This is a genomic window from Streptomyces sp. ME19-01-6, assembly GCF_033793745.1.
Lineage (GTDB): Bacteria > Actinomycetota > Actinomycetes > Streptomycetales > Streptomycetaceae > Streptomyces.
The window spans coordinates 1-114,930 of the sequence record NZ_JARAXF010000032.1; the positions used below are offsets into that span (position 1 = coordinate 1).

Consider the following 114,930-nt stretch of genomic DNA (forward strand, 5'->3'; position numbering starts at 1 on the left):
GTTCCGCATGCCGATCTTCACCTGGAACGTGCTGCTCACCGGTGTGCTGGTGCTGCTGGCCTTCCCGGTGCTGGCCGCCGCGCTGTTCGCCCTGGAGGCCGACCGTAAATTCGGGGCGCATGTCTTCGACGCGGCCAATGGCGGCGCATTGCTCTGGCAGCACCTCTTCTGGTTCTTCGGCCATCCAGAGGTGTACATCATCGCGCTACCGTTCTTCGGAATCGTCTCCGAGATCATTCCGGTCTTCTCGCGCAAGCCGATGTTCGGTTACATCTCGCTGATCGGTGCGACCATCTCGATCGCGGGCCTTTCGGTGACGGTGTGGGCGCACCACATGTATGTCACGGGCGGCGTACTGTTGCCGTTCTTCTCCTTCATGACATTCCTGATCGCGGTGCCGACCGGTATCAAGTTCTTCAACTGGCTCGGCACGATGTGGAAGGGGTCGCTGAGCTTCGAGACCCCGATGCTGTGGACGATCGGCTTCCTGATCACCTTCACCTTCGGTGGTCTGACCGGTGTCATCCTGGCCTCGCCGCCGATGGACTTCCACGTCTCGGACTCGTACTTCGTGGTGGCGCACTTCCACTATGTGGTCTTCGGTACGGTCGTCTTCGCGATGTTCGCCGGATTCCACTTCTGGTGGCCGAAGTTCACCGGCAAGATGCTCGACGAGCGCCTGGGCAAGATCACCTTCTGGACGCTGTTCATCGGCTTCCACGGCACGTTCCTGGTGCAGCACTGGCTCGGTGCCGAGGGCATGCCGCGACGGTACGCCGACTACCTGGCGGCCGACGGCTTCACCACGCTGAACACCATCTCGACCATCAGCTCGTTCCTGCTCGGTCTGTCGATCCTGCCGTTCTTCTACAACGTCTGGAAGACCGCCAAGTACGGCAAGAAGGTCGAGGTCGACGACCCGTGGGGCTACGGCCGCTCGCTGGAGTGGGCGACCTCCTGCCCGCCGCCGCGGCACAACTTCGTCACGCTGCCCCGCATCCGCTCCGAATCCCCGGCGTTCGACCTGCACCACCCGGAGATCGCGGCGCTCGACCAGCTTGAGAACTACGGGGCCGCCGCGTCCGACGACAAGGCCCTCGCGGGTGGCAAGGAGGCCGGCAAGTGAAGGTCCAAGGCCGGATGTTCATCTGGCTCGCCGTCTTCATCCTCATCATGGCGATCGTGTATGGGGTGTGGTCGAAGGAGCCCGCCGGTACCACGGCGCTCTTCCTGGCCTTCGGGCTGAGCGTGATGATCGGCTACTACCTCGCCTTCACCGCCCGCCGGGTGGATGTCGGGGCGCAGGACAACAAGAACGCGGATGTCGCGGACGACGCCGGCGAGCTGGGCTTCTTCTCCCCGCACAGCTGGCAGCCGCTCTTCCTGGGGATCGGTGGCGCCCTGGCCTTCATGGGCGTGATCTTCGGCTGGTGGCTGCTGTACTTCTCCGCTCCGGTCATCATGGTCGGTCTTTTCGGCTGGGTGTTCGAGTACTACCGCGGTGAGAACCAGAACCAGTAACCGGTCAGCCACCGGGCCCCGTTGAACCGGGCCCGAGCGGGGCCCGGACACCTTCTCCAGGTGTCCGGGCCCCGCTGCGTTGTCTCCCCGGTTCCCTGGTTCCCCGGCTCTCCGGTTCACTCGACTGCCTCATTCCGCGAGCCGTCCGGGACCGGTCTTCTTAGCTTGTGACCATGAGCCACACACCTCGATCACCCCGATCCCGGACGGTGCTCGGCTGCGCTCTGCTGCTGGCACCCCTGATAGCGACGGGGCTCACCGGATGCGGCGGCCCCTCCTCGGACCCGCTGGCGGCCAAGCCGTACGACGCGGCCGACCAGGTCGCCTTCAACGGCGTGGGCGGCTCCCACAAGGCCGACCCCGACAAGCCGCTGGAGGTCACGGCCAAGGGCGACGACAGCCGCATCACCGACGTCACGGCGACCGACTCCGCGGGGCGGTACGTACGCGGGGAGCTCACGCCCGACGGCAAGCGCTGGCGCAGCACCGTGCCCCTGGCGGCGGGAACCCACTACACGCTGCGGGTGAGCACGGAGGACGCCCACGGGTCGCCGGGGCGCCGGACCATCGGCTTCGACACCTCGGGGGCCGAGAGCAGGCTGCGGGTCACCTTCGGCCCCGACGCCGGCACCTACGGGGTGGGGCAGCCCATCACCGCCTCGCTGAACGCGCCGGTCAAGGACGCCTCGGCGCGGGCCGTGGTCGAGCGCGCCCTGAAGGTGGACTCACAGCCCGCGGTGGACGGCGTCTGGCACTGGGTGGACGACCGGACCCTGCACTACCGCCCGCGCGACTACTGGCCCGCGCACGCCACGATCGACGTGCACGCCAACCTCAAGGGCATCAGGGTCGCGAGCGGCCTGTACGGCGCGTCCTCCAAGCCGCTGCGGCTGCGCACCGGCGACCGCCTCGAGGCCATCACCGACTCCGGCACCCACCAGATGACGGTGCTGAGGAACGGCCAGGCGGTCCGTACCATCCCGATCACCACCGGCATGCCCGGCTTCGACACCCGCAACGGCATCAAGGTGGTCCTCGCCAAGGAGTCCGCGGTACGGATGACCGGGGCCAGCATCGGCCTCGGCAACTCCTACGACCTGATGGTCCACTGGGCCGCCCGGGTGACCTGGAGCGGCGAGTACGTCCACGCGGCGCCCTGGTCCGTCGGCTCGCAGGGCGCGGCCAACGTGAGCCACGGCTGCACCGGCATGAGCACCGAGAACGCGCACTGGTTCTTCGACACCGTGCGCCTCGGCGACATCGTCAAGGTGGTGAACAGCCACGGCTCGATGATGACGCCGTTCGACAACGGCTTCGGCGACTGGAACATGACCTGGGACAAGTGGCGCGCAGGCAGCGCCGTGGCCGCCGGACGGCCCGACGGCAGCACCCCGGCCGACTCGGCCAGGCTGCGGCCACAGGTGTAGGACCGGCCGGTCGACCAGGACTGACTGCCAGGGGTGACGCGTCAGGCGTCAGGCATCCACGGAGCGCCGCTGGCGCAACAGCCCCGCCAGCGAGTCCGCGAGGGCCACCGGGTCGATCGGATGGGTGACCGCGGCCTCGGCGCGGCTCCAGGTGGCCAGCCAGGCGTCCTGCGGGCGGCCGATGAGGAGCAGAACCGGAGGGCAGCGGAAGATCTCGTCCTTGATCTGCCGGCAGACCCCCATGCCGCCCGCGGGCACCGCCTCGCCGTCCAGCACGCATACGTCGATACCGCCGTCCTCCAGCGCCGAGAGGACGGCGGGGAGGGTCGCGCACTCGACGAACTCCACGGGCGGGACGTCAGGGGCGGGCCGGCGCCCGGCCGCGAGCCGGACCTGCTGGCGGGTGCCCGAGTCATCGCTGTAGACCAGCACCGTGGCGGTCGGCTGCATCGTTCCTCCGCGTTACATGGGTGGACTCCTGGCGCGGATGCTACTCCGGTACAGCCCTGGGGAGGAGGGGGCGTACAGACCCCTCCCTCCTTCGAGGGACCGGCCGACGGCCGTTCACAACCGGCCGTACGAGCAGCATCGATGCCCTTGACACTCCGAACGGTACCCCCGGGAGTGAGGGCGGGATAAGCGACCGACATAATGTCGGTCGTGGCGACAGCAACAGCAGTAGATACCGGGCACGCGCACCCATCGGTCAACCGGCCGAACCTCACCAGCGTCGGAACCATCATCTGGCTGAGTTCCGAGCTGATGTTCTTCGCGGCCCTCTTCGCGATGTACTTCACCCTGCGATCGGTGACCGGGGCAGAGCACTGGAAGGAAATGGCGTCCGCGCTGAACTTCCCGTTCTCCGCGACGAACACCACGATCCTGGTGCTCTCCTCCCTCACCTGCCAGCTCGGTGTCTTCGCTGCCGAGCGCGGTGACGTGAAGAAGCTGCGCACCTGGTTCGTGATCACCTTCATCATGGGCGCGATCTTCGTCGGCGGTCAGATCTTCGAATACACCGAACTGGTCAAGCACGAGGGTCTGTCGCTCTCGTCCGACCCGTACGGCTCGGTGTTCTACCTGACCACCGGCTTCCACGGACTGCACGTGACGGGCGGACTCATCGCCTTCCTGCTGGTCCTGGGCAGGACGTACGCGGCCAAGAGGTTCACCCACCAGCAGGCGACGGCGGCCATCGTGGTGTCTTACTACTGGCACTTCGTCGATGTCGTCTGGATCGGCCTCTTCGCCACGATCTACATGATCAAGTAATCCGGTCGCCGCACCGGCACCACGTCCTAAAGCATCGACGCAGAAGATCCTGACACCGGGGTAATCCGTGAAAAAGCTCTCCGCACGACGGCGCCATCCGCTGGCTGCGCTCGTCGTCCTACTCTTCGCGCTGGCGGTCACTGGGGGGCTGTACGCCGCGTTTTCGCCGAGCGAGGCGAAGGCCGATGACAGCTCCGCCCAGTCCCTCGCCATCGAGGAGGGCAAGAAGCTCTATGCCGTCGGCTGCGCCAGCTGCCACGGCACCGGCGGTCAGGGTACGACCGACGGTCCGAGCCTGGTCGGCGTCGGCTCCGCCGCCGTGGACTTCCAGGTCAGCAGTGGCCGCATGCCCGCGCAGCAGCCCGGCGCCCAGGTGCCCAAGAAGAGGAACATCTACTCGGACGCCCAGATCCAGCAGCTGTCCGCGTACATCGCCTCGCTCGGCCCCGGCCCGGTGACGCCCACCAAGGAGCAGTACGACCCCGCGGGCGCCAACATCGCCGAGGGCGGTGAGCTCTTCCGGACCAACTGCGCGCAGTGCCACAACTTCGTCGGCAAGGGCGGCGCCCTGACCAACGGCAAGTACGCGCCGTCCCTCGAGGGCGTGTCCCCCAAGCACCTCTACGAGGCCATGCAGACGGGCCCGCAGAACATGCCCTCCTTCCCGGACACCACGCTGCCCGAGGAGAAGAAGAAGGCCATCATCGCGTACCTGGACACGGTCAACAGCGACAAGACCGAGACCCCCGGCGGTATGGAGATCGGCGGCCTGGGCCCGGTCAGTGAGGGTCTGTTCGGCTGGATCTTCGGTATGGGGGCCATGATCGCCCTGACCATCTGGGTCGCCGCCCGGACCGCAAAGGCCAAGAAGTCATGAGTAGCCACGACATTTCACAAACAGAAGACAACCTGCCACATGAGCGGGAAGCCGCGGAGGGCGGCGCGGTAGAGGCGGCCGACAACCCGTTCGCCGACCCGGGACTGCCCCCGCACGAGCACCGCCAGCAGGACATCGACGAGCGCGCCGCGCAGCGCTCCGAGCGCACGGTCGCGCTGTTCTTCACGGTCTCGATGCTGGCGACGATCGCCTTCATCGCCTCGTATGTGGCCTTCCCGGTCGACAAGATCATCTATGTCTTCCCGATCGGCCACATCAGCGCGCTGAACTTCTCGCTGGGCATGTCCCTCGGCATCGCGCTGTTCACCATCGGCGCGGGCGCGGTCCACTGGGCCCGCACCCTGATGTCGGACGTGGAGATCGCCGACGAGCGCCACCCGATCGAGGCCGAGCCCGAGGTCAAGGCCAAGGTCCTGGAGGACTTCCGGGCCGGCGCCGCCGAGTCCGGGTTCGGCCGGCGCAAGCTGGCCCGCAACACCCTCTTCGGCGCGCTGACGTTGGTGCCGCTCGCGGGCCTGGTGCTGTTGCGCGACCTCGGCCCGCTGCCGGGGGACAAGCTCCGGCACACCAAGTGGGCCAGGGGCAAGCGCCTGATGAACTACAACACCGGCGGGGCGCTGCGTCCCGAGGACATCGCGGTCGGCTCGCTCACCTTCGCCATGCCCGAGGGCATGCACGAGTCGGACCACGACTTCCAGACGCAGATCGCCAAGGCGGCCCTGATGCTGGTCCGGCTGCAGCCGGGGAACATCAAGGACAAGCGCGAGCTGGACTGGTCGCACGACGGCATCGTCGCGTTCTCCAAGATCTGCACCCACGTCGGCTGCCCGATCAACCTGTACGAGCAGCAGACGCACCACGTCCTGTGCCCGTGCCACCAGTCGACGTTCGACCTCTCCGACGGCGGCCGCGTGATCTTCGGCCCGGCCGGGCATGCCCTGCCGCAGCTGCGGATCGGCGTCAACAAGGACGGTTACCTCGAAGCCAAGGGCGACTTCGCGGAGCCCGTCGGTCCTGCTTTCTGGGAGCGCGGATGAGTACTGCAACTGAAACGCAGCGGGGCCGCAAGGCCCCCGCGGGCGAGCGCGTCGCCGACTGGGCCGACGGCCGGCTGGGCGTCTACAGCCTGGCCAAGGCCAACATGCGCAAGATCTTCCCGGACCACTGGTCCTTCATGCTGGGTGAGGTCGCGCTCTACAGCTTCATCATCATCATCCTCACGGGTGTGTATCTGACGCTGTTCTTCCACCCCAGCATGGAAGAGGTCGTGTACCACGGCCCGTACGTCCCGATGCAGGGCGTGCGGATGTCCGAGGCGTTCGCCTCGACGCTGGACATCAGCTTCGAGGTGCGCGGCGGTCTGCTCATCCGGCAGATCCACCACTGGGCCGCGCTGATCTTCCTCGCCGCGATGCTCGTGCACATGATGCGCGTGTTCTTCACCGGCGCGTTCCGCAAGCCGCGCGAGATCAACTGGCTGTTCGGCTTCCTGCTGTTCTTCCTCGGCATGCTGACCGGCTTCACCGGCTACTCGCTCCCCGACGACCTGCTCTCCGGCACCGGTCTGCGGTTCATCGAGGGCGTGTTCCTGTCGATCCCGGTCGTGGGTACCTACATCTCGATGTTCGTGTTCGGTGGCGAGTTCCCCGGGATGGACCTGATCCCGAGGCTCTACCCGGTCCACGTCCTGCTGCTGCCGGGCATCATGCTCGGTCTGCTGGTGGCGCACCTGATCCTGGTCTTCTACCACAAGCACACGCAGTACCCGGGGCCCGGCAAGACCGAGAAGAACGTGGTCGGCATGCCTCTGCTGCCGGTCTACATGGCCAAGGCGGGCGGCTTCTTCTTCCTGGTCTTCGGTGTGATCGCGATCCTCTCCGCGGTCGCCACGATCAACCCGATCTGGGCCATCGGCCCGTACCGGCCGGACCAGGTGTCCACCGGAGCCCAGCCCGACTGGTATATGGGCTTCGCCGAGGGCCTGGTCCGTGTGATGCCCGGCTGGGAGATCAACGCCTGGGGCCATACGCTCGTCCTGGGCGTGTTCATCCCGATCGTGCTCTTCCCGCTGGTCCTGTTCGCGATCGGGGTCTACCCCTTCATCGAGTCCTGGATCACCGGCGACAAGCGTGAGCACCACATCCTGGACCGTCCGCGCAACGTCCCGACCCGGACCGCCTTCGGCGTCGCCTGGCTGACCGCCTACCTGGTGATGCTGGTCGGTGGTGGCAACGACCTGTGGGCCACCCACTTCCACCTGTCGATCAACTCGATCACCTGGTTCGTCCGGATCGGCTTCTTCGTCGGCCCGGTGCTGGCCTTCATCGTCACCAAGCGGATCTGCCTGGGTCTGCAGCGGCGCGACAAGGACAAGGTGCTGCACGGACGCGAGACCGGCATCATCAAGCGGCTGCCGCACGGCGAGTTCATCGAGGTGCACGCGCCGCTCTCGCAGGAGGACCTGCACACGCTCACCCAGCATGAGCAGCCCAAGCCGCTCGAGGCCGGCCCCGAGGTCGACGAGAACGGTGTCCGCCGGAAGATAAAGCGGTCGCAGAAGCTCCGGGCCAAGCTGTCCAAGGGCTACTACGGCGGGGACAACGTGATCCCCAAGCCGACCGCCGAGGAGTACAAGGAGATCACCAGCGGCCACGGCCACCACTGATCCCCTCAGCGAACACCTCAGCCGTACGCCACACCAGGGCCCCGGCCCGGACCACACGGTCCGGGCCGGGGCCCTGGGCCATGTACGGGTCCGGGTCCGGGCCGCGTGCCCCGCCCGCGCCGATAGGCTTGCCGGGGGCCGCTGAAGTGCGCGGACCCTCCCTGCCCAGCCGAGATCCAGGAGCGGACCATGGACGTTGTGACCCCAGCCGGAGGCGACAACCGCGCGACGGCCCGCACCTGGCCGGACGTACTCGACTCGCTGCTGCTCGGCCACGACCTCAGCGCCGACGACACCGCCTGGGCCATGGACCGGATCATGCGAGGTGAGGCCACCGACGTTCAGATCGCCGGCTTCGCGGTCGCGCTGCGTGCCAAGGGCGCGACGGTGAAGGAAGTGTCCGGGCTGGTCAGAACCATGTACGAGCATGCGAACGTGATCGAGGTCCCCGGGGCGACGGTCGACATCGTGGGCACCGGAGGCGACCGCGCCAAGACGGTCAACATCTCCACGATGTCGGCGCTCGTGGTGGCGGGCACCGGCGCCAAGGTGGTCAAGCACGGCAACCGCGCCGCGTCCTCCGCCAGCGGCTCCTCCGACGTCCTCGCGAAGCTCGGCGTCAACCTGGACCTCTCCCCGAGGCGGGTGGCCGAGGTGGCCGAGGAGGCCGGCATCACCTTCTGTTTCGCCATGCACTTCCACCCCGCGCTGCGCCATGTCGGGACCGCGCGCAGCCAGCTCGGCATCGCCACCATCTTCAACTTCCTCGGCCCGCTCACCAATCCGGCCCGGGTACGCGCCCAGGCCACCGGGGTCGCGGACGCCCGCATGGCGCCCATCCTGGCCGGTGTGCTCGCCGAACGAGGCTCCTCCGCGCTGGTCGTCCGCGGCGACGACGGCCTGGACGAGCTGACCGTCACCTCGACCTCCCAGGTGTGGGTGGTCGAGGGCGGCACCGTACGGCAGGAGACCTTCGACCCGCGGGACGTCGGCATCGACCTGGCCCCGGTGGAGGCCCTGCGCGGCGCCGACCCCTCGTACAACGCGGATGTCGCCCGGCGGCTGCTGGCGGGGGAGCGCGGCCCGGTCCGGGACGCGGTGCTGCTCAACTCGGCGGCCGCGCTGGTCGCGCTGGAGGGCGGGATGGGCGACAAGCCCCTCACGGAGCGGATCGCGACGGGCATGGAGAAGGCCGCCGAGTCGATCGACTCGGGCGCGGCCCTGGCCTCGCTGGAACGGTGGGTGCTGGCCACCAACGCGTAGGTGCTCCTCACGGACCCCTGTCCGCCATGCGTCCGCATGGCGGACAGGGGTCTGAAGTTTGTGGCCGGGCATGGCATACTCCTGCGCAGGTCACGAGCGACAGCGATTTCGGCCCCGGCCCGCTGTCCGGCAACCCTCCGTCCGTGGCGGGGTGCCCCGGGTGATGACCAGGCCGCAGGCAATGAAGTCCGCGGCAAGCGCGGACCCCTCGCACGCTTCTGAATGAGCGTGGGGCCAGGGGTCCTGGTCGTCGAGGGAGTTCTTCCGTGATGCAGCGAATGCGCTAGGGCCGACGGCCCGCTTTTTCTCGATTTCCCTCAATCCGCGCGGCTCCGTCCGTGCGTTGAGTCTCTTTCCACGTGCCCGGCGGCGGGCTGCCGCCTGCGCGTGTGACGCATTCACCTCTTCGTCCTCCCGGGAGACTTCGCCATGTCCGCGACCGCTGCTGCCTCCGCCACCACTGCCTCCGCCACCACCGCCTCCGCCATCGCCACCTCCGCCTGTGCCCCGCTGCCCGTCCTCGGCCGCGACGTCCTCGTCCCGCTCGTCACCGGCGGCGAGGTCGACTACGCCGCGCTGGACTACGCCGCCAGCGCCCCCGCCCTGCAGCGGGTCTGGGACGACATCGCCGCCTACGCCCCGTACTACGGCAGCGTGCACCGGGGGGCCGGCTACCTCTCGCAGCTGTCCACCGACCTGTTCGAGAACAGCCGCAAGGACGTCGCCGCCTTCCTCGGCTGCCGCCCCGACGACCAGGTGATCTTCACCCGCGCCACCACCGACTCGCTCAACCTCCTCGCCGCCGCCCTCCCGCAAGGCACCCGGGTGTTCGTGTTCGAGACCGAGCACCATGCCTCGCTGCTGCCGTGGCAGCAGCGGGAGGGCGTCGAGGTCGGCTATCTGAGCGCGCCGCGCTCCCCGCGGCAGGCCGTCGAGGCGCTGGAGCGGGCGCTGATCGCCTGGCGGGCGGAGGAGCGAGCGGAGGACGGCGCGGGGACGGCGCTGGTGTGTGTGACCGGTGCGTCGAACGTGACCGGTGAGCTGTGGCCGGTGCGCGAGCTGGCGCGGGTGGCCCACGCACACGGCGCCCGGATCGTGCTGGACGCCGCGCAGCTCGCCCCGCACCACCCCGTGGACATCGCCGCCCTGGACGTCGACTGGGTCGCCTTCTCCGGGCACAAGCTGTACGCGCCCTTCGGGGCCGGCGTGCTCGCGGGGCGCGCGGACTGGCTGCGCGAGGCCCGGCCGTATCTCGCGGGCGGCGGGGCCAGCCGTAAGGTCACGCGTCAGGAAGACGGCGGGGTGGACGTGGAGTGGCACACCACCGAGGCCCGGCACGAGGCCGGCTCACCGAACGTCATCGGGGCGTACGCGATCGCCTCGGCCTGCAAGGCGCTGACCGAGGCCGGATTCGAGTCCCTGGTGGCGCGGGAGCGGCAGCTGATCGCCAAGGTCCGCGCGGGGCTGGCCGAGGTGCCCGAGGTACGCGTCCTGTCGCTGTTCGGCGACGACGCCCCCCGGGTGGGGGTCATCTCCTTCGTGGTGGAGGGCTGGAACAGCTCGCACTTCGCGGCCGCGCTCTCCGCGGAGTACGGCATCGGCGTGCGCGACGGCCTGTTCTGCGCGCATCCGCTGGTGCGCACCCTGCTGGGCGGCGAGCCCGGGGAGGCGGGCGAGTGCGGGGCCCCGGAGGCGGCGCCGGGGGAGCGGGCGCTGAACGCCATCCGGGTCAGCTTCGGCGCGGGCACCCCGGACGAGCACGTCGAGCGGTTCGTCGACGCGGTGAAGGAGCTGGTCCGGGACGGCGCGAAGTGGAGCTATCGCACCGAGGACGGGCGCTGCGTCCCGGACCGCGGCTGACGCGGCTGACAGCGCGGGAGCAGGGTTCAGCCGTCGAGGCCGATCGCGAAGGCGGCCTCGAGGTCGTGCTGGGAGTAGGTGCGGAAGGCGATGTGGGTCTCGGTGGAGGCCACGCCCGGCACCTTGCTGATCCGGCCCGGGATGACGTCCGCCAGGTCGTCGTGCCGGGCCACCCGCACCAACGCGATCAGATCGTGCGCTCCGGTGACCGAGTAGACCTCGCTCACGCCGTCGAGCGCGGCGATCTGCTCGGCGATCTCAGGGATCTGGTCCACGCTGGTCTTGATGAGCACGATCGAAGTGATCACGGCTGGCTTTCTCCCTCGCTGGACCTGACTGCCCCGCTCACTCTACGCGTCCGCCCGAAGCGGGCCCACGCGTAGAGGAACCCGAGGCTGAACCCCACGAGGTGGGCGAGGTAGGCGACGCCGGGGCGGTCGTCGGCCCCGCGGGCGGCCAGCCACTGCAGCGCGACCCAGAAGATCAGCACCACCCAGGCGGGGAAGCGCAGCGGCAGGAAGAACAGAAACGGGAAGAGGCTGGTCACCCGGGCCCGGGGAAACAGCCACAGAAAGGCGCCGAGGACCCCGGAGATGGCCCCGGAGGCGCCGACCAGGGACTGGGTGGAGCCGGCGTGCGCCGCCGCGTAGCCGAGCAGCGCCAGATAACCGGTGGCGAGGTAGAAGAGGGCGAACTGGATCCGCCCCATCCGCTCCTCGGCCATCGCGCCGAAGACGTACAGAAACAGCATGTTGCCGAGCAGGTGCAGCCAGTTGCCGTGGACGAACAACGCGGTCAGCGGGGTCAGCGGCTCGGCGGGCGCGCCGCTCCACAGCGCGCCGGGCACCACCCCCCAGCGCTCGAAGTAGCCCGTCTGGGCCCGTAGCAGCTCGCCCCCGGTGCCGTAGCCGGGGTTGAGGCCGGAGGCCGGCCCGAGGGCGAAGACCAGGCAGCAGGCGGCGATGAGGGCGTAAGTCATCAGGGGGCGGCCGGGCCCCTCCGACGTCTTAATCATGGGCAGATCATGGCGTACCGGGCACAACCTGCCCAGAGTGCCTCGCCGCCGCCGGGGGGCGGACCGGGGAGCGGCCGGGGAGGGCACCGGCCCCGGCGCGGGGCAGGGCTCAGGCCGTAGGGTTACAGCACGCCGAGTGCCACAGTGGAATGAAGACGAGGACGACGACGCCATGGCCGTGCCCCTGCCGACAGCCGAGACCCGCTGGCGCTGCACTCTGTGCGGCAATCTGACCCGGTTCGATGTGACGCGCTCGACCAAGGCCGTCGAATACGTCCATCTCGACCTGGGCGGGGAGCCCAGGGTCGAGGAGCGCGAGGTGGTCAGTGAGACCATTGAGTCGGTGCGCTGCCGCTGGTGCAACGCGGTCGACCAGATCGAGCTGGTCGACCGTCCGGGCGCAAGCGCGAGCGCCTGAGAACGGAGCGATGACAGGTGGTGGAGCGGACGGGCGACCCCGCGTCGGCCGGTGACGCCGAGGGTGTCGCCGAGGCGCTCGACCGCCCCCTGCCGGAGGGGGTCAGGCGCCGGGTCGTGGCCCTGGTGGCGGATGCCTTCGGCGGGCTGACGGTCACCGAGCTGCCCGCCCAGCTGCGGCAGTACGCCCGCTTCACCCCCACCCGCCGGGCGAAGTTCGCGGGCAACGCGATGGCCGCCGCCGTGGAATCCGACCCGGTTTTCCGGCAGCGGATCGCGGGACGGCTGCGGGAGACGCAGAAGGAGCTCGCCGAGGCCATCGAGGGCGGCTCGCCGCCGGCCGCGGCCGATCCGGTGGATGTCGCGGCGCTCGCCTATGTGCTGCGGCCGGCCGGCTGGGTCAAGCTGGTCGAGGCGGCGGGCGAGGAGGCGCAGCGGGCCCTGGCCGAGCGGGCCGGCGAGGAGGTGGAGCGCGAGCTGGGGCACCTCCGGGAAGAGCTCGCCGAGGCCCGGGCCGCGGCGCGCGCGGAGGCCGAGCGGTCCCGTGCCGAGCTGGAGGCGGCCCGCAAGGAATCGGACACGCTGCACCGGAAGCTGCGCAGCGCGCTCAGCGACGTCAAGCGCGGTGAGGCGGCGCTGCGCAAGGCCGCCTCCGAGCTGGAGTCCGTACGGTCGGCGGCCGCGGTGCGGCAGGCCACGGCGGAGGGCGAGGCGCGGCGGCTGCGGGCCCGGCTCGCGGAGGCGGAGTCGGCGCTGGAGGCCAGCCGGCGGGCGGCGCGCGAGGGGCGCAGCGTCGAGGACATGCGGGTGCGGCTGCTGCTGGACACGGTGCTGGACGCGGCGCAGGGGCTACGGCGCGAACTCGCCCTGCCGCCCGCGTCGATGCGCCCGGCGGACGCGGTGGAGGCGGTCGAGCCGGGCAAGATGACGCCGAAGGACATAGCGACCAGGGCGCTGTCGGAGATGGATCCCGCGCTGCTCGACCAGCTGCTGGCGCTGCCCCAGGCCCACTTGGTGGTGGACGGCTACAACGTCACCAAGACCGGCTATCCGACGATGCCGCTGGACAAGCAGCGGCTGCGGCTGCTGGGCGGGCTCGCGGTGCTGGCGGCCCAGACGGGCGCGGAGATGACCTGTGTCTTCGACGGGGCCGAGCTGGCCGCGCCGGTGCTGCTGGCGCCGCCGCGCGGGGTGCGGGTGCTGTTCAGCAAGCCGGGGGTGACCGCGGACGAGCTGATCCGACAGCTGGTGCGGGCCGAGCCGCCGGGCCGGCCGGTGGTCGTGGTCTCGACGGACCGCGAGGTGGCCGACGGGGTGGCCAAGGCCGGGGCGCGACCGGTCTCCTCCGCTCTGCTGCTCAAGCGACTCGCGCGTACCTGAGTGACTCCGGGCGACGCGCTGGGCGGCGCTCAGCAGGCCTCGGAGGGCCGTTGTTCGTCTGCGGAGCGTCAACCGACCGTTACGGTATGTGTGATGTTTGTAAAAGATGCGCTTGGAGACCGACTTTTTTGTCGGTGGGATTTGAACGGATCACGACGAGGTCACTAAGGTCGGCTCGAACCTCCGCGCGGTTGATCATCCATCCGGGATGGCAGCGGGGGTACCGCCGAGTCCGCGCGCTGTGTTCCGCGGAGCCGGGGTCTTGACCCCCACTCACCCGGTAGGCGGCTGGAGGAAGAAGGAGCTCGCCTTCGTGGCGTCCCACCGTCGACCCAAGCAGCCGAGCCGCACTCGGGTGACCGTCCTCACCGCGACCGCCGCCGCGGCCGTCGCCCTCACCTCCCAGGCCGCGCAGGCCGCGCCCAAGGCGGACAAGAAGGACGTCAAGGAGCAGGTCGACAAGCTCTACGAGCAGGCGGAGCAGGCGACCGAGAAGTACAGCGGCGCCAAGGAGAAGAAGGAGAAGCTGGAGAAGCAGGTCGGCGACCTGCAGGACAAGGTGGCGCGCGGCCAGGAGGACCTCAACAAACTCCGCAACGGCCTGGGTTCGATGGCCACCGCCCAGTACCGCTCCGGGGGCATCGACCCCTCCGTGCAGCTGCTGCTCTCCTCCGACCCGGACACCTATCTCGACAAGGCCTCCACGCTCAGCCAGCTGAGCGGCAAGCAGGCCGAGTCGCTGCGCAAGATCGCCGACAAGCAGCGCACGCTCAAGCAGCAGCGCGAAGAGGCGTCCACGAAGCTGCAGGACATCGAGGACACCCGCAAGGTCCTGGCGCAGAAGAAGAAGGAGATCCAGGGCAAGCTCTCCAAGGCCCAGCAGCTCCTGAACACCCTCACCGCCCAGGAGCGGGCCGCGCTCGCCGCCAAGGAGCGGGAGCGCGCCAACCGCTCCAACGAGCGCGTCAACCTGGGCAACGACGTGCCGGACTCGCAGCGCGCCGCCGCCGCGCTGGCCGCCGCCAAGACGAAGATAGGCTCGCCGTATGTGTGGGGCGCGACCGGGCCGTCTTCCTTCGACTGCTCCGGGCTCACCGGCTGGGCGTACGGACAGGCCGGCGTCTCCTTGCCGCGTATCTCGCAGGACCAGGCCAACGCCGGCACCCGCATCAGCCGCAGCCAGCTCAAGCCGGGCGACCTGGTGCTCTTCTACGGCGACCTGCACCACATAGGCCTGTACGCGGGCAACGGCCAGGTGCTGCACGCCCCCAAGCCCGGGGCCAATGTGCGCTACGAGTCGATGGACAACATGCCGTTCATGTTCGGCGTCCGGGTCTGAGCCCACCTCCCCCGAACCGTCCGTTCGGGGGAATTCCGGAAGGCCGAGCAACCTCCGCTGAACGTCCGCCCCGCCGGTGACCTGCGTCTCCGGCGGGGCGTCACGTTGTGTGCCCGTCACGCTTCTTGGACCGTGCGTGATCGTGCGGCTACTGTCTGCGCGCAGTTCACTGTGCTCGACACAGTGGGCTCCCCGACACAGCGGAAGGGAGTGCGGCTTCCCATGGCGTCCTGTCGCCGTTCCCCCCAGCCCGGTTCCTCGCAGCCCGGTTCACCTCAGGCCGGTTCCTCGCAGCCCGGCTCTGCGCGATCCGGCTCCGGCCGGGCCACCGCCCTGAGCCGGGTGACCGTCCTGACCGCCGCCTCGGCCGCCGTGGCCTCGGCGGCCGCGCTGTCGGCCGTGCCGGCCGGCGCCGAGCCGCGCGACCCCTCACCGGACACCACGGCCCCCCACGCCACCCCCGGCGCGGTGGAGCGGCTCTACGCGCAGGCGGAACGGGCCACCGAGCGCTACAACGCGGCCGAGGCGCACACTCAGGGGCTGCGCCGCCAGGTCGACCGGATCCAGGACCGCGTCGCCCGCGGCCAGGAGCGGCTCAACCGGATGCGGGTGGCGCTCGGCGCCCTCGCGGGCGGACAGTACCGGTCCGGCGGGGTCGACCCCGCCCTCGCGCTGATCCTCTCCGAGGACCCCGCCCACTACCTCGACAAGGCCGCCACCCTGCAACGGATCGGCAAGCGGCAGGCCGGACAGCTACGGGTCTTCGAGGGCGCCCAGCGGACGCTGCGCCAGCAGCGCGCGGAGGCGGCGGCCAGGCTCGCCCGGCTGGAGCACAGCCGCAAGGCCGTCATCCGCCACAAGCGGGCCGTGCGGCACAAGCTGGCCACGGCCCGTCGGCTGTTCAACGCCCTGCCGCCCGCCCAGCGCGCGGCCTATCTGCACGGCTCGTCCGCGGCGTCCCGGCCGGTCGGCGTGGCGGAGCTGCCGCCGTCCTCGCCGCGCGCGGCCACCGCGCTCGAGGCCGCGCGCCGGGCGGTGGGCCTGCCCTACGCGTGGGGGCAGGCCGGGCCCACGGCCTTCGACTGCTCGGGGCTGACCCAATGGGCGTACGGGCGGGCCGGGGTGGCGATCCCGCGCACCTCGCAGCAGCAGGCGTCCGCCGGGCACCCGGTGGCGCTGGGCCACATCCGCCCCGGCGACCTGGTGGTCTACCGCTCCGACGCGGGCCACGTCGGGATGTACGCGGGCAACGGACGGGTGATCCACGCGCCCTACCCGGGGGCGCGGGTGCGCTACGACCCGGTCGGGATGATGCCGATTTCCGCCATCACACGTGTCTGAAGCCACCACACGTGTCTGATAAGCGCGTCTGATTGCGAAGCGTCGGCCTCGTACGATCTACGACGTGGCGGGTAGGTGGTGGCCGGGCGGACGGCAGGCGGGCAGATGGCGGACGGGCAGGCTGTGGGCCAGGCGGTGGGCGGCGCTGTGCCTGGCCGCGCTCTGCGCCCTGTCGGCCGCCGCGCTCACCGGCTGCGGCACCGTCCAGGCCCCCGACGACGGCGCGGGGCGGGACGGGCGGGCCGTCCAGCAGCTGCTCGACCGGCGGGCCGCGGCGATCCGCGAGCGCGACACGGGCGCCTTCCTCGCCACTGTCGACCGGCGCTCCGCCCGCTATCTGGCCGAGCAGCGGCGGATGTTCGCGAACCTGGCCGCCGTCCCGGTGCGCTCCTGGACCTACCGCCTGGTGGACACCGGCGGCTTCGACCCCGCGCTGGGCGAGGGCCGCCGCCTCGCGGCCCGGGTCGAACTGCGCTACCGGCTGTCCGGATACGACACCGCGCCGGTCGTCACCGAGGAGTATCTGACCCTCGCCCAGCGGAGCGGGCGCTGGTACGTGGCCTCCGACGACGGCGAGGAGGACGGCCGGCGGACCTCCGTGCAGCTGTGGGACCAGGGCTCGGTGACCGCCGTGCGCGGCGAGCACAGCCTCGTCCTCGGCGTGGGCCAGGACCGGCGGCGGCTGCGCGAGGTGGCGGACCGCGCGGACCGGGCGGTGGGCGTCCTGCGGAAGGTGTGGCCCCACTCCTGGGCCGGGCGGGTGGTGGTGGAGGTCCCCGCCTCCCTGACCCGGATGGCCGCCCTGCTGGGCTCGTCCGCGAGCGGCTACCGCGGCATCGCGGCCGTCACCACCGGCGAGGCGGGGGGCAGCCGCCGTGCGGCCGCCGACCGCGTCATCATCAACCCCGAGGCGTACCAGAGCCTCGGCGACTTCGGCCGGAGCGTCGTGATCACCCACGAGACGGCCCATGTGGCCACCCGCGCCGCCACCACCGCCGCCACCCCGATGTGGCTCTCCGAGGGCTTCGCCGACTGGACGGGCTATCTCGGCACCGGCCGCGTCCCCCACGAGGTGGCCCCCGAGCTCGCCCGATCCGTCGAGGCCGGCCGCCTGCCGGACGCCCTTCCGGACGACAAGGCCTTCGGCTTCGGCGGCGACGCGGACGTCCTCTCCCAGGCGTACGAGGAGGGCTGGCTGGCCTGCCGCCTGATCGCGCGGAAGTGGGGCGAGGGGAAGCTGATCGAGTTCTACCGCGCGGTGGGCGAGAGCCCGCGCCGCGAGGGGGCGGTGGAGTCCGCGCTGCGCGAGGTGCTGGGCACGGACCTGGCCGGGTTCACCGGACAGTGGCGCACGTACGTGGGCTCCCAGCTCGATTAGGGAGCCCGATCAGGGGACTCGGGGAGGCTCAGGGGCTCAGGGGGCTTGTTCAGGGGGTGTCGGCCCCGGGCCGCGCCTCCAGCCGGTCCAGGGCGTCCGCGAGCCACCGCCGCTCCTCCGCGGTGGTCGCGCGGGCGATCCGCAGCATCCCCTCGCGGAAGACGTCCCCGGCCCGCTCCGCGCGCACCGGCTCGCCGCCCTCGTAGAAGAAGCTCGACGGGGCGTCCAGGAACGCCTGGCGGCGCCGCAGCACGGCTGCCTGCTCGGCCGGGTCCGGCAGGTGGCGGAGGAACGCGAGCAGCGTGAAGAAGCGCTGGCCGTCGGTGATCTCCACATCCTTGGGACCGCGCAGCCGGGACAGCAACTCGGCGCGGCCCGCGCGGGTGAGGGACAGCACCCGGCGAGGGGCGGCGCTCGCGCCCGGCTCGGTGCGCTGGTCCAGCAGACCGGCCTTCGTCAGCCGGGTGATCGCCGGGTAGAGCGCTCCGTCGCTCACCGGGCGGACATGGCCGCTCAGGGCCTTGATGCGCTCCTTGAGCTCGTAGCCGTGCAGCGGCTGGTCGTACAGGAAGCCGAGGATCGACAGCTCCAGCACCTTGGGTGACGTCCTTTCACTTGCCCACGCGACCGCGCCATGATACCTCTCATCGCGGTACCTCGATTAGAGGTATGGCTTGGGAGGGGAAGAAATGCCGCAGGAGACGCCGCACAAGGCACTGCCGAGGGAACACCGCCGCAGACTGGTGGGCCTGGCGTGCCCGGTCTACGGCGAACTGCTGGCCGGCGTGGTCGCCGGGATCGTCAACATGGTGTGGGTGGCCCGCCTCGGCGGACCGGCCGTCGCCGCCGTGGCCGTGGCCACCAACGTCGAGAACCTCGCGCTCGGCCTGATCCTGATGGCCGGCAGCGGCACCACCGTCCTGGTGGCCCGCGCCCGCGGCGCCCGCGACCCGGCGGCCCTGCGCACCGCCGTGCGCGGCGGCTGGGCGCTGTGCGCGCTGCTCACCCCGCCCGTCGCGGTCGGCGGCTGGGCGCTGCGCGAGCCACTGGCCCGCCTGGTGCTCGGCGGCGACGGCGGCGGTGCGGGCGGGGCGGCCCTCCGCCTCGCCGCCGACTACTTCGCCGTCTCCCTGCCCGGCCTCGCCGTCTTCTTCGCCCAGAACCTCCTCGACGGCGTCCTCAAGGGCGCCGGCGACACCCGCACCCCCATGCGCCTCGCCCTCCTCGCCAACGCGCTGATCCTCGTCCTCGACCCGCTCCTGGTCTTCGGCCTCTGCGGGCTGCCCGGGCTCGGCGTGACCGGCGCCGCCTGGGCCACCGTCGCCGGGCGCTCGGCCGCCCTCGCGGCCGGACTGGTGGCGCTGCGCCGTAACGGCCTGGGGTGCGATAGGGATCGGCGTCGCGACGCCCGGCACGGCCGCTCGCGGCGTTGCCGAAACGCCCTAGTAGCTCCGCTACGAGGACCTTCCGGCGCCTTGCGATCGACCGCACCGGACGCCGCTCCTTCTCCCGATCCCTACCGCACCCCAGGCCGTAACGGCCTGCTGCGCAAGGCCGCCGCGGCCCGTCCCGCCGGGCGCCTCCTGACCGCCCTGCGCGCCACCGCCGCCACCGGGCTGCCGATGGCCGCCGACTTCACGGCCCGGATGGCCGGTTCCCTGCTGCTGGTGGCCGTCGTGGCCCGGATCGGGGTGGCGTCCGTGGCCGCGTACGCCATCGCCACCAAGGCGATGTACGTGGCGACCATGTCCTTCTACGCGGTGCGCCAGGCCGCCGCCATCCACACCGCCCACACCCTCGGCGCCGGCCGCGACGCGCGCGCCGCCATCGCCCGCCAGGCCGCGCTGCTCGGCGCCGCGCTCGGCGCGCTCGCCGCCCTGGTGCTGCTGGCCGCCGCGCCGTGGGTGATGCGGGCGTTCGGCGCGCGCCCGGACGTCGCCGCGGCCGGCACGGCGTTTCTGCGCTGCCTGGGCCCTTACCTGGCCCTGCTGGGCTGCTTCATCGCACTGGGCGGCGTCTTCGAGGGGGCCGGGGGCAGCCCGCTGATGCTGCGCGTCACCCTGGCCGGCACGGCCGTCCAGCTGCCCCTGGCCCACGGCCTGTCCGGCTTCGGGCTGCCCGGGGTGTGCGCGGCCATGGCGCTGGCCGCGGCGCTCCAGTGCCTGGCCGTACTCGCCCTCTCCCGCCGCTTCACTCCACCACGGGCCCCCACCCGCCGGGCGGCGGAGCGCGCCGGGGTGCGCTGACCGGAGCCGGGCGGACGCGCCCGCGCCCGGTACGGTCGGCGGGGCCGGTACTGTCGGCGGCGATGGACAAGACCCTGATCGTCACCAACGACTTCCCGCCCCGGCCCGGCGGCATCCAGGCGTTCCTGCACAACATCGCGCTGCGCCTGGACCCCGAGCGGGTCGTCGTCTACGCCTCCACCTGGAAGCGCGGCCGGGAGGGCGCCGCGGCCACCGCCCGGTTCGACGCCGAGCAGCCGTTCCCCGTCGTCCGGGACCGTACGACCATGCTGCTGCCCACCCCCCGGGTGACCCGGAGGGCCGGCGAGCTGCTGCGTGCGCACGGCTGCACCGCGGTGTGGTTCGGCGCCGCCGCCCCGCTCGGGCTGATGGCCCCGGCGCTGCGCGGGGCGGGCGCCCGGCGGCTGGTGGCGACCACCCACGGGCATGAGGCCGCCTGGGCCCAGCTCCCCGCCTCCCGCGGGCTGCTGCGCCGGATCGGCGCGGGCGCCGACGCCCTCACCTACCTCGGCGAGTACACCCGCTCGCGGATCGCGGCGGCGGTCGGGCCCGAGGCAGCGGCGCGCATGGTCCAACTGACCCCCGGCGTGGACGAGAAGACCTTCCACCCCGATTCGGGCGGCGCCGAGGTCCGGGCCCGGCTCGGGCTCGCCGAACGCCCCGTCGTCGTCTGCGTCTCCCGGCTGGTGCCGCGCAAGGGGCAGGACACCCTCATCCAGGCCATGCCGCGGATCCTGGCGCGGGTCCCGGACACCGTCCTGCTGATCGTCGGCGGCGGCCCGTACGCCAAGGAGCTGCGCCGGCTGGCCGAGACCACCGGCGTCGCCGACTCCGTGCGCTTCACCGGCGCGGTCCCCTGGGAGGAGCTGCCCGCCCACTACGGCGCGGGCGACGTGTTCGCCATGCCCTGCCGTACCCGCCGCGGCGGCCTGGATGTCGAGGGCCTCGGCATCGTCTATCTGGAGGCGTCCGCGACCGGTCTGCCCGTCGTCGCCGGCGACTCCGGCGGCGCGCCGGACGCGGTCCTCGACGGCGAGACGGGCTGGGTGGTGCGGGGCGGCTCCGCCGAGCAGGCGGCCGAACGGATCGTCGCACTGCTCCAGGACCCCGAGCTGCGGCGCCGGATGGGGGAGCGGGGGCGCGCCTGGGCCTGGGAGCGCTGGCGCTGGGACCTGCTCGCCGAGCGGCTGGAGGGCCTGCTCCACAGCTGATCCACGGGAGCGTGGCACGCGGCCCGACGTGCGGGGCGGGTGCACGGCCTGGCGCACCGGAGCCGGTACGCCGCCGTGCCGCGCCGGGTCAGCGTTGGTAGAGCGCCTCGATCTCGGCCGCGAAGTCCTTGGCCACCACGTTCCGCTTGAGCTTCAGCGACGGCGTGACATGCCCGGAGTCCTCGGTGAACTGCGTGGCGAGAATGCGGAACTTGCGCACCGACTCCGCCTTGGAGACCGCCGCGTTCCCGTCGTCCACCGCCCGCTGGATCTCGGCCAGCAGCTCGGGGTCCTCCCGCAGGCCGGCCACCGTGGAGCCGGCCGGCTTGCCGTGCTCGGTCAGCCAGCGCGGCAGGAACTCCTCGTCGACGGTGACCAGCGCGCCGACGAAGGGGCGGCCGTCGCCGACCACCATGCACTCGGCGACCAGGGCATGCGCCCGGATCCGGTCCTCGATCACCGCCGGGGCCACGTTCTTGCCGCCCGCGGTGATGATGATCTCCTTCTTGCGGCCGGTGATGGTGAGATAGCCGTCCTCGTCGAGGGTGCCCACATCGCCGGTGTGGAACCAGCCGTCGGACAGCGCCTCCGCCGTCGCCGCCTTGTTGTTCCAGTACCCGGTGAACAGGTGCTCGCCGTGCAGCAGCACCTCCCCGTCGTCCGCGATCCGGACCACCGTGCCCGGCATCGGCTGGCCGACCGAGCCGAGCTTCTGCCGGTCCCACGGGTTGAAGGTGGTCGCCGCGCAGGACTCCGTCAGGCCGTACCCCTCCAGCACCGTGAAGCCGATGCCCCGGTAGAAGTGGCCGAGCCGGGCGCCCAGCGGGGCGCCGCCGGAGATCGCGTGCGTGGCCCGGCCGCCCAGGACGGCCCGCAGCTTGCTGTAGACCAGGCGGTCGAAGACCTTGTGCTTGACCTTGAGGCCGAAGGACGGCCCGGCAAAGGTGTCCAGCGCCTCGCTGTAGGCGATGGCGGTCGCGGCCGCCTTGTCGAAGATCTTGCCCTTGCCGTCGGCCTGCGCCTTCGCCCGCGCCCCGTTGTAGACCTTCTCGAAGACGCGCGGCACGCCCAGCACCAACGTCGGCCGGAAGGAGGCCAGTTCGTCGGTGAGCGTCTTGATGTCCGGGACGTGTCCGAGCTTGATCGGCGCCAGCACCGCCGCGATCTCCACCAGCCGCCCGAAGACATGCGCCTCGGGGAGGAAGAGCAGCACCGACGATTCGCCGGTCACGAAGATCGGCTTGAGGCGGGCCACCACATTGCCGCACTCGACGAAGAAGCTGCGGTGGGAGAGCACACAGCCCTTGGGGCGGCCGGTGGTGCCCGAGGTGTAGACGATCGTGGCCGGGGAGTCGGCGTTCGCGATGGCGCTGCGCTCGTCGACCACCGCGTCCGCGATGTCCGCGCCCAGCTTCCGCAGGGTCTCGACCGCCCCGCCGTCCTCGATCCGCCAGAGGCCCTTCAGCGCGGGCAGGGTGTCCCGTACGGACTCGATGGCGGCCTCGTGCGCGGCGGACTCCACCACGCAGGCGACCGCGCCCGAGTCGCCGAGGATCCACTGGGTCTGCTCGGCCGAACTCGTCTCGTAGACCGGCACCGTGACCGCGCCCGCGCTCCAGATGGCGAAGTCCAGCAGCGTCCACTCATAGCGGGTGCGCGACATCAGCCCGACCCGGTCGCCCGGCTCCACCCCGGCGGCGATCAGGCCCTTGGCCACGGCCCGCACCTCGGCGAGGAACTCGGCGGCGGTGACGTCCTGCCACTGGCCGTCGACCTTCCGGCCGACCACGGCGACCTCGGGATGGTGGGCGGCGTTGCGCCGGATGAGGTCCGTCAGATTCCCGTCGGCCGGAACCTCGTACAGGGCCGGAAGGCTGAACTCGCGCAAGACTGATGCTCCTCGTCGGGCGCCGGCGCCGCTACACGGGCAATGGGGGGTGGTGGACTGCCCGGACGTTACCGATGGGTATGGCATCTGGGATAGGGGGTCCTCCCAGATGTTTGATGCGTCACACCCCGCTCTCGTACTGGCCGCAGACTAGTCGACCCGGCCCGGGACCCGGAAGTAACCGCAGGTGGCGGCGGGGTGGTCAGGGCCGATGCCTGACGGCCCAAGAGCGCAGGACTTAGGCTGACCCGCATGCGAGTTCACGTGGTCAGCGACGTGCACGGCAACAGCCGGGACCTGAAGAGGGCGGGTGAGGGCGCGGACGCCCTGATCTGTCTCGGGGACCTGGTGCTCTTCCTCGACTACGCCGATCACTCCCGCGGCATCTTCCCCGATCTGTTCGGCGTGGAGAACGCCCACCGCATCGTGGAGCTGCGCACCGCCCGCCGGTTCGAGGAGGCCCGCGCGTTCGGCAACCGGCTGTGGGACGGACTGGACCGCAACGCCGCCATCGAGTCCGCGGTACGCCGGCAGTACGCCGACCTCTTCGCGGCCTTCCCCACCCCTACCTACGCCACCTACGGCAATGTCGACATACCGAAGCTGTGGCCCGAGTACGCCCAGCCCGGCACCACCGTCCTCGACGGCGAGCGTATAGAGATCGGCGGCCGGGTCTTCGGCTTCGTCGGCGGCGGGCTGCGCACCCCGATGCGCACGCCGTACGAGATCGACGACGAGGCCTTTGCCGCGAAGATCGCCGCGCTCGGCGAGGTCGACGTGTTGTGCACCCACATCCCGCCCGACGTTCCCGAGCTGTGCTACGACACCGTCGCCCGCCGCTTCGAGCGGGGCAGCGCCGCCCTCCTCGACGCCATCCGCGCCATTCGGCCCCAGTACGCCTTCTTCGGCCATGTCCACCAGCCGCTCGCCCGCCGGATGCGGATCGGCGCCACCGAGTGCGTCAACGTCGGACACTTCGCCTCGACCGGCACCCCCTGGACCCTGGAGTGGTGAGCCCGTCGCGGTAGCCTTCGGCAGAGACCCAGGCGGCGGATCAAGCGGACCGAACCGAAGGAACCACGGCGATGGCGGAACACACCAGCTCGAGCATCACGATCGAGGCGGCACCGGCCGACGTGATGGAGGTGATCGCCGACTTCGACCGTTACCCGGAGTGGTCCGGAGAGGTGAAGGAGGCCGACGTCCTCACCAAGGACGACCGGGGGCGCGCCGAGAAGGTGCGGATGCTGCTCGACGCCGGGGCGATCAAGGACGACTACACCCTGGAGTACACCTGGACAGGTGACAACCAGGTCAGCTGGTCCCTGGTCAAGTCCCAGATGCTGCGCTCCCTCGACGGCTCGTACCTGCTGGCCCCCCTCGACAGCGGCAAGCGCACCGAGGTCACCTACCAGCTCACCGTCGACGTCAAGATCCCGATGCTCGGCATGATCAAGCGCAAGGCCGAGAAGGTCATCATCGACCGCGCGCTGGCCGGTCTGAAGAAGCGAGTGGAGAGCGCGGCCTAGGCATATTGGCCCAGGACCGTCCCGCCCGGCGCGGGCGCGACCGCGAGCGCCACTGATCCCGCTACCGTCGGGAAGCCCCACCACGCTCCCTTCCAGCCACCGCTGGGAGGCGCTCCCGCCCTGCCCGGAGGTCCTTTTCATGCGTACGGTCCTCGTCACCGGTACCGGCGGCGCGGGCCGCACCACCGTCGCCGCCGCGACCGCGCTCGCCGCCGCCCGCGAGGGACGGCGCGCCCTGCTGCTCACGGCCGACCGCGACGGCACCCCGGAAGCGCTGCTGGGCCTGCCCGCGCCCCGGCCCGCCGCCCCGGCGGCCGAGCGGCTGCCGTGGTCCCCGCCGGTCGAGGCCGCCCCCGGGCTGTGGGCCGCGGGCATCGCCGCCGACGCCTGGTTCCGCGGCGAGCTGGCCGCCCTCCAGGAGCGGGGGCGCGGCGCGCTGGACATGCTCGGCGCCACCCCGCTGGACCCCGAGGAGCTGACCGGCCTGCCCGGCACGGAGGCCTTCGCGGTGCTGCGCGCGCTGCGCGCCGCCCACGAGCCGGGTGCTCCCTGGGACGTCCTGGTCGTCGACATGCCGCCCGCCCCCGACACGATCGCGGTCCTCGCGCTGCCCGAGCAACTGCGCCGCTATCTGCGCCGGCTGCTGCCCGCCGAGCGGCAGGCGGCGCGCGCCCTGCGGCCGATGCTGGCGCAGCTCGCCGGGGTGCCGATGCCCGCCCAGAAGCTGTACGAGACGGCCGAGCGCTGGGAGCGCGAGCTGGCGGGCGTCCAGGCCCTGATCGAGTCGGAGGCCACCACCGTACGGCTGGTGGTGGACCCGGGGCCGCTCGCCGACCGGGCGCTGCGCACCGCGCGCGCCGGGCTCGCGCTGTACGGCTGCCGCGTGGAGGCCGTGGTCGCCAACCGGCTGCTGCCCACCGGCACCGCCGACCCCTGGCTCGCGGCGCTGTCCGGCCAGCAGCAGGCCGCGCTCAAGGAGCTGCACGGGGAGTGGGCGCCCGACGTCCCGGTCCGCGAGCTGCCGCACCTGGGCCGCGACCCCCTGGAGGCGAGCGGCCCGCATGACTCCGAGGGCCCGCACGGTTCCGACGGCCCGGGCGGCGCGCACCGGGTGGCCGGGCTCGCCGCCCTCGCCGGCCCGGCCGGGGCCCCCGAGCCGCGCCCCGACCGTCCGGCCGCCGAGCCGTGGACGGTCGAGGACCGCCTCGCCGACGAGGGGGAGCTGGTGTGGCGGCTGCCGCTGCCCGGCGCCGACCGCGACGGCCTCGGCCTGGTGCGCCGAGGTGATGAACTGATCGTCACCGTCGGCCCGTTCCACCGGGTGCTGCCGCTGCCGTCCGCCCTGCGCCGCTGCGCCGTGTCCGGGGCCGGGCTGCGCGACGGCCGCCTCCACGTCCGCTTCGCACCGGATCCCGAGCTGTGGCCGAAGAGCATGTGACGGCTCCGGCCCCTTTTCTCGCCTTGTCATTCCGGTAACGTCGGGAGCAAGCCCGGATGAACACCCCCGGGCCGCCAGTCCTTCCGCCGCAGGAGCCCGCCATGAGCGACGCCACCGAGCGCCCCGCCGAATCCCCGGTCACCGACGTACCGGTCACCGACATCGACCCCGACGCCTGGGAGCGGGCCTGTGCGGAGGACCTCGCCGCGGAGCGGGGCCGCCGCCGGGCTCGCGAGGGCGGCCACGAGCCGGGCAGCGCCGCCGAGGAGCTGCGCAAACTGGCCGAGGCCGTCGCCGACAGGCTCGCCGGGGCCCAGGCCCCGCTGGCCGGGACGGCCGTGCAGGGTGCCGTACAACACTTGATCGCACAGGCGAAGGCCGCCGTCGAACCGGTCATCGAACGGAACCCCGAGGTCTTCGACCACCTCGCCACCGCCGGCACCGAGCTGCTCGCCGCTTATCGGGCTGCCGTCCAGGGCCAGGAGCAGCACTGGACGCGGGGCGACGACAGTCGCGCCCACAAGGGCGACAAGGGCGACAAGGGTGACGACGAGGGCGGCGAGTCTTCGAGTAGTGAACACATCGACCTCGACTGAGCCCCGTCTCCGGTACCGTTGTGCTCGGCGGGGTTCGACCAAATAACTGAGGGACACATGGGACTCACCATCGGCGTCGACATCGGCGGCACGAAGATCGCAGCTGGCGTGGTCGACGAAGAGGGCTCGATTCTCGAGACGTGCAAGGTATCGACCCCGTTGACTCCCGAGGGGGTCGTCGACGCCATCGCGGACGCGGTGCGTCAGGTCAGCACCGGCCATGACATCGATGCCGTCGGCATCGGCGCGGCCGGTTACGTGGACGACAAGCGCGCCACGGTGCTCTTCGCGCCCAACATCAACTGGCGCCACGAGGCGCTCAAGGACAAGGTCGAGCAGCGCGTGGGCCTCCCCGTCGTCGTCGAGAACGACGCGAACGCCGCCGCGTGGGGCGAGTACCGCTTCGGCGCCGGCCAGGGCCATGACGACGTCGTGTGCATCACGCTCGGCACCGGCCTCGGCGGCGGCATCATCATCGGCGGCAAGCTGCACCGCGGCCGCTTCGGCGTCGCCGCCGAGTTCGGCCACATCCGCGTGGTGCCGGACGGGCTGCTGTGCGGCTGCGGCAGCCAGGGCTGCTGGGAGCAGTACGCCTCCGGCCGCGCGCTGGTCCGCTACGCCAAGCAGCGCGCCAACGCCACCCCGGACAGCGCCGAGGTGCTGCTCGGCCTCGGCGACGGCACCCCTGAGGGGATCCAGGGCAAGCACATCAGCGACGCCGCCCGCCAGGGCGACCCGGTCGCCATCGACTCCTTCCGCGAGCTGGCCCGCTGGGCGGGCGCCGGTCTCGCCGACCTCGCCTCGCTCTTCGACCCCTCGGCGTTCATCGTCGGCGGCGGCGTCTCCGACGAGGGCGACCTGGTCCTGGAGCCGATCCGCAAGTCCTTCCGCCGCTGGCTGGTCGGCAACCAGTGGCGCCCGCACGCCCAGGTGCTCGCCGCCCAGCTCGGCGGCAAGGCCGGGCTCGTCGGCGCCGCAGACCTGGCCCGCCAGGGCTGACCGGGACGGGGGGCCGGGACATGGCCATCGCGGATCTGCCGGCATCGGCCACCGCCCAGGACGCGGCGGTGGTGCGGGTGCTCAGCTACAACATCCGCTCGCTGCGTGACGACCGCGAGGCGCTGGTCCGGGTGGTCCGGGCCTGCGCCCCCGATGTGCTGTGCGTGCAGGAGGCGCCGCGCTTCTTCCGCTGGCGCAAGGCCGCCGCCTGGCTGGCCCGCGAGACCGGCCTCGTCCACACCACCGGCGGCGCCACCGCCACCGGCCCGATGCTGCTGACCTCGCTGCGCGCCCATGTGGAGCGCACCGAGGACATCCTCCTGCCCCGCGTCCCCGGCCTGCACCGGCGCGGCCTGGCCACCGCCGTGCTGCGCTTCGGCGGCGGGCACCGGGGCGAGAACGGCATCAGGCTCGGCGTGGTCAGCTGCCATCTGAGCCTGGCCGCGGCCGAGCGCTACGACCAGGCGGGGATGGTGCTCGACCACCTGGCCCGGCTGGACGTCCCGTACACCGTCCTGGCCGGTGACATCAACGACCTGCCCGAGGGCCGCGCCTTCCGCCGGCTGGCCGGATCGCTGCGCGACGCCTGGGCGACCGAGCCCTGGGGGAGCGAGCTCACCTACTCGCCGGGCCGGCCGCGGCGGCGCATCGACGCGCTGTTCGCGACCGAGGGTGTGGAGATCCTCGGCTGCGGGGTGCCGGCCGGGCTGCCCGGGGTCACCGGGACAGACTTGAGGGCGGCCTCGGACCATCTCCCGGTCCTGGCCGCCCTCAGGCTCCCCCGCGTCTCCCCCGTGGTGCCCGCCGGTCGAACGGGAACGGGTCTGTTCGCCTAGCACGAGGGCCGCTGCTTGGCCTTGTCCACCAAGCGCCGCGCCTTGGCCCGGCGGTGCCGGCTGATGAGGTTGGTCGCGATGCCGAACAGCCACGGGCGGGCGTCGGCCCGCTCGAGGTCGTACCGGCGCCGCTGCTGGAAAGCGGTGGTGAAGGTCTCCGCCATCACGTCGTCCGCCGCCTCGGTGCCGAGCCGGCGGGCCGCATAGCGGTGCACCGCGTCGGCACGGCGGTCGAACAGCACGGCGAACGCTTCGAAGATGTGGGCTTGTTCACCCGTACTTCGCCGTTCGCGGGAATCGAGTTCCCTTTCCGTCGTTCAGGCGGCCGGGGCCACCGCCGGGTCAGACGACCGCGCCGCGCCCCGGGTCGTCGTCCTCCTCCTCGTCGTCGTCCTTCATCCGCAGCACCAGCGTGGTGAAGCCGCCCAGGAATCCGCCCACCCCGAGCGTGGTGATCCACCAGGTCAGCTCCACCTGGAACAGCACCACGCCGAGCAGCAGCAGCGGGCCGCCCAGGACGCCCAGCCAGGCGAAGCGGGCGGTGGTGTCGGTCTCGGGGAGCGGGGGCGGCTCGGGCGGGACGAAGTGGCCCTCGTCGGTCTCGTCGAAGTCGTCGTCGGACGGCTCGGCGGGCTCCCAGTCGCGCGGGCCGACGCCCGGCGCGTACACGATGAAGCTGCCGAGGGGCTTGTCGGGCTTGGCCACGCCGACCGGGCCGGCCCCCGCCGCCGGGGTGTCGTCCCCGTCGTCCTCGCCGTTCGCGTCGGCCGTGTTGTCCGCGTCGGCCGTGTTGTCGGGAAGGTTTTCGGCCTCGGGCCATGGCACCGGGCCCTCCAGGTCCCGGGCCTCCTTGCCGTACGCCGCGACGATCTCGGCGAACGCGGCGTCGTCGTCCCGCGCGCCTGCCTCGTTCTCGTTCGAGTCACGCTCCGCCACTGGCCGCCGCCCTCTCCTTCCCGAGTCGGTTTTCCGTCCCGCTGTCCTCGTCGATACCCCGCGCCAGCCTGCTGATGAACGCATGGGTCTCGGCGAAGACGAGCTCCGCGTCGTGGTCCAGCGTCGCCACGTGGTAGCTGCGCTCCAGCAACAGCTCGGTGACGTCCCGGGAGGAGACCCGGCTCAGGATGCGCGCCGAGTCGACCGGCGGCACCACATGGTCCTGCGCGCTGTGCATCAGCAGCATCGGCTGGGTCACCCGCGGCAGCTCGGCGTCCACTTCCCGGAGCAGCCGGCGCAGCTGGTACGCGCCGTGCAGCGGCACCCGGTCATAGCCCATCTCCAGCGTGCCCGGCTTGGCGATGTCGCTCACGATGCCCTGGACGGAGGGGACCAGATGGCGCAGCACGGGCAGCGCCGGGGCCGCCCTGCCGTGCATCGTGTGGGCCGGGTTGACCAGGGCGAGCCCGCTGATCCGCGGCCCGTGCCGGGCGGCGAGCCGCAGGGCGAGCGAGCCGCCCATCGACAGACCGCATACGAACACCTGCCGACAGCGCTCGGCCAGCGCGCGTACCTCCCGGTCCACCTCGGCGTACCAGTCCTCCCAACTGGTGACCGCCAGCTCCTGCCAGCGGGTGCCGTGGCCGGGAAGCAGCGGAAGGGAGACCGTCAGGTCCTGCCGCGCGAGGTGTTCGGCCCAGGGGCGGACCGATTGGGGCGAGCCGGTGAAGCCATGACAGACGAGGACGCCGATCTCTCCGCCGTGGTGGCGGAACGGCTGGGCCCCGGGAAGGAGCGGCACCGCGGATCTCCGTTCGGTGTATCTGGCAGTCGGTGGAACGGGGCCGGGCGGCCCGGGATCTCAGCGTACGCGGCGCTCCGCACAGGGGGTAGGCACGTTAAGGTCTCCTCGTCGGATACAAGGTCGGATACAGGCGAGGTCTTCGGTTGTTCTACGGCGCCATGAAGCTGTCGGTGGGCGGAGCGTTGAAACTTGCCTTCCGGCCCTGGGTGGAGGGACTGGAGAACGTCCCCGCCGAGGGGCCGGCCATTCTCGCCAGCAACCATCTGTCCTTCTCCGACTCCTTCTTCCTCCCGGCGATGCTCGACCGCAAGGTCACCTTCATCGCCAAGCAGGAGTACTTCACCACCCCGGGCGTGAAGGGCAAGCTGACCGCCGCGTTCTTCAAGGGCGTCGGGCAGCTGCCGGTGGACCGCTCGGGCGGGCGCGGCGCGAGCGAGGCCGCGATCAAGAGCGGCATCGAGGTGCTGGAGCGCGGCGAGCTGTTCGGCATCTACCCGGAGGGCACCCGCTCGCCGGACGGGCGGCTGTACCGCGGCAAGCCGGGCGGTCTGGCGCGGGTGGCGCTGGCGACGGGCGCCCCGGTGCTCCCGGTCGCGATGATCGACACCGAGAAGATCCAGCCACCGGGCAAGGTCATGCCCAAGCTGATGCGGCCCGGCATCCGGATCGGCAAGCCGCTGGACTTCAGCCGCTACCACGGCATGGACAACGACCGCTTCATCCTGCGCTCGGTGACCGACGAGGTCATGTACGAGATCATGAAGCTTTCCGGCCAGGAGTACGTCGACATCTACGCGACCGTCGCCAAGCGGCAGATCGCGGACGCCGAGGCGGCCCGCAAGCGCGAGGGCAGGACTGCCGAGGGCGCGGGCGACGACAACAAGGCCGGGGATCAGGTCGGTGACAAGCCCGGGGACCAGGGCGGGGACAAGGCCGGGGCGTGACCGCGTCCGGCGCGGGGGTGGGGAAGTGGCGCAGCGGACCCCAGGTCGTAGGGGTGAGCGTGTCGTGCGCATGTCGGTGGAGCAGCCCCTGTGGCGGGCGCTGACCGCCTACCGGGTGCTCACGCTGCTGTACGCACTCACCCTCTACGCCTACGCCTACGACAACTACCACCACCCGCTCGGCGCGGGCGCCTATATGGCCGTGCTGACCGTGTGGACCGCGCTCACCGTCCGTATGGTCTCCTCGGCCGAACGGTGCACGCTGCGCTTCCTGGTCGGTGACCTGACCGTCGCGGTGGTCGGCATCCTGCTCACCCCGCTCGTCGACACCCACGACCGCATCGCCGAAGGCACGCCCACCCTGCCGTCGATATGGACGGCTGGAGCCGTGCTCGGCTTCGCGATCAAGGGCGGCTGGCGGTGGGCCGCCTGGGCCTCCACCGTCGTCTGCGCGGCCAACATCATCGAGCGTGGCGGATTCGCCCAGGACGCCGTCCACATGCTCATGCTGGTGTGGGTGGCGAGCGTGGCGATCGGCTACGTGGTCGAGGTGGCCCGCGCCAGTGAGCGCACCCTGGCCCGTGCGCTGCGGATCGAGGCGGCCACGCGCGAACGGGAGCGGCTGGCCCGCGACATCCACGACAGCGTGCTGCAGGTCCTCGCCATGGTGCAGCGGCGGGGCGCCGCGATCGGCGGGGAGGCGGCCGAGCTGGGGCGGATGGCGGGGGACCAGGAGATCGCGCTGCGCACGCTCATCTCCACCGGCCCGGCGACCGGGCCCGCCGCCCCCGTGATGGCCCGGCGCGCGGCGGACTCGGGGGACGCGGCGGAGCCCACCGGGATCGCGCTGCTGACGGTCGCGGCCGACGCACCCGCCGGGGGCGGGGCGACCGAGGGCGAACGGCCCGATCTGCTGGCCCTGTTGGCCCGGCACGCCGGATCCCGCGTCACCCTCTCCGGGCCCGGCACCGCCGTATCGCTTCCCGCCGAGGCCGCCACCGAGCTCGCGGCCGCGGTCGGCGCCGCCCTGGACAATGTGCGGGTGCACGTGGGGGAGGACGCGCACACCTGGATCCTGGTCGAGGACGAGCCCGACGCGGTGACGGTGACCGTCCGCGACGACGGCCCCGGCATCCCCGAGGGGCGGCTCGCCGACGCCGAGCGCGAAGGGCGGCTCGGCGTGGCGCAGTCCATCCGGGGGCGCCTGCGCGACCTGGGCGGCAGCGCCGAGTGGATTTCGGCCCCCGGCCAGGGCACCGAGGTGGAGTTGAGGGTTCCGCGACAGGGGGAGACCGGACGATGACCGAGCAGCAGGACGGCGGGCAGGACGCGGGGCAGGACAGCGGGCGTGAGGAGCGGCCCGTGACCGTGATGGTGGTCGACGACCACCCGATGTGGCGCGACGCCGTCGCCCGCGACCTGTCCGAGGCCGGGTTCGAGGTGGTGGCCACGGCGGGGGACGGCCCGCAGGCCGTGCGCCGCGCCAAGGCCGCGAACCCCGACGTCCTGGTGCTCGACCTCAACCTCCCCGGGCTGCCCGGGGTCGAGGTCTGCAAACAGCTCGTGGGCGGCGAGTCCGGCCCGCCCGGCCCGCGCGTGCTCGTGCTCTCCGCGAGCGGGGAACACGCGGACGTCCTGGAGGCGGTGAAGTCCGGCGCGACCGGCTATCTGCTCAAGTCGGCCAGTACGAAGGAACTGCTGGACGCGGTGCGCCGGACGGCCGCCGGGGAGCCGGTGTTCACCCCGGGCCTCGCGGGCCTGGTGCTCGGCGAGTACCGCCGGCTGGCGAGCGACCCCGCCCCCGCCGCGCCCGACCGCCCCGTCGCCCCCCGGCTGACCGAGCGGGAGACGGAGGTGCTGCGGCTGGTGGCCAAGGGGCTGTCGTACAAGCAGATCGCCGAACGGCTGGTCATCTCGCACCGCACCGTGCAGAACCACGTCCAGAACACCCTCGGCAAGCTGCAGTTGCACAACCGCGTCGAGCTGGTGCGGTACGCGATCGAGCGCGGCCTGGACACCAGCGCCTGACCCGGCGAACCCAGCCTCCAAAAAAAGGGGGGCGCGTCAGCGGCCGCCACCGCTCGTTCGAGTGAAGTTGGCCAACAACTGCCCCTGCCCGCAGGGGATTCACTTCTCGCCCTATCCCATGTGACATGGATCACCGTTAGCGTGGCTTCACGTATTCGGGCATTCACGGGAATTCATGAGAGAAGGGAAGAAACGATGCGGGTCGGAGTGCTGACCGGTGGCGGTGACTGCCCCGGGCTCAACGCGGTCATCCGCGCCACCGTCCGCAAGGGCGTGCAGGAGTACGGCTACGACTTCGTCGGCTTCCGGGACGGCTGGCGCGGTCCGCTCGAAGGCGACACCGTGACCCTCGACATCCAGGCCGTGCGAGGCATCCTGCCGCGCGGCGGCACCATTCTCGGGTCGTCCCGTACCAACCCCCTCAAGAGCCAGGACGGCATCCGCCGGGTCAAGGAGAACCTCGCCAAGGAGGAAGTGGACGCGCTCATCGCGATCGGCGGCGAGGACACGCTCGGGGTGGCCGCGCGGCTCTCCGGCGAGTACGGGATCCGCTGCGTCGGCGTCCCCAAGACCATCGACAACGACCTGTCCGCCACCGACTACACCTTCGGCTTCGACACCGCCGTCAACATCGCCACCGAGGCCATCGACCGCCTCCACACCACGGCCGAATCCCATATGCGCGTCCTCGTCGTCGAGGTGATGGGCCGTCACGCGGGCTGGATCGCCCTCCACTCGGGACTGGCCGGCGGCGCCAACGTCATCCTCATCCCGGAGCAGCGGTTCGACGTGGACCAGATCTGCGCCTGGGTCGAGTCCCGCTTCAAGATCCGCTATGCCCCGATCGTGGTCGTCGCGGAGGGCGCCATGCCCAAGGACGGCGACGCGGTCCTCAAGGACGGGTCGCTCGACTCCTTCGGCCACGTCCGGCTCTCCGGCATCGGCGAGTGGCTGGCCAAGGAGATCGAGAAGCGCACCGGCAAGGAGGCCCGCACGACGGTGCTCGGCCACGTCCAGCGTGGTGGGACGCCGAGCGCGTTCGACCGCTGGCTCGCCACGCGGTTCGGGTTGCACGCCATCGACGCGGTGCGGGACGAGGACTACGGGAAGATGGTCGCGCTGCGCGGGACCGACATCGTCCGAGTTCCCCTCTCCGAGGCCACCGCACGGCTGAAGACCGTGGACCTCTCCCTGTACGCCGAGGCCGAGGTCTTCTTCGGCTGACGCGCCACGCCCCACGCGCGACGGGAGGGGACAGGGCCTGCGGCGCTGTCCCCTCCCCGGGCGTCGTCACACCAGGACAGCCGCCAGCAGCTCGGCCACGATGACCGAGCCGTTCAGCGTCAGCACGGACTCGGGGTGGAACTGCACGCCCGCGAAGTTCGGCCCGCGCAGGGCGTGCACCTCCCCGCTCGCCGGGTCGCGGCTCACCTCCACCCGATGCATCGCCAGCTCTGCCGCGGCCGCCTCGTCGCACCGCGCGGTGAAAGTGTTGTAGAAGCCGACGGTCTCCTCGCGCCCGAAGAAGCCGATCCGTTCCTGCGCGCCCTGGAAGGGCACGTCCTTCCGTACGATCTCCAGCCCCAGCTCGGCCGCGAGCAGCTCATGTCCCAGGCAGACCCCCAGCAGCCCGTGCCGGTGCCCGCGCACCAGGTCCGCCGTCAGGCCGCGCAGGAACCGCATCTTCGGGTCCGCCTTGTCCGACGGGTCACCCGGCCCCGGGCCCAGCACCACGGGGCCCCGGTGGGCCAGAGTGGCCTCTCGTACCCCCGGCTCGTCGAACCGCCGCACGGTCACCGTCAGCCCGGTGGTCCGCAGCAGGTGCGCCAGCATCGCGGTGAAGGTGTCCTCGCCGTCGACCACCAGCGCGTGCCCGCCCGGCCGGGCCCCGGCCGGCGGCGCGGCCTCCGGGGTGTGCATCCGCAGCCAGAACGGGGCGAGGTCGGCCCGCCGGGCGTCCAGCGCCGCCCGCACCCGGGGGTCGTCCGCCAGCCGGGGGAGCGCGGGGCGGGCATCCCGCTCCGCAGGGGCCGCCGGACGCACCCCGAGGGCGGTGAGCACCCCGGCCGCCTTGGCGTGCGTCTCGGCGACCTCGCTCCGCGGGTCGGAGTGGCGTACCAGCGTCGCCCCGACCGGAACCCGCAGCGCGCCGGTGCGGTCGATGTCGGCGGTGCGGATCAGGATCGGCGAGTCCAGGGTCTGCGCGCCGCCGGCGTCCCGCCCGATGAGGGCGAGCGCCCCCGCGTAGTAGCCGCGCCCCGCCCCGTCCGGCCCGGCGGGCTCGTACCGCTCGATCACCCGGCAGGCGTTCTGGACCGGCGAGCCGGTCACCGTCGCCGCGAACATCGTCTCCCGCAGCACGTCCCGGACGTCGCGGGAGGAGCGGCCGCGCAGCTCGTACTCGGTGTGCGCGAGGTGGGCCATCTCCTTGAGCCGGGGGCCGACCACCACGCCGCCCATGTCGCCGACGGTGCACATCATCTTCAGCTCCTCGTCCACGACCATGGACAGCTCCTCCACCTCCTTGCGGTCGTGCAGGAACTCCAGCAGCCCGTCCAGCCGGGCCCCGTCCCGGGGATAGCGATACGTCCCGCTGATCGGGTTCATCACGACCGTCCCGCCGGACATCCGCACATGGACCTCAGGGCTGGCGCCCACCAGCGTCCGGCCGTCGGCCAAGCGGACGACATACGTCCAGTACGCGCCCCGCTCCCCGGCCAGCAGCCGCCGGAACAGCGCGAGCGCGTCGGCGCGGCCGAAGCCCGGGATCTCACCCCGGAACGTTCTGCGGATCACGAAGTTCGCGCCCTCGCCGGACCCGATCTCGTCCTCGACGACCCGCTCCACGATCGCCGCGTACTCGTCGTCGTCCACGTCGAAGGCCCCGCCCTCGACCCGGACGTCATGCGCGGGCAGCGCGTCCAGCACCTCGCCCAGCGGCAGCTCGTACGTCTCCTCGGGCCGCAGCACGGCCAGCGGCGTCCCGTCGTCGCGTACGTCGAAACCGCGCTCGCGGATCTGCCGGAACGGCACCAGCGCCAGCGCGTCACGCACGCCCGCGCCGGTGCCCGGTGCCCCGGTCGGCAGCGGGATGTCGGTCAGCCGCGCCACCTCGGTGACCGGGCCCAGCAGCACCTCGACGGTGTCGGGGGCGTGGCCGGGCGTGCGGCGGTGCAGCAGGGCGAAGGGCGGGCAGTCGGCGGCCAGCAGCCGCCGGACGAGCGCGCGGGGGTCGTGGTGCGGATCACTGTGCATTGCGGTGGTTCCTTCCGGGAGGGAGGAACGGCCCGCGGAAACGCCGAAGGCCGCCCCTCGGGCGGCCTTCGCGGTGTCGGTGCGTACGCGCGATCAGTGGGCCGCCGGATGAGCGGTCCACCACCAGGTCATGGTCAGTCGCGCGAACATGGGCCGGACCCTACCGCATGCGTCGGCCTCAGTCCCAGTGGCCGCCGTGGTCGCGGTCGTCGTGGTCACCGCCGCCGGAGTCGCCGCCGCCACCGCCCTCGCCGCCACCGCCCGAGTAGTCGGGCGCCGCGTCGTGGTCGCTCACGTAGTCCGTTCCGAAATCGGGGACCGGGCCCCCGAAGACCTCGATCACCTCCGCGACGAGCGTGGCGCCGGAGTCCGCGGGGAGGCCCAGGCCGGTCAGGAAGTCCGTCGGGTGGTGCTCGACGGCGGCGTGGTCCGCCGCGTCCGGGAGTAGTTCCCCGCCCACCGCCACGGCCGACAGGGCGGCGCCGAACGTGTGGCCCGCGCTCCGGGCGAGCCCGGCGACCCGCGACCCGCGGCCCCGGCCGGGCCGGAGGCCGCCGAGGGCCTCCCGGATCCGGTCCGCCTCCGCCCGCAGGCCATGGCGTCAGCGCGCCCCCGGCCAGGATGTGGCGTCCGACGACCACGCAGCAGTTCCTGGGGTGCGGCGGCAGCAGGGGGGCCACCTGCTCGACGGAGGCGGCGTTGTCGAGCACGACGAGCACCGGGCGCCCCCGCTCGGCCAGGGCACGCAGCTCGCTGCGGTACAGGCTCCGGCGCTCGTCCAGGCTCCGGCCGTCGATGTCGCGCTGGGCCACGCGCAGCGCCCGCAGGAACGAGCCGAGCGCGTTGTAGGCCGAGGCCTGGTCGTCCGGCTCGCGCTCATAGCCGTGCAGGTCCAGATAGAGCTCGGCGCCGTACCAGCGGCGGGCCCTGGCGATGTGCCCGGCGTGCAGCACGAGCACGGTCTTGCCGGCGCCCGCCGGTCCGCAGACGGCGATGACGTTCTCCCGGCCGGCCCAGGCCCGGACCGCGGACCTCGTCGGCCCGCGGCCGGGGCGGCGCAAGGTGTCTCAACCTGTGGGCAGGGGGCTGGACGCGCGTGGGGACCCCGTAACCTTGCTGGCGTGACCGTGAACGCTGAAACCCACACCGGTGGCCACACCTGGAAGTCTCTCCCCGCGGCGCAGCAGCCCGACTGGCCGGACCAAGCGGCCCTGCGCGAGGTGATCGCCGAGCTCGAGTCCTATCCGCCGCTCGTCTTCGCGGGCGAGTGCGACCAGCTGCGCGAGCGCCTGGGTGCCGTGGCCCGGGGTGAAGCGTTCCTGCTGCAGGGCGGTGACTGCGCCGAGGCGTTCGACGCCGTGGGCGCGGACCAGATCCGCAACAAGCTGAAGACGCTGCTGCAGATGGGCGCCGTGCTGACCTACGCCGGGCAGGTCCCGGTGGTGAAGGTCGGGCGGATCGCCGGCCAGTACAGCAAGCCGCGCTCCAAGCCGACCGAGACCCGCGACGGGGTGACCCTGCCGAGCTACCGCGGCGACTCGGTCAACGGCTTCGAGTTCACCGAGAAGGCCCGGATCCCGGACCCGCAGCGGCTCAAGCGGATGTACCAGGCCTCCGCCTCGACGCTGAACCTCGTGCGCGCCTTCACCACCGGCGGCTACGCGGACCTGCGCCAGGTGCACGCCTGGAACCAGGACTTCGTGAAGTCGTCCCCCGCGGGCCAGGCCTACGAGGCGCTGGCGCGCGAGATCGACCGGGCGCTGAACTTCATGAACGCCTGCGGGGTCGACCCGGAGGAGTTCAAGACCGTCGAGTTCTACTCCTCGCACGAGGCCCTGATCCTGGACTACGAGTCGGCGCTGACCCGTACGGACTCCCGTACGGGCGAGCTGTACGACGTGTCCGGCCACATGGTGTGGATCGGCGAGCGCACCCGCCAGCTGGACGGGGCGCATATCGAGTTCGCCGCGCGGATCCGCAACCCCGTCGGCGTGAAGCTCGGCCCGACGACGACGCCCGAAGAGGCGCTGACGCTGATCGACCGGATCGACCCGAACCGCGAGCCCGGCCGGCTCACCTTCATCACCCGGATGGGCGCGGACAAGGTCCGCGACAAGCTGCCCGACCTGGTGGAGAAGGTCACGGCCTCCGGCGCCCAGGTGGCCTGGATCTGCGACCCGATGCACGGCAACACCTTCGAGGCGGCGTCCGGGCACAAGACCCGGCGCTTCGACGACGTGCTGGACGAGGTCAAGGGCTTCTTCGAGGTCCACAAGGGGCTCGGCACCCACCCGGGCGGCATCCACATGGAGCTGACCGGCGACGATGTCACCGAGTGCGTGGGCGGCGGCGACGAGATCTTCGTCGACGATCTGCACCAGCGCTACGAGACGGCCTGCGACCCGCGGCTCAACCGCAGCCAGTCGCTGGACCTGGCGTTCCTGGTCGCGGAGATGTACCGGGACCAGTGACGTGCCGGGACCGGTGACCGGACCGGGATCGGTGACATACCGGGACTGAACGGTGCGATGGGGCGCGGATCACATGGATCCGCGCCCCATCGGCGTTGTCGGCCCTCCCGAGGGGAAGGTAAGGTAAGGGTTACCTTCCTTGATCGATCTGGAGAGCCGCGTGTACGTCTGCTCATGCTTCGGCATCACCGAGAAGCAGGTGCGCGAGCATGCCGACTCCGGCGCCTGCACCCCGCGCCAGATCGCGGGTGCCTGCAAGGCCGGTACGGACTGCGGCTCCTGCGTACGGCGCATCCAGGCGCTGCTCGGCCGCGGGGCGTGCCCCCGGCGCGAGTCCCTGGACGCGCTCGGCCCGGCCGCGGTGCCCGCCGGTGTGCCCGCCGTCGCGTCGGCGTCCGAGCCCCGGGTCGCCGAAGCCGCCTGACGCCCGTCAGCTGATCCGGTCCGGTCAGCTCTCCGGCTGTTCGATCTGCTGCGCGATGTACAGGCTCTCGCCGAGCTTCTCGATCAGCGCCAGCTGGGTGTCGAGATAGTCGATGTGCTGTTCTTCGTCGGCGAGGATGCCCTCGAAGATATTGGCCGAGGTGATGTCGCCCTTGGTCCGCATGACCTCGATGCCGCGCTTGAGGCGGTCGATGGCCTCGATTTCCACCTGCCGGTCCGCCTGGAACATCTCGGTGACCGTCTGACCCACGCGCACATGGAACAGCCGCTGATAATTGGGCAGCCCGTCCAGGAGAAGGATCCGATCGGTGATCATCTCCGCGTGCTTCATCTCGTCGAACGATTCCGCCCGGGTGTAAGTCGCGAGCTTCGTCCAGCCGAAGTTCTCCTGCATCTTCGAATGCAGGAAGTACTGGTTGATCGCGGTCAGCTCACCGGTCAGCTGCTCATTGAGAAACTCGAGGACCTCGGGGTCGCCCTGCATCGAAGGGCTCCTTCCCATCAGAACGGGGACGGCGGGTTGTGCGCATCGTCGCACCGCCCCATCGAGAGCGTCCAGTAAGTGCACGCTTAGTGCGAGTTGCCCGGATAGCTGCTGCCCTGGTCACGACCACCCCCGAAGGTCTGACACCATGGAGTCCATGGGTCAGTCGGAAAGCCGCGAGGGGGAGCTCGGGCAGCTGCCTCCGGGGCAGCGGCTGCAGCGCGGTTGGCCGGTTACCCACTATGGGCCGGTCCCCAAGTTCAAGCCCGACCGCTGGGAGTTCCGGGTCTTCGGCGCCACGGCCGACGGGGAAAAGCACGCCTGGACGCATGACGAGTTCTCGGCCCTGCCGTACTCCACCGTCGTGGCCGATCTGCACTGCGTGACGAAATTCAGCATGCTGGGCGCGGAATGGGGTGGCGTGGCGGCCCGCCGGATCGTGGAACTCGCGCCGCCGGCTCCCGAGGTCACGCATGTGATGGTGTGGGCGGAGTACGGCTTCAGCTCGAATCTGCGGCTCCCGGATTTCACCGCCGAGACCACCATCTTCGCCACACACAAGGACGGCGAGCCGCTCACCGCCGAGCACGGATTTCCGGTCCGGCTGGTCGTCCCCCATCTCTATGCCTGGAAGGGGCCCAAATGGGTCCGGGGCGTGGAGTACATGACCGCCGACCGCCGGGGCTTCTGGGAGGAGCGCGGCTACCACAACCTCGGCGACCCGTGGCGGGAGCAGCGCTACTCCTACCAGGAGCAGCCGGGAGACGGCCCGGAGCTGTAGCGGTGCCCCGTCGGGACCAGGCAACCCCACCGGGGTATTCCCGCAGCGGTCAGCCGTCGCGGAGCTCCTTGAGCCGCGCCACATCCGCCGCATGCCCCTCCTTGCCGCCCGGGGTCTCGATCACCAGCGGCACCCCCTTCGTCGCCGGATGCCGGAACAGCTCCCGGAACGGATCGGCGCCGATATGACCCGCGTCGATGTTCTCGTGGCGGTCCTTGTGGGCCCCGACGACGTCCTTGGAGTCATTGGCATGGATCAGTTTCAGCCGCCCCTTGCCCGTGACCGCGACCAGCTCGTCGAGCGTCTTCTTCATCCCGCCCGGAGCCGCCAGGTCGTGACCGGCGGCGAAGACATGGCAGGTGTCGAGGCAGACGCCCAGCTTCGGGTGCCGGTCCAGCGCGTCGAAGTACGGGCCGAGGTCCTCGACCAGCGAACACAGCGAGGCCCCCTGGCCGGCCGTCGGCTCCAGCAGCAGCCAGGGGTCGTCGTCGTGGGTGAGCTCCTCCAGCAGCGGCAGCATGCGCTCCCGCACTTGGGCGATCGCCTCGGGCCGCGCCCGGCCGCCGGTGGCGGAGCCCGTGTGGACGACGACGCCCAGCGCGCCGATGGCGCGGCCCCGCCGCAGCGAGTGGCGCAGCGAGCCGACCGACCGCTCGGCCGTCGCGGCGTTGTGCGAGCCGAAGTTGATCAGGTAGGGAGCGTGGACGTACGCCTGGATCGACTGGTCGGCGCACGCCGCGCGGAACTTCTCGTCCTGCGCCTCCACGCCGCGCGGGGTGGCCCAGCCACGCGGGTTGGCAACGAAGACCTGGACGGCCTCGGCGCCGATGTCGCGGGTGTACGGCAGGCCGATGGTGGCCAGGCCGCCGGCCACGCGGATGTGGCCGCCGACCGGATTGCGGGCGCGGACGCGGTTCTTGGACGTACTCACGCGCCCAGGGTGCCAGCCCGGGCCCGACGGCCGTGCGCCGGGCCCGGGGGGCGACTCGGGGAGACACCCCCTAGAAGACGCCCTTGACCTTGATCGTGACGGTGCTGCCCTTGGGCGCCTTGTCCCCGCCGTCCACCGACTGGTCGGTGACCGTGTCGCCGGGGAACAGCAGCGGCTTGTCCACGTCGACCTCGAAGCCCGCTGCCTCCAGGGCCTGCGTGGCGTCGTCCACGGACTCGCCCGTGACGTCCGGCACCTCGACCATCTCCTGGCCCTTGGACAGGGTCAGGGTCACCTTGTCGCCCTTGGCGCCCACAGCGCCCCCGTCCACGGGCGGGGCCTGCGCCGCGACCGAGCCCTTGTCCTCGTCGGAGAAGACCCGCTCCGACGCGATCGCCACCTTGAAGCCCGCCTTGCTCAGCTCGGCCCGGGCGTCCTCCACGGACTCGCCGATCACATCGGGGATGTCGATCTTGGGGCCCCTGCTGACCTCGACCCCCACGGCGGTGTCGGGCCGGCGCACGGTGCCGGCCCTCGGGTCGGTGCTGAGCACCGAGCCCTGCGGCGTCTCCTCGCTGAAGGTCTTGGTCACCTCGCCGACGGACAGATTCGCGTCCGAGATCTGCTGCTTCGCCTGCTTGAACGGCATGCCCACGACATTGGGCACCTTGGTGCGCGGTGGCCCGTCGGAGACGTGGACCGTCACCGTGCCGGTGTCGCGGATCCGCGCGCCGCCGCCCGGGTCGGTCTTGATGACCTCGCCCTTGTCCGTGACATCGCTGAACTCCCGGGCGATCTTCACCTCGAGCCCGGCGTCCTTCAGCTTCTTCCGGGCGTCCGCCTCGGACTTGCCCACCAGATAGGGCACCTTGGTGAACTGGCCGGAATTGATGTACCAGACGCCCACCCCGATGCCGAGCGCGAGCAGCACGCCGACGACGATCGTCACCACCCCGCGGCCCGGCAGCCGGCCGCGGCCGGCGGACCGCCGGGGACGCCCTGCCTGCGGCGGCTCCGGCGGCAGCTCCAGCCTGCTGGTGAGATTGAGCTGGTCCTCGTCGGCGGGCACCGGCCCTCCGAGGCCGCCGATGGGGCGCGGGATCACGCTCGTACGGTCCTCGGAGCCGTCGTGCGCGTCCGCCCTGGCCTGCGGGGGCACGGCGTCGAGCTGCTCGTCGGTCAGCACGGCGCGCGCGGCCCGCGCGGCGCCGAGCAGTTCGACCGCGTCGGCGGGGCGCTGCCCGAGCTCGCGCGCGGTGGCCGCGGCGACCAGGTCGTCCAGCCGCGGTGCGACCCCCGGCGCGAGGGCGGACGGCGGGGGCACGTCCTCGTTCAGCCGCTGGTAGAGGACCTGCGCCGGGGTGGTGCCGGTGTGCGGCTTGGCGCCGGTCAGCATCTCGTAGAGCACCACGCCGCAGGCGTAGACATCGGCGCGGGTGTCGGCCGTGCCGTGCTCGATCTGCTCGGGCGCGAGATAGGAGACGGTGCCCAGCAGGCTGCCGGTGGAGGCGTTGGTCTGGGTGCCCACGGCCCGCACCAGCCCGAAGTCGGCGACCTTCACCCGGCCGTCGTCGCCGATCAGCACGTTCTCCGGCTTCATGTCCCGGTGGACGAACCCCGCGCGGTGCGCCGCCCCGAGCGCGGCCAGCACCGGCTCCAGGATGTCCAGCGCGGCCCGCGGCTGCAGCGCGCCGCGCTCACGCAGCACATCGCGCAGCGTGCACCCGGCGACGTACTCCATCGCGAGATAGACGTGGGAGCCGTCGGTGCCCTGGTCGAAGACGCCCACCACATTGGGGTGGGCGAGCCTGGCCACGGACTTCGCCTCGCGGATGAAGCGCTCGACGAAGGCGTCGTCGGTGGCGAGCGACTGATGCATCACCTTGAGGGCCAGCACGCGGTCGAGCCGCGTGTCGACGGCCCGGTAGACCGTCGCCATGCCGCCCACGGCGATGCGCGCCTCGACGCGGTAGCGGCCGTCGATCAGCTGTCCGACCAAGGGGTCATGCAGGGTCGTATCCACGAGAGAGCAGTCTACGAGCCGACCTGACACGCCAGGTCACCTGCTGGGGCCGGGCCCGGGACTGGTGCCGAACAGTGACACCGGGCGCCGCCGTGGGGTCGGCTTCGCCCCTGTTGTGCCCTCGCGCACGGCCTTGCCGCGAGCGCGCCTGGCTGCGAGCGCGCCCTAGTTGTGCGACGCGGCGGCCAGCGCGGCCAGCTCCTCCAGCGCGGTGGTCCATGTCGCGGCGGCGTACTCCGCGTGCTTGGCCTTCACGCCGTCCGGGACCGCGAGCTCGCGGATGCCGCTCTCGGCCAGGCGGAGCCGGGTGCCGCTGCCCTCGGCGGAGAGCACGAACTCCACCAGGGTCGAGTCGCCCGGTTCCGCGCCCAGGGGGCGGTCCGGCTCTCTGGCGAGCCGGAAGCGGAACAGCACGTCCGGCACCGCCTTCTCCACCCGGCCATGGAACTCCCCCTGTTCGTCCCAGCGGAAGCGGAGCGTCCCGCCGGGGCGCGGGTCGATCTCGCACCCCTCGAACGCGTACCAGACGCGGATGTGCTCGGGGGTCGTCAGCACCCGCCATACGCGGTCGACGGGCGCTGGGATGTACACCTCGCGCTCGATCCGGTCGGCCACCATGCCCCCACGCTAACCGCTCACCGCCCTACCCGAACGCCGGGCGCTCCGGGTCCAGCGCGGCCAGCCCCTCCGCGGGTGAGGAGGCGTGGGCGAAATGGCGGCGCGGGATGCGGCCGGCGCGGTGGGCCAGCCGGCCGGCCCGGACCGCGTGCCGCATGGCCCCGGCCATCAGGACGGGCTCCTGGGCGCGGGTGACGGCGGACGCGAGCATCACCGCCGCGCAGCCCAGCTCCATGGCGAGCGCGGCGTCCGAGGCGGTGCCCGCCCCCGCGTCCAGGATCACCGGGACCGTGGCGCGCTCGACGATCAGCTGGAAGTTGTGCGGATTGCGGATGCCCAGGCCGGAGCCGATGGGGGAGCCCAGCGGCATGACCGCGGCGCAGCCCACATCCTCCAGCCTGCGGGCCAGGACCGGGTCGTCGTTGGTGTACGGCAGGACGGTGAACCCGTCGTCGACCAGCGTCTCTGCGGCGTCCAGCAGCTCGACCGGGTCGGGGAGCAGGGTGCGCTCGTCGGCCACCACCTCCAGCTTGACCCAGTCGGTGCCCAGCGCCTCCCGCGCCAGCCGGGCGGTCAGCACCGCCTCGCCGGCCGTGAAGCACCCGGCGGTGTTGGGCAGCACACGGATGCCGTGCCGGTCGAGCACCGACAGGACCGAGCCCTGCACGGTGGGGTCCAGGCGGCGCATCGCGACGGTGGTGAGCTCCGTACCGGAGGCGAGCAGCGAGCGCTCCATGACCTCCAGGCTGGGCGCGCCGCCGGTGCCCATGATCAGGCGGGAGGAGAAGGAGGTCCCCGCGATGGTGAGCGGGTCCGGATCCGGGGCCCGGTCCGGCGCCGGTCCTGGGGGGACAGTGGCGTGCGTCGTGTTGTGAACCGTCTCGTGCGTTGTCTCGGCCATCTGGGGTTCAGCCTCCTTGGACGGCGGTGAGGACCTCGACCCGGTCCCCGTCGCCGAGCGGGGTGGCGGGCCACTGGCCGCGCGGGACGATCTGTTCGTTGACGGCCGCGGCGACCCCCGAGCGGGCCGGGGTCAGCTCCGCGACCAGCAGGTCGAGAGTGGTGCCGCCGGGGAGCTCGCGGGGCTCGCCGTTCACGGAGACGGTCATGGACACGCTCATGCGGGGTGCTCCTGCGGTACGGGGATGCCGGGGCGGGCGGGAGGGAAGTCGGCCCGGGTGGGCGGGAGGTCGGTCCGGGCGGCCGGGAAGCGCCGCGGGGAGAACGGCCGGGCCTCGTCCGGGAGTTCGCCGTCCGTCAGCACCTCGGCCATGATGTCGCCCGTGACGGGGGTGAGGAGGACACCGTTGCGGTAGTGGCCGGTGGCCACGAGCAGGCCGGGCAGCGCGCTGGGGCCGAGCAGCGGCGCGTTGTCGGGGGAGCCGGGGCGCAGCCCGGCGCGGGTCTCGACGAGCGGCAGCTCGGTGATGCCGGGCACCAGTTCATGCGCGTCGCGCAGCAGTTCGTAGACGCCGCCCGCGGTGACCGTGGTGTCCCAGCCGAGCTCTTCCGAGGTGGCGCCGACGACCAGCTCGCCGTTCTCGCGCGGCACCAGATAGACGTGTCCGCCGCGCACCTGGGCTCGTACGGTCCGGGACAGGAACGGCGCGTACGCGGGCGGCACGCGCAGCCGCAGCACCTGGCCCTTGACGGGGCGTACGGGAGGCAGCGCGTCCTCGGGGACGTCCGCGAGCCGCCCGCTGAAGCTGCCCGCGGCCAGTACGGTCCGTTCGGCCGCCAGCCGTGTGCCGTCGGCGAGTTCGACGCCGGTCGCGCGGTCCGCCGTGAGCGTGAGCCGCTCCGCGCGGGCGCGGTGGAAGACCACGCCGGCCCGCGCGCACGCCGTCAGCAGCGCCGCCGCCAGCCGTCGCGGGTCGACCTGGTGGTCCCCGTCCACGCGCAGGCCCCCGCGCACGCCCGGCGCGAGCATCGGCTCCAGACGCCGGCATTCGCGCCCCGTCAGCCACTGTGACTCCAGCCCGAGCCGCCGCTGGAAGTCATGGAGCTCGCGCAGCTGGGCGCGGTCGTCGGGGTCGAAGGCCACGGCGAGCGTGCCGCAGGCACGGTAGCCGACGTCCTGGCCGCCGGCCTCCTCCAGCTCGGCCACGAAGTCCGGATAGCGGCGCGCGGAGGCGAGGTTGAGGGCGAGCAGCGTCTGCTCGCCGTAGTGGAGCTCGGTGACGGCCGCGAGCATCCCCGCCGCCACCTGGGCCGCGCCGCCGCCCGGCGCCGGGTCGGCGACGGCGGTGCGCAGGCCCCGCTGGGCCGCCCGCCACGCCGTGACCAGGCCGATGACGCCGCCTCCGACGACCAGCGCGTCGTACGGCCCGTCCGGCCGCGGACACGATGGTGTGCGCGATGCGTTCGTGCTCGATGCGTGCATGGGCGTGACGCCCCTCCCTTCGCCGGCATGACCCGGATCAGGTTCGTACGGTCGGAGGCCGCTTCAGCCTCCCTCTCAGCCCGCTGCGTCCGGGCTCCCGCGAGTGCTTCGTCCCGCCACCCTAGTACGGGGCCGGAACCGCCCGGAAGGGCAGGCCCCGCCGCGCGACCCGCCCCGGCCGCGCCTGTGCCGGAGATCTCGCCCGCCGGTGCTCCGGTGTGCCCCGCGCGCCGCCCTACAGTGATCGTGTGAGTGATGAGACGACGAAGTCGGCGTCCCCGGAGGGCGGCGTGCAGCAGGTGGTGATCGTCGGCGCGGGAATGGCCGGGGTGCAGACCGCCGTCGCGCTGCGCGACCAGGGCTGGACCGGCGGCATTCTGCTGCTCGGCGCCGAGGCGCACCAGCCGTACGACCGGCCGCCGCTGTCCAAGGCCGTGCTGCTCGGCAAGGCCGAGGGCTCCACCTTCGACGTGGACTTCGCCGCGCTCGGCGTCGAGCTGCGGCTCGGGGTGGCCGTCACCGGCCTGGACACCGGCGCGCGGCGGCTGGAGACCGCGTCGGGCCCGGTGCCGTACGACGTCCTGGTGATCGCCACCGGCGCCGAGCCGATCACCCTGCCCGGCGGCGAGGGCGTGCCCGGCGTGTATCTGCTGCGCACGCTCGACGACGCGGAGCGGCTGCGCCCGGTGCTGGCCGGGCAGCGCGAGATCGTGGTGGTCGGGGCGGGCTGGATCGGCGCGGAGTTCGCCACGGCGGCGCGCGAGGCAGGCTGCGCCGTGACCGTCGTGGAGGCCGCCGACCGCCCGCTGGCGGGCGCCCTCCCGGCCGAGGTCGCGGCGCCCATGGCCGACTGGTACGCCGACTACGGCGTCGAGCTGGTCACCGGCGCGCAGGTGGCCGCCGTGGACGAGCAGGGGGTGTTGCTCGAAGACGGCACCCGGCTGCGCGCGGACGCGGTGGTCGTCGGTATCGGGGCGCGGCCCGCCACGGGCTGGCTGGCGGGCTCGGGCGTCGAGCTGGCCCCGGACCGGTCCGTGGCCGCCGACGAACAGCTGCGCACTTCGGTGCCCGACGTCTACGCCGTCGGGGACTGCGCGTCGTTCCCCTCCGCCCGTTACGGCGAGCGGCTGCTGGTGCACCACTGGGACAACGCGCTCCAGGGGCCGCGCACCGTCGCCGCCAATGTGGTCGGCAGCAGGACCGCGCATTTCACCGGTTCGGTCTACGACCCGGTGCCGTATTTCTGGTCCGAGCAGTTCGGCCGCTTCGTGCAGTACGTGGGCCACCACGCCGCCGCCGACGAACTCGTCTGGCGCGGCGACCCGCAGGGCGCGGCCTGGTCGGTGTGCTGGCTGCGGGAGGGGGCGCTGGTCGCCCTGCTGGCCGTCGGCCGTCCGCGCGATCTGGCCCAGGGCCGCAAGCTGATCGAACAGGGCTCCCGGCTGGACCGCGCCCGCGCCGCGGACCCGTCGGTGCCGCTCAAGTCGGCGGTCCTGTGACCCTCGGCGCCCCTCCGCGCGCCCCGGCGGTGACCTCGGCCGAGGGCCGGCGGACGGCGGCGTACCGGCGCCGGTACCCGGTGCCCGACTACCCACTGTCAGTCCCAGATGGCAGGCTTGTCCCGTGACCGAGATTGACGCAAAGATCGATGCTCTCGTCCCCGACTGGCTCACCCTCCCCGACGTCGCCGAACGGCTCGGTGTCGAGGTGACGCGCGTGCGGCAGCTGATCAAGGAGGGTCAGCTGATCGCGGTGCGCCGTGGCGAGAACCGGGTGCTGCAGGTGCCGACCGAGTTCATCGGTGACGGAAAGGTCGTCAAGGGCCTGGTGGGCACCCTGACGCTGCTGAAAGACGACGGCTTCAGCGACGAAGAGATGCTGGAGTGGCTCTTCACTCCGGACCCGAGCCTGCCCGGTACCCCGGCCCAGGCCCTGCACGAGAATCGCGGCACCGAGGTCAAGCGCCGCGCCCAGGCCCTCGCCGTCTGAGCCGCGGCCGACCCGCCGCGCCATCCGTACCGTCTGACCCGTACCGTCTCATCCGTACTGCCCGATCATCATCCGCGGCGTACGGGCCGGCCGCTCCGGTCCGTACGCCGCCGACACGTTGCCGACACGCCGCCGACCCAGGGGGAAAGCCGTCCCAATGGCCGCCGCCACCACCGCCCGCGAGCAGCTCGCCGACGCCCGGCTCTATCTGTGCACCGACGCCCGCCGGCGCCAGGGCGATCTGCCGGAGTTCCTGGACGCCGTCCTGGGATCGGGGGTGGACATCGTCCAGCTGCGCGACAAGGGCATGGAGGCCAGGGAGGAGCTCGACCATCTCGCGGTGTTCGCCGACGCCTGCCGCCGCCACGGCAAGCTGCTGGCGGTCAACGACCGGGCGGACGTCGCCCACGCCATCGGCTCCGATGTGCTGCACCTGGGCCAGGGCGACCTGCCGGTCCCGGCGGCGCGCGCGGTCCTCGGCGCCGACGTGCTGATCGGGAGGTCCACCCACGCGCCCGCCGAGGCGGAGGCCGCGGCCGCCGAGCCGGGCGTCGACTACTTCTGCACCGGGCCCTGCTGGCCCACCCCCACCAAGCCGGGGCGGCCCGCCCCCGGCCTGTCGCTGGTGCGCCACACCGCCGCCCTGAAGCCCGAGCGGCCCTGGTTCGCCATCGGCGGAATCGACGCCTCCAACCTGGACGAGGTGCTGGGGGCGGGCGCGCGGCGGGTGGTCGTGGTGCGGGCGATCACCGAGGCCGAGGACCCCGGAGCGGCCGCCGCCGAGCTGGCCAAGCGGGTGCGCGCCCACGGCCTGTGAGCGGCGCGTCGGCCGCTCGTCGCCGGCAAAGTGTCCGCAGTGCGGACCAAAGTCCGACGAAAAGGACATAGTGCCCCTGTCTGCTGGGCGTGCGCCCAACCGCTGGCTAACCTTCCCGTATGGCCCTTGGCACAGCTTCCACCAGGACAGATCGCGCGCGGACGGTGCGTGATCTGCTCGCATCAGGCGAGCAGTCGTACTCCTTCGAATTCTTCGCGCCGAAGACACAGAAGGGCGAACAGACTCTGTGGAACGCCATCCGTCGGCTCGAAGCCGTCTCGCCGACCTTCGTCTCCGTGACCTACGGCGCGGGCGGCTCCTCCCGTGAGGGGACCGTGCGCGTCACCGAGCGCATCGCGACCGACACCACGCTCACCCCGGTCGCCCACCTCACCGCCGTCAACCACTCCCGAGCCGAACTGCGCAACATCATCGGGCAGTACGCGGGCGCCGGGATCCGCAACATGCTGGCGCTGCGCGGCGACCCGCCCGGCGACCCGATGGGCGAGTGGGTCCGCCACGCCGACGGCGTCACCTACGCCGCCGAACTGGTCGAGCTGATCAAGGAATCGGGGGACTTCTGCGTCGGCGTCGCGGCCTTCCCCGAGATGCACCCGCGCTCGACGGACTGGGACACCGAGATCGGCCACTTCGTGGACAAGTGCCGCGCGGGCGCCGACTTCGCCATCACCCAGATGTTCTTCTACGCCGAGGACTATCTGCGGCTGCGCGATCGGGTCGCCGCCGCGGGGTGTACGACGCCGATCATCCCTGAAATCATGCCCGTCACAAACGTGAAGCAGATCGAGCGGTTCGCGCAGCTGAGCAACGCCGCCTTCCCTCCGGACCTCGCCGAGCGGATCCTGGCGGTGAAGGACGACGCGGCGGCTGTACGCTCGATCGGGATCGACTACGCCACGCGGTTGTGTGCGCGGTTGATGGCCGAGGAGATCCCCGGACTTCACTTCATTACGCTGAACCACTCCCCGGCGACACTGGAGATCTACGAGAATCTGGGACTGCATCAGCGGTCCTGAGGACGGCAGCCGAGGGGCGGCCGCACGAGAGGGGCGGGCATGGGCTGGGCGGTCCTCTACATCGCGTTCGGCGTAGTCGCGCTGTGGCTGCTGGGAGAGGTGCTGCTGCAGTACAAGGCGCGGCTGCGCTGGCGGCTCCTCGCTTTCACCGGTTTCCTCGGCGTGGTGGCCGGGGTGCTCATCCCGTCCGTGCCGGTGATCGGCGCGGGGGCGATCACCTTCGCGGTCGGCCAGACATACGTCACGCTGTCCTTCCGGCGCGGATTCGCCGCCGGATGGGCGCTGCGCGGGGTGCCCGGCCTCAGCCGCGGGGAGCGCGAGAGCGCCCCGCCCGCGGTGGACGCCGAGCCGACACTGCAGGTCTCCGACCTGGAGGAGGCGGTCCCGATGGCCGCACCGGAGCCGCCCGCGTACCAGCCGGAGCCGCTGCCCGACGACACGGGCGAGTACGGCGTCTACGGCGACTCCGCCACACACGCCGCACAGGGCGCGCCGGGCGCCGGCTACGGCGGCTACGAGACCTACGGCGGCTACGGCACCCCGGACGGCCAGGCCGTCTACGCGGACGCGGCCCAGGGCCACAGCAACGGCCAGGACATCTACGCCGACGCCGGGCAGTACGGCTACGGCGCCGGGGCGTACGCGGGCTACACCGACCCGTACGGCGGCTCCCCGCAGCCGGGGTACGAGCAGCAGGGCGATCCGCAGTACGCCGACCAGCACCAGCAGTACGCCGGGCAGTACGCCGCCTACGGCCAGGACCAGTACGGCAGCGGCGGCCTCGGCGACCACTACGCCGCGGAGCCCTCCTACGGCGGGCAGCAGCAGTACGCCCCCGACCCCGGGATGCAGCCCGGCGGGGGATGGGTCCCCCAGCAGCGCGACGACGATACGGGGCTCCCGCAGGACCAGCCGCCGTACCCGTACCAGCAGCAGGGCTATCACAACGACAACGACACCGACAACGGCGGCTACGACGAGCGGTACCGCTACTGAGGGCCGCTCGTCGACGGCCTGCTGAGCGCTGACGGCTCCTGACGGGGCGGCGTGGGGGAGTCCCCGCGCCGCCCCGCCGCGTCACTGCCGTGTCACCTCACCGCAGTGGTCACAGGTCACTGCGAGCCGCGCCAGTCCGCGCCGTCGACGATCAGGCCGGCCACCATCGCGCCGGACATCCCCGCATGGGCCAGCCCGCCGCCCGGATGCGCCCAGCCGCCCGCCAGATACAGGCCCGGCAGCCGGGTCAGGTTCGCGGGGCGCAGAAAGCGGCCCTCCGCGCCGGCCAGGGCGGGTCCGGGCACGGCGCCGCCTTCGGCGCCGGTGGCCGCGGCGGTGTCGGCGGGCGTGCGCACCTCGCGCCACAGGAGGCGGTCGCGCAGGCCCGGTATCACCGCCTCGGCGGCCGCCACGAGCCGGTCCGCGCCCTCCTCGGCGGCCGTGCCGTCGGTCCAGTCCACCGGCCCGTGCGGAGCGACGGTCGCGGTGAGCGTGACCGCCTCGTGGTCCTCGTCGGGGCGGGTCGTCGGGTCGTCCGGGCGCAGCACGATCACTGTCGGCCGGGGGCACGGCTCCGTGCCTGCCTCGCCGAAGACGGCCGCCAGCTCGGCGTCGCGATCCGGGGCGTGGACCACGGTGCGGTGCGCCGCGCCCCGGGGGCGCGGGCTGCGCAGCGCGAGGAAGACCGTGAGCCGCCCCGCCGTCCCGCTGCCTGGCCCACTGCCGGGTCCGGCGGCCGGGCGCACATCGCCGTCGCGCCAGGGCTCGGCCCCGCCCAGCAGCGCGGGCAGCAGCGCCGGGTCGATGCCGGCCACCACCGCGTCCGCCTCCGCCACCGAGCCGGCCGCCAGCTCCACGCCCGCCGCGCGCCCGTCCTTCTCGACGATGCCGACAACCTCGGTGTCGAAGCTGAACCGCACCTTCCGGGCCCGGCAGCGCTCGTACACCGCGTCGGCCAGCGCCCGCATTCCGCCGCGCGCGTACCAGGTGCCGAAGGTCTGCTCCAGATAGGGCAGCACCGCGGCGCCGGCCGGAGCGGTGCGCGGATCGAGGCTGTGCGTGAGCGCGTGGCTCTCCAGCAGGGCGACGGCCCTGGGGTCCTTCAGCTCGCGGCGCGCCACATCGGCGAGCGTGACGGGTCTCCGGGTGGTTCCGCCGTCCCGCCGGAACCACCCCGAGACCCCACGGCGGGCCGGCACCGGATACGGGTCGCGACCCAGGGCCTGCCAGTCCGCGCGCAGCGGCTCCTCGAGCAGCGGTCTGCGGGTGGCGTCCCAGGCCTCGCGCGCCCGGTTGACCAGGCCGCTCCAGCGCTCGCCCACGCCCGCGCCGAAGGCGTCGTCCAGCGCCCGGACGACCCCCGCCCGCGAGGCGTTGGGCAGCGGGACGTCCGTGCCGTCGGCGAAGACATGCCGGCTCGCGGGGTCGACCTGGGCCAGCTCGACGCACTGCTCCAGGGTCTCCTTGCCGGTCTTCACAAACAGATCGCGATAGACGGCGGGCAGATGGAGCAGCCCGGGGCCGGTGTCGAAGGCGAAGCCGTCCCGCTCGAAGCGCCCGACGCCGCCGCCATGGACCCGCCCGCGCTCGTACACCGCCACCTGGTGGCCCGCGACGGCCAGCCGGGCGGCGGCCGCCATGGCGCCCATCCCAGCGCCGATCACCGCAATCCGTGCCATGACCGCGACTTTATCCGCCGCCACCGACACCCGGCACCGCGGCCTGGGGACGAGCGCCCAGGGCGTGAGTAGGTGTACCTAGTCCGACAGATGAGTAGCCGCGCGGATGGGCCATGACCTGCGCGGACGGGAGAGTGGTGGGCGCGGAAGGGGCGCGGCGCCGGACCGCCGACACGGGGCGGCGGAACGGCGTGGCGACCTCTTTCGAGTCGGGGAGTCCCCAGGGGAACCGCGGGGGACCACGAGGGGAGTTCCGGCGCGGATCGATCGGGGTTCGAACCGCACCAGAACAGGGGCACCCCCAGCGTTAGCTGGGGGTGCTTTCTTGGCCGTCCGGGCCTTTCCGGAGCGCAGGACCCGGCTCAGCCCGGGGTCCGGGCACCCTCGGCCCGAGTGCCGACGCCCTTGGCCTGAGTGCCGACACCCTGGTACGGGGCTCCGACACCTTTCTCCGGGGCTCCGACACCTTTCTCCGGGGCTCCGACACCTTTCTCCGGGGCTCCGACACCTTTCTCCGGGGCTCCGCCCACTCGGCCCTGCAGCAGCCGGGACAGCGCGGCGTGCACCTCGTCCAGCGACCGCTCCGGCTGGTACGACTGCCAGTCAAGCGCCGCCACCAGCACCATCCCGAACAGCGCCGAGGCGGTCAGCGGGATGTCGACGTCCTCGCTCAGCTCCCGCGCGGCCACGCCCTCCCGCAGCACCGACTCGATCACCGCTATGGCCTTCCGCCGCACCACCATCAGCGTGGACTGCCAGGCGCGGTTGGTGCGCCACAGCTCGGCGACGTACAGCTGGGTCAGCGAGGGGTGGCGCGCGATGAAGTGCAGGCCCGCGCGGACCATCGCGTCCAGCGCGTCGACATGGCTGCCGCCGCGCTCGGCCGTCTCGTCGGCGGCGCTCCGGAGCGAGGCGGTCAGCAACTCGATGCCGTGCCGCAGCAGCTCCTCGAGGAGCACGGTCTTGCTCGCGAAGTTGTAGTAGACCGTGCCCTTGGCCACTCCGGCCCGCTCGGCGATCTCGTCCACGGTGGTGGAGGAGAACCCCTGCTCCGCGATGAGGGTGACCGCTGCCTCGAAAAGCTTCTGCCGGGTGGCCTGGCGACGCGTGCTGCTGCTGTCCATGGCGCTGATTGTGCCCGCTGCCCAAGTGGTCCCGCTCACAGGCCCGTTCGGAAGACGATCACAGCCTCAGCTCCGGGTGCGGCCACTTCACCGACCAGACCGGTGAGTCCGGTACGGAGCTTGTCGGCGCCCTTGGCGCACTTGGCAATCGAACGCCTTTCCGGGACATTCGCGCAGGCCAGAGCCGATTGTCAGTGGTGTGCCCCACGATGTGTCCATACGGCGGTCGCTTTACCACATGACCGGCCGCCACGCGACGACAGGAGGTTCGTCATGGCCAGTACCGCCGCATCGCGCCGGCACCGTGCCGCCGCCCCTGCCCCTTCGTTGACCGGTCCCGCGAGCGATGTCCACCCCGTGCTGCGCCGCGCGTCCGCGCCGCCCGCCGCGCTCGACCTGCTCACCCAGGCCCACCACGGCCTGGAGGAGGCCGCCGGACTGGAGACCGCCAACGAGCGCTTCGCCACCGCCCATCTGGCCGCCCTGCGCACGGCGGCCGCCGTGCTCGCGGTGCGCGGCCGCCCCGAGCCCACCGCGCGCCGCCGCGCGCGGATCCGCAGCGCCTGGGAAGTGTTGCCGGAAGTCGCCCCCGAACTGACCGAGTGGAGCGCCCTGTTCGCCGCGGGCGCCGACCGCAGGGCCCGCGCCGAGGCAGGTATACCGGGCGCGGCGAACTGCCGGGACGCGGACGATCTGCTGCGCGCCGTCGCGATGTTCCTGCGCCTGGTCGAGCGTATGCTGGCCCTCCAGCCCGCCCTGCCCCAGCAGCCGCAGCCCGCCGCGCCCGGTGGGAAGGAGGGCGCGTAGCCGCGGGCGCGCAGCCACGGGCCGGGCGCCCGGCAGCGCCGGCGGGGGCTCGGGAGCGTCGGCCGGGGGCCCGGGAGGGAGGCGCGGGGGCGGGGTCCTCGGGCCGGCGCAGGGGCACCTCCCGGCGGTAGCTGGAGGAGCATCGCGGCGGAGGCAATAGGCTGGGAGCGCCGACGTCAGTAACTCGTCGCCACTGCCGCAGGCGGTGGCGGCACCGCGCCGAGGAGCCATCCGCCGTGTCAGACCCGCTGCGCCCCCGTGCGTCCCTCCGTACCGCCGTGGTGTGGGAGGTCCTCAAAGACGCCCTGGACCGCCGGGCCAAGGCGGTGGGCCAGGGCCCCGGCGAGGGCGATCGCGTGCCCGGTGTGCTGGACGTGCTCGACACCGGTGGCGGCAGCGGCAACTTCGCGGTGCCGGTCGCCCGCCTCGGCCACCGCGTCACGGTGGTCGACCCGAGCCCCAACGCGCTCTTCGCACTGGAGCGGCGGGCCGCCGAGGCCGGGGTCGCCGACCGGGTGCGCGGGGTCCAGGGGGACGCCCACGGCCTGTTCGAGGTGGCCGAGCGCGGCGGCTATGACGTGGTGCTGTGCCATGGCGTGCTGGAGTACGTCGACGACCCGGCCGAGGGCCTGGGGAACGCCGCGGCGGCCCTGCGCCCGGCCGGCACCCTCAGCGTGCTCGCCGCGGGCCTCGGCGGCGCCGTGCTCGCCCGGGCGCTGGCCGGCCACTTCACCGAGGCTAGGCAAGCGCTTGCCGATCCGGCCGGCCGCTGGGGCGCCGGCGACCCGATGCCCCGCCGCTTCACCCCCGAGCAGCTGACCGGACTGGTCACGGCGGCGGGCCTGGAGGTCGGCGCGGTGCACGGGGTGCGGGTCTTCGCCGATCTGGTGCCGGGCGTGCTGGTCGACACCGAGCCGGACGCGCTGGACGCCCTGCTGCAACTGGAGGCCGCCGCCGCGGAGCTGCCCGCCTTCCACTCCGTCGCCACCCAGCTGCATGTGCTCGCGGAGCGCGACTGACCGCTACCGGACCCTCCGACCTGCGTGACCGTATGACGGACGGCGCAGGTGGAGTGGGCCACAGGCCCCCGATCGGCCGCCTGTCCCCGTATGATCGGGGTACACCGTCCGGCATGGCGGATCGGCGGGAGGGGAATGCACGTCTCAGCGTCAACAAACGCCACGCGCGTACTGGTGATGAATTGGCGCAGAGGGGCGGGTTTCACGGGGGCGATTCCCTGCCTATCCTGAAAGGGTCGCACCCCGGTCGCCCCCCGCGACCGACGAGTAGGAGGACTCCGTGCCGCTCTCGGAGCACGAGCAGCGCATGCTCGAGCAAATGGAGCGAGCGCTGTACGCCGAAGACCCCAAGTTCGCGACAGCGCTTGAGGGCAGCGGCCTGCGCACGTACACCCGGCGACGGGTCTATCAGGCGATCGCGGGCTTTCTGGTGGGCGTTGCGCTCCTGATGGTCGGCGTGATCATTCCGCAGCAGATCTGGATCAGCGTGGTGGGCTTTCTCGTCATGCTGGGGTGTGCCGGACTGGCGGTGACCGGCTGGCGCAAGGCGCCCAAGCCCGGCGAGCGGCCCCAGGCGGGCGGGGGCGGGCCCGCGGCCCGTCGCCAGAGCCGTCAGCGCCGCTCCATGATGAGCCGGATCGAGGAGCGGTGGCAGCGCCGCCGCGATGAGCAGGGCCACTAGCCCGGTTATTCCTCAGCTACCGCTGGGAGGTACCCCCCTGTCACCCTGCTGGGAGGTACCTCCGGCGGAGCGCCTCGGGCCCTGGCGACGGTAGACCGTGCTCAGCCGCCCGCTTGGCGATCGCGGCCTCGTGGCATCCGCGCGACGCGTACAGGAGCGCACCGAGCAGGAGCGCACTCGAGCAAGAGCGCACGCACCATCTCACGCAGAAGCGAGGGGCGGTCGCCACCCGGCGGCCGCCCCTCGCTTCGCTTTCGCGTCCCCTCGTCTCCCGTCAGCCCTGCTGACGGCTGGGGCCGCCTCGCAGCCCGGACACCCACCGTGCCCACCGGGGCGCGCCCCACCGCTCGACCAGCGCGGACCAGCGCGCCGAGGCCGTCCACACCACCCGGACCGCCGACCGCGGGGCCAGCAGCGCCCGCAGCCGGCCCCACCGCCCGGCCTTGGCCCGGAATCCGGCCAGCACCAGCCGCACCTCGTCCCCGACGCCCGGCGCCGGACGCGGCCGCGGCGCGAACAGCACCTGCTCGACCGCCGCGGCCACCCGCCGCGCGGCCTCGGCCGCCTCATGGTCGAGCTCCGCCAGCCGCACGATGCGGGCCACCGCGTTGCGCGAGGTCTGGGAGTCGTCCGGCGCGATCCCGAAGTCCCAGGCGGTGTCCAGCAGTTCCCGCCAGGCCGCCAGGATCCGGTCGGCCGCGTCCTGCTCGGTGCGCCCGCCCGAGCCGCTCAGTCTGCGGGCCCGGAGCCGCTGCCGCCACAGCATCGGCAGCAGGGGGATCACCAGCAGCAGCGCCGCGAACGAACTCCAGCCGACCTGCTTGCTGACCGACCAGCCGCCGCCCGAGGTGGGTTTGTCGGGCTGCTCGCCCGGGGCCCCGCCGCACTCGCCGAGCTTCTTCACGTCCTGTGCGCAGGTGTCCGACGCCGACGGCGCGACCGACGGCTCGTCGGACGCGCTGGGCGCCTCAGTCGGCTCATCGGTGGAGTCGCCTGAGGGCGTCTGCTCCATCGTGTAGTCGGGCTGGGTGCCGCGGCTGGGGGTGGGCTCGAAACGGGTCCAGCCGACGCCCTCGAAGTAGAGCTCGGGCCAGGCGTGGGCGTCCTTGAGGCCGACCGACACCGAGCCGTCCGCCTGCGCCGTGCCGGGGGTGAACCCGACGGCCACCCGGGCCGGGATGCCCAGCGTGCGGGCCATGGCCGCCATGGAGAAGGAGAAGTGGACGCAGAAGCCCTCCTTCTGCTGCAGGAACTTGACGATGGCGGCCGAGCCACTGCCCGACTGCACCCGAGTGTCGTAGCGGAACCCGCCGCTCACGGCGAACCAGTCCTGCAACTTCACCGCCTGCTCATACGCGTTCGAGGCGCCCGCGGTCACCTGGCGCGCCGTGCGGGCCACGACGGACGGCAGCGAGTCCGGCACCTCGGTGTACTCCCGCAGCAGCTTCGCCGGAGGCTGTGGCGCGGCGGCCAGCTGCGCCGCCGTCGGCTCCACGACCAGGCTGTTGACCCTGTACCGCGCACCGCGGGTGGTCTGTCCGCGGTCGCCGACCAGCGTCCGGCCCTCCGGCTCATAGCGCCAGCGGCCGTCGATGTCGACCTTCATAGCGGGGTAGGGGAGGGGGAGCCAGTTCTGCGCGTACCAGTCGGCGGCCGTGATCGTGGTGTCGATCGAGGAGACACGGACCGAGGGGCCGAGACCGGCCGGAGTGGGCAGATTGTCCGGCACGTCCTGGACATGCCGCTCCGAGGACTTCCACGCCGTCCCGTCGAACTTGTCCAGCGCGACGATCCGCAGATACATGTCCTGGGTGGTCTGGGAGGAGGTGCGGTACCGCAGCACCTCGCGGTTCTGCGGCTGATTCAGGCTGTCCTGCAGCGACACCAGCGGGTTCACCGCCGAGATCGTGCCGTTTCCCCCGCCCCCGCCACTGCCGCCGTTCTGCTGGTCCAGCAGGCCGCCGTCCAGGGACGGCAGCACCGCGGGCACCGCCAGGGCGATGCCCAGCGCGAGCGCGCCGATCCTGCGGCCGGTGCGGACCGGGGCCAGCGCCGGGCTGCCGCCCGCCGCGGCCAGGCCCGAGGGCCCCATCCCGTACGGACGCGGGGCGCCGCCGCTGAACACCCGGCCCCACTGGGACAGCCGGTCCCGCCCCTCGGCCAGCAGCAACAGCAGATAGCCGGCCGCCGCCACCAGGAACCACAGCCAGTCGCTGCCGCCGTCGGACAGGCCCGCCGCGACCGAGTACAGCGCGAGCAGCGGCAGCCCGGCGGGGGCGGCGCTGCGGTAGGTCACCGCGAGCGCGTCGACCACAAGCCCTATCACCAGCACCCCGCCCACCAGCAGCAGCTTGATGCCGTCGGTGACCGGCGCCGGGATCGCGTACTGCCCCACGTCGACCGTGCCCTGCTGCAGCAGACGCCCGAGCTCCTGGAACGCCTGCGGGCTCGGGAGCACCCCGGCGAGCGCCTCGTGGCGCGCGAAGGCGATCGTGAGCAGCAGCAGGCCCGCCACGGCCTGCGCCGCCAGCGTCAGCGGGCGCGCCAGCGGCACCCGGCGGGCCAGCGCGCCCACCGTGCTCTGGATCGCCAGCAGCAGCCCGGCCTGCACGAGCCAGCCGGGCTTGTCGACCAGCGGCAGCAGCGCGCAGGCCGCCGCCACCGTCGCCAGCGCGGCGCATATCGCCAGTCGCACGCTTCCACTCATGCCCAGCCCCCTGTCCTGCCGCCGCCCGCCAGGGGCGGGCCGGCGTGGGCCTGGACGCCGTCCTGGGCGTCGGCCTGCTGCCACAGCTGCGCCAGCGTGGTGCCGGGGGGGACCGGCAGCGCCGTCCACCCCGACTCCCGCAGCATCCGCAGCCGCTCCTCCAGACCCCGCGGGTCCGGGGCCCACGCGCCCCGGGACCAGGCGGCGCCGTCCAGGACGAACGCCACCGCCGTCCCGGTGCGGTGCCGCATCCGGCCGACCATCGTCGCCTGCTCCTCGTCCAGATCGCCGAGGAACGCCACCAGCAGTCCCTCGTTGCCACCGCGCAGCGCCTCGTAGGCCCGGGAGAGCCCGGCCTCCTCGGAGTGGTCCACCACCGCGAGGGTGTCCAGCATCAGCCCGGCGGTGTCCGCCGAGTCATGGCCCGCGCCGGTGAAGCCGCCCCCGCTGTCCGGGCCCGGCACCGAGCTGCCGGTGTCGGTCAGCAGCCGGACCCCATAGCCCCGCTCCAGCAGGTGGACCGCGGCCGAGGCCGCTCCGGAGACCGCCCACTCGAAGGCCGAGTCCGGCCCCGAGCCCTGGTGGGCCACCTGCCGGGTGTCCAGCAGCACCGTGCAGCTGGCGCGCTGCGGCTGCTCCTCCCGGCGGACCATCAGCTCGCCGTAGCGCGCGGTGGACCGCCAGTGGACCCGGCGCAGGTCGTCGCCGTGGCGGTAGCCCCGCGGGATGACGTCGTCCTCGCCCGCGAGCGCCAGCGAGCGGTGCCGCCCGTCGCCGTACCCCATGGCCTCGCCCGCGAAGCGCACCAGGGGCAGCGGCTCGACCCGCGGCACCACGGTCAGCGTGTCGTACGTGCTGAAGGAGCGGGTGAGCTCGCACATCCCGAACGGGTCGTTCAGCCGCAGCTGCAGCGGGCCGAGCGGATAGCGGCCGCGCAGATCCGAGCGGACCCGATAGGACACCTCACGGCGCCCGCCCGGCTCCACCCGGTCCAGCACGAAGCGGGGCCGCGGCCCGAGCACATACGGCACGCGGTCCTGCAGCATCAGCAGGCCGGTGGGCAGCCGCGAGACATTGTCGATGCGCAGATGGACCCGGGCCTCGGAGCCCGCCGGGACCCGCGCGGGCGAGAGCCGCCGGCTGCCCGCCACCCGGTAACGGGTGCGGTAGACCACGGCCACACACACCAGGGGCAGCGCCGCGAGCAGCAGCCCGACCCGCAGCAGATCGGCCTGCCCCAGGACATAGCTGCACACCGCGGCCGCCACCCCGGCCGCCAGGAACGAACGGCCACGGGTGGTCAGGCCGGCGAGCGCCGCGCGCAACCCGCCCCGGTCCTCGCGGCCGTCGTCGTCGCCGGGGGCCATGGGCATCCCCCCTGCCGTCATCACAGCCTCCGCGCGCCCGGCGGCTGCTGGCCGTACTCAACCGGGGGCGCGGGCGGCACGGGCGGCATCGGACCGGTGCCGGGCGGCAGCGGCGCCCCGGATGGCGGCATCGTGGCCGCGCCGGGCGGCATCTGGCCCGCGCCGCGCGGGGCCGCGCTGGGCACCGGGGTGCGCTGCAGGATGTCCGTGACCACCTGCTCCGAGGAGCGCCGGTTCAGCTGGGCCTGGGCGGTCGGCAGCAGCCGGTGGGCCAGCACGGCCACGGCGAGCGACTGCACATCGTCGGGCAGGGCGAAGTCCCGCCCGGCCAGCGCCGCGGCCGCCTTGGCCGCCCGCAGCAGATGCAGCGTCGCCCGCGGGGACGCGCCCAGCCGCAGATCGGGGTGGTTGCGCGTGGAGGAGACCAGGTCGACCGCATAACGCCGGACCGTCTCGGCCACATGGACCTCGCGGACCGCCTCGATGAGCTTGGCGATCTCATGGGCGTGGGCCACCGGCTGCAGATCGTCCAGCGGGGAGACACCGCCATGGATGTCCAACATCTGGAGCTCGGCCTGCGGGCTCGGATAGCCGATCGAGACGCGCGCCATGAAGCGGTCGCGCTGCGCCTCGGGCAGCGGATAGGTGCCCTCCATCTCGATCGGGTTCTGCGTGGCCACGACCATGAAGGGGGTCGGCAGCTCGTATGTCTGCCCGTCGATCGTGACCTGCCGCTCCTCCATCGACTCCAGCAGCGCCGACTGGGTCTTGGGCGAGGCCCGGTTGATCTCGTCGCCGATGACGATCTGGGAGAAGATCGCACCCGGCTTGAACTCGAAGTCCTTCTGCTGCTGGTCGTAGACGCTCACACCGGTGATGTCCGACGGCAGCAGGTCGGGCGTGAACTGGATACGGCGCACCGAACAGTCGATGGACTTCGCGAGCGCCTTCGCGAGCATGGTCTTTCCCACGCCCGGGACATCCTCCAGCAGGAGATGCCCCTCAGCGAGCAGTACGGTCAGCGAAAGCCGCACGACCTCGGGCTTGCCCTCGATCACACCCTCCACCGACCGGCGGATCCGCTCCGCTGTGGTGGTCAGATCGCTGAGGCTCGCTCGCTCGTCATAGGTCGTCACCCGGCCCTCCTCGGCCCGATCTCGGGGCCGCTGCCCTCGGAACGGACCGGCCCACCGCAAAACGCTGACATCGGCCCCCCGCAGACCGCGGGGGGTGATGTCACATACGCATTCTTGCGGTCCCTGCCTCATCTCGTCACTCGGCTGTGGATAACCCGGAGTGATTTGTCGGGGCTGGGCGGTTTTGAGGAGTTAAAACGGGCTCACTCGCGTGGCGCCACCTCGCGCAGCAGACCCGTCGTCACGTCGAAGACGAAGCCGCGCACATCATCCGTGTGGAGCAGGAACGGAGAAGTCCGCACCCGCTGCATCGACTGGCGTACGTCGGTGTCGAGGTCCTTGAACGCCTCGACCGCCCACGACGGCCGCTGGCCGACCTCGGCCTCCAGTTCGTGCCGGAAGTCCTCGGTCAGGTTCAGCAGGCCGCAGCCGGTGTGGTGGATGAGCACGACACTGCGGGTGCCCAGCGCGCGCTGGCTGATCGTCAGGGAACGGATGACGTCGTCGGTGACCACACCGCCCGCGTTGCGGATGGTGTGGCAGTCGCCCAGTTCCAGGCCGAGCGCCTCGTGGAGATCGAGACGCGCGTCCATGCAGGCGACCACGGCGACGCGCAGCACAGGGCGCGCGTCCATGCCGGGGTCCTGGAACTCGGCGGCGTAGCGGCGGTTGGCCTCGACGAGGCGATTGGTGACCGTACCTCCCGTGCGGGCGGCGCTGTCGGTGGACTGGGGCAGCGGCTGCGGCGCGGATATCGACATGGCTGGGACACTACCTTCCACCAGGGGATTTTGTCTTTTCTTTAGATAGGGCAAACGGGTGCATCGACAGGCGCGCGGCCCGCCGTGTGAGGGACCCCACACGGGCGGCGCCCCCCGCCGCCGCGCGCCCGCTCGCCCACTTCACGTGTTTTGACACCCGCGCCGGGCACGCTGGCCGGTTGGTTGACCGAAGGGACGAGTGGACTAAAGTGGCGCGAAGTGGGAGGCCCGACGCTCCCCAAGGATCCCGGATTTTCGCGTGAGCGCGGTGCGTACGTACCACTCGGCCTCCTCCCGCTCCGGCCGCCTGACGTCACTTCCCCGGCGCCAGTAGGTCACTTCCCCTTCTGAGCGGGTGGGGACCCGGCGGTGCGTGCCCTCCTCGCCCGACCCGCAGAAGGGCGCACGAGCAGCGCATGAGCAGCAACGCTCTCCACGTCCCCGTCATGCTCCAGCGCTGCCTGGACATGCTCGCCCCCGCCCTGGCACGGCCCGGAGCGGTCGTGGTGGACTGCACCCTGGGCCTCGGCGGCCACAGCGAGGCGCTGCTGCGCACCTTTCCCGAGGCCCGGCTGGTCGCCCTGGACCGCGACCCGGCGGCGCTCGAGCTCTCCGGCGAGCGGCTGGCCCCCTACGGCGACCGGGCGACACTCGTACACGCCGTCTACGACGAGCTCCCCGAGGTCCTCGCCCGGCTCGGCGTCCCGCGTGTCCAGGGGATCCTCTTCGACCTGGGGGTGTCGTCCATGCAGCTGGACGAGGCCGAGCGGGGCTTCGCGTACGCGCAGGACGCGCCACTGGACATGCGGATGGACCAGACGACCGGGATCAGCGCGGCCGAGGTGCTCAACACCTACCCGCCGGGCGAACTGGTGCGGATCCTGCGGACGTACGGCGAGGAGAAGTTCGCCAGGAAGATCGTGGACGCGGTGGTGCGCGAGCGGGCGAAGGAACCCTTCCGCAACAGCGCCCGGCTGGTCGAGCTGATCCGTGCGGCCCTGCCGCAGGCGGCCAAGCGCACCGGCGGCAACCCCGCCAAGCGCACCTTCCAGGCGCTGCGGATCGAGGTCAACGGCGAGCTGGCGGTCCTGGAGCGCGCGATCCCGGCCGCCGTCGCGGCCCTCGCGGTCGGCGGCCGGATCGCCGTCCTCTCCTACCACTCGCTCGAGGACCGCCTGGTCAAGCACGTACTCGGAGCCGGCGCGGAGTCCACCGCGCCCCCCGGCCTGCCTATCGTCCCCGAGCGCTACCAGCCCCGCCTCAAACTGCTCACCCGCGGCGCGGAGCTCCCCACGGAGCAAGAGATCGCCGAAAACCGCCGCGCCGCCCCCGCCCGCCTGAGGGGCGCGGAACGCATCCGCGAGGAGGCCACGCCATGAGCGCCGCGCACCCCGCCACCGGGCGACGGCCGGCTCCCCCGCCCGCCCCCTCGCCGTGCCCGCCGCACGCGCGTGGCGGTGGCGTGAGGATGAACGAGGGAGCGTGGTGATGGCTGGGGGGGCGCGGGTGGCGCGGCGGACGCCGTTTGTGTTGCTGGTCGTCGCGTTGCTGGGGTCCGGGCTGATCGCGCTGCTGCTGCTCAACTCCTCCCTCAACCAAGGGTCCTTCGAGCTCAGCAGGCTGGAGAAGCAGACCAGCGAGCTCTCCGACGAGCGGCAGGCGCTGCAGCAGGAAGTGGACCGGCTCTCCGCGCCGGACGCGCTGGAGCGGCGGGCCCGGGAGCTCGGGATGGTACCGGGCGGCAACCCGGCCTTTCTGAACCCGGACGGCAGCGTCAGCGGCGCGCCCGCCCCCGCGTCCGGCGGTCCCTCGGTGTACCGTGCCCCCGCGTCGCCGCTGCCGTCGCTGCCCGCCGCGTCGCCCTCGGCCCAGGCGTCGGCCCCCGGGCCGACGGCCGTACCGCAGTCGTCGGCCGCGCCCACCGGGGCGGCCGATGCCTCCCAGGCATCCCCGGCGCCCTTGGCGGCGCCGTCCGCCGAGGCCGCCGCGACAACCACGGCGCCCGGCGCCGCTCCGTCCGCGAACTCCACCCCCGCCCCCGGTAGGTGACACGGTGACGCCACCCTCTGCCCGCGCCAAGACCGGTCCGGGGGCGGCGTGACGGCCCCGCGCGACCGCCGCCGCCTGCCCGGCCCCGCCGCCCGCCCGGGGAACGCCGCCCCGCCGCTGCGGCTGGGCAGCCCGCGCCCCCGGCTGCGGCTGATCAGCCTCGGCCTCACCCTGATCATGCTGGTCTTTGTCGTACGGCTGCTGCAGGTGCAGGCCGTCGATGCCGGCGCGTACGCGGCGAAGGCCAATGTGAACCGCTACATCCCGGTCACGCTGGCCGCCGAACGCGGCTCGATCACCGACCGCCACGGCGTGGACCTGGCCACCACCGTGGACGCGTACGACATCACCGCCGCCCCCGACCTGCTCGCGCCCGAGACGGCCAAGGTCGACGACGCGCCGCGCCAGGCCGCCGCGCTGCTCGCGCCGATCCTCGGCGAGGAGCAGGCGGACCTGGAGCGGAAGCTCACCGCCAATCCGAAGTCGCAGTACGTGGTGCTGGCCCGCCAGCAGTCCCCGCAGGTGTGGAAGCAGATCAAGGACCTCAAGAACGCGCTGGACGACGCGGCGGTCAAGGGCAAGGGCGTGAACGTCCTGGCCGGGGTCAACCGGGAGGCACACAGCAAGCGCGTCTACCCGAACAGGGACCTCGCCGCCGGGGTCCTCGGCTTCGTGGACGCGGAGGGGCACGGCGCCGCGGGGGTCGAGCGGGAGCTGAACAAGCAGCTCTCGGGCAAGGACGGAAAGCGGGTCTACGCCCAGTCCGGCGGCCGCCAGGTGCCCACCGGAGACGTCAAGGAGCAGCCCGCGGTGCCCGGCAGCGACGTCGAGCTGACGATCGACCGCGACATCCAGTGGGCCGCGCAGAGCGCCATCAGCGAACAGGTGAAGAAGTCCAGGGCGGACCGCGGCTATGTGGTCGTCCAGGACACCCGCACCGGCGAGATCCTGGCCCTGGCCAACGCCCCGGGGTTCGACCCGAACGACATCTCGGGCGCGAACACGGACGCCCTGGGCAACGCCGCGCTCTCGGACGCGTACGAGCCGGGCAGCGTCAGCAAGCTGATGTCGATGGCCGCCGTCCTGGAGGAGGGCGCCGCCACCTGGGACACCCATGTGGTGGTCCCCAACCGGCTGCCCCGCGCGGACCGCGCCTTCGCGGACGACATCAACCACCCCACCTGGTACCTCACCCTCAACGGGGTGCTCGCCAAGTCCAGCAACATCGGCACGATCCTCGCCACCGAGCAGTTGGGGAAGAACCAGCAGGAAGCGGACCGGATTCTCTATTCCTATCTGCGGAAGTTCGGGATCGGCAGCTACACCGGGCTCGGCTTCCCCGGCGAGACCCGGGGCATCCTGGCCAAGCCGCAGGACTGGAGCGCCTCACAGCAGTACACGATCCCCTTCGGCCAGGGCCTGTCGCTCAACGCCGTGCAGGCGGCCTCCGTCTACTCCACCATCGCCAACGGCGGCGAACGCATCCAGCCCTCCCTGGTGCGCGGCACCCAGGGCTCCGGAGACCGCTTCACGGCCGCGCCGACCCCCAAACGGACCCGGGTGGTCAGCGAGAAGACCGCGAAGACGCTCGCCTCGATGCTCGAGTCGGTCGTCGACGACCGGCAGGGCACCGGAACCAAGGCGAAGATCCCCGGCTACCGCGTCGCGGGCAAGACCGGCACGTCCAACCGGGTGGACCCCAAGACCGGCCGCTACCGCGGCTACACCGCCTCCTTCGCCGGCTTCGCGCCCGCCGACCAGCCGCGGGTGACCGTGTACTGCGCCGTCCAGAACCCGACCAAGGGCAGCTACTTCGGCGGCCAGGTCTGTGGGCCGGTCTTCAAGCAGGTCATGGAGTTCTCGCTGAAGACGCTGCAGGTGGCCCCGTCCGGGAAGCGGGCGGCGCGGCTGCCGGTCGGCTACGACCCCGGCCGGTGACCGTCAAGGCGTGACCCCGATCACTCCGCATCCGCTGCGCGCAGCGCCCCCTCGCCCACCCGTCTCCCACCACCACCCTCAACCGTCTGCGCTGCGCGCAGCGCCCCCTCATTTCGCGGGGGAGCGGGTGCGGCGGGTACGCTCACGCCGTGCCCCACGCTGATCAGTCTCAAACCTCTCAGCCCTCCCAGACGGGCGTTCCCTCGAGCTACCCGGGAGCGCCCCGACCCCGCCAGGTCAGTCCCACCCCGCTCCGGGAGCTGGCGGATCAGCTGGGCCTCGATGCCCCGCAGGCCCTGGAGGAGGCCGCCGTCACGGGCATCACCCACGACTCAAGGGCCGTGCGCCCCGGCGATGTCTACGCGGCCCTGCCCGGCGCCCGCCTCCACGGCGCGGACTTCGCCGCCCAAGCCGCCGACCTCGGCGCGGTGGCCGTGCTCACCGACCCGGGCGGTGCCGACCGCGCGGCGGCCACCGGGCTGCCGGTCCTGGCCGTCGAGAACCCGCGCGGCCGGATGGGCGCGCTGGCCGCCACGATCTACGGCGAGCCGGGCCGGGACCTGCTGCAGATCGGCATCACCGGCACCTCGGGCAAGACCACGACCGCGTACCTCATCGAGGGTGGGCTGAAGGCGGCCGCCGCCAAGGGCGACGGCGCGCTCACCGGCCTCATCGGCACCGTCGAGTCGCGGATCGGCGACGAGCGGATCAAATCCGAGCGCACCACCCCCGAGGCCACCGACCTGCAGGCCCTCTTCGCGGTGATGCGCGAGCGCGGGGTCCGCTCGGTGGCCATGGAGGTCTCCAGCCACGCCCTGGTGCTCGGCCGGGTCGACGGCTGCGTCTTCGACGTCGCCGTCTTCAACAACCTCAGCCCGGAGCACATGGAGTTCCACTCCGGCATGGAGGACTACTTCCAGGCCAAGGCGCAGCTGTTCACCAAGGCGCGCAGCCGCGCCGCGGTGATCAACCTGGACGACGAGTACGGCAAGCGCCTGGTGGACCTCTCCGAGGTCCCGGCCACCACCTTTTCCGCCGAGGGCCACCCCGACGCCCACTGGCGCGCGGCCGACGTGACGGTGGGCCCGCTCGGCTCCGAGTTCACCGTCCTCGGCCCGAACGGCGAGTCCGTGACCGCCGCCGCGCCCCTCGCGGGCGCCTTCAACGTCGCCAACGCGCTCGCCGCCGTCGTGGCGCTCGCCGTCGCCGGGATCGACCCGCAGACCGCCGCCGACGGCGTCGCGGCCGTCCCCGGGGTGCCCGGCCGGCTTGAACGCGTGGACGCCGGACAGCCGTATCTCGCGGTCGTGGACTACGCACACAAGACCGACGCCGTCGAATCGGTCCTGCGCGCCCTGCGCAAGGTCACCGAGGGCAGGCTGCACGCCGTCCTCGGCTGCGGCGGCGACCGCGACCGGCAAAAGCGCGGCCCTATGGGCGCCGCCATCGCCCGCTACGCCGACACCGCCGTCCTGACCTCCGACAACCCCCGCTCCGAGGACCCTCTGGCGATCCTGGCCACCATGCTCGCGGGCGCCGCCGAGGTGCCCGCCCACGAACGCGGCGATGTGCTGGTCGACGCCGACCGGGCGCACGCCATCGCCGCCGCCGTCGCCCGCGCCGAGCCCGGCGACACCGTCCTGGTCGCGGGCAAGGGCCACGAGCTGGGCCAGGACATCGCCGGGGTGGTACGCCCCTTCGACGACCGCCAGGTACTGCGCGAAGCCATCGAGCTCGCCATCAAACGCCAAGACAACCAGGGATGACAGACCGCCATGCGCGCACCAGCCCCCTCCCGGCAGCTTCCCCGCACGGCCGGAGGTGATCAGTGATCGCCCTGTCCCTCGCCGAGATCATCGGCATCGTCGACGGGCAGCCGCACGACATACCGGACGCGGACCGGAAGGTCACCGGCCCCGTCGTGATCGACTCCCGTGAGGTGCGCCCGGGCGGCCTCTTCGCTGCGCTCCCCGGTGAGCACGTGGACGGGCACGACTTCGCGCCCGGCGCGGCCCTGGCCGGCGCGGTGGCGGTACTGGCCGCCCGACCCATCCGACACGCTGCCGCGGACGCGCCCGTACCGGCGATCGTCGTGCCCGACGTCCAGGCCGCCCTGGGGGCGCTGGCCCGGGCCGTCGTGCAGCGCCTGGACGCCACCGTGGTCGCGCTCACCGGCTCGGCGGGCAAGACCAGCACCAAGGACCTGATCGCGCAGCTGCTGCGGCGGCACGGCCCCACCGTATGGACGCCGGGCTCGCTCAACAACGAGATCGGCCTGCCGCTGACCGCGATGAGCGCCGACGAGACGACCCGCCATCTGGTGCTGGAGATGGGCGCCCGCGGCAAGGGCCACATCAAGTACCTGACGGACCTTACCCCGCCCCGCGTCGGCCTGGTCCTCAACGTCGGCACCGCCCACATCGGCGAGTTCGGCGGCCGGGAGGCGATCGCCGAGGCCAAGGGCGAGCTCGTCGAGGCGCTGCCCGCCGCCGCGGAGGGCGGGGTCGCGGTGCTCAACGCCGACGACCCTCTGGTGCGCGCCATGGCGACGCGGACCAAGGCCCGTACGGTGCTGTTCGGCGAGGCCGCCGACGCCGACGTACGTGCCGAGAATGTCCGGCTCGCCGACGGCGGTCGGCCGTCCTTCACCGTTCACACCCCTACCGGGTGCAGCGAAGTGACCATGCGCCTGTACGGTGAGCACCACGTGTCGAACGCGCTCGCCGCGGCCGCCGTCGCCCATGAGTTGGGCATGTCCGTCGACGAGATCGCCGTGGCGCTCTCCGAGGCGGGTCAGCTCTCCCGCTGGCGGATGGAGGTCACCGAGCGCGCGGACGGCGTGACGGTCGTCAACGACGCCTACAACGCGAACCCCGAGTCCATGCGAGCCGCGCTGCGCGCGCTGGTCGCGATGGGCAAGGCCGGTGAGGCTGAAGGGGGGCGCACGTGGGCGGTGCTGGGTCCGATGGCCGAGCTCGGCGAGGAGTCACTGGCCGAGCACGACACGATCGGGCGGCTGGCCGTCAGGCTCAACGTCAGCAAGCTCGTGGCGGTCGGCGGCCAGGAGGCCGCCTGGCTCGACATGGGCGCCAAGAACGAGGGTTCGTGGGGTGAGGAGTCGGTGCACGTGTCCGACGTGCGGGCGGCGGTCGATCTGTTGCGCAGCGAGCTGCGACCGGGGGACGTCGTGCTGGTGAAGGCATCCAGGTCGGTGGGGCTGGAGCGGGTCGCGCAGGCGCTGCTCGAGGGCGAGGGTGAGGACGTCCGCTGATGGGTGGCATGAGGCAGATCCTCTTCTCGGGAGCCATCGGGCTCTTTCTGACCCTGATCGGCACCCCGCTGCTGATCAAGCTGCTGGCGCGCAAGGGCTACGGCCAGTTCATCCGGGACGACGGCCCGCGCAGCCACGGCAGCAAGAAGGGCACGCCCACCATGGGCGGTATCTCCTTCATCCTGGCCACACTGATCGCCTACGCCCTGACGAAGGTGATCACCGGCAGCGAGCCCACCTTCTCCGGTGTGCTGGTGCTCTTCCTGTTCGCAGGCATGGGCCTGGTCGGCTTCCTGGACGACTACATCAAGATCGTCAAGCAGCGGAGCCTGGGCCTGCGGGCCAAGGCCAAGATGCTCGGCCAGCTGATCGTCGGCGTCGCCTTCGCGATCCTCTCGCTGAACTTTGCCGACACCCGGCAGCAGACCCCCGCCTCCGACCGGCTCTCCTTCGTCCAGGACTTCGGCTGGTCCTTCGGCCCGGTGATCTTCGCGATCTGGGCGCTGTTCATGATCCTGGCGATGTCGAACGGCGTGAACCTCACCGACGGCCTCGACGGCCTGGCCACCGGCGCCTCCGTGATGGTCTTCGGCGCCTACACCTTCATCGGCGTCTGGCAGTACCAGGAGTCCTGCGCCAATGCGACGACCCTCACCAACCCCTCGTCCTGTTTCGAGGTCCGCGACCCGCTCGATCTCGCGGTCGTCGCCTCCGCGCTGATGGGCGCCTGCTTCGGCTTCCTGTGGTGGAACACCTCACCCGCGAAGATCTTCATGGGCGACACCGGCTCCCTCGCGCTCGGCGGCGCGCTCGCCGGCCTGGCGATCTGCTCCCGCACCGAGCTGCTGATGGCCATCCTCGGCGGCCTGTTCGTCCTGATCACCATGTCCGTGGTCATCCAGGTCGGCTCCTTCCGGCTCACCGGGCGGCGCGTCTTCAGGATGGCGCCACTCCAGCACCACTTCGAACTCAAGGGGTGGAGCGAGGTCCTTGTGGTGGTCCGCTTCTGGATCATCCAGGGCATGTGCGTGATCGTCGGACTCGGCCTCTTCTACGGGGGATGGCGAGCCCAGTGACACTGGACGTCTCCGACCTCGCCGGGCGGCATGTCACCGTCGCCGGACTCGGCGTCTCCGGGGTCCCCGCGGCGCGTGCGCTGCGGGGCCTCGGGGCCGCGGTGACCGTCGTCAACGGCAACGACGGCGAGCGGCAGCGCGCCGAGGCGGCCGAACTGGAGGCGCTGGGCGTCACGGTCCGGCTCGGCGACGGCGCCACATTGCCCCAGGGCACCGAGCTGATCGTCACCACGCCCGGCTGGAAGCCGAGCAGCCCGCTGTTCCAGGCGGCCGACGCGGCGGGCGTGCCGGTGTGGGGCGATGTGGAGCTGGCCTGGCGCTTGCGTGGGGTCCCGGCGGGAAAGCCGGCGCCGCCCTGGCTCGCGGTCACCGGTACCAATGGCAAGACCACCACCGTGCGCATGCTGGCCGCCATCCTGGAGGCGGCCGGGCTGCGCACCGCCGCCGTCGGCAACATCGGCGTCTCGCTGCTGGACGTGGTGCTCGGCGAGGAGCCGTACGACGTGCTGGCCGTCGAGCTCTCCAGCTACCAGCTGCACTGGGCGCCGTCGCTGCGCGCCCACTCCGGCGCCGTGCTGAACCTCGCGCCCGACCACCTCGACTGGCACGGCTCGATGGCGGCGTACGCGGCCGACAAGGGCCGTATCTACGAGGGCAACCAGGTCGCCTGCGTCTACAACGCCGCCGATCCGGCCACTGAGGACCTGGTGCGCGCGGCCGATGTCGAGGAGGGCTGCCGCGCGATCGGCTTCACCCTCGGCACGCCCGGCCCGTCTCAGCTCGGGGTCGTCGAGAACATCCTGGTCGACCGGGCCTTCGTGGCGAACCGGCAGAAGCAGGCCCAGGAGCTGGCCGAGGTCTCCGATGTGAACCCGCCGGCCCCGCACAACATCGCCAACGCGCTCGCGGCGGCCGCCCTGGCCCGCGCCTTCGGCGTCCCGCCCGCCGCCGTACGGGACGGGCTGCGCGCCTTCCGGCCCGACCCGCACCGCGTCGAGCGTGTCGCGGACGTGGCCGGGGTGGCGTACGTGGACGACTCCAAGGCCACCAACACCCACGCGGCCCAGGCGTCGTTGGACAGCTTCGAGCACATCGTGTGGATCGCGGGCGGCCTGGCCAAGGGCGCCACCTTCGACGAGCTGGTCGTCGCCTCGGCGAAGCGGCTGCGCGGGGTCGTGCTGATCGGCGCGGACCGTGCCCTGATCCGCGAAGCGCTCGCGCGACACGCATCAGATGTCCCGGTTGTGGACCTCGACCGGACCGACACTGGGGCGATGGCGGCGGCTGTCGGGGAAGCGGCCCGGCTCGCCCGGCCGGGCGATACGGTCCTGTTGGCCCCGGCCTGCGCCTCGATGGACATGTTCGTCAACTACAACGAGCGGGGCGACGCCTTCGCCGCGGCGGTTCACGACCTGGCTTCCGGCCGGGTCCCGGACGATCAGTAACCCGCCGGTCCCTCGCGAGGACCGCTCGCGCGGGGACCTGGGAGGGGATACGACATGACGGCTGACCAGCCGGCCGCGCCGCGACCCTGGAAGCCCGGTCGCCCGGGCAGCGGCCGCGGCGCGCCAAGGGCCCAGGCTGCCCCCCGGGCGCAGACGACTCCGCGGGCCCAGGCCGGCTCGCGGGAGCGCGCGGGCGCACGGGAGCGGGCGGCCGCGCCGGAGCGGGCTGCCGCGCGCCAGGGCGGCGCGGCGCGTCAGGGCGGCGCGGCGCGTCAGGGCGGCGCGGCGCGTCAGGGCGTGGCAGGGCGCAAGGGCGTGGCGGGGCGCGAAGGGACGGCCGCGAGCAAGGGGGCGGCCCCCCGGGAGCGGGCGGCCCCCCGGGAGCGGGCGGCCGCGCGTGAGCGGGCCCTGCGCTTCGCACGCCCCGAGCGCGGCCCGGGCGCCCCTCGTTCGCCCCGCCGACCCACCCGCGGGAGCCTGCTGGAGGCGCTGCGCGGGGCGCAGACGCGGGTCAGAAAGGCGTGGGACCGGCCGCTGACCGCGTACTACCTGATCATGGGCGGCAGCCTGCTGATCATCGTGCTCGGCCTGGTGATGGTCTACTCCGCCTCCCAGATCAAGGCGCTGCAGTCGGGCCTGGCCCCCTCTTACTTCTTCCGCAAGCAGCTGCTCGCCGCCGTGCTGGGCGGCGCGCTGCTGCTGCTTGCCGTGCGCATGCCCATCAAGTTGCACCGCGCCTTCGCCTATCCGCTCCTCGCGGGATCGGTCTTCCTGATGTGCCTGGTCCAGGTGCCGGGGATAGGGGTGGCGGTCAACGGCAACCAGAACTGGATCTCCTTCGGCGGCCCGTTCCTGCTGCAGCCCTCCGAATTCGGCAAGCTCGCGCTGGTGCTCTGGGGGGCCGATCTCCTGGCCCGCAAGCAGGACAAGCGGCTGCTGGCCCAGTGGAAGCATCTGCTGGTCCCGCTGGTGCCCGCGGCGGCCCTGCTGCTCGGCCTGATCATGCTGGGCGGGGACATGGGCACCGCGATCATCCTCACCGCCATCCTCTTCGGCCTGCTGTGGCTGGCCGGTGCCCCCACCCGGCTGTTCGCCGGCGTACTCGCCTTCGCCGTGGCGATCGGCGTGCTGCTGATCAAGACCAGTGCCAACCGGATGTCCCGGCTCGCCTGTATCGGGGCCACCGAGCCCGGCCCCAATGATCAGTGCTGGCAGGCGGTGCACGGGATCTACGCCCTGGCCAACGGCGGCTGGTTCGGTTCCGGACTGGGGGCAAGTATGGAAAAATGGGGCGAACTACCTGAACCGCACACCGACTTCATCTTCGCCATTACCGGGGAGGAACTCGGCCTCGCGGGGACGCTGTCGGTGCTCGTCCTCTTCGCGGCTCTAGGCTATGCGGGTATCCGCGTGGCCGGACGCACGGAGGACCACTTCGTGAGGTATGCCGCGGGAGGCGTGACCACCTGGATCACGGCCCAGGCCGTGGTCAACATCGGCGCGGTGCTCGGTCTGCTGCCGATCGCCGGGGTCCCGCTCCCGCTGTTCTCCTACGGAGGGTCCGCCCTGCTGCCGACCATGTTCGCGATCGGCCTGCTGATCGCCTTCGCGCGGGCGGAGCCGAGCGCGCGGGCGGCGCTGGCCACGCGGCAGCCTGCTTTGCGGAAGAAGCTGGCTCGGGTGAGACGGAAGACGATGAGACGGCGCGTCAAGAAGCGACCGTCCGGAGAGCGGTGAATTTCGGTGCATGTCGTACTCGCCGGTGGGGGGACCGCCGGCCACATCGAGCCCGCGCTCGCCCTCGCGGACGCCCTGCGCAGGCAGGATCCGACCGTGGGGATCACAGCGCTCGGCACGGAGCGGGGGCTCGAGACCCGGCTCGTGCCCGAGCGGGGTTACGAACTCGGGCTGATCCCGGCCGTACCGCTGCCGCGCAAGCCCACCCCCGAGCTGATCACCGTCCCCGGGCGGCTGCGCGGCACGATCAAGGCCGCCGAGCAGATCCTGGAGCGCACCAAGGCCGACTGTGTGGTCGGCTTCGGTGGCTATGTGGCGCTGCCCGGCTATCTGGCCGCCAAGCGGCTCGGGGTGCCCATCATCGTCCACGAGGCCAACGCCCGGCCGGGCCTCGCCAACAAGATCGGCTCCCGGTACGCCAAGTTCGTCGCGGTCTCCACCCCGGACAGCAAGCTGCGCGGCGCCCGCTACGTCGGCATCCCGCTGCGCCGCACCATCGCCACCCTCGACCGGGCGGCGGTCCGCCCCGAGGCGCGCGCCGCCTTCGGGCTCGACCAGAACCTGCCGACGCTGCTGGTCTCCGGCGGCTCGCAGGGAGCGCGCCGGCTGAACGAGGTGGTCCAGGCGGTCGCTCCGTTCCTGCAGCGGGCCGGAATCCAGATCCTGCACGCGGTCGGACCGAAAAACGAACTGCCACGCGTGGACAACATGCCCGGTATGCCGCCCTATGTGCCGGTACCGTACGTGGATCGGATGGACCTCGCGTACGCCGCGGCGGACATGATGCTCTGCCGCGCGGGCGCGATGACCGTCGCCGAGCTGTCCGCCGTCGGGCTGCCGGCCGCCTACGTCCCGCTGCCCATCGGCAACGGCGAGCAGCGGCTCAACGCCCAGCCGCTGGTCAAGGCCGGCGGCGGGCTGCTGGTCGACGACGCGGAGCTGACCCCCGAGTGGGTGCAGTCCCATGTGCTCCCGGTGCTCGGCGACCCGCACCGGCTGTACGAGATGTCCCGGCGCGCCGCCGAGTTCGGCCGCAGGGACGCCGACGAGCTGCTGGTCGGCATGGTGTACGAGGCAATCGCGGCACGCCGCCAGATGTGAGGCCGGGCCGGTCCGGAGGGCGACCTCCGGTGCCCCTCCGGACCGGAAGGAAGAAGGTGGGTAAGCGTGGCCGGAGCGACGACCGCCAAGGGCGGGGCCCGAAGGACGCCGCCGCCCGGCCCGCCCCCGCCCGCCCTCAAGGCGCGCCGTCGCCTCCGGCTGCCCCGCCGCCGCACGGTGCTGGTGACGGGGGTGACGGCCGCGCTCCTCGGCTCCGGCGTCATCTGGCTGCTCTACGGGTCGAGCTGGCTGCGGGTCGAGCATGTGGCCGTCAGCGGCACGGCCGCTCTGACCCCGGGCGAGGTGCGCCAGGCCGCCGCCGTCCCGCTGGACGAGCCGCTGGCGGCGGTGGACACCGACTCCGTCGAGAGCCGCCTGCGGGCGCGGCTGTCGCGGATAGCGGATGTGGACGTCTCGCGCTCCTGGCCGGACACCATCGCCGTACGGGTGACCGAGCGCAGGCCCGAGGCGATCGTCCAAAAAGACGGCGAGTTCGTCGAAGTGGATGAGGAAGGCGTGCTGTTCGCGACCGTTCCACAGGCGCCGAAGGGCGTTCCACTGCTGGAAGTGGAGGCGGACCGGTCGCCGAGTTCCCGCCATTTCGGTGCGACCAGACTGCGCCGCGAGGCGGTCGGAGTGATCGCCCAACTGCCCGAAAAGGTGCGGGCGGACACTCTCTCGGTGCGCGTCCGCTCCTATGACTCGATTACGCTCGGCCTGACCCGCGGCCGCACGGTCGTGTGGGGCAGCTCCGAGCGCGGGGCGGCGAAGGCGAAGACTCTCACCGTGCTCATGAAGGCCGTGCCGGACGCGGAGCGCTACGACGTCAGTGCGCCCACGGCCCCCGCCGTGTCGCATAGTTGACGTACATAGCGCCAGGCCAGGACCCTGGTTGGCTAGCCCACTGGGTGATCACATAGGGTGAAAAGAAAAACGGGAGGTTCGGCGTGTTCGTTGAACGCGCGCCACTTGTCGACTTAGTGTCCTGTTCCGAAGAGTCCAGGAAACAGAGGCACTGGTAACCCTAAACTTCAGCGTTAGGGTTGGGGTCGGCGATCAGAACCGTCCCATTCGGCATCAGTCGGCGCACCGCGGCAACGGCGGGGTGGCGACACGTAACTCGAGGCGAGAGGCCTTCGACGTGGCAGCACCGCAGAACTACCTCGCAGTCATCAAAGTCGTCGGCATCGGCGGCGGTGGCGTGAATGCCATCAACCGGATGATCGAGGTCGGGCTCAAGGGCGTCGAGTTCATCGCGATCAACACCGATGCGCAGGCCCTGCTGATGAGTGACGCGGACGTCAAACTCGACGTCGGCCGCGAGCTCACCCGCGGCCTCGGCGCCGGCGCCAATCCCGACGTCGGCCGCAAGGCCGCCGAGGACCACCGCGAGGAGATCGAGGAGGTCCTCAAGGGGGCCGACATGGTCTTCGTCACCGCGGGTGAGGGCGGCGGCACCGGCACCGGCGGCGCCCCCGTCGTCGCCAACATCGCCCGCTCGCTGGGCGCACTGACGATCGGTGTGGTCACCCGTCCGTTCACCTTCGAAGGCCGCCGCCGCGCCAATCAGGCCGAGGACGGCATCGCGGGGCTGCGCGACGAGGTCGACACCCTCATCGTGATTCCGAACGACCGGCTGCTGTCCATTTCGGACCGTCAGGTGAGCGTGCTCGACGCGTTCAAGTCCGCGGACCAGGTACTGCTGTCGGGCGTTCAGGGCATCACCGACCTGATCACCACCCCGGGTCTGATCAACCTCGACTTCGCGGACGTCAAGTCGGTGATGTCCGAGGCGGGCTCGGCCCTCATGGGCATCGGCTCGGCCCGTGGCGACGACCGCGCGGTGGCCGCCGCCGAGATGGCGATCTCCTCGCCGCTGCTCGAGGCCTCCATCGACGGCGCGCGCGGAGTGCTGCTCTCCATCTCCGGCGGCTCCGACCTCGGCCTGTTCGAGATCAACGAGGCCGCCCAGCTGGTGAGCGAAGCCGCGCACCCCGAGGCCAACATCATCTTCGGCGCGGTGATCGACGACGCGCTCGGTGACGAGGTCCGGGTCACCGTCATCGCGGCGGGCTTCGACGGCGGCCAGCCGCCGGCCAAGAACCGCGACAAGGTGCTCGGCTCGTACGGCGGCGGCAGCCGCGACGAGGGCCTCGGCTCGGTCGGCGCCGGCACCGGCCGCACGTCCTCCGACACCGGCAGCCGGCCGTCCTTCGGCGGGCTCGGCAGCGTCACTCCGCGCGAGGAGGAGTCCGCGGCCGAGCCGACCCCTGTCGCCGAGGTCCCGCCGCCCGCCCCGATGCCCGCCCCCCAGGTCCCGCCGGCCCGTCCGTACTCGGACAGCCAGGCCGAGGAGCTGGATGTGCCGGACTTCCTCAAGTGAGCCGTGCCGACATGGCTCCACGGCGATCCTGAAGCGATCCAGAAGTGATAGCGCAACAGCACGACGCGAGCGGCGCGCACTTCGCCTTCACCGACCGGTGGGGCGGAGTGAGCGCCGCTCCGTATGACGAGCTCAACCTCGGCGGCGCCGTCGGCGACGACTCCACGGCCGTACGGACCAACCGCGAACTGGCCGCCAAGGCGCTGGGTCTGGACCCGGCCGAGGTCGTCTGGATGAACCAGGTGCACGGCCGGGACGTGGCCGTGGTCGACGGGCCGTGGGGGGACCGCGAGGTCCCGGCGGTCGACGCGGTGGTGACGGCCCGTCGGGGGCTCGCCCTCGCCGTCCTCACCGCCGACTGCACTCCGGTGCTGCTGGCCGATCCGGTGGCCGGGGTCGCCGGGGCCGCGCACGCCGGGCGGCCGGGCCTGGTCGCCGGGGTCGTGCCCGCTGTGGTGCGGGCGATGACCGAACTGGGCGCGGATCCCGCCCGGATTCTCGCCCGTACGGGCCCCTCGGTCTGCGGGCGCTGCTACGAGGTCCCGGGCGCGATGCGCGCCGAGGTCGCCGAGACCGTGCCCGCGGCGTGGGCCGAGACCAGCTGGGGCACTCCGTCGCTGGATGTGACCGCCGGCGTGCGCGCCCAGCTCGCACGCGCGGGCGTGGCGGCGGACGATCACCCCCACATCTGCACGCTGGAATCGGCGGACCACTTCTCGTACCGGCGCGAGCGCACCACGGGGCGGCTCGCGAGCTATGTCTGGTTGGGCGGCTGAGCTGTGACGGATCGCAGAACGGAACTGGCCGAAAATCTGGCCCGCGTGGAGGAACGTATCTCCGCGGCTTGTGCGGCTGCCGACCGTAAACGTGAAGAAGTCACGTTGATTGTGGTGACCAAGACCTACCCGGCAAGCGATGTCCGGCTCCTCGCGGAACTCGGCGTTCATCATGTCGCCGAGAACCGCGATCAGGACGCTGCGCCCAAAGCGGCCGAATGCGCCGATCTTCCATTGATTTGGCACTTTGTTGGACAATTGCAGACCAATAAGGTGCGATCGGTGGCTAGTTATGCCGATATGGTGCAATCCGTCGATCGCAAGCGACTGGTGGACGCGCTGTCGCGCGCGGCGGTGGCGGCCGGTCGTGAACTGGGGTGTCTGATTCAGGTGGCGCTCGACGCGGAGTCGGGCCAACAGGGAAGTCGGGGAGGTGTCGCGGCGGACGGAGTGGAGGCGCTCGCCGACGTGTTGGTCGAGGCTCAGGGGCTGCGGCTGGACGGCCTGATGACGGTGGCTCCGCTGGCCGGGCCGTACGCGGGGCGGCCGCGGACCGCCTTCGATCGGCTGATGGAAATCTCATCCCGCCTGCGCGCGGCCCATCCTGCTGCGAACATGGTCTCGGCGGGGATGAGCTCGGATCTCGAGGACGCGGTGGCGGCCGGAGCGACACATGTGCGCGTCGGCACGGCGGTGCTCGGAGTCCGACCCAGGCTCCGGTAACGTCGCGAAGAAGTCGGACCACAGCAGAAAATATGGTCATTCCCGTCAAAAGGCGGGCAGGCCAGCGTGGATCCAAGGCATCCGGTGGCGGAGCCGATCCACCACAGAGCGGAGGACGCAGAGAATGGCCGGCGCGATGCGCAAGATGGCGGTCTACCTCGGCCTCGTGGAGGACGATGGGTACGACGGCCGGGGATTCGACCCCGACGACGAATTCGAACCCGAACCGGAGCCCGAGCGGGATCGTCGCAGGCATCAGGTGGTGGAAACCGAGCCGCGGCCGGAGAGGGGTGAATCTGTACGAGTCGTCCATCCCCCGGCGCAGCGTGAACCCGCCCCGCTCGTAGCGGAAACCGGGCGACCCGCGCGAATCGCCCCCGTGGCATCCATCACACCTGAACGTCAGAACTTGGAGAAGAACGCGCCGGTGATCATGCCCAAGGTCGTGTCCGAGCGAGAGCCGTACCGCATCACGACGCTGCACCCCAGGACCTACAACGAGGCCCGTACTATCGGGGAACACTTCCGCGAGGGCACTCCGGTGATCATGAATCTGACGGAGATGGACGACACGGACGCGAAGCGACTTGTCGACTTTGCGGCCGGACTCGTCTTCGGCCTTCATGGGAGCATTGAGCGGGTGACTCAGAAGGTGTTTCTGTTGTCTCCTGCTAACGTCGATGTCACGGCGGAGGACAAGGCCCGTATCGCAGAGGGCGGGTTCTTCAACCAAAGCTGAGACGCAACACGGCAGCACCGAGTCATCAACAGGCCGTACGGCCGAGTACGCAAGGGGAGAGGGACGCGCGGGATGGGCATCGCACTGCAGGTGATCTACATCGCGCTGTATTGCTTCCTGATCGTGCTGATCTTCCGGCTGGTGATGGATTACGTCTTCCAGTTCGCCCGCTCGTGGCAACCCGGCAAGGCGATGGTGGTCATCCTGGAGGCCGCCTACACTGTCACCGATCCGCCGCTGAAGCTTCTGCGGCGGTTCATCCCGCCGTTGCGTCTCGGGGGTGTGGCGCTCGACCTGTCCTTCTTCGTTCTGATGATCATCGTCTGGATCCTGATCACCGTGGTCCGCAATTTTGCGAGCAGCGTGTGAACGATACGGTCTTGCCGATTGCCGACGACTACGTTGAGGTGAGTTAGAGATGCCGTTGACCCCCGAGGACGTGCGGAACAAGCAGTTCACGACCGTCCGCCTCCGAGAAGGCTATGACGAGGACGAGGTCGATGCCTTCCTCGACGAGGTCGAAGCCGAACTGACCCGGCTGCTGCGGGAGAACGAGGATCTGCGCGCCAAGCTGGCCGCCGCGACCCGGGCCGCCGCGCAGAGTCAGCAGCAGAACATGCGTAAACCGCCGGAACAGCAAGAGCGACCCGGCGCCCCCGTGCCCGCCGCCATATCCGGACCGCAGCCCGTGCCGCCCGGCCAGCAGCAGATGGGTGGCCCGCCCCAACTTCCGGGCGGTGCCCCGCAGCTGCCGGCAGGCCCGATGGGTCAGGGCGGACCGGGTCCGATGGGTCAGGGCGGCCCCGGCCCGATGGGGCAGGGCGGCCCGATGGGACAGAACGGCCCCATGGGACAGAACGGCCCCATGGGACAGAACGGCCCCATGGGTCAGGGCGGCCCGATGGGCCCCGGTGGCCCCATGGGCGGTCCGATGGGCGGCCCCGGCGGCCCGCAGCTGCCGCAGCCGGGCCAGGGCCCGGGCGGCGACAGCGCCGCGCGCGTGCTCTCGCTCGCACAGCAGACCGCCGACCAGGCGATCGCCGAGGCCCGTTCCGAGGCCAACAAGATCGTCGGTGAGGCCCGCAGCCGCGCCGAGGGTCTGGAGCGGGACGCCCGCGCCAAGGCCGACGCGCTGGAGCGGGACGCGCAGGAGAAGCACCGCGTCGCGATGGGCTCGCTGGAGTCGGCCCGCGCCACGCTGGAGCGCAAGGTCGAGGACCTGCGCGGCTTCGAGCGCGAATACCGCACGCGGCTGAAGTCGTACCTGGAGAGCCAGCTGCGTCAGCTGGAGAACCAGGCCGACGACTCCCTGGCCCCGCCGCGCACCCCGGCGACCGCCTCGCTGCCGCCGTCCCCGTCCATGACCGGCTCCATGGCCTCGGCAGGCGCGAGCCCGATGGGCGGCCACACCATGGGCGGCAACCAGCCCATGGGCGGCCACCCCCAGGGCGGCGGAGCGCCGTCCTACGGCGGCCAGCAGCAGATGTCCCCCGCGATGACCCAGCCGATGGCCCCGGTGCGCCCGCAGGCCCCGCAGCCGATGCAGCAGGCACCGAGCCCCATGCGCGGGTTCCTCATCGACGAGGACGACAACTGACGCGGCGGCGCGGCATATAGCGCGCAGCGCGTAACGTCGGCAGTCAGAGGGCCGGGCCCCGGGAGCTTGCTCCCGGGGCCCGGGCTGTTTTTGCGCTTCCAGCCGGCGCCGCTCTCGTGGACTGGTGGTTGCGCTCTTCCGCGGTGGATTCATGGTGGGGGCCGGAGCCCGGCCCCCACCATGCGGCGGAGCCGCGTAAATCCGGTTACGCCTTGCGGAGGCGGAACGACAGGCCCAGCGCCTCGTCGGAGAACTCCTCGCCATAGGCGAAGTCACCGTCGCCGGACGCGAAGTCCGTCGCGAGGACCTCGTCCGCGATCAGCGCCGCGTGGTCGGTCAGCGCCGTCCGGACGTCCTGGTCCGCCGCGCGCCAGCGCAGCGCGATCCGGTCGGCCACGTCCAGGCCGCTGTTCTTGCGGGCCTCCTGGATCAGCCGGATCGCGTCACGGGCGAGCCCCGCGCGCCGCAGCTCCGGGGTGATCTCCAGGTCGAGGGCCACCGTCGCGCCCGCGTCGGAGGCGACCGACCACCCCTCGCGTGGGGTCTCGGTGATGATCACCTCGTCCGCGGACAGCGTGACCGTCTCGCCGTCAACCACCACCGACGCCGTCCCCTCGCGCAGCGCCACCGACAGCGCGGCCGCGTCCGCCTCGGCGATCGCCTTGGCGACCGGCTGGGTGCCCTTGCCGAAGCGCTTGCCCAGCGCGCGGAAGTTGGCCTTCGCCGTGGTGTCCACGAGCGAGCCGCCGACCTCACTGAGCGAGGCGAGGGACGAGACGTTCAGCTCCTCCTCGATCTGCGTGCGCAGCTCCGCGGACAGCGACTCGAAGCCGGACGCCGCGACCAGCGCGCGCGACAGTGGCTGACGGGTCTTGACCCCGGACTCGGCGCGGGTCGCGCGGCCCAGCTCCACCAGGCGGCGCACCAGCGTCATCTGAGTCGAGAGGACCGGGTCGATCAGGTCCTTGTCGGCCTCGGGCCACGTGGTGAGGTGCACCGACTCCGGGGCGTCCGGGGTGACCGGGACGATCAGGTCCTGCCAGACCCGCTCGGTGATGAAGGGGACGAGCGGGGCCAGCAGCCGGGTGACCGTCTCGATCACCTCGTGCAGCGTGCGCAGCGCGGCCGCGTCGCCCTGCCAGAAGCGGCGGCGGGAGCGGCGGACGTACCAGTTGGACAGGTCGTCGACGAAGCCGGACAGCAGCTTGCCGGTGCGCTGGGTGTCGTACGCCTCCAGGGCCTGCGTCACCTGCTCGGTCAGCGTGCCCAGCTCGCCCAGCAGCCAGCGGTCGAGCAGCGGCCGGTCGGCCGGGGCCGGGTCGGCCTCGCTCGGGGCCCAGCCCGAGGTGCGGGCGTACAGGGCCTGGAAGGCGACCGTGTTCCAGTAGGTGAGCAGCGTCTTGCGGACGACCTCCTGGATGGTGTTGTGGCCCACCCGGCGCGCCGCCCAGGGCGAGCCTCCGGCGGCCATGAACCAGCGGACGGCGTCCGCGCCGTGCTGCTCCATGAGCGGGATCGGCTCCAGGATGTTGCCGAGGTGCTTGGACATCTTCCGGCCGTCCTCGGCCAGGATGTGTCCGAGGCAGACCACGTTCTCATAGCTCGACTTGTCGAAGACGAGCGTGCCGACTGCCATCAGGGTGTAGAACCAGCCGCGGGTCTGGTCGATGGCCTCGCAGACGAACTGCGCCGGGTACTTCTTCTCGAAGAGCTCCTTGTTGCGGTACGGGTAGCCCCACTGGGCGAAGGGCATCGAGCCCGAGTCGTACCAGGCGTCGATGACCTCGGGGACCCGTACGGCCTCCAGCGAGCAGCCCTCGGCGGAGCAGGTGAAGGTCACCTCGTCGATGAACGGCCGGTGCGGGTCCAGGCCGGACTGGTCGGTGCCGGTGAGCTCGGAGAGCTCGGTGAGGGAGCCGACGCAGGTGAGGTGGTTGTCGGCGCAGCGCCAGATGGGCAGCGGGGTGCCCCAGTAGCGGTTGCGGGACAGGGCCCAGTCGATGTTGTTGTTCAGCCAGTCGCCGTAGCGGCCGTGCTTGACCGACTCGGGGAACCAGTTCGTCCGCTCGTTCTCGCGCAGCAGCGCGTCCTTGACCGCGGTGGTGCGGATGTACCAGGACGGCTGCGCGTAGTAGAGCAGCGCGGTGTGGCAGCGCCAGCAGTGCGGGTAGCTGTGCTCGTAGGGCACATGCCGGAACAGCAGGCCGCGGGCGTCCAGGTCGGCCGTCAGCGCCTCGTCGGCCTTCTTGAAGAACTGGCCGCCGACCAGCTCCAGGGCCTCCTCGAAGGTGCCGTCCGAGCGGACCGGGTTGATGTACGGCAGGCCGTACGCCTTGCAGGTCCGCAGGTCGTCCTCGCCGAACGCGGGGGCCTGGTGGACCAGGCCGGTGCCGTCCTCGGTCGTCACATACTCGGCGTTGACCACGAAGTGCGCGTCGCCGTCGACGTCCACAAGGGAGAACGGGCGCCGGTAGGTCCAGCGCTCCATCTCGGCCCCGGTGAAGGCCTGCCCGGTCGCGGTCCAGCCCTCGCCGAGGGCCTTCTCCAGCAGCGGCTCGGCGACGACCAGCTTCTCCTGGCCGTCGGTGGCGACCACATAGCGGACGTCGGGGTGTGCGGCGACGGCCATGTTGGACACCAGGGTCCACGGCGTGGTCGTCCACACCAGCAGCGCCGCCTCGCCCGCCAGCGGGCCCGAGGTGAGCGGGAAGCGGACGAAGACCGACGGGTCGACGACCGTCTCGTAGCCCTGCGCCAGCTCGTGGTCGGACAGGCCGGTGCCGCAGCGCGGGCACCAGGGGGCGACCCGGTGGTCCTGGACCAGCAGCCCCTTGTTGAAGATCTCCTTGAGCGACCACCACACCGACTCGACGTACTCGGGGTTCATGGTCCAGTACGCGCCGTCGAGGTCGGTCCAGAACCCCATGCGCGTGGTGAGCTCGGCGAAGGCGTCGATGTGCCGGCCGACCGACTCGCGGCACTTGGCGTTGAACTCGGCGATGCCGTACGCCTCGATGTCCTGCTTGCCGCTGAAGCCGAGCTCCTTCTCGACGGCCAGCTCGACCGGCAGGCCGTGGCAGTCCCAGCCCGCCTTGCGCTCGACGTGGTAGCCGCGCATGGTGCGGAAGCGCGGGAAGACGTCCTTGAAGACGCGGGCCTCGATGTGGTGGGCACCCGGCATGCCGTTGGCGGTCGGCGGGCCCTCGTAGACGACCCACTCGGGCCGCCCCGCGGACTGCTCGAGGCTCCGGGCGAAGATCTTGTTCTCCCGCCAGAAGTCGAGCACGGCGTGCTCAAGGGCGGGCAGGTCGACCTGGGCGGGCACCTGGCGGTACTGCGTCATCGGATTCTTCCTCCGGCGGACACGTGCTCGTCTGCGTTCCGTCGGAGGGACGAGAGCTCGCGCTCCCGCGGTACCACCCTCCTTGGCCGGGAGCGGCTTTGAGCTCCTGGCCCCCTCATTGGGGTCGCGACGCCGGTTCTACTGGCCCTGAGCGGGGGTTCTTCCGGCAGCTCCGGGGTGATCCTTCACATCGCGCTCGCCCCCGGGCTCGCACCGTCCCCGGGTCGCTCATGGCTGCGTACGACGCTACTCGTCCCCTTCCACGCCTTTCGCTTCGCCCAGTGTACGGGTCCGGGCGCCGCCCGGCCGACCGGTTTTCCGGCTGCGCCGAGTGAGGTACGGGCCGCCGGGGCGCTGACCCGAATGGCGATACGCAGAGTGCCGGAGTCCACCCGGCCGGGGCGTCACCACCCGGTAGGCGTTCGTGGCCGGATTACCGGGCGGGCGGTGGGGCACAACCGATTGAGACCGGGTTGTCCCGCGGTCAAGCCGGGCGAATCGGGCGGCGTGCCCCGTTGCCGCGTGCCTGGAGTCGATTTATCGTTCCGGAACGATTCGCGTGCAAGATCACAATATGTGAAGGGGCCGCGGCCATGGTGGCTAGGAAGACCGCCGTGAAGAAGAGCACGGCGAAGGCGACGAAGGCCACGACCGCCAAGGAGAGCGCTTCCGGGAAGAAGGCGGCAGCGCCCGCCATGGCGGCCGGGAAGGCCGCGAAGAGCGTGGTGGCGAAGAAGGCCGCGGCCAAGAAGGTCACGGCCAAGAAGGCCGACGCCACGAAGACCACTGCCAAGAAGACCACCAAGAAGGCCGCACCGGCCGAGCAGGCGGTGCCCGCGAAGAAGACGGGAGCCAGGAAAGTGGTTGCGAAGAAGACTTCGAGTGGAGCCCCGACCGCGAAGCAGGCCTCCGAAGCGCCGGGCGCCGTTCCCAAGGCCCGCGTCGGCGTCGGCCCCGTGGCCCCCGGTGACCTGGCCGTACGCCCGGGTGAGGAGCCCTGGTCGGCGGAGGAGGTGGCCGAGGCGCGCGCCGAGCTGCTGACCGAGGCCGGCCGGCTGCGCACCGAGATCCTCGCCTCCGAGGAGGCGATCAGCGGGCTGATGCGGGATTCCGGGGACGGCGCCGGCGACGACCAGGCCGACACCGGCACCAAGAACATCACGCGCGAGCACGAGCTGGCCCTGGCCGGCAACGCCCGCGAGATGCTGCTGCAGACCGAGCGCGCCCTGGAGGGGCTGGACGCCGGCACGTACGGGCTGTGCGAGAGCTGCGGCAATCCCATCGGCAAGGCCCGGATGCAGGCGTTCCCCAGGGCCACTCTCTGCGTGGAGTGCAAACAGCGGCAGGAGCGGCGCTGACCGCCCGTCGGGAGTGCCGTACTCTCGTCCTCAGCCAGGGGGAGACTGGCCCGGACGATGTTTGAGGGACTTACGTGACAGAGGCGGAGCAGGCCATCGGTACGCCAGAAGCGGGGAAGGCCGAGGAAGGCGCCGTCGCGGGTGCCGACGGCGCGGAGGCCGGGCGCGGGCGGCGGCGCATCGGGGTGCTGCTCGCCGTCGCCGCGTTCGCCTACCTCCTTGACCTGGGCAGCAAGCTGCTCGTGGTCGCCAAGCTGGAGCACCATGACGCGATCGAGGTGATCGGCACCTGGCTCCAGTTCGAGGTGATCCGCAACCGCGGCGCGGCCTTCGGCTTCGGTGAGGCCTACACCATCGTCTTCACGGTGATCGCGACCAGCGTCATCGTGGTGATCGCCCGGCTGGCCCGCAAGCTCTACAGCCTGCCCTGGGCCATGGCGCTCGGGCTGCTGCTGGGCGGTGCCTTCGGCAACCTCACCGACCGGATCTTCCGCGCGCCCGGCGGGCTGCAGGGCGCGGTGGTCGACTTCATCGCGCCCGCCCACTTCGCGGTCTTCAACCTCGCCGACTCGGCGATCGTCTGCGGCGGCTTCCTGATCGTCATCCTCTCCTTCCGCGGCGTGGACCCGGACGGCACCGTCCACAAGGACTGAGCCGCCCGCAAGGGCCGAGTCCGGGCCCGGGGCCCGAGGACTGGCGTACGAACCGGGGTGTGCGGTCCGGCATACTCGACGGGTGAGTACGATTCCCGAGATCCGCACGCTGCCCGTACCCGACGGCCTCGAAGGCGAGCGCGTCGACGCCGCGATCGCACGCATGTTCGGCTTTTCTCGGACCAAGGCGGCGGAGCTGGCCGCCGCGGGCAAGGTGCAGGTCGACGGCAGCGTCGCGGGCAAGTCCGACCGGGTCTCCGGCGGCGCCTGGCTCGAGGTGGAGATGCCGCAGGCCGCGCCGCCCGTACGGGTCGTCGCCGAGCCCGTCGAGGGCATGGAGATCGTGCACGACGACGAACACGTCGTGGTGGTCGACAAGCCGGTCGGGGTCGCCGCTCACCCCAGCCCCGGCTGGACCGGACCCACCGTCATCGGCGGCCTGGCCGCCGCGGGCTTCCGCGTCTCGACCTCCGGTGCCGCCGAGCGGCAGGGGATCGTCCACCGCCTGGATGTCGGCACCTCCGGCCTCATGGTCGTCGCCAAGTCCGAGCTGGCCTACACCCTGCTCAAGCAGCAGTTCCGGGAGCGCACGGTCGACAAGCGCTACCAGGCCCTCGTCCAGGGCCACCCCGACCCGCTCAGCGGCACGATCGACGCGCCGATCGGCCGCCATCCGCAGCACGACTACAAGTGGGCCGTGACCGCCGAGGGCAAGCCCAGCGTCACCCACTACGACCTCATCGAGGCGTTCCGCGCCGCCAGCCTCCTCGACATCAAACTGGAGACGGGCCGCACCCACCAGATCCGCGTCCACATGGCGGCCCACCGCCACCCGTGCGTCGGTGACCTGACGTACGGCGCCGACCCGACGCTCGCCAAGCGGCTGCGGCTGACCCGGCAGTGGCTGCACGCCGTGCGCCTGGGCTTCGAGCACCCGGGGGGCGACGGCTGGGTGGAGTTCGAGAGTCCCTACCCGGACGACCTGCAGAAGGCCCTGGACACCGTGCGGGCGGACAGCGCGTGACGCACCGGATCGAGGTCGTGGGCCCTGACGCACTCGAAGCCTGCCGCGAGGTCCGCCGCGAGGTCTTCGTCGTCGAGCAGCGGATCCCCGAGTCGGAGGAGATGGACGAGTACGACGCGCACGCCGTCCACCTCCTCGCCACCGGCCCCGAGGGCCCGGCGGGCACCGTCCGCTTCCTCCACGGCGCGGCCGCGGACAAGAAGTACGGCCACGCGGGCGTGGACGGCGCCACGACCGCGGTCCTCGGCCGGCTCGCCGTCCTGCCCGCCACTCGCGGCACCGGGCTCGGCGCGGAGCTCGTCCGCGCCGTCGAGGCGGAGGCGCTGCGGCGCGGTCTCGCCGAGGTCTACCTGGAGGCCCAGACCCACGCCCTCGGCTTCTACGAGCGCCTTGGCTACGCGGCGTACGGCCCCGAGTTCGACGAGGGCAGCGGTATCCCGCACCGCGCCATGCGCAGGGCGCTCTAGCTTCGGCGCGGGCCCGTACCGTCCTTGTGGAGGTCCCCGTCGAAGCGGGTGAGGCGGTCCTCGGACTCGGCCGCGCTCCGCGGCGGCTGGATGGTCGCCGTGGTGATGCGCGGCAGCGCGTACGGGTGCTGCTCCCGCAGCCACGCGATCATCTGCTCCCGCACCTCACAGCGCACGTTCCACGCGTCGTCCGCGTCCCGCGCCGTGACCAGCGCCCGCACCACCATCGTGGACGGCGTGGTGTCCGTGACCGCGAGGCTCCAGTCCCGGCCGTCCCAGGCCGGGGACTTCCGCACGATCTCGCCCAGCCTCACCCGCATCGCCGCGACCGGCGCCGAGTGGTCGAGGTGGAAGAAGACCGTGCCGGTCTTCTGCGTGCCACCGCGCGACCAGTTCTCGAACGGCTTGGCCGTGAAGTACGACACCGGCATGGTGATCCGGCGCTCGTCCCAGGTCCGCACCGACAGAAAGGTCAGCGTGATCTCCTCGACCGTGCCCCACTCGCCGTCCACGACCACCGTGTCGCCGATCCGCACCATGTCACCGAATGCTATCTGCAGCCCGGCGAAGAGGTTGCCCAGCGTCGACTGCGCGGCGACGCCGGCGACGATGCCCAGGATCCCGGCGGAGGCCAGCATGGAAGTGCCCACCGTGCGCATCGCGGGGAAGGTCAGCAGCATCGCCGACGCCGCGACCACTCCGACGATCGCGGTCACCACCCGCTGGATCAGCGTCACCTGGGTGCGCACCCGGCGCACCCGCGCCGGGTCGTGCGCGCTGGCGGCATAGCGGCGGTACGAGGACTCCACCACCGCCGCCGAGACCCGCATCGCGAGCCACGCCGTGGCCGCGATCAGCACCAGCGCGAGAAGCTGCGCGATGCCCGACGCGTGCTCCCGGACCACCCGGGCGTGCGTCTTGTCGTACGAGCCGCGCAGCAGCGCCGAGCACACCGTCACCTGAAGCGGAAACCGACAGCGGCGCAGCAGGCCCCACAGCGGCGTCTCCGCGTGGCGGGCGTCGGTGCGCCGCAGCAGCCGGTCGACCGCCCAGCCGATGAACAGCGTGATGATGAGCGAGCCGCCGATGACGACGAGCGGACGCAGTACCTCCTCCATGGACACCTATCCTGATCCTTCGCTCGCGACAAGGAAGTGACGAAGTGACCCGTTCCCCGATCCTGCTCCTCCATTCGATGTACGGGCTGCGGCCCGCCGTGCACGCCGCCGCCGACCGGCTGCGCGCCGCCGGGCACGAGGTGCACGTACCCGATCTGTTCGAGGGGCGGACGGCCGACGGCGCCGAGGACGGCATGGCCCTCAAGGAGGAGATCGGCAAGGAGGAGCTGCTGCGGCGGGCCGTGGCGGCCGCCGCGCCGGTGTCGGACCGCGGCGTGGTGTACGCGGGGTTCTCGCTCGGCGGGTCGATCGCCCAGAACCTCGCGCTGGGCGACGACAAGGCGCGCGGGCTGCTGCTTCTGCACGGCACCTCGGACATCGCCGAGGACGCGGCGGCGGACGGCCTGCCGGTACAGCTGCATGTCGCGGACCCGGATCCCTTCGAGCCGCACGACTGGCTGAACGCGTGGTATCTGCGGATGGGCCGGGCCGGGGCGGACGTGGAGATCTACCGCTACCCGGGGGCCGGGCACCTGTTCACCGACCCGGACCTGCCGGACTACGACGAGGAGGCGGCCGAGGCCACCTGGAAGGTGGCGCTCGGCTTCCTCGCGGAGGTGGCGGAGGAGCGGTAGCCGCTCAGCGCGCCGGGCCGTCCTACTTCTTGAGGTTCTGCTGGATCAGCGGGGTGAACTGGTCCGGGGTGAGCGGGGGCTGGTCCTTCCCCTGGACGTTCACCGTCATGATCTTGCCGTTCAGCTTGATCGTCGGGGTGCCGGTCACGTCCTTGGTGTCGTTGAACGTCTTCGACATGGCCAGCGCCCACCGGTCGTAGGTGCCGTTCGTCACGGCCTTCTCGAAGGTCTTGTTGCCCTTGAGCTCCTTGACCTGCTGGGCGATGGCGATCAGCTTCTGGTCGTCGGCGAAGGCGTCGTCGGTCTCCTCGGGGTGGTTCTTGGCCGAGTAGAGCGCGGACTTGTACTCCAGGAAGGCGTCCGGGCTGACGTTGAGGGCCGCGCCCAGCGCGCTCAGGGCGTTCTTCGAACCGGCCCCGATGATGTTTACCTTGTCGTCCAGGAAGGTGCCCATCGTGTACTGCGCCTTGAAGGTGCCGTCCTTGATGTCCTTCGCCACGGTCGTGCCCGTGTACTGCTCGAACTCCGCGCAGATCGGGCAGCGCATGTCCTCGTAGACATGCAGGGTGTTCTTGGCGTTCTTGTCGCCGATGACCACGGTCGTGCCCTGCGGGCCGGTGGTGTGGGCGGGCTTCACCAGGGCCGTCTTCTCGGCGGCGGCCTTCCACTTCTTGCTGGCGTTGTCGCCGCCGTTCAGCTGGGTGACGCCGTAGCCTATGCCGCCCGCTATCGCGAGGATGGCGACGACCGCGCCGCCGACGACCAGCTGGCGGCGCATCCGCTCCTTCTTGGCCAGGCGCTGGCGCTCGGCGCGCAGCCGCTCGCGTGCGGCCTGCTTGTTCTGGTGGCTGTTGCGGTTGCTCATGGGGGATCGGTCTCCGTCGTGTGAAGGTCGTACGAAGTCGCACGAAAGGGTGGGAAACGCTGTGCTCAGGCAGTGGCTGAGCACGGCGGACCACGCCGCACGACGGAGTGCACGAGGAGGGGGAGCGCCGGGGCCGGACTCGGGGGTCCCACCGGCCGCGGGGAGCGGCTTCGGGGCGCGAAGGCCGCGGTGATGACCGCGACGGCCAGCAGCAGCGGCCGGAAGGCGAAGGCGGCGAGCGAGGTCAGCAGCCGGGCCACGGCGGCCTCGCCGCGCCGCAGCCAGGCCGCGGCGATCAGCCCGACCGCGATATGCGCGGCGAGCAGCAGCCAGGGGGTGGCGGAGCCCACGGCGGCCGTGAGGGCGCCGCCGCCGTCCGGGCCGGCGACCCGGGCCAGCGGGGAGCCGACCCCGCCGCTGCCACACAGGAGGTCCACGCCCAGGGCGCGCAGGGAGCCCGCCACGGGGCCGCCGGAGGGCCCGTAACAGGCGCTCTGGCCGGTGGTGAACACCGTATCGGCGGCCAGCTCCAGGGGGACCAGGAGCGCGACGATGCTCCAGTAACCGCGCTCACGGCCCGCCAGGGCGTACGCGATCACGAAGACGACGGCCGACAGCGCCGCCACGGTCGTCAGCGGCAGCGGCGTGCGCGACAGCAGGACGTGGGCGGCGGAGGACAGCGTGACGCACAGCGCTGTGAACAGCGCAGCGCGCAGTGTCCTCAGCAGCGGTCCCGTCCCGTCCATAAGGTCTGATTGTCACACGACGGGCTGTAGGGGCGGCGTCAAGATCATGAAGCGGAAAGGCACCTGCTCCGTGAGCAGGTGCCTCACAGCCCGTGCTTCCGCTCTTACAGCCCGGGAATGCGGCCGTTCCGGAAGAGGTCCACGAAGATCTGGTGGTCCGCCCGGGCCCGCGCCCCGTAGGAGTGCGCGAAGTCCACCAGCAGCTCCGCGAAGCCGCCCTCGTCCGCCGCGATCACCGCGTCGATGGCCCGCTCGGTGGAGAAGGGCACCAGCGAGTGGCCGCTCTGGTCGTCGGCGGCCGCGTGCATGGTGGCCGTGGCCCGCCCCAGGTCGGCGACGACCGCCGCGATCTCGGCCGGGTCGTCGATGTCGGACCAGTCGAGGTCCACCGCGTACGGCGAGATCTCGGCGACCAGCTGCCCCGCGCCGTCCAGCTCGGTCCAGCCCAGCCACGGATCGGCGTGCGCCTGCAGGGCGCGCTGGGAGATGACCGTGCGGTGCCCCTCGTGGTGGAAGTACGAGCGCACCCGATCGTCCGTGACATGCCGGGAGACCGCCGGGGTCTGCGCCTGCTTCATGTAGATCACCACATCGTTCTCGAGGGCGTCGCTGTTGCCCTCCAAAAGGATGTTGTACGAGGGCAGCCCGGCGCTGCCGATGCCGATGCCGCGGCGGCCGACGACGTCCTTGACGCGGTAGGAGTCCGGCCGCGCGAGACTGGACTCGGGGAGCGTCTCCAGATAGCCGTCGAAGGCGGCCAGGACCTTGTAACGGGTCGCCGCGTCCAGCTCGACCGAGCCGCCGCCGGAGGCGAAGCGCCGCTCGAAGTCGCGGATCGTGGTCATCGAGTCGAGCAGCCCGAAGCGGGTCAGCGAGCGGGCGTCACGCAGCGCGTCCAGCAGCGGGCCCTCGGCGGTCTCCAGGGTGAAGGGCGGCACCTCGTCGTTCTTGGCGCCGGTGGCCAGGGCGTGGATGCGCTCGCGGTAGGCGGCGGCGTAGATGCGGACCAGCTCGCTGATCTTCTCGTCGCTGAGCGCCTTGGTGTAGCCGATCAGCGCGACGGAGGCCGCGAAGCGCTTGAGGTCCCAGGTGAAGGGGCCGACATACGCCTCGTCGAAGTCGTTGACGTTGAAGATCAGGCGGCCGTTGGCGTCCATGTAGGTGCCGAAGTTCTCGGCGTGGAGGTCACCGTGGATCCACACCCGGCCCGTGCGCTCGTCCAGGTAGGGGCCGCCGTCGCGCTCCTGCTCCACATCGGCGTAGAACAGGCAGGCCGTGCCGCGGTAGAACGCGAAGGCCGAGGCGGCCATTTTGCGGAACTTGACGCGGAAGGCGGCCGGGTCGGCGGCGAGCAGCTCGCCGAAGGCGGTGTCGAAGACGGCGAGGATATGCTCGCCGCGCTGTTCCGCCTGGGTCTGCTGGGTCGGCATCGCGGGGCGCCTCCTGGTGCGTGGAAAAAGAACGTGTAGAAGAGCATGACAAAGATCGCGAACGGGACGGACCGTTCCGTTCGTCCCAACGCCTGAGGCTACTCGTGGGTGCCCGCCCGCTGTCAGTCCGGAGGGGTAACCTTCGGACCTGTTCCACACCCTTCATCGCCCTCGTTCACCGACCGTTCGCCGGAGGTCTGCCACCGTGACCAAGCCGCCCTTCACGCACCTGCATGTCCACACCCAGTACTCGCTGCTGGACGGTGCGGCGCGGCTCAAGGACATGTTCAACGCCTGCCAGGAAATGGGCATGACGCATATCGCCATGACCGACCATGGCAACCTCCACGGGGCGTACGACTTCTACCAGCAGGCGACCGGCGCGGGTATCACACCGATCATCGGGATCGAGGCGTATGTCGCCCCCGAGTCGCGGCGCTACAAACGACGAGTCCAGTGGGGCCAGCCGCACCAGAAGCGGGACGACGTCTCCGGCTCCGGTGGTTACACCCACAAGACGATCTGGGCCTCCAACAAGGCCGGTCTGCACAACCTCTTCCGGCTCTCCTCGGACGCCTATATGGAGGGCTACTTCGTCAAGTGGCCCCGGATGGACAAGGAGACCATCGCCCAGTGGTCGGAGGGCCTGATCGCCTCCACGGGCTGTCCGTCCGGCGAGCTGCAGACCCGGCTGCGGCTCGGTCAGTTCGACGAGGCCCTCAAGGCCGCCTCCGAGTACCAGGACATCTTCGGCAAGGACCGGTACTTCCTCGAGCTGATGGACCACGGCATCGAGATCGAGCACCGGGTCCGCGACGGCCTGCTGGAGATCGGCAAGAAGCTGGGCATCCCCCCGCTGGTCACCAATGACTCGCACTACACCTACTCCCGCGAGTCCGCGGCCCACGACGCGCTGCTGTGCGTCCAGACCGGCAAGAACCTCTCCGACCCCGACCGCTTCCGCTTCGACGGCTCCGGCTACTACCTGAAGTCGACGGACGAGATGTACGCCATCGACTCCTCCGACGCCTGGCAGGAGGGGTGCCGGAACACCCTGCTGGTCGCCGAGCAGATCGACGCCACCGGGTGGTTCGACAAGCGCGACCTGATGCCGCGCTTCGACGTGCCCGAGGGCTTCACGGAGGTCTCCTGGTTCCAGGAGGAGGTCCGGCGCGGCATGGAGCGGCGGTATCCGGCCGGGGTGCCGGAGGACCGCCAGAAGCAGGCCGAGTACGAGATGGACGTCATCATCCAGATGGGGTTCCCGGGCTACTTCCTCGTGGTCGCCGACTTCATCATGTGGGCGAAGAACAACGGCATCGCGGTCGGCCCCGGCCGTGGCTCCGCGGCCGGTTCGATCGTCGCGTACGCGATGGGCATCACCGACCTCGACCCGATCGACCACGGTCTGATCTTCGAGCGGTTCCTCAACCCCGAGCGCGTGTCCATGCCCGATGTCGACATCGACTTCGACGAGCGCAGGCGCGGTGAGGTGATCCGGTACGTCACCGAGAAGTACGGCGCCGACAAGGTCGCCCAGATCGGCACGTACGGCACCATCAAGGCCAAGAACGCGATCAAGGACTCGGCCCGGGTGCTCGGTTATCCGTACGCGATGGGCGACCGGATCACCAAGGCCATGCCCGCCGATGTGCTCGGCAAGGGCATTCCGCTGTCCGGCATCACCGACGAGAAGCACCCCCGCTACAGCGAGGCGGCCGAGGTGCGCGGGATGTACGAGAACGAGCCGGATGTGAAGAAGGTCATCGACACCGCCCGCGGTATCGAGGGCCTGGTACGGCAGATGGGTGTGCACGCCGCGGGCGTGATCATGTCCAGCGAGACCGTGACCGAGCATGTGCCGGTCTTCTCGCCGAAGAACGACGGCCAGGTCGTGACCCAGTGGGACTACCCCACCTGTGAGTCGCTCGGCCTGCTGAAGATGGACTTCCTCGGCCTGCGCAACCTCACCATCATGGACGACGCGGTCAAGATGGTGCGCGCCAACAAGGGCGTCGACCTCAAGCTGCTGGAGCTGCCGCTGGACGACCCCAAAACCTATGAGCTGCTGTGCCGCGGTGACACGCTCGGCGTCTTCCAGTTCGACGGCGGCCCGATGCGCTCCCTGCTGCGCATGATGAAGCCCGACAACTTCGAGGACATCTCCGCCGTCTCGGCTCTCTACCGGCCGGGCCCCATGGGCATGAACTCGCACATCAACTACGCGCTGCGGAAGAACGGCCAGCAGGAGATCACCCCGATCCACCCGGAGCTGGAGGAGCCGCTCAAGGAGGTCCTCGGCATCACCTACGGCCTGGTCGTCTACCAGGAGCAGGTGCAGAAGGCCGCCCAGGTGCTCGCCGGCTACTCCCTCGGCCAGGCCGACCTGCTGCGCCGCGCGATGGGTAAGAAGAAGAAGGAGGTCCTCGACAAGGAGTTCGTGCCCTTCCAGAAGGGCTGCCGCGAGCGCGGCTACTCCGACGAGGCCATCCAGGCGGTGTGGGACGTGCTGGTCCCCTTCGCCGGCTACGCCTTCAACAAGGCCCACTCCTCCGCGTACGGCCTGGTCACCTACTGGACCGCGTATCTGAAGGCCAACTACCCCGCCGAGTACATGGCGGCGCTGCTCACCTCGGTGCGCGACGACAAGGACAAGTCGGCGATCTACCTCAACGAGTGCCGCCGCATGGGTATCAAGGTGCTCACGCCGAACGTCAATGAGTCCGAGGCGAACTTCACCGCCCAGGGCGACGATGTGATCCTCTTCGGTCTCACCGCGGTCCGAAACGTCGGCGCCAACGTCGTCGAAGCGATCATTCGCGGCCGCAAGTCGAAGGGGAAGTACACCTCCTTCCCCGACTACCTGGACAAGGTCGAGGCCGTCGTCTGCAACAAGCGGACCACCGAATCGCTGATCAAGGCCGGGGCCTTCGACGAGATGGGCCACACCCGCAAGGGGCTCACGGCCCACTACGAGATCATGATCGACAACGTGGTCGCGGTGAAGCGCAAGGAGGCCGAGGGCCAGTTCGACCTCTTCGGCGGCATGGGCGGCGACGACGGCGGCGGCGGCGACGGGCCGGGCTTCGGGCTCGACGTCGAGTTCTCCGACATCGAGTGGGACAAGGCGTATCTGCTCGCCCAGGAGCGCGAGATGCTCGGCCTGTACGTCTCCGACCACCCGCTCTTCGGCATCGAGCACATCCTCAACGACAAGGCCGACGCCGCCATCGCCCAGCTCACCGGCGGTGAGCACGCCGACGGCGCCATCGTCACCATCGGCGGCATCATCTCCGGCCTGCAGCGCAAGATGACCAAGCAGGGCAACGCCTGGGCCATTGCCACCGTCGAGGACCTCGCGGGCTCCATCGACTGCATGTTCTTCCCCGCCACCTACCAGCTGGTCTCCACCCAGCTCGTCGAGGACGCCGTCGTGTTCGTCAAGGGACGGCTCGACAAGCGCGAGGACGTACCGCGGCTCGTCGCCATGGAGCTCATGGTCCCCGACCTGTCCGAGGCCGGGGCCAACGCGCCCGTGACGATCACCATCCCCACGGTGAAGGTCACCCCGCCCCTGGTCGAGAAGCTCGGCGAGGTGCTCACCCATCACCGGGGCTCCACCGAGGTGCGGATCAAGCTCCAGGGGGCGCGGAAGACCACCGTGCTCCGGCTCGACCGGCACCGGGTCACCGCCGACCCCGCGCTGTTCGGTGACCTCAAGGTGCTGCTGGGGCCGGCCTGCCTGGCGGGCTGACGGACCACCGCTCATGAGAGGGGCGCGCCCGCACCGGGCGCGCCCCTCAACCGCTGTGCGGCGGTGATCAATTGTGGCCGAAGCTCTTCTGCCGGTCCTTACGGGCGGTGGCCGAAGGGGCCGTCGCCGGGCCGCCCTCCGACTGCATGGCCTGCGACTGCGCGTCCGTCGAGGAGTTCTGCGCCTGCTCACTCGGACGGTCGGCCATCCCGCGGCCCTGGCGCTGCTGTTGCTGCTGCTGCTTGCGGTCGCGGTTCTTGTTCTTAGCCATGGTGCTGTGCCTCCAGTTGGGATCGCCCCCCAAGGGAAGAGCCCTCCGGGAAGAAACACTGACACGTCCGGATGAAGGGTGCATTTCGGGCAATTACGGTGAGTGAGAAGGAGGGTCTTCGAGGGTAGGCCGTATCCGCCACGCCAGTGATCCAGTTCGGACTGATAACCCCGGTGTGGTCGGGCACACTCCAGATGAGGCCGAAACAGGAATTTGAGCACGGCTGTGCACGGGGGGCGACCGAGGACTGGACTTCAGGAAAGAGGGTGGAACGTGGACCGCTGCGTCGTCCTGGTGGACGCCGGCTATCTGCTGGGCGCCGCCGCGAGCCTGCTCGCCGGGGAGCCAGCCCGGTCCCGCATCTCCGTCGACCACGCGACCCTCATCCAGGGACTGCGCGAGCGCGCCGAAGCCGATACCGAACAGCCGCTGCTGCGCATCTACTGGTTCGACGGAGCCCCCGACCGCGTCCCCCAGCCCGAGCACCGGCGGCTGCGCGTCATGCCCCGGGTCACCGTCCGGCTGGGCGCCCTGACCCGCAGCGACGGCCGCTGGGCACAGAAGGGCGTGGACGCCGCCATGCACGCCGAGCTCACCGAGCTGGCCCGCAACCGCGCCTGCTCCGACATCGTGCTCGTCACCGGCGACGGCGATCTGCTGCCCGGCCTGATGTCCGCCAAGGAACACGGCGTGGCCGTCCACCTGTGGGCCGTCCAGGCCGCCGACGGCGACTACAACCAGTCCGAGGACCTGGTCGCCGAGGCCGACGAGCGGCGGGTCCTGGACCGTGCGTGGATCACCCGGGCCGTCCGCGCCAAGGACCTCACCGGGCCGTGCGCGCCCGTCTCCGAGCCCCGGCCGGAGATCGCGGCCATCCTCTCCGCCCCGCTGCCCGAGACGGCCGCGGCGGCCGCCGCCGGGGCGGTGACCGGGGTCGCCGGGGTGTCGGGCGTCCCCCGCGACCTGGCCCCGGGCCGCAACGGCGCCGCGCGGCCGGGCGCCGCGCCCGCGCGCGCCGCGGGCGCCCATGGGCGGGCAGCCGCCGACGCGGCCCCCGCGGGCGGCTCCGGCGCCACCGGCGCCACCGGCGGCGGCACCGACACCGCCCCGGCGGACGGCACGGAGGCGGGCTCCGCCCCCGGCGGCAGAGGTGTGCCCACACCCAAAGACCTCGCCGACCTCGGCCGCGGCCCCACGGGCAGCCACCCGGGCGCCCAGCCGGCCCCCAGCGCCACGCTGCGCTGGTCCTCCGACAAGGGCTGGATCGAGCGCGGCTCGGGCACCGGGCTCGGCGAGCCGCCGGAGACCGCCGGGCTGCCCATGCTCGCCCAGCTCACCAGCCCCGAGCAGCGCTGGGCCGACCGCGAGGAGGACATCACCACCGTCAGCGGCGACCCCTTCGAGGTGGGCCAGGTCTTCGCCCGCCGCTGGATCGAGCGGCTCTCCGACCCGGGCCACCTCCAGCAGCTCTCCACCGAATACCCGCGCATCCCCCACCGCATCGACGGGGAACTGCTGCGCTACGCCGCCCGCTTCGGGCTGCTCGCCCACAAGGACGACCAGATCGACGAGCACGACCGCTACGCGATCCGGGCCGGCTTCTGGCGCGAGATCGACACCCGCACGGCCGCCGACCACGCCCCTGCGGCGGACTGACCCCGTCCCCGCGCCACTGCCCCCGTGCCACCTCCTACCCGAGGGCAAGCGTGGGTGATTGGGCGCGTACCCTCATAGCTCGTGAGGACGGGCGCGAAACAGGCTGTGGACGGCCATGTGGTGTGCACCGTGCGCGGCCTGGTCAAGACCTATCCCGCCGCGCGCGGCCGCCGGGGCGTGCCCGCCGCGCCCGCCGTCCGGGCCAGCGACGGCATCGACCTCGACGTGCGCCGTGGCGAGGTGTTCGGGCTGCTCGGCCCGAACGGCGCCGGGAAGTCCACCCTGGTGCGCCAGCTCACCGGGCTGCTCCGCCCCGACGAGGGCAGCGTCCGGGTGCTCGGCCACGACCTCGTACGCCACCCCGAGCGCGCGGCGCGCCTCCTCGGCTATCTGGGGCAGGACTCGACCGCGCTGGACGAGCTGACCGTCGCGCTCGCCGCCGAGACCACGGGGCGGCTGCGCGGGCTGGACGTCCGCGCCGCCCGCGCGGAGCGGGACGCGGTGATGGAGGAGCTGGGGCTCGGCGCGCTCGCCGGGCGCCCGCTCAAGAAGCTCTCCGGCGGGCAGCGGCGGCTGGCCTGCTTCGCCGCCGCGCTGGTGGGGGAGCGGCCGCTGCTGGTGCTGGACGAGCCGACCACCGGAATGGACCCCGTCGCGCGGCGGGCCGTGTGGGCCGCCGTCGACCGGCGGCGGGCGGAACGGGGGGTGACGGTGCTGCTGGTCACCCACAATGTGATCGAGGCGGAGACCGTCCTGGACCGGGTGGCGGTGCTGGAACGTGGCCGGGTCATCGCCTGCGACACCCCGGCCGGTCTGAAGGCGCTGGTCGCCGACGAGGTCCGGGTGGACCTCGTATGGCGCGGGGAGCCGCCGCTGGAGGTGCCCGAGGTCGCGGCGCTGCGGGAGGCCGCGCTGGCCTCCGGGCGGCGCTGGACGCTGCGGATGGCCCCTGAGCAGGCCCGGGCCACGATCGCCACGGTGACCGGCGGCCCGGCCTTCGCCGCGCTGGACGACTTCACGCTCGCGACGCCTAGCCTGGAGGACGTCTATCTCGCGCTCGGCGGCCGCTCGGAGGGGGCGGAGGGGCTGGTGAAGGCGTGACGGCCGCTGGGGCCGCCGTAGGGACCGCCGGTACCGCACGGGCTGCGGCCAGTGCGGGGAACAGGAGCAGCGCAAGGTGAGTGTCGTGCCCGCGGAGGCCGTGTCCGGCGGAGAAGCCCTGGCCGGGGCCGCCGAGGCGCCGTGGCCCGGCGGCGACGCCGCCCCCGCCCCCCTGGCGGCGCGGGCGCGGCTGCTGCCCGCGCTGGCCGCCGTCTACCGGGCGCAGCTGTCCCGGGCCCGGGTGGCCCGGATACCGCTGCTGTTCGTGGCGACCTTCCAGTCCGTGGGGATCATGATCCTTATGCGCGGGGTCGTGGACGGCGGGATGGAGGCGCGGTCCGTGGTCGCCGGGTCCAGTGTGCTGGTCGTGGCGTTCGTCGCGCTGAACCTGCTGGCGCAGTACTTCGGGCAGCTGCGGGCGAGCGGAGGCCTCGACCACTACGCGACCCTGCCGGTGCCGCCCGCCGCCGTCGTGCTCGGCGCGGCCGCCGCGTACGCCTCCTTCACCGTGCCGGGGACGGCGGTCACCGCCGTGGTGGGGAGCGAGCTGTTCCAGCTGCCGATGGCGCATCTGTGGGTGCTGGCCGCGGTGATCCCGCTGTCCGGCGCGGCCCTGGCGGGCCTGGGCGCGGCGCTCGGGCTGCTCGCGCCCCGCCAGGAACTGGCCACGCTGTGCGGGCAGTTGGGTATGTCGGCCGCGCTGCTGCTGGGCGTGCTGCCCGCCGAGCGGATGCCCGCCCCGGTGTCGTACGCGCGCGATGTGCTGCCCTCGACGTACGGTGTGGAGGCGTTGGCGCGGTCCTTCGACGGCCACCCCGACTGGCTGGTGGTCTGCGCGGACCTTGGGGTGTGCGCGGGTGTGGCGGTGGTCTCGCTGACCGCCGCGACCTGGGCATATCGGCGCGCAGCCGTGCGCTGACGCGCTACGGCGGGCCTCCCGCCGCCCGATGTACCTCCATCGCCTGGCACCATGACGGGGTGACCGCACCGTTGACTCCGCACGATCAGCCTCAACAGCCTTCGCCGCACGAGCCGTCTCCGTCGGGAGGTGCAGTGCCCTACCCCACCGCTCCGGACCCCTCGGCCCCGGGCCACCCCGAGCCCGGCCACTCCGAGCCCGGCCCCGAGCTGCGCGCCGAGCTGGTGCAGGCGGCCCTGGTGGCGATCGGGGTCGCGGTGTCCGGGGTGCTGCTCGGGCTGATGTGGCTGTGGCTGGCGCCGCGGGTTCCGCTGGTCTGGATCGGCGACGGGATCTACCCGAAGGACGCCGAGGGCGAGCAGGCGATAGGGGCGGACGGGGTGTTCACGCTGTGGGCGCTGGCCTTCGGGGCCGTGTCCGCGGCCCTCGTCTTCTGGTTCTTCCGGCGGGGCGGCATCGCGCTGGTCGTGGGGCTCGCGATCGGCGGGGTGCTGGCTTCGGTGATCGCCTGGCGGCTCGGCGTGTGGCTCGGGCCCGAGGCCGGCATCGAGGCGCACGCCAAGGCGGTGGGCAAGGGCGTGACGTTCGACGCGCCGCTGAAGCTGGGGGCCAAGGGGGCGCTGCTGGCGTGGTCGTTCGCGGCCATGGCGGTGCACCTGGGGCTGACCGCGCTGTTCGGCCCGAGAGACGAAGAGCCGGCGCAGCCGGCGGGCTGGGGTGCGCCGGCGCAGCCGGCGGGCGGAGGTGCGCCGGCGCAGCCGGCCCCGGCCCCTGGCGAGTGAGCCGAAGGGGCGAGGCTGCAGTCGATATGCGGCTGCCGCCGCGTGGTCGACCGTCGACAGGGGCCGTAGCGCCCCGGGGGGCGCCCCCGGCTACCGCCGGGAGGTGCCCCCGCCAGCGGTAGCTGGGGGAGAACCGAGCCCTAAAAAGAGGCGTCGAAGCGCGCGATCGGTGCCAGCACCGCGTCCGTGAGTGTGGCGAGGTCCTTGGGCGACAGCTCGACCTCCAGCCCGCGCCGCCCCGCCGAGACGCAGATCGTCTCGTGGGCGGTCGCCGACGCGTCCAGGGCCGTGGGCAGGCGCTTGCGCTGGCCGAGCGGGGAGATCCCGCCGAGCACATAGCCCGTGGTGCGCTCGGCCGCCGCCGGGTCGGCCATCGCCGCGCGTTTGCCGCCCACCGCCGCCGCCAGGGCCTTGAGGTCGAGCGTTGCGGAGACGGGCACGATCGCGACGGTGAGGCCGCCGTCGACGCTCGCGATGAGGGTCTTGAAGACCCGGGCCGGGTCCACGCCGAGGGCCTGCGCGGCCTCCTCGCCGTACGAGGGGGCCGCCGGGTCGTGCTCGTAGGCGTGCACCGTGAAGGCGGTGCCCGCGGCGGTCAGGGCGGTGGTGGCCGGGGTGCCGGCGGAGGTCTTCTTCTTGGCCATATGGGGTGAGGTGGGGTCTCAGTTGGGGCTGGTGGGGTGGCGGGTCAGATCGACCGCGGGAAGCGAGGGGAGCTTACCGATCACCGCGCTCTCGGCGCGCAGCAATTTCAGCTCCTCGGCCAGCCGGGTGGCGGTGTCGGGGGCCTGCAGCAGCCGCTGCTTGGTCGGCGTGTCGAGCACGGCGGCGGCCGCGACCAGGTAGGAGAGCACGGACGGCTCGCCGGGCAGGTCCTGCTGGGCGGCCAGGGTTCGCTCGCGGGCGCCCGCGAGCCGCTTCTGGTAGGTGCGGAAGGCGCGGACGACACCGGAGGCCAGCGCCCCGGCGCCGTCCCCGGGCTTCTCGTCGAGCTCGTCGATCTCGGCCGTCAGATACGGGCCCGAGGTGTCGACCGAGCGCAGTTCGAAGCGGGTGGTGCCGGTGGCGAGCACCTCGAAGGTGCCGTCCTTCTGCTCCCGGATGGTGGCCGCGTCCGCGATACACCCGATGGCGTGGAAGGACTTCATCGGCTCCGGTCCGAACCCGGCCGCCGCGCCCCGTTCGGGATCGGCGGTGGGGTCCGGGAGGCCGACCGCCGTCGGTGCGACCTCGCGGCCGTCCCGGATGGCGATGACACCGAAGCGGCGTGGCGCGTCCTCGGACAGCGCCAGAAGATCGCGCATCATGGCGCGATACCGCTGCTCGAAGACGTTCAGGGGCATGACGAGCCCCGGGAACAGCACCGTGTTCAGCGGGAAGAGCGGAAGGCGCGCGGAGGTCACGGGCGTTAAGCCTAATGGCCCCGCGCGCCCCGATCACTGGCGGCGCAGCAGCCGGGAGGCTCCGGCGGCGACTGTGGTGGCCAGGATCCAGCCGAGCAGTATGGTCACGATGGCCGCCCATTGGACCGCGCCGTCGGGTTTCCAGTAGCCGTCCTGGCCCAGGTCGATCACCGGGAGCAGCAGGTCGAGGGTGTACAGCGAGGCGTTCCAGTGCGGGGACTCGGCCGGCTTGATGGGGTCCGGCCGGTTGTGGGCGAAGAACACCGAGCCGATCGCCCACAGCACCGCCATCCAGACCGCCGCCCGACCGGGCCGGTAGCCGTAGGCCACGGTCCAGTCCTGGAGGTAGCCCCACAGCTTCCCGGCCAGCGGCAGCGTCTCGCGGCGCCTCCGCTCCTTGGCGAGCAGCACCTCGCGCGCCTCCGCGTCCTCGCCGCTGGTGCGCATCGCCGTGGCGAGCATCTCGTACGGCCCCCGGGAGAACTCGGGGGTCGCGGCCGCCACCCACTCCAGTCGCCGGGAGAGCGGGAAGTGGCCGACCGGGATCAGGCACTCGTAGGAGAAGCCCGCCATGGTCAGCCCGCCGGGGCCCGGCCAGCTGACCGACTTGTCGACCAGGTTGACCACCCGCGCGCCGGAGAGGATCACCCGTCCCCGCTGCGGCCGCTCCCCGACGAACCGCAGCTCCGGCGTCTGGATCCGGCGCAGCGACAGCTCCTGGTCGTTCTCCATGACGAAGCGGGCCTGGTCGAAGTCGACCGCGTCGTTGAACCGCCCGTCGTCCAGGCGTATCCCGCCCTCGCACTCGAAACGCTGGATGCGCGTCCCGCGTGTCGGCGTGTTGCTGGTGCCGTACGGCGGGGTGGAACCGCTGGAGTAGCTGCTCACCCCGGCGGCGGTGAGGTAGAGGCTGCGCTCGACGGTCAGCTGCGGGGCGTTCAGCGCCCGGCGGCCGTACGGATTGTGCAGCTGGGCGCCGCGCAGGCTGAGCGACACGCCGATCTGCGCGCCGCGCATGCTCAGCTCACCGTGTGACTCGATCATCTCGGCCTGCAGGTCCTGGCCGACGGTCAGGCCGTCGGCGCTGATCGACTGGCCCCGCCGGTCCCGGCGCACCACTAACTGGTTGAGCAGCAGGTCCGTGCCGATATGGGCGTCGGTGAGCCGGATGCCGTGCTCCACGACACAGCGCGGCAGATGCAGGTCGCCCTCGGTGCGTACCCGGGCCGCCTCCAGCCGGGGCAGCGCGCAGCCGACCAGTCGGAGGGTGGTGAAGTGGGCCTCGGGGAGCAGTACCTCCTGCTCGAAGCGGCAGTTCTTCATCTCCACATACGGCTCGACGGTGCCGCCGGCCAGGTCGAGCGTGCCCGTGATGTGCACCCCGTTGAGCTTGAGCGCGGCGACCCGGCCCGGCTGCGGGGGAGGGCCGGCGAGCAGCAGCAGGGCCAGGACGCGGGCGCGCACACTGCGCTCGGGGCCCCAGGCGTAGGGGCCGGAGGGGTCGTTGCGCTGAGGGTGGGAGGTGCGCAGATCGTGGGTGCTGCCGTTGCGGAACGCCTGCCACATGCCCCACTCCGCGGTGGTCAGGTCGAGCCCCGGGGGTGGATCGCCGTCGTGTGGCTCGGTCACAGCCGTGTCTCCTCCTGTCTCCGTACCCCCGTACGGATCCCCATTCCCGCTGAGTAACCGCTTGAACGCTTGCGGTCAGGGTCAACTTAGGGGGTACGTATCACTCACTGATACGGGGGGCGGGCCGCCGGTGCGGGTCTGAGACAATTGATCGCGTGATCTCCCGTATCGATCTGCGCGGCGCCGCCTTCCCGGAAGGCGGGATCGACCGTGACCTGTTGCCCCGTGCCGAGTTCGACGTCGAGGCCGCCCTGGAGAAGGTGCGGCCGATCTGCGACGACGTGCGCCATCACGGCACCGCGGCGCTGATCGACTACGCGCGGCGGTTCGACGGGGTGACGATCGAGCGGGTGCGGGTGGACCGGGAGGCGCTGACGCGCGCCCTGGAGGAGCTGGACCCGGCCGTGCGCGCGGCTCTGGAGGAGTCCATCCGGCGGGCCCGGCTGGTCCACCGCGAGCAGCGGCGCGCCGACCACAGCACGCAGGTCGTGCCGGGCGGCACGGTCACCGAGCGCTGGGTGCCGGTCGAGCGGGTGGGGCTGTATGTGCCGGGCGGCCGGGCCGTCTACCCGTCCTCCGTTGTGATGAATGTGGTGCCCGCGCAGGAGGCCGGGGTCGGCTCGATGGCCGTCTCCTCGCCGCCCCAGCGTGACTTCGACGGGCTGCCGCACCCCACCATCCTGGCGGCGTGCGCGCTGCTCGGCGTGGACGAGGTGTACGCGGCGGGCGGCGCCCAGGCCGTCGCCATGTTCGCGTACGGCACCGAGGAGTGCCGCCCGGTCTCCCTGGTCACCGGACCCGGGAACATCTATGTGGCCGCGGCCAAGCGGCTGCTCAAGGGGCGTATCGGCATCGACGCCGAGGCCGGCCCCACCGAGATCGCGATCCTCGCCGACGCCACCGCCGACCCGGTGCATGTCGCCGCCGACCTGATCAGCCAGGCCGAGCACGACCCGCTGGCCGCCTCGGTGCTCGTCACCGACTCCGAGGAGCTGGCCGCGGCGGTCGAGAAGCAGCTGGACGCGCAGGTCGCCGCGACCAAGCACGTCGAGGACCGGATCCGCCCGGCACTGACCGGGCGGCAGTCCGGAATCGTGCTGGTCGACGGCCTGGACCAGGGCCTCGCGGTCGTGAACGCGTACGCTGCCGAGCACCTGGAGATCCAGACCAGGGACGCGGCGGCGGTCGCGGCCCGGGTGCGGAACGCCGGCGCGATCTTCGTCGGGCCGTACGCGCCCGTCAGCCTCGGCGACTACGCGGCCGGGTCCAATCACGTGCTGCCCACCGGGGGCTGCGCCTGCCACTCCTCGGGGCTGTCGGTGCAGTCCTTCCTGCGCGGCATCCATGTCGTGGACTACACGCGGGAGGCGCTGGCGGAGGTCGCCGGCCATGTGGTGACGCTCGCCGAGGCGGAGGATCTGCCCGCCCACGGCGCCGCGGTGAAGGCAAGGTTCGACTGGAAGGTGCCAGGGGACAAGTGACCGGCATTGACGATCTCCCCATCAGGGACGAGCTGCGCGGCAAGTCCCCGTACGGTGCCCCCCAGCTGGACGTACCCGTACGGCTGAACACCAACGAGAACCCGTATCCGCTGCCCGAGGCCCTGGTGGCCCGGATCGCCGAGCGGGTCACGGAGGCGGCCCGCCACCTCAACCGCTACCCCGACCGGGACGCGATCGAGCTGCGCACGGAGCTCGCGAAGTATCTGACCCGCACGGCCGGGCACGAGGTCGGCGTGGCCAATGTGTGGGCCGCCAACGGTTCGAACGAGGTGCTGCAGCAGCTGCTGCAGACCTTCGGCGGGCCCGGGCGCACCGCCATCGGCTTCGAGCCCTCGTACTCGATGCACGCGCTGATCTCCCGTGGCACCGGCACCGGCTGGATTTCCGGCCCGCGGAATGCCGACTTCACCATCGATGTCGACGCGGCCCGCGCGGCCATCGCCGAGCACTGCCCCGACGTCGTCTTCATCACCTCGCCGAACAACCCGACCGGCACCGCCGTCGAGGCCGAGACCGTTCTCGCCCTCCACGACGCGGCACAGGCGGCGCGGGCGAACGCGGCCGGGGCGCTGGTGGTGATCGACGAGGCGTACGGGGAGTTCAGCCACCGCGCCTCGCTGCTTCCGCTGATCGAGGGACGGCCGCGGCTGGTCCTCTCCCGGACGATGTCCAAGGCGTTCGGCGCGGCCGGACTGCGGGTCGGCTACCTCGCCGCCGACCCGGCGGTGGTGGACGCCGTCCAGCTGGTCCGCCTGCCCTACCACCTGTCCGCCGTCACCCAGGCCACCGCGCTGGCCGCGCTCGAACACACCGATACCCTGCTCGGGTACGTCGAGGCCCTCAAGGCCGAGCGGGACCGGCTGGTGCGCGAGCTGCGCGCACTCGGCTGCGAGGTGACCGAGTCGGACGCCAACTTCGTACAGTTCGGCCGCTTCGAGGACGCCCACGTGGCGTGGCAGGCCCTGCTGGAGCGAGGAGTCCTGGTCCGTGACAACGGCGTACCGGGGTGGCTGCGGGTCACCGCGGGCACCCCGGCCGAGAACGACGCGTTCCTCGACGCGGTACGCGAGCTGATGAAGGAGACAAGCGCATGACCCGCGTGGGCCGTGTGGAGCGCACCACCAAGGAAACCTCCGTCGTCGTCGAGATCGATCTGGACGGTAACGGCGATGTAGAAGTATCGACTGGTGTCGGCTTCTACGACCACATGCTCGACCAGCTCGGCCGCCACGGCCTCTTCGACCTCACCGTCAAGACCGAGGGCGACCTGCACATCGACACCCACCACACCATCGAGGACACCGCCCTCGCGCTCGGCGCCGCCTTCAAGCAGGCACTCGGCGACAAGGTGGGCATCTACCGCTTCGGCAACTGCACGGTGCCACTGGACGAGTCGCTGGCCCAGGTGACCGTCGACCTCTCGGGCCGCCCGTACCTGGTGCACAGCGAGCCGGAGAACATGGCGCCGATGATCGGCACCTACGACACGACGATGACCCGGCACATCCTGGAGTCCTTCGTCGCCCAGGCGCAGATCGCCCTGCACGTCCACGTCCCGTACGGGCGCAACGCCCACCACATCGTCGAATGCCAGTTCAAGGCGCTGGCGCGGGCGCTGCGCTATGCGAGCGAGCGCGACCCGCGTGCGGCGGGCATTCTCCCCTCCACGAAGGGCGCATTGTGAGCGACGCACGCGCGGCCACCGGGCCGCAGACAGCATTCGAGCCGCACGTTCGCCGCGCGGGCGGAGAAGCGAACGGAAAGATGCTGTGAGCGGTCTTTCTACTGCCTTCATCGTTCTCGGGCTGTTTCTGCTCGGCGGGGTCTACTCCTTCGTCAAGCAGGGCCTGCCCAAGAGCATCATCGTGCTGCTCGGCATCGGCGCCGCGATGTCGCTCACGGCCGGAATCCTTCGGCTGGAGGTGTGGAATTGACCGCGGGCGCCAAGAAGGTCGTCGTCTTCGACTACGGCTTCGGTAACGTACGGTCCGCCGAGCGGGCCCTCGCCCACGTCGGCGCGGATGTCGAGATCACCCGTGACTACGACCGCGCCGCCGCCGCCGACGGCCTCCTGGTCCCCGGCGTAGGCGCCTTCGCCGCCTGTATGAAGGGGCTGCGCGAGGCCCGCGGCGACTGGCTCGTGGGGCGCCGGCTGGCCGGCGGGCGCCCGGTCATGGGCATCTGCGTGGGCATGCAGATCCTCTTCGGGCGGGGCATCGAGCACGGCGTGGAGGCCGAGGGCCTGGACGAATGGCCCGGCACCGTCGAGCAGCTGAACGCCCCCGTCGTCCCCCACATGGGGTGGAACACGGTCAAGCCCCCCGAGGATTCCCAGCTCTTCGCGGGCCTCGACGAGGACGCCCGCTTCTACTTCGTGCACTCCTACGCGGTCCGCACCTGGGAACTCGAAGTGACCAACCCGCACATCCCCGCCCCCAAGGTCACCTGGGCCACTCACGGCGAGCCGTTCGTCGCCGCGGTGGAGAACGGCCCGCTGTGGGCCACCCAGTTCCACCCCGAGAAGTCCAGCGACGCCGGAGCGCAGCTGCTGCGCAACTGGCTCGACACGCTCTGACCGGCCCGGCCGCCCCCGTCACTCCGTAGTCCTCACCGTAAGGTCTCCCATGAGCACGCACCGCCTCGAACTCCTCCCCGCCGTCGACGTCCGCGACGGCCAGGCCGTACGCCTCGTCCACGGCGAGTCCGGCTCCGAGACGTCCTACGGCGACCCGCTGGAGGCCGCCCTCGCCTGGCAGCGGGCCGGCGCCGAGTGGCTGCACCTGGTGGACCTGGACGCGGCCTTCGGCACCGGCGACAACCGCGAGCGGATCGCCGAGGTCGTGCGCACCATGGACATCAAGGTCGAGCTCTCCGGCGGCATCCGCGACGACGCCTCGCTCGCCGCCGCCCTCGGCACCGGCTGCACCCGCGTCAACCTCGGCACCGCCGCGCTGGAGTCCCCTGAGTGGGTGGCCAAGATCATCGCCGAGCACGGGGACCGCATCGCCGTGGGACTCGACGTCCGCGGCACCACCCTGCGCGGCCGCGGCTGGACCCGCGACGGCGGCGACCTGTACGAGACTCTCGCCCGGCTGGACTTTGAGGGCTGCGCCCGCTACGTCGTCACCGACATCGCCAAGGACGGCACCCTCCAGGGCCCCAACCTGGAGCTGCTGAAGAACGTCTGCGCCGCGACCGACAAGCCGGTCGTCGCCTCCGGCGGCGTTTCCTCCCTTGACGACCTGCGTGCCCTTGCGACCCTGGTACCGGAGGGTGTGGAGGGCGCCATTGTCGGCAAGGCGCTCTACGCCAAGGCGTTCACCTTGGAAGAGGCGTTGGAGGCGGTATCGGTATGACCTCACCCGAGAATGTGCGGCGCGTCCAGGCGGACAGCCCCTGGGAAGAGACCATCGGCTTCGCCAGGGCCGTCGCGGTCGGCGACCGGGTCCTGGTGGCCGGGACGATGCCACTGGTGGGCGGGGTCCTGCAGGGCGAGGGCGATCCGTACGAACAGACGCTGGCCGCCTTCCGTAACACGCTGGACGCGCTGCGGAAGTTCGACCTCGGCGTCGAATCGGTCATCCGTACCCGCATGTACCTCACCCACGCGCGCGATGTGGACGAGGTGGGCCGCGCCCACAAGGAACTGTTCGACGCCGTACGCCCCGCCGCGACCCTCGTCGTGGTGTCCGGCTTCGTCGACTCGCGCGTCCTGGTGGAAGTCGAAGTAGAAGCATTCCGAGGAGCCCGAGCGTCATGACCCTGGCGGTCCGAGTCATCCCCTGCCTGGACGTGGACAACGGCCGGGTCGTCAAGGGAGTCAACTTCCAGAACCTGCGGGACGCGGGCGACCCCGTCGAGATGGCCAAGATCTACGGCGAGGAGGGCGCCGACGAGCTGACCTTCCTCGACATCACGGCCTCCTCGGGCAACCGCGAGACCACGTACGACGTGGTGCGCCGCACCGCGGAGCAGGTCTTCATCCCGCTCACCGTGGGCGGCGGCGTCCGCACCGTGGAGGACGTCGACAAGCTGCTGCGGGCCGGCGCCGACAAGGTCGGCGTCAACACCGCCGCCATCGCCCGCCCCGAGCTGATCCGGGAGATCGCCGAGCGCTTCGGCAGCCAGGTCCTCGTCCTGTCCGTCGACGCCCGCCGCTGCGGTGAGGGCACGGTCACCCCGTCCGGCTACGAGGTCACCACCCACGGCGGTCGCCGCGGCACCGGCATCGACGCCGTCGAATGGGCCCACCGCGCCGCCGAGCTGGGCGCGGGGGAGATCCTGCTGAACTCGATGGACGCCGACGGCACCAAGGACGGCTACGACACCGCCATGATCGAGGCGGTCCGCAAGCACGTCACCGTCCCCGTCATCGCCAGCGGCGGCGCCGGCCGGCTCGCCGACTTCTCCCCGGCGATCGCCGCGGGCGCGGACGCGGTGCTCGCGGCCTCGGTCTTCCACTTCGGCGATCTGCGCATCGGCCAGGTCAAGGAGGCGCTGCGGGAGGCGGGACACCCCGTGCGGCTGTAGGCCTGCGGGCGCTCCGGGCGGCGGTCGGCCGTGCCGCCGCCCGGAGCGCCGGGCCGGGCTCACACCCCGGGGTCGAAGGTGTCGAAGGCGCGCAGCACCAGCTTGCCCTGGGGATCGTCGGACGGGTGGCCGATCACATAGAGGGTGTCCCCCCACCAGCCGGCACTCATCATGTCGACACGATTGAGAGAGTGCTTGGGCGTGTACACCACGCCCCGGGACTCCTCCTCGCCGTCCCGCAGCCCGAGGGCGACGAGTGTCGGATCCCCGCCAAGCCGCTTGGACGCCTTGAGCGCGATCACCTTGCCGTCGTCCGTCAGGCCGACCTGCCTCATCTGCCGCTTGGACCAGAGCACCTTGCCGGTCTTGAGGTCGGTGGCCCCCAGGCCCGCGGTGTCGTCATAGTTGGACAGCAGCACCGACTCGTCCCTGTCGACGATGGTCGTGTTTCCGAACTGGACGTTCGCCAGCTTGCCCGTCAGACGGAAGCTCTTGTCCGGCTTTCCGTCCTCCGTGTAGGTCTGCAGATAGCGCTTGGCGTCGTCGCTGCCCTCCTGGTCGACCAGGACCAGGGTCAGTGGGTCGTCCCCCACCACCTGCTCCACGTCCCGCTTCTCGTTCGGGAACTTCCAGGTGTCGCCGTACCGCAGGTCAAGGATGCTCAGCTCGTCTTCCGGCTTGACGTCGCTGCAACTGCTGGAATAGGCCAGGTAGCGGGAGGACCACTCGATGTCGTTCCCGCAGTCGCGACCGCGTGAGTGCACCGTCCACTTCTTGGCGCCCCCGGAGATGGCGTACGCCGACACCACACCGATACTGGCGACCACCGTGTCCTCGCCGACCTCGACGCGCGGCGCGACCGTCTTGTAGCCGCTCGACAGGTTCTTCGACCACAGCGTCCGCCCGGTCTCCGTGTCGAACACGACGAGAAACGCGCAGTCGTTGCCGCCCGCGTCGTAGACGGCGGCGCCGACGCCCTCGGAGTTCGGCTGCGGGGCGATGGCGCAGACCTCGCTCGCCCCGTCGGGCGTCTTCACCGTCCACAGCGTCTTGCCGGTCTCGGGGTCGAAGGCGCGCACGCCGTTGTCGTCGGCGTAGACGGGGCCGCGGATGGTTCTCCACAGGGCGGGCAGCCCACTGAGGTTGCCCAGAACATGCGACTCGGGCAGCTCCGTCTGCCACTTCTGACGCAGGGCGTGGGCCGGGGGCGACGACTGCTTCGCCGCGGGGGTGGCGGAGTCGTCGGAGGCCGAACTGTCGTGCTTGAACAGTGCGACCGTGATGCCGCCCGCCAGCAACAGCACGACGATCGCGATGACGGTCGCGACCTTGCCCCCGCCGCGCCGCGGCGGCACGGGCGGGGGCGGCGGCCACGGGGCGCCGGGGGCGCCGCTCTCGGGTGGCTGCTGCGGATAGGAGGGCAGCCCGCCGCCCTGGCCGGACCGCGGCATGGTGGGCGGGACGGTGGGGGGACCGGGCGGCGGCCCGGCGTCGGGCGCGGCCGGGGGCACGGGCGGTCTCGGCGGCATCCGCGGCGGCTGCCCCGACGGCTGTCCGCCCTCGCCGTCCCCGTGTGGTCCGCCCTGACCAGGCACCTGGCCATCGCCGTCGTGCGTCACTGTTCCAACTCCCGATCCCCGAGCGGGCCGCGCCCTGCGGCCCGCACCAAGAACAGACGACGATCGACGCCGTGGCGTTGCAGGAGGGGCGGAGCTTTCAGATACCCAGGCGGGCCGCGATCCCGTCGAGGACGGCGTCGAGCCCCGTCTCGAACTGCCACTCCGCGTCGTCCTTGCGGGTCGCCTCGTTGATGTAGCGCTGGTAGGTCGGGTAGCGGCCGGTGTTCATCAGCCATGTCATGCGCGGGGCCAGGGCGACGCGTGTCTCGTCCGCGCTGGACCAGCCCTGCTCCTGCATCAGCTCGGTGAGGCCGATTTCGCGGTCCACGGCGCCTTTGACGTAGGAGTCGACGGCGCGGCAGACCGCCATCATCGTGTCGACGTCCAGGTCGAGCTCGGCGAGCGAGGCCAGGGCGCTTTCGGCCACGGCCACTTGGTTCGGGGTCAGCGTGGACACCGCCGTGCGGGCCACCCAGGGGTGCTGGAGGAGCACCGCTCGGGTGCGCTGGGCGCGCGTCCGGGCGGCCTGCCGCCAGTCTTCGGCGCCCTCGGGTGGCGTCATCTCGGCGTAGACATGGTCGACCATCAGTTCCAAGAGCTCGTCCTTGCCGGACACATAGCGGTACGCCGCCATCGGCGCGACCCCCAGATCGGTCGCGAGGCGGCGCATGGTGACGGCGTCGATGCCTTCCGCGTCGGCGATCGCCACCGCGGCTTGGGCGATGCGCTGCGGGGTGAGCGTGGAGCGCGGGGCGGGAGCCGGGCGGTCCAGCCGCTCCCACAGGAAGGCGGCGTCCGACTCGTGCCGCTCCGGCTTCGCCTGCGTCTCCCGTTTCTTCCGAGGAGGCATGGGGGTGAGCTCCTTTCAGACGGTTCAGTGTACAGAGTATGGGCGAGTGGACAACGTACACTGTCGTGTGTACGTTGTATCGCATCGGATACGACGTACACAGTGAAGGGGAGCCCTCCCATGAACGACCTCAACGACAGCCCGCTGCGCGTGGCCGTCCTCGTCGGCAGTACCCGGGACGGCCGCTTCGGCCCTGTGGTGGCCGGGTGGGTGGCGGGCCACATAGCCCAGCGCGAAGACCTGCAGGCCGACCTCGTCGACCTGGTCGAGACCCCGGTACCGACCGTCATGCCGGCCTTCGGACAGCAGCCGTCCGACCAGGACGTGGCGCTGCTCGGCGCCGTCGCCCCGCGGCTGGCGGCGGCCGACGCGTTCGTCGTCATCACGCCGGAGTACAACCACAGTTACCCGGCAGCCCTGAAGAACGCGATCGACTGGCACAACCCGCAGTGGCACGCCAAGCCGGTCGCCTTCGTCTCCTACGGCGGCATCTCCGGCGGCCTGCGCGCGGTCGAGCACCTGCGGGGCGTCCTGGCCGAGCTGCACGCGGTGACCATCCGCAACACCGTCAGCTTCCACAACTACGGCGACAAGTTCGACGCGGACGGCAAGCCCCTGGACCCGGAGTGCGATGCCGCGGCCAAGTCCCTGCTCGACCAGCTGACCTGGTGGGGGCTGGCGCTGCGGGACGCCCGCGCCGCCCGCCCGTACACCGGCTGAGGCGGGACGGAGCGATGACCAGCGACACGGGGGACACGCCCCCACCCGCCCGGCAGAATCTTCCCTACCTGGGCATCTTCGGCCTGATGCTCGGCATCTTCCTCGCGACGCTCGACGGGCAGATCGTCGGCGTCGCGCTGCCGACCATCGTCGGCGACCTGGGGGGCCTCGACCACTTCTCCTGGGCCGTCACGTCCTACCTGCTCGCCCTGGCCGCGACCACCCCGGTCTGGGGCAAACTCGGCGACCTCTACGGCCGCAAGGGCGCCTACCTCTGGTCCGTGGTGCTCTTCCTGGCCGGCACCGTCCTGTGCGGGCTCGCGCAGAACATGGGGCAACTCATCGCCTTCCGCGCCGCCCAGGGCCTCGGGGCGGGCGGCCTCATGGTCGGTGCGATGTCCATCATCGGCGTGGTGGTCCCCGCGCAGGACCGCGGCCGCGTCCAGTCGATGGTCGGCGTGATGCTGCCGGTCGCCTTCGTCGGCGGTCCGCTGCTCGGCGGATTCATCACCGATGCCCTGAACTGGCGCTGGGTCTTTTACGTCAACGTGCCCTTCGGCATCGTCGCGCTGCTCGCCGTCGGCAAGGGCGTACGGCTGCCACGGGCACGGGGCGGCGGACGGATCGACTACCCCGGTACGGCCCTGCTGACCGCCGCCATCCTGTCGCTCACCCTGCTGGCCGGCTGGGGCGGCACCCGCTACGACTGGACCTCACCGCAGAGCGTGCTGCTCGGCGCGGTGGCCGCCGCGGCCCTCGCCGCCTTCATCCGGGTGGAACGGCGCGCGGCGGAACCCGTCATCCCGCTGCGGCTCTTCCACAGCCGCGAGTTCACCCTCGCCCAGGCCCTCAGCTTCCTGGTCGGCGCCGCGCTGATCTCGGTGGCGAGCTACCTGCCCCAGTACATGCAGTTCGTGCAGGGCTCCTCCTCCACCGCCAGCGGCATGCAGGGCCTGCCCCTGATGCTGGGCATGCTG

At 71.9% G+C, this 114,930-nt stretch carries 105 protein-coding genes, 3 pseudogenes and 2 riboswitches (1 of these 110 only partly in view); of the genes and pseudogenes, 73 read left to right on the forward strand and 35 right to left on the reverse strand.

Annotation, left to right across the window (positions count from 1 at the left end):
* From PV419_RS42005 to PV419_RS42015, 3 genes are all read left to right on the forward strand, one after another.
* Window positions 1-1,126, forward strand: a 1,126-nt coding sequence (locus PV419_RS42005; RefSeq protein WP_319698109.1) for a cbb3-type cytochrome c oxidase subunit I, incomplete at its 5' end; no start/stop codon positions are given.
* Window positions 1,123-1,521, forward strand: coding sequence for a cytochrome c oxidase subunit 4 (locus tag PV419_RS42010; RefSeq protein WP_319698111.1), 399 nt, complete (start codon window positions 1,123-1,125; stop codon window positions 1,519-1,521). The genes PV419_RS42005 and PV419_RS42010, both read left to right, overlap by 4 nt.
* 173 nt (window positions 1,522-1,694) lie before the next feature.
* Entirely contained in the window at window positions 1,695-2,948 is a 1,254-nt protein-coding gene (locus tag PV419_RS42015) for a L,D-transpeptidase (RefSeq protein ID WP_319698113.1), read from the forward strand.
* Window positions 2,949-2,996: 48 nt separating this feature from the next.
* Here the strand turns inward: PV419_RS42015 and PV419_RS42020 are convergent, their stop codons facing one another.
* Complete coding sequence (locus PV419_RS42020; protein WP_319698114.1) at window positions 2,997-3,398, reverse strand: hypothetical protein; 402 nt, start codon at window positions 3,396-3,398, stop codon at window positions 2,997-2,999.
* Window positions 3,399-3,599: 201 nt separating this feature from the next.
* Here PV419_RS42020 and PV419_RS42025 point away from each other — a divergent pair, with 201 nt between their 5' ends.
* From PV419_RS42025 to PV419_RS42050, 6 genes are all read left to right on the forward strand, one after another.
* The gene (locus PV419_RS42025; protein WP_065958612.1) at window positions 3,600-4,220 is read left to right on the forward strand and encodes a heme-copper oxidase subunit III; all 621 of its coding nucleotides are present in this window, start codon (window positions 3,600-3,602) and stop codon (window positions 4,218-4,220) included.
* 67 nt (window positions 4,221-4,287) lie between these two features.
* Complete coding sequence (locus PV419_RS42030) at window positions 4,288-5,097, forward strand: c-type cytochrome (protein ID WP_319698118.1); 810 nt, start codon at window positions 4,288-4,290, stop codon at window positions 5,095-5,097.
* A complete protein-coding gene (locus PV419_RS42035) occupies window positions 5,094-6,155 on the forward strand; it encodes a ubiquinol-cytochrome c reductase iron-sulfur subunit (protein ID WP_319698120.1) in 1,062 nt (353 codons plus the stop codon). The genes PV419_RS42030 and PV419_RS42035 overlap by 4 nt, the downstream gene beginning before the upstream one ends.
* Window positions 6,152-7,783: a cytochrome bc complex cytochrome b subunit gene (locus PV419_RS42040; protein WP_319698122.1), complete on the forward strand. Its 1,632-nt coding sequence runs from the start codon at window positions 6,152-6,154 to the stop codon at window positions 7,781-7,783. Before PV419_RS42035 ends, PV419_RS42040 begins: the two co-directional genes overlap by 4 nt.
* 189 nt (window positions 7,784-7,972) lie before the next feature.
* Window positions 7,973-9,046 (forward strand): anthranilate phosphoribosyltransferase, encoded by a 1,074-nt coding sequence (trpD, locus tag PV419_RS42045; protein WP_319698124.1) that lies wholly within the window; start codon window positions 7,973-7,975, stop codon window positions 9,044-9,046.
* Between the two features lie 88 nt (window positions 9,047-9,134).
* Window positions 9,135-9,252, forward strand: a riboswitch (SAM riboswitch).
* Between the two features lie 223 nt (window positions 9,253-9,475).
* Window positions 9,476-10,906, forward strand: coding sequence for an aminotransferase class V-fold PLP-dependent enzyme (locus PV419_RS42050; protein ID WP_319698125.1), 1,431 nt, complete (start codon window positions 9,476-9,478; stop codon window positions 10,904-10,906).
* Window positions 10,907-10,932: 26 nt separating this feature from the next.
* On the opposite strand, the gene PV419_RS42055 is transcribed toward PV419_RS42050, so the two are convergent.
* Together PV419_RS42055 and PV419_RS42060 are read right to left on the reverse strand one after the other, a co-directional pair.
* Entirely contained in the window at window positions 10,933-11,214 is a 282-nt protein-coding gene (locus PV419_RS42055; protein ID WP_319698126.1) for an Lrp/AsnC ligand binding domain-containing protein, read from the reverse strand.
* Window positions 11,211-11,921 carry a rhomboid family intramembrane serine protease gene (locus PV419_RS42060; RefSeq protein ID WP_319698128.1) on the reverse strand — a complete coding sequence of 237 codons (711 nt, stop codon included), beginning with the start codon at window positions 11,919-11,921 and terminating at the stop codon, window positions 11,211-11,213. Before PV419_RS42060 ends, PV419_RS42055 begins: the two co-directional genes overlap by 4 nt.
* Before the next feature lie 172 nt (window positions 11,922-12,093).
* On the opposite strand from PV419_RS42060, the gene PV419_RS42065 reads away from it, so the two are divergent.
* From PV419_RS42065 to PV419_RS42085, 5 genes are all read left to right on the forward strand, one after another.
* On the forward strand, window positions 12,094-12,339 hold the full coding sequence (locus tag PV419_RS42065) for a hypothetical protein (RefSeq protein WP_319698276.1): 246 nt from the start codon (window positions 12,094-12,096) through the stop codon (window positions 12,337-12,339).
* Window positions 12,340-12,356: 17 nt separating this feature from the next.
* On the forward strand, window positions 12,357-13,718 hold the full coding sequence (locus PV419_RS42070) for an NYN domain-containing protein (RefSeq protein WP_319698129.1): 1,362 nt from the start codon (window positions 12,357-12,359) through the stop codon (window positions 13,716-13,718).
* A gap of 313 nt (window positions 13,719-14,031) precedes the next feature.
* Window positions 14,032-15,057, forward strand: coding sequence for a C40 family peptidase (locus PV419_RS42075; protein WP_319698131.1), 1,026 nt, complete (start codon window positions 14,032-14,034; stop codon window positions 15,055-15,057).
* 372 nt (window positions 15,058-15,429) lie between these two features.
* On the forward strand, window positions 15,430-16,398 hold the full coding sequence (locus PV419_RS42080; protein WP_415925498.1) for an NlpC/P60 family protein: 969 nt from the start codon (window positions 15,430-15,432) through the stop codon (window positions 16,396-16,398).
* A 145-nt stretch (window positions 16,399-16,543) separates the two neighbouring features.
* Window positions 16,544-17,776, forward strand: a complete 1,233-nt coding sequence (locus PV419_RS42085) for a hypothetical protein (RefSeq protein ID WP_415925499.1) — start codon at window positions 16,544-16,546, stop codon at window positions 17,774-17,776.
* 49 nt (window positions 17,777-17,825) lie between these two features.
* Here the strand turns inward: PV419_RS42085 and PV419_RS42090 are convergent, their stop codons facing one another.
* Complete coding sequence (locus tag PV419_RS42090; RefSeq protein WP_319698135.1) at window positions 17,826-18,371, reverse strand: PadR family transcriptional regulator; 546 nt, start codon at window positions 18,369-18,371, stop codon at window positions 17,826-17,828.
* A gap of 94 nt (window positions 18,372-18,465) precedes the next feature.
* On the opposite strand from PV419_RS42090, the gene PV419_RS42095 reads away from it, so the two are divergent.
* On the forward strand, window positions 18,466-20,022 hold the full coding sequence (locus PV419_RS42095; protein ID WP_319698137.1) for an MATE family efflux transporter: 1,557 nt from the start codon (window positions 18,466-18,468) through the stop codon (window positions 20,020-20,022).
* A 62-nt stretch (window positions 20,023-20,084) separates the two neighbouring features.
* Window positions 20,085-21,233, forward strand: a complete 1,149-nt coding sequence (locus tag PV419_RS42100; protein ID WP_319698138.1) for a glycosyltransferase family 4 protein — start codon at window positions 20,085-20,087, stop codon at window positions 21,231-21,233.
* An 88-nt stretch (window positions 21,234-21,321) separates the two neighbouring features.
* Here PV419_RS42100 and PV419_RS42105 read toward each other — a convergent pair whose 3' ends face one another.
* Window positions 21,322-23,121 carry an AMP-dependent synthetase/ligase gene (locus PV419_RS42105; RefSeq protein WP_319698139.1) on the reverse strand — a complete coding sequence of 600 codons (1,800 nt, stop codon included), beginning with the start codon at window positions 23,119-23,121 and terminating at the stop codon, window positions 21,322-21,324.
* Between the two features lie 252 nt (window positions 23,122-23,373).
* Here PV419_RS42105 and PV419_RS42110 point away from each other — a divergent pair, with 252 nt between their 5' ends.
* The 6 genes from PV419_RS42110 to PV419_RS42135 all read left to right on the forward strand — a co-directional run bounded on the left by PV419_RS42110 (window position 23,374) and on the right by PV419_RS42135 (window position 28,519).
* Window positions 23,374-24,135 carry a metallophosphoesterase family protein gene (locus PV419_RS42110; protein ID WP_319698141.1) on the forward strand — a complete coding sequence of 254 codons (762 nt, stop codon included), beginning with the start codon at window positions 23,374-23,376 and terminating at the stop codon, window positions 24,133-24,135.
* Window positions 24,136-24,206: 71 nt separating this feature from the next.
* On the forward strand, window positions 24,207-24,650 hold the full coding sequence (locus tag PV419_RS42115; protein WP_319698143.1) for an SRPBCC family protein: 444 nt from the start codon (window positions 24,207-24,209) through the stop codon (window positions 24,648-24,650).
* A gap of 139 nt (window positions 24,651-24,789) precedes the next feature.
* Window positions 24,790-26,088, forward strand: a complete 1,299-nt coding sequence (locus tag PV419_RS42120) for an ArsA family ATPase (protein ID WP_319698145.1) — start codon at window positions 24,790-24,792, stop codon at window positions 26,086-26,088.
* A gap of 101 nt (window positions 26,089-26,189) precedes the next feature.
* Complete coding sequence (locus PV419_RS42125; RefSeq protein ID WP_319698147.1) at window positions 26,190-26,684, forward strand: DUF5304 domain-containing protein; 495 nt, start codon at window positions 26,190-26,192, stop codon at window positions 26,682-26,684.
* Between the two features lie 57 nt (window positions 26,685-26,741).
* Entirely contained in the window at window positions 26,742-27,683 is a 942-nt protein-coding gene (locus PV419_RS42130; RefSeq protein ID WP_319698148.1) for an ROK family glucokinase, read from the forward strand.
* A gap of 20 nt (window positions 27,684-27,703) precedes the next feature.
* On the forward strand, window positions 27,704-28,519 hold the full coding sequence (locus PV419_RS42135; RefSeq protein ID WP_319698150.1) for an endonuclease/exonuclease/phosphatase family protein: 816 nt from the start codon (window positions 27,704-27,706) through the stop codon (window positions 28,517-28,519).
* Between the two features lie 29 nt (window positions 28,520-28,548).
* On the opposite strand, the pseudogene PV419_RS42140 reads toward PV419_RS42135, so the two are convergent.
* The 3 genes and pseudogenes from PV419_RS42140 to PV419_RS42150 all read right to left on the reverse strand — a co-directional run.
* Window positions 28,549-28,773, reverse strand: a pseudogene (locus PV419_RS42140) (RNA polymerase sigma factor); the annotation flags it as partial.
* A gap of 88 nt (window positions 28,774-28,861) precedes the next feature.
* On the reverse strand, window positions 28,862-29,455 hold the full coding sequence (locus tag PV419_RS42145; protein ID WP_319698152.1) for a hypothetical protein: 594 nt from the start codon (window positions 29,453-29,455) through the stop codon (window positions 28,862-28,864).
* Window positions 29,442-30,257 (reverse strand): alpha/beta hydrolase, encoded by an 816-nt coding sequence (locus tag PV419_RS42150; protein ID WP_319698153.1) that lies wholly within the window; start codon window positions 30,255-30,257, stop codon window positions 29,442-29,444. The genes PV419_RS42145 and PV419_RS42150 overlap by 14 nt, the downstream gene beginning before the upstream one ends.
* A gap of 161 nt (window positions 30,258-30,418) precedes the next feature.
* Between PV419_RS42150 and PV419_RS42155 the strand changes: the two genes are divergently transcribed.
* The 4 genes from PV419_RS42155 to PV419_RS42170 all read left to right on the forward strand — a co-directional run bounded on the left by PV419_RS42155 (window position 30,419) and on the right by PV419_RS42170 (window position 34,456).
* On the forward strand, window positions 30,419-31,204 hold the full coding sequence (locus tag PV419_RS42155; RefSeq protein WP_319698155.1) for a lysophospholipid acyltransferase family protein: 786 nt from the start codon (window positions 30,419-30,421) through the stop codon (window positions 31,202-31,204).
* Between the two features lie 70 nt (window positions 31,205-31,274).
* On the forward strand, window positions 31,275-32,507 hold the full coding sequence (macS, locus tag PV419_RS42160) for a MacS family sensor histidine kinase (RefSeq protein ID WP_415925500.1): 1,233 nt from the start codon (window positions 31,275-31,277) through the stop codon (window positions 32,505-32,507).
* A complete protein-coding gene (locus PV419_RS42165) occupies window positions 32,504-33,232 on the forward strand; it encodes a response regulator transcription factor (protein WP_319698158.1) in 729 nt (242 codons plus the stop codon). Before macS ends, PV419_RS42165 begins: the two co-directional genes overlap by 4 nt.
* A 195-nt stretch (window positions 33,233-33,427) precedes the next feature.
* Window positions 33,428-34,456 (forward strand): 6-phosphofructokinase, encoded by a 1,029-nt coding sequence (locus PV419_RS42170; RefSeq protein WP_319698160.1) that lies wholly within the window; start codon window positions 33,428-33,430, stop codon window positions 34,454-34,456.
* 66 nt (window positions 34,457-34,522) lie between these two features.
* Here the strand turns inward: PV419_RS42170 and PV419_RS42175 are convergent, their stop codons facing one another.
* From PV419_RS42175 to PV419_RS42180, 3 genes are all read right to left on the reverse strand, one after another.
* Window positions 34,523-36,487, reverse strand: a complete 1,965-nt coding sequence (locus tag PV419_RS42175) for an anthranilate synthase family protein (protein WP_319698161.1) — start codon at window positions 36,485-36,487, stop codon at window positions 34,523-34,525.
* A gap of 93 nt (window positions 36,488-36,580) precedes the next feature.
* A complete protein-coding gene (locus PV419_RS53565) occupies window positions 36,581-36,637 on the reverse strand; it encodes a trp operon leader peptide (RefSeq protein WP_106516695.1) in 57 nt (18 codons plus the stop codon).
* 28 nt (window positions 36,638-36,665) lie between these two features.
* On the reverse strand, window positions 36,666-36,953 hold the full coding sequence (locus PV419_RS42180; RefSeq protein WP_319698163.1) for a hypothetical protein: 288 nt from the start codon (window positions 36,951-36,953) through the stop codon (window positions 36,666-36,668).
* Window positions 36,954-37,608: 655 nt separating this feature from the next.
* On the opposite strand from PV419_RS42180, the gene PV419_RS42185 reads away from it, so the two are divergent.
* Window positions 37,609-38,958 (forward strand): class II 3-deoxy-7-phosphoheptulonate synthase, encoded by a 1,350-nt coding sequence (locus PV419_RS42185; RefSeq protein WP_415925495.1) that lies wholly within the window; start codon window positions 37,609-37,611, stop codon window positions 38,956-38,958.
* A 160-nt stretch (window positions 38,959-39,118) separates the two neighbouring features.
* Window positions 39,119-39,382: a (2Fe-2S)-binding protein gene (locus PV419_RS42190; protein ID WP_319698282.1), complete on the forward strand. Its 264-nt coding sequence runs from the start codon at window positions 39,119-39,121 to the stop codon at window positions 39,380-39,382.
* Between the two features lie 24 nt (window positions 39,383-39,406).
* Here the strand turns inward: PV419_RS42190 and bfr are convergent, their stop codons facing one another.
* Complete coding sequence (bfr, locus tag PV419_RS42195; protein WP_319698164.1) at window positions 39,407-39,886, reverse strand: bacterioferritin; 480 nt, start codon at window positions 39,884-39,886, stop codon at window positions 39,407-39,409.
* Between the two features lie 157 nt (window positions 39,887-40,043).
* Here bfr and PV419_RS42200 point away from each other — a divergent pair, with 157 nt between their 5' ends.
* A complete protein-coding gene (locus tag PV419_RS42200; protein WP_319698166.1) occupies window positions 40,044-40,667 on the forward strand; it encodes a sulfite oxidase-like oxidoreductase in 624 nt (207 codons plus the stop codon).
* Between the two features lie 49 nt (window positions 40,668-40,716).
* Here the strand turns inward: PV419_RS42200 and PV419_RS42205 are convergent, their stop codons facing one another.
* The 6 genes from PV419_RS42205 to thiO form a co-directional block, all read right to left on the reverse strand.
* A complete protein-coding gene (locus tag PV419_RS42205; protein WP_319698168.1) occupies window positions 40,717-41,598 on the reverse strand; it encodes a deoxyribonuclease IV in 882 nt (293 codons plus the stop codon).
* A 70-nt stretch (window positions 41,599-41,668) separates the two neighbouring features.
* A complete protein-coding gene (gene pknB / locus PV419_RS42210) occupies window positions 41,669-43,621 on the reverse strand; it encodes a Stk1 family PASTA domain-containing Ser/Thr kinase (protein ID WP_319698169.1) in 1,953 nt (650 codons plus the stop codon).
* A 165-nt stretch (window positions 43,622-43,786) separates the two neighbouring features.
* Window positions 43,787-44,239, reverse strand: coding sequence for an SRPBCC domain-containing protein (locus PV419_RS42215; RefSeq protein ID WP_319698171.1), 453 nt, complete (start codon window positions 44,237-44,239; stop codon window positions 43,787-43,789).
* A 25-nt stretch (window positions 44,240-44,264) separates the two neighbouring features.
* Complete coding sequence (locus PV419_RS42220) at window positions 44,265-45,140, reverse strand: thiazole synthase (protein ID WP_319698173.1); 876 nt, start codon at window positions 45,138-45,140, stop codon at window positions 44,265-44,267.
* Between the two features lie 7 nt (window positions 45,141-45,147).
* Window positions 45,148-45,348: a sulfur carrier protein ThiS gene (thiS, locus tag PV419_RS42225; protein WP_415925501.1), complete on the reverse strand. Its 201-nt coding sequence runs from the start codon at window positions 45,346-45,348 to the stop codon at window positions 45,148-45,150.
* Window positions 45,349-45,356: 8 nt separating this feature from the next.
* Window positions 45,357-46,622 (reverse strand): glycine oxidase ThiO, encoded by a 1,266-nt coding sequence (gene thiO, locus PV419_RS42230; RefSeq protein WP_319698176.1) that lies wholly within the window; start codon window positions 46,620-46,622, stop codon window positions 45,357-45,359.
* Window positions 46,619-46,733, reverse strand: a riboswitch (TPP riboswitch). Its footprint overlaps the gene before it by 4 nt.
* A gap of 137 nt (window positions 46,734-46,870) precedes the next feature.
* Here thiO and PV419_RS42235 point away from each other — a divergent pair.
* The 5 genes from PV419_RS42235 (at window position 46,871) to PV419_RS42255 (ending at window position 51,461) form a co-directional block, all read left to right on the forward strand.
* The gene (locus PV419_RS42235; protein WP_319698178.1) at window positions 46,871-48,121 is read left to right on the forward strand and encodes an FAD-dependent oxidoreductase; all 1,251 of its coding nucleotides are present in this window, start codon (window positions 46,871-46,873) and stop codon (window positions 48,119-48,121) included.
* Between the two features lie 124 nt (window positions 48,122-48,245).
* Complete coding sequence (locus PV419_RS42240) at window positions 48,246-48,611, forward strand: Rv2175c family DNA-binding protein (protein ID WP_319698179.1); 366 nt, start codon at window positions 48,246-48,248, stop codon at window positions 48,609-48,611.
* 157 nt (window positions 48,612-48,768) lie between these two features.
* Window positions 48,769-49,428: a thiamine phosphate synthase gene (thiE, locus tag PV419_RS42245; RefSeq protein WP_319698181.1), complete on the forward strand. Its 660-nt coding sequence runs from the start codon at window positions 48,769-48,771 to the stop codon at window positions 49,426-49,428.
* A 119-nt stretch (window positions 49,429-49,547) separates the two neighbouring features.
* Entirely contained in the window at window positions 49,548-50,465 is a 918-nt protein-coding gene (gene metF / locus PV419_RS42250) for a methylenetetrahydrofolate reductase [NAD(P)H] (RefSeq protein WP_319698183.1), read from the forward strand.
* Window positions 50,466-50,504: 39 nt separating this feature from the next.
* A complete protein-coding gene (locus tag PV419_RS42255; RefSeq protein ID WP_319698184.1) occupies window positions 50,505-51,461 on the forward strand; it encodes a hypothetical protein in 957 nt (318 codons plus the stop codon).
* 116 nt (window positions 51,462-51,577) lie between these two features.
* Here PV419_RS42255 and PV419_RS42260 read toward each other — a convergent pair whose 3' ends face one another.
* The gene (locus tag PV419_RS42260) at window positions 51,578-53,140 is read right to left on the reverse strand and encodes an NAD(P)/FAD-dependent oxidoreductase (RefSeq protein ID WP_319698186.1); all 1,563 of its coding nucleotides are present in this window, start codon (window positions 53,138-53,140) and stop codon (window positions 51,578-51,580) included.
* Between the two features lie 509 nt (window positions 53,141-53,649).
* Window positions 53,650-54,264 (reverse strand): annotated as a pseudogene (locus PV419_RS42265) (TetR/AcrR family transcriptional regulator); the annotation flags it as partial.
* A gap of 273 nt (window positions 54,265-54,537) precedes the next feature.
* On the opposite strand from PV419_RS42265, the gene PV419_RS42270 reads away from it, so the two are divergent.
* The 3 genes from PV419_RS42270 (at window position 54,538) to PV419_RS42280 (ending at window position 56,772) form a co-directional block, all read left to right on the forward strand.
* Entirely contained in the window at window positions 54,538-55,071 is a 534-nt protein-coding gene (locus PV419_RS42270) for an SAV_6107 family HEPN domain-containing protein (RefSeq protein ID WP_319698187.1), read from the forward strand.
* A gap of 236 nt (window positions 55,072-55,307) precedes the next feature.
* Entirely contained in the window at window positions 55,308-56,090 is a 783-nt protein-coding gene (locus PV419_RS42275) for a methyltransferase (RefSeq protein WP_319698189.1), read from the forward strand.
* A 280-nt stretch (window positions 56,091-56,370) separates the two neighbouring features.
* Complete coding sequence (locus PV419_RS42280) at window positions 56,371-56,772, forward strand: DUF3040 domain-containing protein (protein WP_014180435.1); 402 nt, start codon at window positions 56,371-56,373, stop codon at window positions 56,770-56,772.
* A 274-nt stretch (window positions 56,773-57,046) separates the two neighbouring features.
* Here the strand turns inward: PV419_RS42280 and PV419_RS42285 are convergent, their stop codons facing one another.
* From PV419_RS42285 to PV419_RS42300, 4 genes are all read right to left on the reverse strand, one after another.
* A complete protein-coding gene (locus tag PV419_RS42285; protein WP_319698191.1) occupies window positions 57,047-59,479 on the reverse strand; it encodes a DUF3488 and transglutaminase-like domain-containing protein in 2,433 nt (810 codons plus the stop codon).
* Window positions 59,476-60,867: a DUF58 domain-containing protein gene (locus PV419_RS42290; RefSeq protein WP_319698193.1), complete on the reverse strand. Its 1,392-nt coding sequence runs from the start codon at window positions 60,865-60,867 to the stop codon at window positions 59,476-59,478. The genes PV419_RS42285 and PV419_RS42290 overlap by 4 nt, the downstream gene beginning before the upstream one ends.
* Window positions 60,867-61,982 (reverse strand): MoxR family ATPase, encoded by a 1,116-nt coding sequence (locus tag PV419_RS42295; RefSeq protein WP_319698195.1) that lies wholly within the window; start codon window positions 61,980-61,982, stop codon window positions 60,867-60,869. Before PV419_RS42295 ends, PV419_RS42290 begins: the two co-directional genes overlap by 1 nt.
* Before the next feature lie 203 nt (window positions 61,983-62,185).
* Window positions 62,186-62,743, reverse strand: a complete 558-nt coding sequence (locus PV419_RS42300; protein WP_319698197.1) for a carbonic anhydrase — start codon at window positions 62,741-62,743, stop codon at window positions 62,186-62,188.
* A gap of 416 nt (window positions 62,744-63,159) precedes the next feature.
* Between PV419_RS42300 and rsmH the strand changes: the two genes are divergently transcribed.
* From rsmH to PV419_RS42380, 16 genes and pseudogenes are all read left to right on the forward strand, one after another.
* A complete protein-coding gene (rsmH, locus tag PV419_RS42305; protein ID WP_319698199.1) occupies window positions 63,160-64,122 on the forward strand; it encodes a 16S rRNA (cytosine(1402)-N(4))-methyltransferase RsmH in 963 nt (320 codons plus the stop codon).
* Between the two features lie 109 nt (window positions 64,123-64,231).
* Complete coding sequence (locus tag PV419_RS42310) at window positions 64,232-64,792, forward strand: septum formation initiator family protein (protein ID WP_319698201.1); 561 nt, start codon at window positions 64,232-64,234, stop codon at window positions 64,790-64,792.
* 48 nt (window positions 64,793-64,840) lie between these two features.
* Complete coding sequence (locus PV419_RS42315) at window positions 64,841-66,730, forward strand: penicillin-binding protein 2 (RefSeq protein WP_319698202.1); 1,890 nt, start codon at window positions 64,841-64,843, stop codon at window positions 66,728-66,730.
* A gap of 105 nt (window positions 66,731-66,835) precedes the next feature.
* Window positions 66,836-68,496: pseudogene (locus PV419_RS42320) on the forward strand (UDP-N-acetylmuramoyl-L-alanyl-D-glutamate--2,6-diaminopimelate ligase); the annotation flags it as partial.
* A gap of 62 nt (window positions 68,497-68,558) precedes the next feature.
* Window positions 68,559-70,001, forward strand: a complete 1,443-nt coding sequence (locus tag PV419_RS42325; protein ID WP_319698206.1) for a UDP-N-acetylmuramoyl-tripeptide--D-alanyl-D-alanine ligase — start codon at window positions 68,559-68,561, stop codon at window positions 69,999-70,001.
* An 8-nt stretch (window positions 70,002-70,009) separates the two neighbouring features.
* Complete coding sequence (mraY, locus tag PV419_RS42330) at window positions 70,010-71,077, forward strand: phospho-N-acetylmuramoyl-pentapeptide-transferase (protein ID WP_319698284.1); 1,068 nt, start codon at window positions 70,010-70,012, stop codon at window positions 71,075-71,077.
* Window positions 71,062-72,522 carry a UDP-N-acetylmuramoyl-L-alanine--D-glutamate ligase gene (murD, locus tag PV419_RS42335; RefSeq protein ID WP_319698207.1) on the forward strand — a complete coding sequence of 487 codons (1,461 nt, stop codon included), beginning with the start codon at window positions 71,062-71,064 and terminating at the stop codon, window positions 72,520-72,522. The genes mraY and murD overlap by 16 nt, the downstream gene beginning before the upstream one ends.
* Window positions 72,523-72,576: 54 nt before the next feature.
* Window positions 72,577-74,259: a putative lipid II flippase FtsW gene (gene ftsW / locus PV419_RS42340; protein WP_319698209.1), complete on the forward strand. Its 1,683-nt coding sequence runs from the start codon at window positions 72,577-72,579 to the stop codon at window positions 74,257-74,259.
* 6 nt (window positions 74,260-74,265) lie between these two features.
* A complete protein-coding gene (murG, locus tag PV419_RS42345) occupies window positions 74,266-75,360 on the forward strand; it encodes an undecaprenyldiphospho-muramoylpentapeptide beta-N-acetylglucosaminyltransferase (RefSeq protein WP_319698210.1) in 1,095 nt (364 codons plus the stop codon).
* A 66-nt stretch (window positions 75,361-75,426) separates the two neighbouring features.
* The gene (locus tag PV419_RS42350; protein WP_319698212.1) at window positions 75,427-76,224 is read left to right on the forward strand and encodes a cell division protein FtsQ/DivIB; all 798 of its coding nucleotides are present in this window, start codon (window positions 75,427-75,429) and stop codon (window positions 76,222-76,224) included.
* Between the two features lie 277 nt (window positions 76,225-76,501).
* A complete protein-coding gene (gene ftsZ / locus PV419_RS42355) occupies window positions 76,502-77,743 on the forward strand; it encodes a cell division protein FtsZ (RefSeq protein WP_319698214.1) in 1,242 nt (413 codons plus the stop codon).
* A 44-nt stretch (window positions 77,744-77,787) separates the two neighbouring features.
* Window positions 77,788-78,519, forward strand: coding sequence for a peptidoglycan editing factor PgeF (gene pgeF / locus PV419_RS42360; protein ID WP_319698215.1), 732 nt, complete (start codon window positions 77,788-77,790; stop codon window positions 78,517-78,519).
* 3 nt (window positions 78,520-78,522) lie between these two features.
* Window positions 78,523-79,242, forward strand: coding sequence for a YggS family pyridoxal phosphate-dependent enzyme (locus tag PV419_RS42365; protein ID WP_319698217.1), 720 nt, complete (start codon window positions 78,523-78,525; stop codon window positions 79,240-79,242).
* A 124-nt stretch (window positions 79,243-79,366) separates the two neighbouring features.
* Window positions 79,367-79,981: a cell division protein SepF gene (locus tag PV419_RS42370; RefSeq protein ID WP_319698219.1), complete on the forward strand. Its 615-nt coding sequence runs from the start codon at window positions 79,367-79,369 to the stop codon at window positions 79,979-79,981.
* Window positions 79,982-80,053: 72 nt separating this feature from the next.
* Complete coding sequence (locus PV419_RS42375) at window positions 80,054-80,350, forward strand: YggT family protein (protein WP_014180455.1); 297 nt, start codon at window positions 80,054-80,056, stop codon at window positions 80,348-80,350.
* A 49-nt stretch (window positions 80,351-80,399) separates the two neighbouring features.
* Entirely contained in the window at window positions 80,400-81,578 is a 1,179-nt protein-coding gene (locus PV419_RS42380; protein WP_319698220.1) for a DivIVA domain-containing protein, read from the forward strand.
* Window positions 81,579-81,783: 205 nt separating this feature from the next.
* On the opposite strand, the gene ileS is transcribed toward PV419_RS42380, so the two are convergent.
* Window positions 81,784-84,921 (reverse strand): isoleucine--tRNA ligase, encoded by a 3,138-nt coding sequence (ileS, locus tag PV419_RS42385; protein ID WP_319698222.1) that lies wholly within the window; start codon window positions 84,919-84,921, stop codon window positions 81,784-81,786.
* 593 nt (window positions 84,922-85,514) lie between these two features.
* Here ileS and PV419_RS42390 point away from each other — a divergent pair.
* The 4 genes from PV419_RS42390 (at window position 85,515) to PV419_RS42405 (ending at window position 88,423) form a co-directional block, all read left to right on the forward strand.
* Complete coding sequence (locus tag PV419_RS42390; protein ID WP_319698223.1) at window positions 85,515-86,279, forward strand: TraR/DksA family transcriptional regulator; 765 nt, start codon at window positions 85,515-85,517, stop codon at window positions 86,277-86,279.
* Between the two features lie 74 nt (window positions 86,280-86,353).
* Window positions 86,354-86,932, forward strand: a complete 579-nt coding sequence (lspA, locus tag PV419_RS42395) for a signal peptidase II (RefSeq protein WP_319698224.1) — start codon at window positions 86,354-86,356, stop codon at window positions 86,930-86,932.
* 82 nt (window positions 86,933-87,014) lie between these two features.
* Window positions 87,015-87,956, forward strand: a complete 942-nt coding sequence (locus PV419_RS42400) for an RluA family pseudouridine synthase (protein WP_319698226.1) — start codon at window positions 87,015-87,017, stop codon at window positions 87,954-87,956.
* On the forward strand, window positions 87,953-88,423 hold the full coding sequence (locus PV419_RS42405) for a GNAT family N-acetyltransferase (RefSeq protein ID WP_319698228.1): 471 nt from the start codon (window positions 87,953-87,955) through the stop codon (window positions 88,421-88,423). Before PV419_RS42400 ends, PV419_RS42405 begins: the two co-directional genes overlap by 4 nt.
* Here PV419_RS42405 and PV419_RS42410 read toward each other — a convergent pair.
* Entirely contained in the window at window positions 88,420-89,541 is a 1,122-nt protein-coding gene (locus PV419_RS42410; RefSeq protein WP_319698230.1) for a mechanosensitive ion channel family protein, read from the reverse strand. The genes PV419_RS42405 and PV419_RS42410 overlap by 4 nt on opposite strands.
* A 44-nt stretch (window positions 89,542-89,585) precedes the next feature.
* Between PV419_RS42410 and PV419_RS42415 the strand changes: the two genes are divergently transcribed.
* Window positions 89,586-90,176 carry a dienelactone hydrolase family protein gene (locus tag PV419_RS42415; protein WP_319698231.1) on the forward strand — a complete coding sequence of 197 codons (591 nt, stop codon included), beginning with the start codon at window positions 89,586-89,588 and terminating at the stop codon, window positions 90,174-90,176.
* 22 nt (window positions 90,177-90,198) lie between these two features.
* On the opposite strand, the gene PV419_RS42420 is transcribed toward PV419_RS42415, so the two are convergent.
* From PV419_RS42420 to PV419_RS42430, 3 genes are all read right to left on the reverse strand, one after another.
* Window positions 90,199-91,041 (reverse strand): thioredoxin domain-containing protein, encoded by an 843-nt coding sequence (locus tag PV419_RS42420; protein ID WP_319698233.1) that lies wholly within the window; start codon window positions 91,039-91,041, stop codon window positions 90,199-90,201.
* Between the two features lie 65 nt (window positions 91,042-91,106).
* Window positions 91,107-91,787 (reverse strand): hypothetical protein, encoded by a 681-nt coding sequence (locus PV419_RS42425; protein WP_319698234.1) that lies wholly within the window; start codon window positions 91,785-91,787, stop codon window positions 91,107-91,109.
* Window positions 91,788-91,891: 104 nt separating this feature from the next.
* A complete protein-coding gene (locus PV419_RS42430) occupies window positions 91,892-93,217 on the reverse strand; it encodes a DUF2252 domain-containing protein (protein WP_319698235.1) in 1,326 nt (441 codons plus the stop codon).
* Between the two features lie 205 nt (window positions 93,218-93,422).
* Between PV419_RS42430 and dnaE the strand changes: the two genes are divergently transcribed.
* The gene (dnaE, locus tag PV419_RS42435) at window positions 93,423-96,971 is read left to right on the forward strand and encodes a DNA polymerase III subunit alpha (RefSeq protein WP_319698236.1); all 3,549 of its coding nucleotides are present in this window, start codon (window positions 93,423-93,425) and stop codon (window positions 96,969-96,971) included.
* Between the two features lie 67 nt (window positions 96,972-97,038).
* On the opposite strand, the gene PV419_RS42440 is transcribed toward dnaE, so the two are convergent.
* Window positions 97,039-97,242, reverse strand: coding sequence for a hypothetical protein (locus PV419_RS42440; protein ID WP_319698238.1), 204 nt, complete (start codon window positions 97,240-97,242; stop codon window positions 97,039-97,041).
* Window positions 97,243-97,515: 273 nt separating this feature from the next.
* Here PV419_RS42440 and PV419_RS42445 point away from each other — a divergent pair, with 273 nt between their 5' ends.
* The 4 genes from PV419_RS42445 (at window position 97,516) to PV419_RS42460 (ending at window position 101,700) form a co-directional block, all read left to right on the forward strand.
* Window positions 97,516-98,898: an NYN domain-containing protein gene (locus PV419_RS42445; protein ID WP_319698240.1), complete on the forward strand. Its 1,383-nt coding sequence runs from the start codon at window positions 97,516-97,518 to the stop codon at window positions 98,896-98,898.
* Between the two features lie 120 nt (window positions 98,899-99,018).
* Complete coding sequence (locus PV419_RS42450) at window positions 99,019-99,999, forward strand: ABC transporter ATP-binding protein (RefSeq protein WP_319698285.1); 981 nt, start codon at window positions 99,019-99,021, stop codon at window positions 99,997-99,999.
* Window positions 100,000-100,075: 76 nt separating this feature from the next.
* Window positions 100,076-100,918, forward strand: a complete 843-nt coding sequence (locus PV419_RS42455) for an ABC transporter permease (RefSeq protein ID WP_415925496.1) — start codon at window positions 100,076-100,078, stop codon at window positions 100,916-100,918.
* A gap of 134 nt (window positions 100,919-101,052) precedes the next feature.
* Window positions 101,053-101,700, forward strand: coding sequence for a DUF2567 domain-containing protein (locus tag PV419_RS42460; RefSeq protein WP_415925497.1), 648 nt, complete (start codon window positions 101,053-101,055; stop codon window positions 101,698-101,700).
* Window positions 101,701-101,840: 140 nt separating this feature from the next.
* On the opposite strand, the gene ybaK is transcribed toward PV419_RS42460, so the two are convergent.
* From ybaK to PV419_RS42475, 3 genes are read right to left on the reverse strand one after another with little or no spacing between them, the layout of a single operon-like run.
* A complete protein-coding gene (gene ybaK, locus PV419_RS42465) occupies window positions 101,841-102,344 on the reverse strand; it encodes a Cys-tRNA(Pro) deacylase (protein WP_319698244.1) in 504 nt (167 codons plus the stop codon).
* Window positions 102,345-102,362: 18 nt separating this feature from the next.
* A complete protein-coding gene (locus PV419_RS42470) occupies window positions 102,363-103,103 on the reverse strand; it encodes an LON peptidase substrate-binding domain-containing protein (protein WP_319698246.1) in 741 nt (246 codons plus the stop codon).
* A 33-nt stretch (window positions 103,104-103,136) separates the two neighbouring features.
* A complete protein-coding gene (locus tag PV419_RS42475; protein WP_319698247.1) occupies window positions 103,137-104,732 on the reverse strand; it encodes an oxidoreductase in 1,596 nt (531 codons plus the stop codon).
* Between the two features lie 155 nt (window positions 104,733-104,887).
* Here PV419_RS42475 and hisD point away from each other — a divergent pair, with 155 nt between their 5' ends.
* The 8 genes from hisD (at window position 104,888) to hisF (ending at window position 110,764) form a co-directional block, all read left to right on the forward strand.
* The gene (gene hisD, locus PV419_RS42480) at window positions 104,888-106,213 is read left to right on the forward strand and encodes a histidinol dehydrogenase (protein ID WP_319698249.1); all 1,326 of its coding nucleotides are present in this window, start codon (window positions 104,888-104,890) and stop codon (window positions 106,211-106,213) included.
* A complete protein-coding gene (locus PV419_RS42485) occupies window positions 106,210-107,328 on the forward strand; it encodes a histidinol-phosphate transaminase (protein WP_319698251.1) in 1,119 nt (372 codons plus the stop codon). The genes hisD and PV419_RS42485 overlap by 4 nt, the downstream gene beginning before the upstream one ends.
* Window positions 107,325-107,918, forward strand: coding sequence for an imidazoleglycerol-phosphate dehydratase HisB (gene hisB, locus PV419_RS42490; protein ID WP_319698252.1), 594 nt, complete (start codon window positions 107,325-107,327; stop codon window positions 107,916-107,918). Before PV419_RS42485 ends, hisB begins: the two co-directional genes overlap by 4 nt.
* An 85-nt stretch (window positions 107,919-108,003) precedes the next feature.
* Entirely contained in the window at window positions 108,004-108,168 is a 165-nt protein-coding gene (locus PV419_RS42495; protein ID WP_319698253.1) for a hypothetical protein, read from the forward strand.
* A complete protein-coding gene (gene hisH / locus PV419_RS42500) occupies window positions 108,165-108,809 on the forward strand; it encodes an imidazole glycerol phosphate synthase subunit HisH (RefSeq protein WP_319698289.1) in 645 nt (214 codons plus the stop codon). Before PV419_RS42495 ends, hisH begins: the two co-directional genes overlap by 4 nt.
* Before the next feature lie 49 nt (window positions 108,810-108,858).
* The gene (priA, locus tag PV419_RS42505) at window positions 108,859-109,590 is read left to right on the forward strand and encodes a bifunctional 1-(5-phosphoribosyl)-5-((5-phosphoribosylamino)methylideneamino)imidazole-4-carboxamide isomerase/phosphoribosylanthranilate isomerase PriA (protein WP_319698255.1); all 732 of its coding nucleotides are present in this window, start codon (window positions 108,859-108,861) and stop codon (window positions 109,588-109,590) included.
* Complete coding sequence (locus PV419_RS42510) at window positions 109,587-109,994, forward strand: RidA family protein (RefSeq protein WP_319698256.1); 408 nt, start codon at window positions 109,587-109,589, stop codon at window positions 109,992-109,994. The genes priA and PV419_RS42510 overlap by 4 nt, the downstream gene beginning before the upstream one ends.
* The gene (gene hisF, locus PV419_RS42515) at window positions 109,991-110,764 is read left to right on the forward strand and encodes an imidazole glycerol phosphate synthase subunit HisF (RefSeq protein ID WP_319698258.1); all 774 of its coding nucleotides are present in this window, start codon (window positions 109,991-109,993) and stop codon (window positions 110,762-110,764) included. Before PV419_RS42510 ends, hisF begins: the two co-directional genes overlap by 4 nt.
* Window positions 110,765-110,823: 59 nt before the next feature.
* Here hisF and PV419_RS42520 read toward each other — a convergent pair whose 3' ends face one another.
* The gene (locus PV419_RS42520) at window positions 110,824-112,215 is read right to left on the reverse strand and encodes a PQQ-binding-like beta-propeller repeat protein (protein WP_319698260.1); all 1,392 of its coding nucleotides are present in this window, start codon (window positions 112,213-112,215) and stop codon (window positions 110,824-110,826) included.
* A gap of 265 nt (window positions 112,216-112,480) precedes the next feature.
* Window positions 112,481-113,233, reverse strand: a complete 753-nt coding sequence (locus PV419_RS42525; protein ID WP_319698262.1) for a TetR/AcrR family transcriptional regulator — start codon at window positions 113,231-113,233, stop codon at window positions 112,481-112,483.
* A 120-nt stretch (window positions 113,234-113,353) separates the two neighbouring features.
* Here PV419_RS42525 and PV419_RS42530 point away from each other — a divergent pair, with 120 nt between their 5' ends.
* Both PV419_RS42530 and PV419_RS42535 read left to right on the forward strand, forming a co-directional pair.
* A complete protein-coding gene (locus PV419_RS42530; RefSeq protein WP_319698264.1) occupies window positions 113,354-113,953 on the forward strand; it encodes an NAD(P)H-dependent oxidoreductase in 600 nt (199 codons plus the stop codon).
* Window positions 113,954-113,967: 14 nt separating this feature from the next.
* On the forward strand, window positions 113,968-114,930 hold the 5' portion of the coding sequence (locus tag PV419_RS42535) for an MDR family MFS transporter (RefSeq protein WP_319698265.1). 603 nt of this gene lie beyond the right edge of the window; the window shows 963 of its 1,566 coding nt (coding positions 1-963); the start codon lies at window positions 113,968-113,970; its stop codon lies beyond the right edge, outside the window.

Coding starts and splice junctions, on each gene's coding strand:
- PV419_RS42015 (WP_319698113.1), top strand. CDS start 1,695: ATGAGCCACACACCTCGATCACCCCGATCCCGGACGGTGCTCGGCTGC.
- PV419_RS42020 (WP_319698114.1), bottom strand. CDS start 3,398: ATGCAGCCGACCGCCACGGTGCTGGTCTACAGCGATGACTCGGGCACC.
- PV419_RS42025 (WP_065958612.1), top strand. CDS start 3,600: ATGTCGGTCGTGGCGACAGCAACAGCAGTAGATACCGGGCACGCGCAC.
- PV419_RS42035 (WP_319698120.1), top strand. CDS start 5,094: ATGAGTAGCCACGACATTTCACAAACAGAAGACAACCTGCCACATGAG.
- PV419_RS42040 (WP_319698122.1), top strand. CDS start 6,152: ATGAGTACTGCAACTGAAACGCAGCGGGGCCGCAAGGCCCCCGCGGGC.
- trpD (WP_319698124.1), top strand. CDS start 7,973: ATGGACGTTGTGACCCCAGCCGGAGGCGACAACCGCGCGACGGCCCGC.
- PV419_RS42050 (WP_319698125.1), top strand. CDS start 9,476: ATGTCCGCGACCGCTGCTGCCTCCGCCACCACTGCCTCCGCCACCACC.
- PV419_RS42060 (WP_319698128.1), bottom strand. CDS start 11,921: ATGATTAAGACGTCGGAGGGGCCCGGCCGCCCCCTGATGACTTACGCC.
- PV419_RS42065 (WP_319698276.1), top strand. CDS start 12,094: ATGGCCGTGCCCCTGCCGACAGCCGAGACCCGCTGGCGCTGCACTCTG.
- PV419_RS42095 (WP_319698137.1), top strand. CDS start 18,466: ATGCCGCAGGAGACGCCGCACAAGGCACTGCCGAGGGAACACCGCCGC.
- PV419_RS42100 (WP_319698138.1), top strand. CDS start 20,085: ATGGACAAGACCCTGATCGTCACCAACGACTTCCCGCCCCGGCCCGGC.
- PV419_RS42110 (WP_319698141.1), top strand. CDS start 23,374: ATGCGAGTTCACGTGGTCAGCGACGTGCACGGCAACAGCCGGGACCTG.
- PV419_RS42115 (WP_319698143.1), top strand. CDS start 24,207: ATGGCGGAACACACCAGCTCGAGCATCACGATCGAGGCGGCACCGGCC.
- PV419_RS42120 (WP_319698145.1), top strand. CDS start 24,790: ATGCGTACGGTCCTCGTCACCGGTACCGGCGGCGCGGGCCGCACCACC.
- PV419_RS42125 (WP_319698147.1), top strand. CDS start 26,190: ATGAGCGACGCCACCGAGCGCCCCGCCGAATCCCCGGTCACCGACGTA.
- PV419_RS42130 (WP_319698148.1), top strand. CDS start 26,742: ATGGGACTCACCATCGGCGTCGACATCGGCGGCACGAAGATCGCAGCT.
- PV419_RS42135 (WP_319698150.1), top strand. CDS start 27,704: ATGGCCATCGCGGATCTGCCGGCATCGGCCACCGCCCAGGACGCGGCG.
- PV419_RS42155 (WP_319698155.1), top strand. CDS start 30,419: ATGAAGCTGTCGGTGGGCGGAGCGTTGAAACTTGCCTTCCGGCCCTGG.
- macS (WP_415925500.1), top strand. CDS start 31,275: ATGTCGGTGGAGCAGCCCCTGTGGCGGGCGCTGACCGCCTACCGGGTG.
- PV419_RS42165 (WP_319698158.1), top strand. CDS start 32,504: ATGACCGAGCAGCAGGACGGCGGGCAGGACGCGGGGCAGGACAGCGGG.
- PV419_RS42170 (WP_319698160.1), top strand. CDS start 33,428: ATGCGGGTCGGAGTGCTGACCGGTGGCGGTGACTGCCCCGGGCTCAAC.
- PV419_RS42175 (WP_319698161.1), bottom strand. CDS start 36,487: ATGCACAGTGATCCGCACCACGACCCCCGCGCGCTCGTCCGGCGGCTG.
- bfr (WP_319698164.1), bottom strand. CDS start 39,886: ATGCAGGGCGACCCCGAGGTCCTCGAGTTTCTCAATGAGCAGCTGACC.
- PV419_RS42200 (WP_319698166.1), top strand. CDS start 40,044: ATGGGTCAGTCGGAAAGCCGCGAGGGGGAGCTCGGGCAGCTGCCTCCG.
- PV419_RS42215 (WP_319698171.1), bottom strand. CDS start 44,239: ATGGTGGCCGACCGGATCGAGCGCGAGGTGTACATCCCAGCGCCCGTC.
- PV419_RS42220 (WP_319698173.1), bottom strand. CDS start 45,140: ATGGCCGAGACAACGCACGAGACGGTTCACAACACGACGCACGCCACT.
- thiS (WP_415925501.1), bottom strand. CDS start 45,348: ATGACCGTCTCCGTGAACGGCGAGCCCCGCGAGCTCCCCGGCGGCACC.
- thiO (WP_319698176.1), bottom strand. CDS start 46,622: ATGCACGCATCGAGCACGAACGCATCGCGCACACCATCGTGTCCGCGG.
- thiE (WP_319698181.1), top strand. CDS start 48,769: ATGGCCGCCGCCACCACCGCCCGCGAGCAGCTCGCCGACGCCCGGCTC.
- metF (WP_319698183.1), top strand. CDS start 49,548: ATGGCCCTTGGCACAGCTTCCACCAGGACAGATCGCGCGCGGACGGTG.
- PV419_RS42255 (WP_319698184.1), top strand. CDS start 50,505: ATGGGCTGGGCGGTCCTCTACATCGCGTTCGGCGTAGTCGCGCTGTGG.
- PV419_RS42260 (WP_319698186.1), bottom strand. CDS start 53,140: ATGGCACGGATTGCGGTGATCGGCGCTGGGATGGGCGCCATGGCGGCC.
- PV419_RS42270 (WP_319698187.1), top strand. CDS start 54,538: ATGGCCAGTACCGCCGCATCGCGCCGGCACCGTGCCGCCGCCCCTGCC.
- PV419_RS42285 (WP_319698191.1), bottom strand. CDS start 59,479: ATGAGTGGAAGCGTGCGACTGGCGATATGCGCCGCGCTGGCGACGGTG.
- PV419_RS42290 (WP_319698193.1), bottom strand. CDS start 60,867: ATGACGGCAGGGGGGATGCCCATGGCCCCCGGCGACGACGACGGCCGC.
- PV419_RS42300 (WP_319698197.1), bottom strand. CDS start 62,743: ATGTCGATATCCGCGCCGCAGCCGCTGCCCCAGTCCACCGACAGCGCC.
- rsmH (WP_319698199.1), top strand. CDS start 63,160: ATGAGCAGCAACGCTCTCCACGTCCCCGTCATGCTCCAGCGCTGCCTG.
- PV419_RS42310 (WP_319698201.1), top strand. CDS start 64,232: ATGGCTGGGGGGGCGCGGGTGGCGCGGCGGACGCCGTTTGTGTTGCTG.
- mraY (WP_319698284.1), top strand. CDS start 70,010: ATGAGGCAGATCCTCTTCTCGGGAGCCATCGGGCTCTTTCTGACCCTG.
- murD (WP_319698207.1), top strand. CDS start 71,062: ATGGCGAGCCCAGTGACACTGGACGTCTCCGACCTCGCCGGGCGGCAT.
- ftsW (WP_319698209.1), top strand. CDS start 72,577: ATGACGGCTGACCAGCCGGCCGCGCCGCGACCCTGGAAGCCCGGTCGC.
- PV419_RS42370 (WP_319698219.1), top strand. CDS start 79,367: ATGGCCGGCGCGATGCGCAAGATGGCGGTCTACCTCGGCCTCGTGGAG.
- PV419_RS42375 (WP_014180455.1), top strand. CDS start 80,054: ATGGGCATCGCACTGCAGGTGATCTACATCGCGCTGTATTGCTTCCTG.
- PV419_RS42380 (WP_319698220.1), top strand. CDS start 80,400: ATGCCGTTGACCCCCGAGGACGTGCGGAACAAGCAGTTCACGACCGTC.
- ileS (WP_319698222.1), bottom strand. CDS start 84,921: ATGACGCAGTACCGCCAGGTGCCCGCCCAGGTCGACCTGCCCGCCCTT.
- PV419_RS42390 (WP_319698223.1), top strand. CDS start 85,515: ATGGTGGCTAGGAAGACCGCCGTGAAGAAGAGCACGGCGAAGGCGACG.
- PV419_RS42410 (WP_319698230.1), bottom strand. CDS start 89,541: ATGGAGGAGGTACTGCGTCCGCTCGTCGTCATCGGCGGCTCGCTCATC.
- PV419_RS42420 (WP_319698233.1), bottom strand. CDS start 91,041: ATGAGCAACCGCAACAGCCACCAGAACAAGCAGGCCGCACGCGAGCGG.
- PV419_RS42425 (WP_319698234.1), bottom strand. CDS start 91,787: ATGGACGGGACGGGACCGCTGCTGAGGACACTGCGCGCTGCGCTGTTC.
- PV419_RS42430 (WP_319698235.1), bottom strand. CDS start 93,217: ATGCCGACCCAGCAGACCCAGGCGGAACAGCGCGGCGAGCATATCCTC.
- PV419_RS42440 (WP_319698238.1), bottom strand. CDS start 97,242: ATGGCTAAGAACAAGAACCGCGACCGCAAGCAGCAGCAGCAACAGCAG.
- ybaK (WP_319698244.1), bottom strand. CDS start 102,344: ATGGCCAAGAAGAAGACCTCCGCCGGCACCCCGGCCACCACCGCCCTG.
- hisB (WP_319698252.1), top strand. CDS start 107,325: ATGACCCGCGTGGGCCGTGTGGAGCGCACCACCAAGGAAACCTCCGTC.
- priA (WP_319698255.1), top strand. CDS start 108,859: ATGAGCACGCACCGCCTCGAACTCCTCCCCGCCGTCGACGTCCGCGAC.
- PV419_RS42510 (WP_319698256.1), top strand. CDS start 109,587: ATGACCTCACCCGAGAATGTGCGGCGCGTCCAGGCGGACAGCCCCTGG.
- hisF (WP_319698258.1), top strand. CDS start 109,991: ATGACCCTGGCGGTCCGAGTCATCCCCTGCCTGGACGTGGACAACGGC.
- PV419_RS42520 (WP_319698260.1), bottom strand. CDS start 112,215: ATGCCGCGGTCCGGCCAGGGCGGCGGGCTGCCCTCCTATCCGCAGCAG.
- PV419_RS42525 (WP_319698262.1), bottom strand. CDS start 113,233: ATGCCTCCTCGGAAGAAACGGGAGACGCAGGCGAAGCCGGAGCGGCAC.
- PV419_RS42530 (WP_319698264.1), top strand. CDS start 113,354: ATGAACGACCTCAACGACAGCCCGCTGCGCGTGGCCGTCCTCGTCGGC.